Raw genomic sequence first — 83,292 nt, forward strand, 5'->3', positions numbered from 1 at the left:
GGCACGCATCTGCTCATTCCCGGGAAATGCAGCAGCCGGGGCTGCGCTCAATTCCCTCATCCAGCGGCGCAGCACACTCTCGGACAGGTCGAGGTCGCGTGCGGCCTGTGACACCGCTACGCCCCGATCGGTTACCAGCCTCACGGCCTCTGTCTTGAACTCACGGCTGAACTTTCGTCTCGTCATATCCACTCTCCAGTTCCTTGGTCGCGATCTTATCTTCGTGTCCACGAAACCGGCAGCAGCTCATGACGATGAAGGTGCTGTTTGGCATGGCGCTAAGACAGACGACGGGGTTTGTCGAGAGCCTCCTAAGGTTGATCGACCTGGACTGGGCCGTGCCGAACTTCAGCACACTGAGCCGTCGCCAGAATCCCTGCTCTCAATAATCCCCTGATTGCCCCAGGAGGCACCTTACCTGTGCGAGATCACCGAATTTCCTTTGGGACCGTATGCTTGCCGTCCCACTCCGCCAGGCGCGTACCGAGGTGGATGACGTATCTGGCGACAGCACTATGGACATCGTGAGGGGCAAGGTGAGCGTCCGATGCTGCATAGATGGCCATGCCGTTCTGGTATTCTGCCTCTGACGTGATCTCGGCGGCTCCACCATAAAGGTCGAAGTAGCTCAAGACCGCATCGACCTGTGCCTCGGGCACCCCGGCTGCCAGGAACTGGTCGCGCAGTTCACGATCGATCATTGCTGGTACGGGAGGGAGCGCGCTGCACCTCCCTGCCCCAAAACATGTTGCTTTCTCATTCCCGGCATCCTCCAAGGCCGGGAGGGCAAATGGGCATTCCAACCGTGACAACGTCAACGGTCCTACGAATGTGTGATTTGGATTGACCGTTACGATGCCGCCGATCTTACTGTCGAAGACAGAGGTGAAGGAGCCATCGGCCATGAACATCGGTGATGCTGCGGCGCTCTCTGGCCTTTCTGCAAAGATGCTCCGTTACTATGAGCAGATCGGTCTGATTTTGCCTGCATCGCGGACGGCGGCAGGGTATCGTGACTACACGCCCCGTGATGTTCACATGCTGCGGTTCATTGCACGGGCTCGCGATTTGGGGTTCTCAATCGCTGACATCACCGCTCTGCTCGATCTCTGGCGCGATGAGCAACGACGCAGTGCGGATGTGAAGGCCTTGGCGCAGGCGAGGATCGAGGACATGCGCCGCAAGATCGCCCAGCTGCAGGACATGGCTGACACGCTCGAGACGCTGGTGGACAGCTGCGCCGGGGATGACCGTGCCGACTGTCCGATCCTTAAGGAACTGGAGGCGCCTGACGGGGAGCGTTCGCAACCATACCGCTCCAAGCAAAGCGGTGCTCCCTTGACCCTGCAAGGGCGATTGCCCCGGGACAATCTCAAGCAGGGCCAATCCATCGCTTGACTGAATATCTTGACCCGAAAGGGTGCAATGAATGCCGCACCATCAATAGAAAACGGGCGCCCGTGAGGCGCCCGCTGAATGTTTCTCATAGCTCATGAGGATGCCGCAGTACGAAGCCGCGGCCTACCGAGCTTACAAAATGCCGCGATCTCGCGTCGGATCGGCAATCAGGGGCGACACGGCTGCCATTCCGGCCTGCCCGGACGACGCGACACGCAGGTTGTTCTGCACGTGCTTCACCCCGGAGGCGCGCTCGGCGACATCCTCGGCATGACGCTTGGCGAACCGCTCCGGAACGGTACCGGACAACGTGACCTCGCCGTCCTGAACCATCACCTCGATGTCCGAGGCGTCCAGCTGGCCGTCATCCATCAGACGCTCGCTGACGTCTTCCTTAATGCGCTCGTCCGAACGGATGTAACCCTTCGGGCCGGTGCCGCGGTGCTTGTCCATCTCGCGACGGCGGCTGGCGTCCTCGTCGCCAAACCACGAGGCCACCTCGTCGCCTGCGCGATCCAGGAACCCGCGTTCGTCGTTGCGGTCGGCATAGCCGCGCCCGTAGGAGCGGTTGTCACGCCCGTAGCCGCTGTTCGAGCTGTAGGGATCAAAGGTGCGATCGGCCCGAAAATCTGGGCCCATGCCGCCGCGACGACCCTGGCCATCGTTCGAACGACCGTAGCTACTGCCCTGGCCATAGCCACTGTCGTAGGATGCGGAGCGATCGGAGAAATCGTGGCGATCACGGTACCGATCGCGATTGTCGCGCATCTCATCCATGTCGCGGCGACGCTCGGCCTGATCATCGCCGACCCACGATTTGACTTCGTCCGCGGCCTTGTCGGTCCAGTCGCGATCGTTCCTGTTCATGTCGCGGTTGCCGTAGCCCTGGCCAGCACGGCCCATGCGATCGCGGTCGTTATATTCGTTTGCCATAGCGTGTTCCTCCTCAAAACACGGGTGCCACGCGGCACCTCAGATGCGGGAGAAACGGCCGCTTCCGACGGGGCGTTCCGGCAAATAAATGTTATCGGCAAGAATTGGATCACCCGCCGTCTGTGACAGCTTCACTCGAAATGCTTAGTGCTAATTGACGCCGATGTGCTGTGATCCGCTGCCATCAAAGATTTTTTCGTAATTTCCAAGGACCGCGATAGATACTGTGGCCGCAGCCGCAATCGACATCATCTCGCCACCATCCTCCAAGGCCGTGAAGATGACGTCAGCCAACGCTCCCGGCATCATGATATGGGCGAGGTCGAAAACCACTGCGCAAAAGATCAGGAGGACTATAGGATAGGCAATAAACTTTAGAATGGCTCCGTCGCCATTACGCCGGCCTCTGTAAGCCCAGATGCCGAGGGACGCCAAAACTGCCGCCGCCAGCATCCATGCCAGTAGCTCTCCCAGATCCTTCTCCCTCAGACCAAAAACCACGGGGAGCTCGAACGCATATGCCAGGATTATTCCCAAGCGTTCGTGGTACTGACAGGAGTCATCGAACCAGGCAAAGGCAAAGAACGCGAACAGGAACAGCGATAAGCGGGATCGGGTTTTGTGAAAAACATAGAGAAAGGATGAGAAACAGATAAACAGCATCCCGTGATTGAGATTTTCGGAGATGGAGTTGTCACCACCAAGATTCACGAAGGAATAGATCACCCCGGCAAGCCCGTTGTCGCTGTACTCGTACAGAAAGATCATGCTGTAAGTGGTGATGTGGCTCACGATGAGGGTTATGGTGGCCGCCGCCAGCAGCATTCCAACCTTTACGGCAGATCTGTCATCGATCACCCTGAAGGGAACTGTGGGGCATTCATGAAGTCTGGTCGCAGTCTGATCGGGCAAGGGTACGATGATCTCTCTTACTTAAACGCTTGATGGGCGGCCTGTAGGTTATGCGCAGACTTGATTGCAAGGCGCGGGGTGTTTATGCGTGGAGCCTTGCCGGGTATTTCCATCCGTGTGGATCACGGACGATTGCTCAGACCGCTTTCTGGCCCCTGCCGGCATGTCCACCCAGGAACAGATCTGCCCCAGCCCGGGCACACGTCACCAGTTGCTCCCGTGTCAGCTTGGAGCCGTTCATCATGGCATGTTGCTGAACCTGCCCCATGATCATAGCGACGAGCCGACGGGCGGAATGTTCACTGTCGTGACGGTCAATCTGTCCTCGGTCGATCCAAGCGTCGAGAAGTGCCTTGAGGGGAGCGATGGTGCCGCCGGTAAGAGCGGCGTCATAGGCTGCGGCGATGGGCGGAAAGCGTATCCCCTCGGCCGTGACGGTCCACACAAGACGAACCCTTTGCTGTGCTGCCGCCCAATCGGCGAGCGCCGTCAGGGCTTTCGGCAGGACATCGGCAACATTTCCGTCTGAAAGCTTGTCGAACGGGGATTTCTGAAACGCATCGTGAAGCTCAGCTTGCATCGCCGCATGGAACATCAGCGATTTCTCGGGGAAGTAGCTGTAGAGCGTTGCCTTGGATACCCGGGCCTCTCGGGTGATGTCGTCGACGCTGGCCCCTGCATACCCGTCTCGAAGAAAGATGACCGCCGCGCTATCGCGGACTAAGTCATAGTTTCGGCCCTGCTTGAGTGCAGATGCATCATCCAGCTAACTCGTACGCGTCATGTTTTCTTGCCCCCAGGAATCATGACTACATAGAAAATCCTTCACTGGTGGAAGGCAAGTTGCCGTGCGCACAATAAATGTGTGCGCAATTTCCTCTATCAGCCGCCTGATCAATGCGCTCCGCGGGACAGCGCGACGGCGGGGATGGTCATGAAGATGATGCGCAGGTCCATCCACGGGTTCCACTTCATCACGTAGAAGCGGTCCATCTGCACGCGCTCCATGTAGGTCGTGTTGCTGCGGCCGCTGATCTGCCAGAGGCCGGACAGGCCGGGGCGGGCCGCGAGATAGTGGCGGGCCGAGCTGGCGTAATGGTCCAGCTCTTCCCGCACGACCGGACGCGGGCCGACCAGGCTCATCTCTCCGGTCAGCACGTTCAGAAGCTGGGGCAGCTCGTCCAGGCTCAGCTTGCGCAGCACGGCGCCCAAGGGGGTGACGCGCGGATCGTCGACCAGTTTGCGCTGTTCGTACCACAGGGCCGCCTTGGCGGGATGCTTGCGCAGGTACTGCTCCAGGACGGCGTCGCCGTTGACGACCATGGTGCGGAACTTCCAGCAGCGGAACTCGCGCCCGCCGAAGCCTACGCGGCGGTGCCCGTAGAGCAGCGGCCCGGAATCCGTCAGCTTGAGGACGATGACCAGCGCAAGGATCAGCGGCGCCAGCAGCAGCAGGCCCAGAACCGCCAACGTGACATCCAGCCCCCGCTTGGCCATGCCACCCACAGGGGCGGCCCTTTTTGCGCGCGGCCGATGCAGTCCTGCAAGAGAGGTGTTGGCCGCGAGGGAGGGGCGACAGTCGGAGACAAAGTCTCGTTCGGCACGGAGCATGCGCATTGGAACAACTTACCTACAAAGATACAAGGATGCTCCCGCACGACGGTGTACGGGCTCAACCCGTAGACCAGATCGATAAAATTTTAACAAACTGCATTTTTCGTCAGGGTCTTGAGCATCTTGGGCGCCATGAGGTGTCAAATTCGGTAAGGCTGCGCGCCTTCAGGCGTCACTCGGCCAAGTGAAATTGGTATCCTTCAGACCTGCATCAGCAAAAGTGGACCAAACAACAACTGGTCCGGAGAGTTCAGCTCTCATAGTTATGGTTCCCGCGAGGGAGATGGCAGTCACCCATCGACAACGAAGACCATATCTTCACGATTTGCCCGTACCCTGGCGTCTGATTGTAAGACGAGGAGATCACGATGGAGCAGACGCAGGCTCGAAGTGGGTCGGACAAGGAAAGCTCGGTTCCCCGTCTGGCGAACTGGGCCGTAATCGGCATCTTCCTGATCCTGGCATTCGCAGCGATCGCCGAAGGGCGTGACTTCCTGATGCCTGCCACGATGGCCGTCTTGCTCTTCTTCGTCTTCACACCGTTGCGTCGACTTGCGGAACGACGTGGTCTGCCCAATCCCCTGACCGCCGCGGCAATCACCCTTTCGATCCTGCTCTCCGTTGGCGTGATCGCCTACGCAGCCAGCGGACCGCTCAGCCAGGCGATGAGCCGAATGCCGGTGATCTCCTACCAGCTCAACCAGAAGTTCGACAGTCTCAGTGAAGGCCTGTCGGGACTACGTGAGGCGGCACGGCGTATCGATGATGCGCAGACGGTTGAGCCGGAACCAGGCGAGACACCTGCGATCCGTGTCGAACAGGAAGGGGAGACGACTTTAGGAACGGTCATGAAGATGGCGCCTCTGCTCCTGGGCCAAGTCCTCTTCACGCTGATCCTTCTGTTCTTCATGATCGCGTCAGGCGACATGCTGCATCTCAAGATCGTCCAGAGTTTCGACCGGATGCGCGAGAAGCGTGGCGCTTACCTGGCATTGCGCAAGATCGAGGACTCGCTCGGCAACTACCTCGGCGCCATCACTGTGATCAATGCCGGGCTGGGTCTGGCCGTAGGCCTCGCCATGTGGGCCTGGGGCATGCCGGGAGCGATCCTCTTCGGGGTCGGTGCCTTCATCCTCAATTACATCCCGTATCTCGGCGCGATCGTCGGCGTGGCCATCTCCGGGTTGGTCGCTCTTCTCGTCATGCCGGGACTATTCTGGCCGGCGATGGTCGCGGGTTCGTACCTGACCCTCACCTCGCTGGAAGGCCAGATCATCACCCCCTACTTCGTGTCCCGCCGCCTGCAGATGAACACCGTTGTCGTGTTCCTCGCCGTGGCGCTCTGGGCATGGCTCTGGTCGGTGATCGGGATGATCATCGCCGTGCCGGTCCTTGTCGTCATGCGTGTTCTGGCAGAGCACGTGCCGGGATGGGAGAAGTTTGGAAACTTTCTGGCCGGTGATGCGCCACCTGTCCTGGACGAGGATGAGGCGGAGGCTGAGAGCCTCGTCGAGGCAGGCGCGGGAGCCGAAGATGAGCCGGCGGCCAGGGTCGCAACGGAGGACCTTGTTGCAGCGGAGACCGGTGACGCTCACTGACCGCAGCCTTCATGGCGAGGGACTGTTTTGGCAGCCTGGCCCTTTGAGGACAGATCACAACCTGCAGAGCGGCGCTCCATACATTCGATGTAAATGAACCGATTAGTATTGAATATTCAAAATGGTGAGTTACATTAGGATCACTACCGCATAGGTTGTTTAGCTCAGTGCTTTAGGCTTCCACGAGGAGGGTCCTAGCTATGACGATCATCGGCAAGGATTTTGCGACGTTTCTGACAGCCGTTGAAGCGGCGGGACATGCCGCCAGTCCCGGCGACATTCTCTGCGACTCGCTCAGACGCGCGCAGCTGGTCTGTCTTGTTGCAAAGGCCTCGACGGCGGCCGTCGTGCTGACGCGAGCCGCTTCACGCTGAGACCGTCCGTTTCTTGCGCTGACGTAGCGCACAGAAGGATGTGCTGCCGAAAGTCTTGCTGTTTCCTCCCTGACAGCAGCCGTTCGTGAATCAAAGCATCTGCACAGGGCAAAGCGGCCCTTACTCTTCCTTGGCTTCTGACAGAAGCATTTGCAATCCGGGCAAGACAGCACATTCGACCGACGGTTTCTTTCATGCCAAAATTACGGACCAGCAGGCGTTAGAGCAGAGCTTCACTCACCGCCGGGTTTCCGGAGCGGACTTCACTGTCTCGAGCTGTTCTTCCGGGGTTGCCGGTCTCCCCAACCGAACAAGTTCCTCACGAAGCTCATCCGCCTGGCTGTCCGTCATCTGGCAGGCGGACATGATCTGATCAGAAACGGCCCATACCGACGTCTGCAGCGCTTGTCCGGCAGGTGTCAGCTCCACCAGAACGCGACGTTCATCCTGCATGTCGCGCTTTCTCGCAATCAGCCCGGATTGCTCCATGCGCTTGAGGATTGGCGTAATGGTGCCGGTATCCAATCCAAGTCTGATGCCAACCTTGCCCACCAATTGAGGCGACGTATCGAGTAGCTCGAGGACGACCAGATACTGGGGGAAGGTCAGACCAAGCGGCTCGAGAAACGGCCTGTGCATCCGCATGATCCGGTTCGCTGCCCCGTAGAGTGCAAACGACAGTTGCTTGTCGACCTGGCGGCGGGTTTCGCTTTCTCGGCTCATACGATCCATCTCTTATAACCGTGGCAGAATACTGTCGAACGATCTTTCCATGCCTGCCTTACGCTGAGCAAGTATCGCCTGACTCACCTCGATCCTTGAGAGTGTTGCTGAGCTTCCCATCAGAAGTTTGTCCCCTCATAGACGATGTCAGACAAACAAGATCAATCTAAGGATGCATATTAACCATAATATCACGCCATGCGGGAACTGATTGCAACGAGAGCATGTTTGGCAGCCATCACAGGGCAGCATGCCCGAGAGACAGGAGATTACCATGAAAGCGTATCTTGTTCCGACCTTCGTTGCGGCCCTGACGGTTGCGGGGGCCGCCTCGGCGCAGACGATGGCCACCGTTGCCACGGATTTGAACGTCCGGTCCGGCCCGGGCGTCCAGCATGGCGTGATCGGCGCCATCGGCGCGGGGGACGAGGTGTCGGTCCTGGGCTGCATCGACAGCGCGAACTGGTGCCAGGTCAGCGGCGACGGTCTGGAAGGCTGGGCCTATGGCGACTATCTGAACGTCAAGGCGGGCGACGAGGTCGTGTCGCTTTATCCAAACCGCGAGACGGTCGGTGTGACCATCATTGAGGCCCCCGTCGAGGACCCGACCACCGGGCAGGACGCCGCCGTGGGCGGTCTGGGCGGCGCGGCGATGGGTGCGCTGATCGGCGGCCCGGTCGGGGCGGTGGCCGGTCTTGCCATCGGCGGCGCGACCGGAGCTGCCGCAGCCGAGGAGCCCACGACCGAAGTGACCACCTATGTCACGTCGAACACGGTGGATCCCGTCTATCTGGACGGAGAGGTCGTGATCGGCGCGGGCGTTCCGGAAAACGTGACGATCTACGAGATCCCGGATCAGCCGGATTATCGCTATGCGCAGATCAACGGGCAGACGGTGCTGGTGAACCCCAACGATCGCCAGATCACCTATATCTATCGCTAAAGCGCACCCTGACTCCACTACCGTATAGATACCTAGTAACCCGTAATCTTTTATCTCATGTATTAGAGTGTACCTGCAGTGTCATTTTGGCATTGCAGGTATTTTTGTTTTTATTTGATGCGAGCGTAGATAATGACGGGTCAATCGCGCCGCTATTGACCCTGAAGGAATTTCAGTCGCGAAGAACTGCCCATCGTTCAGCGGAATTGCACTCTTTTTTCCTCTTCACAGCGTTTTTTGAGGACACCACGACCGCAAGTGATTACCGCCTCTGGACGACGGAAAGACGACGAGGCGAACAATGATAGATCCAGGTCTTCGGACCCGGTTTCTTGCGGCTGGTACGCCAAAACATCAGATCGAGGCAGCTCTTGGTTACTTTGAGCAAACGGGTACCGCGCCAGCGATTACATCGCCGAGTGAATATGCTGCTGCACGGGAAACGTATGCACGAATGGACGCATGCTTGCCGCCGGAAGAGCTGTTCAGCCGCGTGGCGCGCTATATCCTAAGCCTTCGTGTGCAGTTGTCCGAGTGGGAAAGACGGGGCGCATGACCAGAGCTTGGAATTGTGGATGAATCCTTTGAATCTTGATCGGACCGTCAATGAGGCTGGATACAGTCGACCAACACGTCCGGTCATAGCGGGTTCTGGATCATGCCACTCGTGGCCGTATGAAGCGCCACATTGTTCTTCTTGTGGCGAATGGCCAGATTGCGCCCCATACGCCCATTTGCGAAAGTCCGGGCCGGTGAAAAAACAATCGTCTCCAATTGCGGCATCAATTCGAGGAGCTCTCGACGACCCTCATCCCCGATGCTTTTGAGAGATTGAGCGCCGACATAAAGGCTTTCCGTCAGCGCCCCTGCCGAGGTGATCACCTGATGATCTGGAAGCATGATATGCCAGTACTCCACGTCCTTTCCGTCTTCCAGAACATGGATCCCGCCAGTTCCGACTAGATGCTTCGCTGCTACGAGGACCTCGTCACGATCAAACATGCGCGAGATGATGCGGGATCTGACCAGCACTCTATGCTGCGGGGAAACGATAAGAATATCTGTTGGCAGGCCACCACCCAAAGCGCCCCTCGGAATGCAGATGGGGCGCAGACGAGGGAAGTTTCGCAGATCCGAACTCGACAGATTGCGATGACCGATCCAGACAATTGGTTGCGGACCAGCGTCGAGGGTGGAGACCAAGTCTCCTGTCGCCAGCAACTCGACAGAAATTTCTCCGGACGGTGTCAGGATTGGCGTTCCACGGGTGAAACAGGGAACTCCAGTGTTCTCCGCCGTGAAGTCCTCGGCGGTGACATTCTGAAACTCGATGCCTCCATTTCCGTCGACGAGAAGTGAGTCCCTGCCCTCATAGGAGATGGAGCGGCCGCGTTCATCTGTTGCATTGGACTGATTGAGGATGCCGTCATCGTTAAAGTCGGCCCTCAGATCTGATATCTTTCCGTAGTACCTGCTCAGATCAATGAAGTCATTGTTGCTGGCATCCCCGTCATCAAGCGAGCCGGTATTACCAGCGTTGAAATCCGTGATCGTGTCCACGCTGCCGTCGGCCGTGTAGATGAACGTGTCGTTTCCCCTGCCGCCCGTGAGAGTGTCCGCACCGCCGCCACCGATCAATGTGTCGTTGCCATCATCTCCGATCAGCGTGTCGCTTCCGGAACCACCATTGATGATATCGGCGTCTCCCCCCCCATGCAGCTCATCACGACCCGCGCCACCCAGGATGGTATCATTTCCGGCACCGCCATAAACGGTATCGGCGCCATCCATGTCGCTGAACTGCCCTGCGGCTCCAGCGTCTATGTAATCGTTTCCGTCTCCGCCATGAATGAGGTCATTGCCCAGCCAGCCCATGATCGTGTCGTTGCCAGCGCTGCCGGAGAGAAGGTCGTCCCCCTCCCCGCCATCGACCGTGTCATCGCCATCGCCTCCGTCGATGGTGTCGTTTCCCAACCAGCCTATAAGCTTGTCATTTCCACCGTCGCCATTGATGCTGTCGTGGCCTGTATCGCCGTCAAGCGTATCGTTGCCTTCACCGCCGACGAGACTGTCAGCCCCGGCACCGCCAAGGACGCTATCGTCGCCCGCTCCTCCATTCAGACTGTCGGCTCCGTCCCCGCCCAAGAGGCGGTCGTTGCCATTACCGCCCAGGATCGTGTCATTCCCGGCGCCACCCCTGAGAGTGTCATGTCCATCGCCGCCAGAAAGATGGTCGTTGCCTGCGCCGCCGTCCAGGCTGTCATTACCGGTGCCGCCGAAAAGGGTATCATTTCCTTCCGTTGTGACAGAATTGTTGCCACTGAGGCTGATCTTTACATCGCTGCCCGACGGATCGAAATCCAAGGTCCGCGTCTGAAGGGAGCGGATGTTCACGTCCCCTACGCTGTCATCCAGCGCCGCAAAGTAGCGCGTCGGGCCCGTCCCGGAGAGTGGAACCGCCCGGATGAAGGCGATCTTTGACGTACCGTCGCTGCCGACGACATTCGTCGTGGTCCCGGTACCCGAGGTCAGCGTGATTGGTTGGCTCGTGCCATCGGGCGTCACAAGAAAAATCTTGTACTGAACACCCTTGATCGTGAGGATGCCCCCGTCGGCATCGGTGTTGTTCAGTTCCACAACTGCCGTTGCCGTGTTGTCGTCATCGCCGGTATAAGTCGCACCGTCCACGACGCCGATAATGGTTCCGTTAGTGGTGGTGTACGTCGTGTTGCTGGCAATGCCGGACAACTCGATCAGGTCGTTGATATAGGGCATCGGCGACTCGCTTTGTTCGCGGTGATGAGTACCGCTTTTAAGCGAGGATAATTACCGGCCACTGAAGTTCAGAGTGCTTCTTTAGCGTAAATTTAATAAAAACGATTTATTCTTTATAGCTTTCGAAAAAATATGAGCAGGCAGTAGATATATCGTTATGCCTTCTCTGTTACGGCAGATCCAATTGATAATTTAAGATAAGAATTTCTCCATCTGAGCAATTTAGATCTCTACATAGGGGAAAATTAGATAAGGTATTGGAATTATCTAATGCGTACATTTTTAGTTTTTGCAGAACTGAAGTTATGGAACTGACTGGCACGGTGCATGTTGTGGTGAAGTCTACCTCAGGTTGTAATTTTGGGAACCATCATGCGCCGGATTTTCCACACCTCGACAGCCATCGCGTCATGTCTTTCACTTCTCTCACCGCAGATGGCTGCAGCTCAAGCTGCAGCTGATGGCAATTCGCAGGTCGTGCCTCCTGCAGAAGAGATCGTGCCCAAGGCCGATGCGGCCGCACCGAATTCGCAGGAAGCCTCTCCCGCCGGCGGTGATGCGACTGTCGCTGCCGAGACCGATGCTGATGCAGCGGCCTCACCCGTCGAGGCCGAGATGACCACGCCAGAGGGTGGCGCGGGGCCTGCCTCTGAAGCGGCGTCCGATGTGACTGCAGAACCCGACGCCACCGAAAATGACGCAGCCCTGGACGAAGCGATGGCGGCGGAGCAGGAGGAAGCTGAGACCGAGGCAAGTGAGGCGACCGGGACAACGATGGAAGCCGCGCCTGTCGAAAGCGCTGGCGCCGCTGAGGTGAGTTCTGATGCAGAGGCCTCATCTGCCCAAACCGACGTGACGACGCCAGAGGTGGACGCATTCCCTGAGGCAGATGCTGAAGCAACGCCCGACACCAACACCACCGACCCTGAGGCGGCGCTGGATGACGCGATGGCGGCAGAGCAGGAGCGTGCGGAGACGGAAGCGACTGGCGCGGCACCTGAGGCGGAAACGACCCCGCCCGGTGCAGATGACCTTACGGATGGGCTTGAGCTTTCCGAAAGCAGCACCGTCCCGGCAAACCCGCCAGCGCCCTTAAATCCCGGAACGGAGGATCCGTCGACAGCCGGCGCCGACGGACAGAACGACGCCCAAACTGACGCGAACGCTTCCGGCACTGACATTCCAACGACGACTGCTGACGCTCCTACGGCGTCCGAGACAAGCGCGCAAACTGCTGACGCACCAACCGCCGCCGCGCTGGATGACTCGGCTACTGCCGAGGTGACTGAAGAAGAAGTAACCGAGGAAAACAGCCGTTCCTCAAGCGAAGATTTTGCGACCACCCTGCAGCAAGCCACCTCGGCTGATGGCAATCAGCAGCAGTCTAGCGACAGCGATGATGATAATGATCTGGCGAAGGCCATCCTGCTGGGTCTGGGCGGAGTGGCTGTCGGCGCGATGCTCAACAACAATCGCCAGGTCGCGCTGTCGACGCCCGACCGCATCGTCGTAACCCGTTCCGATGGCACCCAGCAGGTGATCAGGGATGACGTCGCTCTCCTTCGCCAGCCCGGGTCGACTGTCGCGACAGAAAACTTCGATGATGGATCCTCGCGCACCACCGTGACGCGGTCGGATGGCAGCCGTATTGTCACGATCCGTGACGCCGATCTGCGGATCCTGCGCCGAACGCTCATCTCAGCTGATGGAGAACAGACAATGCTGCTTGACGACACATCGGTCGTGGAGCCCGTTAATGTCGCAAGTCTGCCCGCTCCGGCGCCTACGCTCGACGGGTCGGCAGCTGATCTGGACGAAGCCGCGCTCCGGGAAGCCCTGATGGCCCGGTTGGCCGTTGATCGACGGTTCAGCCTGTCGCAGGTCCGTGACATTCCTGAGGTTCGTTCGCTGGTCACCTCCGTTGACGTCAACGCCATCACATTCCAGACGGACTCAGCCGCCATTGACGCTGACCAAGCCAAGAAACTGACTGCTCTGGGGAATGTCATCAGTGAAGCGATCGCAGGCAATCCGAATGAAATCTTCCTTGTTGAAGGGCATACGGACACCGTGGGCGATCCTGCGGCAAACCTCGCCCTGTCTGACCGTCGCGCGGAGTCGGTGGCGCTTGCCTTGAGCGAATATTTTCAGGTTCCGCCGGAGAACATGGTCATCCAGGGTTACGGTGAACAGTTCCCACGGATCCAGCAGGAGGGCGACATCCGCGAGAACCGTCGTGCATCTGTCCGGCGCATCACCGACCTGCTTCAGACAGCAGCCAACTGAGTGATCTGAATACTGTCACCATCTGGCGGTCCCGATACGGGACCGCCTTTGTTGGAGCGGTACAACAGGTCCCTGCCTTGGTGTCTAGGAATATTCGATCCGCAGCTTTCAGTAACTCCCAGCATAGAAACACTTGCATGGACATATTCTCTGTCATTCGGCCAAGTGTCAGTTTACCTCGTACTCTTGCGAGGGCTCTGGTGCTATTGGCCACCCTTATCTGCACAGCCTGTGATATGACAGGGAACGCAACTCGCGTTTCCAGTACGAACATTGGCCAATCGATCGATCCGAGCGAGCCGCTAAGGGTTGCCCTGCTGGTGCCCGGCGGCAGCGGATCTCAAGATCTGGAGTGGCTAGCCCGAAGCTTGAGAAACGCTGCTCGGATGGCCGCAGCTGATGCTGAGGGTGTCAGCTTTGACCTTCGTTTCTATGACACGGGCGGATCCCCACAAACGGCAGTTGTTCAAGCCAATGCGGCTGTCGATGCGGGCGCCCAGATAATCTTAGGACCGCTCTTTGCAGAAAGTGCGAATGCCGTCGGTCATGCAATGATGCCACGCAACGTCAACGTGCTGACATTTTCGAACAATACGCAGATTGCCGGCGGAAACGTTTTCATCCTGGGTAACAGCTTTGACAATATCGCGGACCGTCTGGTGTCCTATGGCACTCGACAGGGTAAGCATAACATCCTCATCGTCGCCGAGAATGATGTGGCGGGACAGCTTGGCGGTCGGGCAATCGAGAACGCCATCACGCGGAACGGTGCTCATCTAACCGGTCGTGTCGATCATCCGATCTCCATCAGTGGCATCAACGCCGCGGCACCAATGATTGTTCAGGCGACAGGATCTGGTCATGCAGATGTCGTCTTTCTGACTGCAAACAATCAGGCCGTATTGCCCTATCTTACCGATACCCTCGCGAGGGATGGCATTCGCTCGCCTGACATACAGGTCATGGGTCTGACCCGTTGGGATCAGCCACACGATCGTTTGCGCATGCCACAGCTTGCTGAAGGTTGGTTCGCCATTCCTGACCCAAAGCTTTTTCGCCAGTTCGAGGCGCACTATGCCCGGCTCCATAATGAACCCCCTCATCAGCTTGCGTCTTTAGCGTATGATGGATTGACTGCACTCGCTTCTCTTGCTGGTGAGGGGAGGGACGACGCAATGACGACGGGCGGTTTGACGCGGCAGGCAGGCTTTTCGGGGATTGGCGGAGCTTTCCGGCTCAAAGGGGACGGCACCATTCAAAGAGGCTTGGCTGTTGCGACAATCCGTAACGGTCAGTTGGTGATCCTTGATGCCGCGCCCCGCAGCATGCGCGGTTTCGGATCCTGATGCCAGTGACGTTTGAAAGCCGGCATCCACTCGCAGAGTATGTTATACGAAACCCCCGCAGTTCCACGCTGCGGGGGCCTCCTCATTGTAGAGCGTGTTTCCTAGCGATATCAGCCGTTGCTGTCTGATCCCCCATCGGCATCGCCTCCCTCGGAGCCACCGTCCGAGCCGCTGTCTGAATCGCTGCCGTCCGAGCCACCATCCGCCTCGCCACCGTCGGATCCATCCGAGCCGGTGTCAGCCCCGCCATCGGCCGCATCATCACCGGCGCTACCTTCACTCGCGCCGTCATCGCCACCCGGGCTATCCGGTGTATCGCTACTACCTTCTCCATCCGATGCTCCGGCCTCTGCCTGGCCGGCATCGTCACCTCCAGACGATCCTTCGGGGTCCGCGCGGGTTTCGACCCCATTAACAGAAACAAGACGACCGTTGGCCGTGCTGTAGACCAGTTCGGTCGGAACGCCGGCGCGCTGCGCGGTGACCGTCAGGATCGGGCCCTCACGCTGGATGAAGATATCGGAATACCCCTGATCTGACAGGGTTTCTGCGATCGCCTCATAGTTCTCGATACTTTCCAGACGTGGGTAGTCCCCCTCGGTGACGAAACCGCCGGAAGGCTCCTCCTCCAGCGCGTTGTCTGGAACAATCACCGTGGAACCCTGAGGGGTCTCGATCTGGGTCGTCTGCCCAATGGCCGCCGTTGCCATAAGGCTGGTGGCAGCGATCTGACTGCCCACCAATAGAGCCTTGAACGGAGTCTTCAACATCATGCGTCTCCCATTGACTGCCTGGAGCACCAACGCACGCCTACGGCAGCGAGGTTCCGCATCATTCAACTTATACGAGAATTAGATTGGCCTGAAATATGGAAGGATTTTCGACGAAGAATGCGCTATCTCACGCCCCGTCACCGACATATGATCGCAACTGCAAGTTGCTTAATATAACCTCAGGTAGCGCATGGTGCTTGGCAAATCCATTTTTCGGCTGGAAAACCAAAGCCGAAATATCATGTCGCCCGATAGTCAGTGAATTGTCGAACAGGAGGTGTCTGCCATGACCAGGTTCTTCGTTAATACCGCTATTGCGTTCGCTTTGTCGTCGACAGCTTCATTGGCTACCCCGCTCTATGGAGATGGCCACAGTGCGCACTCCGGGGGCGCGCCAAGCGAACATATCTGGCTGGCTCAAGGTAACAGCGGCAAGAACAAGGACAAGCCGCCCAAAAGGGGTCGGGGCAATGCCGGCAACGATAATCCCGGCAATGGGAACGCCCACAGGGGCAATAGAAATGATCTCGCTGCCAGAGGAAACAGAAGCGCCGAGCATGCCCGTGGACAAAACGACAATGGCGCCCGAGGCGCGCAACGCTTCACGACGGCAGAGCGCGCAGAGGTTTTGGATGGCCTCTTATCGACGGCAGCGCCCACAGATCGTGACATGAGGCGCGTGCTGGCCGCGACCGCGCTGGCTTTTTTGACTCCCCAGCTGCTTGTCGCGGATATTCCCGACGACGAGTTGATCACCTATCTCAATTGTCCGCCCGGCCTTGCCAAGAAGGATCCCCCCTGCGTTCCACCAGGCTTGGCGAAAAATGGTGTCACCTATGATGAATGGGCGTCCTATGATCGGGATAGGTACGACACGATCTGGGTCGAACGCCGCGACGAATGGCTCAGCTCCCAAGCTCTGGTCGATCCGGATCCAGAGTCGATGCTGTTGCAGTCGGATCAGATCGCAACGCTTTTCGATCTTGATCCTGCACCAGAAGGCCAGCGGTATGCGTTGATCGACGGATTGCCTGTTCTGCTTGACAATGAGGATTACAGGTCCTTGCTTCTGGTCAATCAGATGGCAGAGGTTCCAGATCTCACTTCCGGAACGCCAATCGCCCCGACCGCTGCTTTGACACAGGATGAATTGATCAGCCTTTATCGCCTGCCACGATTGGGAAACGATGAGAACTATGCTGTCGTGAACGGGCAACTCGTTAGGCTGAATGATCCCAATTACGAGCTTCTTCAGATGATCCGTATTGCGCGAGGGGTTCTGTAAGCCCCCGAAACAATATCCCGGCACTCAAGACGTGCCGGGTCTTCTACGTTGACAGATGCAGCGATTACTCTGTTGGCTGCACCAACTTTGTCGTGACGAACAGTTTGTCGCTGGATGCCCGCAGTCCTCAGACACGGCCTGCCTACTGCTCAGTCCCGACCGCCACCGTTCCCGTTGCCGCCGCCGTTCCCRTTGCCGCCGCCGTTCCCRTTGCCGCCRCCGTTCCCRTTGCCGTTCCCCTTCCCGCTGCCGCCACCGTTTCCGCTGCCGCCGCTGTTCCCGTTGCCGCCGCTGTTCCCGTTGCCGCCGCCGTTCCCGCTGCCGCCACCGTTTCCGCTGCCGCCGCTGTTCCCGTTGCCGCCGCTGTTCCCGTTGCCGCCGCCGTTCCCGCTGCCGCCACCGTTCCCGCTGCCGCCACCGTTCCCGCTGCCGCCACCGTTCCCGCTGCCGCCGCTGTTCCCGCTGCCGCCACCGTTCCCGCTGCCGCCACCGTTCCCGCTGCCGCCGCTGTTCCCGCTGCCGCCACCGTTTCCATTGCCGCCACTGTTCCCGTTGCCGCCGCTGTTCTGGTCGCCGCTTCCGTCGCCATTGCCGCTAGAACCACTGCCACCGGGGCTGCTTCCATTGCTGCTGGAGCCGGCTCCAGCAGATCCGGTTCTGCCAGATCCCGCATCGCCACTGCTTGCGCTGAAATTGCTATTCCTGGCTGCGACCGTATCATCGGGGCTCTTATTGCGGCCGAGGATACCATGAAGACTGAATGGCCGCAGCCAAGGATTGTCGCCCCGTCCGCCAGAATCCCGATCATCGCCACGATCGTCGGCTACCGGTGCCGGGCTGCCATCGCCACTTGATGCAGTCAGCGCCTGATAGGGCTCCGTCATCTGTCCGCGGGCAATCACGGGGTTGGTGATCGGAGGGGCACCGGGGCCACCCAACCACAGCTCCAGATAGCCGTCCTCGGGTGAGGGCGTAAAGCTCACGAAATCCCGTACATCCGCATTCAACGCTGCCGCAAGGTCCTGGGCTGCTGCGCGATCCTGAAGATGAAAATACCGGACATGCGTTTTGCCCACCGTGATGGGCGTCACGGCTTCCTCGGGTGTCCAGCCTTCGGCCGTTAGCCATTCGATGGTCTGGTCACGCTGATCTGTGGCACTTCGCTCGGGAACATAGACAGCAAGCCGCAACTGAGATGTCTCCGACCGCGCCATTGCCTCCTGAGGAATAGCCTCATCTCCCTGATTAGGGGGGCGGGTATTTCGCATCCCCGGCGTCGTGTAGACCGTTGGCTCGCCGGAAATCCTTTCCAACGCATTCGTCTCAGGCCCGGAAGCGGACGTCGCTTCGGGCTGCATGGACGCGATGCCGGCCTGCGTGTCGGCCGATCCCGACAGTGCGGGTGTAGACGCAGTCTCAGACTTCAGTCCTGGGAGCGGCGGCAGGTGCCGCCAGATTTCCTGTGCCGTTGTCGGACCGTTGCCGCTTTCCTGCGCAACCACTTGCGTCGCCATCAGGCACACGAAAACGGACAGTACTCCGAAGGGGACCTTCATATGCTTGTGTCGGTGCATCACGGCGTCGGCCTCCGCTTTCGATGCGCGATACCCGGTGAGACCCAGCCATCTGCATGAGGTACAGGGCTTCAGTCCATAGCCTGTCCCCTCCATGTGTCACGTCAAGTTTAAGTGACTCCACCCAAGGGTGAAATTCTGCAGCCTCATACTTTATCAGCTGATTACGCATCGGCTATCCATGCCATCAAGCCGTACCGATCCAAACTTGGCTGTGAGGCACTGACCGAACTGCAGTTGAGATGACTTTCACAAGCCTGTGCTGGAACTGATGCCCGCCGGATCTTGGAGACGGTCCCAAATCACCCAGCAAGCTTATATAGCTGGTCCAACTGGCGGATGAGATTCTCGTATAGCGCTCGATACTTTGTATTGTGTTTGTATGTGAGGTGCTCCCCCTTCTTTGGACAGGATCTGGCGCTTTTTAAGCTCTGAGTTGCTCCTGTTGATCGAGTTGTGTGACTTCGATTTGCAGTGAGTAGACCACTGCCGGCGGTCGGCCGCCAAGGGCCTTGTGCGGCCGACGGTGGTTGTAGAATTCCATCCACTTGCGGACACCGGCGCGTGCCTGCGATCCGGTCTCCCACGCATGCAGGTAGACGCACTCGTATTTCAGGGTGCGCCACCAGCGCTCGATGAAGATGTTGTCTAGGTAGCGGCCTTTGCCATCCATCGAGATGCGGACGCCCGAGCGACGCAGGCGGTCTGTCCAGGCAAACGATGTGAATTGGGACCCTTGATCGCTGTTCATGATGTCCGGCGGTCCGAACCGATAGATGGCCTCGTTCAGCGCCTCGACGCAGAAGTCGGCGTCCAGTGTATTGGAGATCCGCCACGCCAGGACCATGCGGGTGTGCCAGTCCATGATCGCCACCAGATAGAGAAAGCCGCGACGCATTGGCAGATAGGTGATGTCCACGCACCAGACCTGGTTTGGCCGTTCCACCCGCAACCCGCGTAGAAGGTAGGGATAGATCTTGTGGCCTTTTGCTGGCCTGCTGGTGTTGGGCTTCTGATAGATCGGCATCAGCCCCATCAGGCGCATAAGCCGACGTATGCGCTTTTCGTTCACCTTGTGGCCCTCGTTGCGCAGGTGCCAAGTCATCTGACGGACGCCAAAGAAAGGCGTGTCGAGGAACTGCACGTCGATCAGCCGCATCAGCGCGAGGTTTTGGTCCGTTTCACCCTGCAGCGTATAGTAAAACGACGACCGAGGGATCGACAGCAGAGCGCACTGCTGGCCGATCGACAGGTCTGGATGGTCGCGTTCGACCATGCCGCGTCTCACTTCCCGCCCCAAGGCTTCAGCTTTCTTTCCAAAAAAGAGTTGGCCACTGCCAGCTCTCCGATCTTGGCATGCAGATCCCTGACCTGATCCTCATCGAACACCGGCGCCTTGCGACCACCGCGTTCAAAGACACCGGACGCGCCATCGAGCAGCGCGCGTTTCCATTGATTGATCATCGTCGGATGCACGCCGAACCGGCTCGCCAACTCCGACACGGTCTCCTCGCCTTTCAGCGCCTCAAGTGCCACCTTCGCCTTGAACTCAGGGGCGTGCTGCTTTCGTTTCGACATCGTCGATCTCCCTCGTGATGAAGATCAACAGACAGCAAAAACAGAGCTTACGTCAGTGTCCAGTTTTTGGGGGGCACCTCAGCAGGCGATGGAGGGCCCGATCCACGACGACGCGCAACCTGCGGGACTTGCGCATTGGGATCACCGGGACGACGTTGCGCGCCTCCATCGTTTTGCGAACCTTGTCGGAGTCATAGCCTCGATCTGCGATCAGCACAGCCGGCGCGGGCAGATTATCGTCCATGACCAAGTCAAAGCCTCGATAATCCGATGTTTGACCCGGTGTGATGTCCGACCTCATGGGCAGGCCTGTGCCATTGACGCGGAGATGGATCTTGGTCGTAAAGCCACCTCTTGAGCGGCCAAGACCCTGTCTCCTTCGCCATGGGCTTGAACCAGTGGCGCCTCATGGCTCAGCCCCCTTTTGCGCCCGCTGCCTGATGATGGGCGCGGACCACTGTGCTGTCGATCATCTGAAGTGCATCCGGCACGATCCGACTTTCGCACAAGACCTCCAGGATCTGCTCCCACAAACCCGCCAGGGTCCAGCGTCGGAACTGGCGGTAGACGCTGGACCACTTCCCGAACTCTGCCGGCAAGTCACGCCAGGGCGAGCCTGTCCGCGTTCGGCATGGCCTTGAACCAGTGGCGGCTCATGCCTCACTCCAGAAAATCCCATCAAGAACGAGCCGAATGGTCGGTAGGTTTGCGCCCGTTCGGCGCTCGGACGGCCAGAATGAAGCGCTAGTGAAAAGCCCACTCTTCGTCCGACATCAAATCTCGTGCCAAGCTGGTCTCCATCACGGATACCAGCTTGAATCACGATCAGCGCGCCCTGTGAATCCCTTTTGTCAACACGGCCTAGTGAAACAGACTGCACGCTACGTTAAGAGACCGAGCAACAGGCTTTTTATAAAAAACAGCGCCGGGAAACCGGGGTCATGAATGATCGCCTGCTCCTTGGTCTCGCGCCATCGGGGCAGCGATCAAGCGAAGGCGTCACGATCATCTTGAAGTTCCAGTATAAAATCTGGCAGCGAACGCTCTGGTCTTCGGTCGCTGATGACGAGACACGAACCCTCCCATATATCAACGATCGTAGTCATCACCATGAGATGCAGTTGGTTTTGGGAGAACCATTGGTACCACGGCGAGAATGACCAGGACAATGATTGCTGACAGAACGGCAGTCGCTTCCAGCCCAAGACCCGCCATGACTCCTATACCCGCCGTTGCCCAGATGTTTGCCGCTGTCGTCAGCCCCTCGATCTGATGCCTTGTCGAGCGTACCATAATCGCCCCTGCCCCTATGAAACCAATGCCCTGCACAATGCCCTGCAGGACGCGCGACATGTCCCCGATTTCCATTCCGCTCTGCAAAGGTCCCAGGACAAACAGCGCTGCGCCCACCGCAACCAGCATATGAGTGCGGACACCCGCGCTACGACCCTTCAGCTCTCGTTCATACCCGAGAACTCCGCCCAGGATGGCTGCAAGGACCAGGCGCACCGTGATCCGCGTCAACGTTGATAGATCCGGTACGTCTGAAAATTCACTGCGAATGGTAAGCCATATCTCTTCGCCCATCGCCGTCCCTTCCCAGACTGATACGTTCATGACACTTGCGTAACAACCAAGCTGAGGCATTCCAAGTGAGCGTTATGGGCATGTAAAACCTGCGGAGGAGAGCTCTCAAGCCGTTCATGACTTTGGATCTTGGAGCCTAATCTCCGCTCCAAATGCCAAGTCGGCTTACGCCCTCCAGATTGCCAAATCCGAACGGTACCTTGGCACCAATCCACGATAGGTCGGATGGCTAGGGACTCCGTCAGACGCGGCAGGGTGATAGTGGCGACTAACTTATATTGCCCACCGGAAACCGGAACGAACCGTGGAGGGTAAGGTTGTCGAGCATCACGGAGGGATGTGATGACGTCTGACCAGAACCAGAACCTAGACAAGCAGACCGTCCCGCTTATGGAAGAGCGACTGACGGTCACGAAGCGGAAGAGGGTGACAGACAAGGTCAGGGTCTCGACAGTCACCGAGACGGTGGACAGCCTTGTTCCTGTCGATTTTTCCGACGTCGAAATAGATGTGGTCCGGGTCCCAATCGAGCGGGACATCGACGTCGTCCCGGATATCGTGACTGAAGGGGACCTGACGGTCATTCCCGTGGTCGAAGAGCGCATCGTCATCACGCGGCAGCTTGTCTTGCGGGAAGAAATCCATGTTCGCCGCACCGAACGTCGGGAAACTTCCAACATTCCGGTCACTATCCGGCGCCAGCGCGCCGTGATTGACCATCTCGGCCCTCAGACTGAGGGTCAAATCATCAGCGAAGAGGAAACTCACGATGACCTATGACAATGAAGCCGGTACTTCCAACGGAAGCATGTCCGTCTCCGCCATGTTCGATACGAACGCCGATGCCCAGAATGCCGTATCGCGGCTCGAGACGCTCGGGATATCGCGTACGCAAATCCGAATAGTCGAGGGTGCTGCCCAATCCACGGAGCAACGAGCCTCGACGACCGACGATAAGGGATTCTGGGATAGCCTTGGCGATTTCTTCTTTCCCGACGAAGACCGCTACACCTATGCCGAGGGGCTGTCGCGCGGTGGGGTTCTCGTTACCGTGACTGGCCTGACGGCCGCTCACTATGACCAGGTTCTCGACATTCTGGATGACGAAGGCACCGTGGACCTGGCCGAGCGCGAAGAAAGCTGGCGATCGGAAGGCTGGGGTGGCTATGAAGTCAGCCCCCATGTGACCGGAGCCAGGACCGTCGGGTCAGCCGTCGGGGCGGACGGAAGCTATGCTGACACTTCCTCTAAGACGGGTGACGAGAGCATTCCGATCGTCGAAGAGCAACTGCGTGTTGGCAAGCGAGACACCAGCCATGGGCGCGTGCGCGTTCGGGCGTATACCGTCGAGGAACCGGTTAGCGAAACGGTAAACTTGCGCGAGGATCGCGTTGAGTTGGAGCGCCGCCCGGTTGATCGGGCCGTCACCGATGTCGACACCGCGTTCCAGGACCGGACAGTCGAAGCCGAAGAGTTTGTCGAGGAGGCGGTCGTCTCAAAGGAGGCGCGCGTTGTCGAGGAAGTTAGCCTGCGCAAAACCAGCGATACGCGCCAGGAAACGGTGACCGACAGCGTACGTCACACGGAAGTCGAGATCGACGACGAACGGTCCGACACCCCCCGCACGACCCGCTGAGCTCAGAGATATTCGCAAACTAATTCGGGGCGCATCCTTACGGGATGTGCCCCGAAATTTACGATTTTGCTGTTCTCGAAACGAGCCATATACCTGCAACACTGTTGCGCGTTCTCCGAGGGATCCGGCTATTCTGCGGAGCGTTACGAGTATTCTTAGGCCGCAGGGCTGATTGCGGCAGAGACCGCGTAAAGTCGCGAGTTTCCTCACGCTCAACGTCTTCCTGATCATCACGCGCCACAGATGGGATATTGAAATCGGGTTTTATTCGGCTAGTGCTGCATGCGCACCATCCCGCGCCAATCTCAGCCGTGTCGTTCTCAGGACTGTGCCATCCCCGGAGCAAGTCAGTCTGACGCGCCAGTCTGGTGACTGAAACGTCAGACGAAGCTTGCCTGCATCCGCCCCGGTGCCGCGCTCGACTCCGGTTCTGATGCAGCCTGACTGCATCAGAACCTGGAAGCCGATCACGTCCAGATCCATCAGCGCGGCATCAACAATAGGCTGGTCACCTCTCAACTCGATTTCCAAGGTAGATCTCCCCGTGCCGGTCTTGCGACCCATCAGGCCGCGAGCTGCTCATCCGCGGGACCGAAGAACTCGTAGTGGATCCGATCGGCAGGAACACCCGCCTCCCTCAGGCCCGCAACGAAGTAGCGGAGAAACGGACGCGGGCCGCACAAGTAGATGTCGGCCTCGGTCAGCGGGACGCTGGTCCGCAACCAATCCATGCTGATCCGACCAGGATGGGCCGGGACGTCTGCGCCGCTCTCGTAAAAAGTACTGACGACAATATTTCCGTGGCGCGTCGCAGCGTCCTGCACCTGCCGGGATAGTGCGTGGTGTGCAGGACTGCTTGTTCCGTGAACATAATGGACCGGGACGTCCCGATGCCGCCGGGCCAGGACTTCCAGCATGCTGACCATGGGCGTCAGACCAACCCCACCCGACAGAAGGACAACCGGCCGCGGCGGATTGTCTGACAGGTGGAAGTCGCCGGCGGGCGGCGTCGTTTCCAGGATCGTCCTCACCAACGCATGGTCATGCAGGAAGCGGGACGCTTCTCCCTCTGCCTCGCGCTTGACGGTAATGCGATAGCTCTCGTCGCTCGGCATGCTGGAGATCGAATAGTTGCGCTTGACCCCGGGCAGTCCGGCCGCGTCAAAGCGCAGCGTCAGATATTGGCCTGGTCGGTGGGCAACGACAGGACCGCCATCCTCGGGGCGCAGCACGAATGATACGATGCCGTCGGCCTCGACATGCCGCTCTGCGACCGTGAAGCGGCGCCAGTCGGTCCAGCCGCCGCGCTGTGCCTCGATTTCGGCACGGATAGCGGCTTCGCGCGCGATCAGCAGATCGGCCAGGAACCAATAGGCCTCGCCCCAGGCCGCCAGGATGTCGGGCGTGGCGGCGTCGCCCAAAACCTCCTCAATGGCGCCTAAAAGGGCTTGGCCGACGAAGGGATAATGCTCGGGCAGGATCGCGTATCCGATATGCTTCTGGGCAATCCGTTCGACCGCTGCGCCCAGAACCTCCAAATTTTCGATGTTGCGGGCATAGGCCAGAACAGCATGCGCCAAGGCAAGCCGCTGCGTGCCTTTCTGCTGGTTTGCTTGGTTGAACAGCGCGGCGATATGGTCGTTTTCGAACAGCCGTCGGTACATCGTCTCGGTGATCAATGGGCCGTATTGCTCCAGGGCGGGAACGGTGGCTTTCACCAACGTGATGGTCTGCAGGGACAACGGGCGAGCCATGTGATTCTCCTAAACATGCATTTCTTATACATCTATACGGCGCTATACATGCAAAGCAAATACTTGTATTTATGTCCTATGAAATTGAGCCGCTACACCGACTATTCCCTTCGTGCGTTGATCTATCTCGCAGCGAGCGACGGCAGGCTGGTATCGATCCGCCAGATCGCCGAGGCCCATGATATTTCCCAGAACCACCTGATGAAGATCGTTCAGGACCTCGGGAGCGCAGGATTTATACGGACCACCCGAGGCAGACAGGGTGGACTGCAGCTGGCTCGCCCGGCCATCGAGATCACCATCGGCCAAGTCGTCCGACACACCGAGGGCGACGACCCCCTGGTGGATTGCAGCACATGCCGTATCTCCCAGGGCTGCGGACTGCCTGCCGTGATCTTGCAGGCAAGGGAGGCGTTCATGGGTGTTCTGGACACCTGCCGCCTGTCGGATGTGGCTCGGATGCCCGGCGCGTTTCAGCATCTGTTCCCGGTTCAGGACCGTTCATAGGCCACGCTTTCAGAGCCATCTGCGCCGATTTCGGGCGTGCCAACAGTCGTGCATTTCTTCCGAGATATCCGATTACCCACCGTTCTGATCGCTGCATTGCCGGCTTTAGGCCGGTCAGTCGACTCAACATCGCCAGCAGACCGCAAAGAAATACTGGGTCTCCGACGCGCCTGCCAATTGTTGGACAGTTCGTGATGTTGCCGTCAATTCGCAAGGCCGGATCTCGCCAGCGCGGCGATCAGATCGGTTCGGGTCACAATGCCGACGATGCGACCTGCTGAAATGACAGGTACGGCATCGCATTTCCCGTCCGCCATTTGCGGTAACAGCGCAGCGATTGGCGTGTCGGCCGACGCGGTGGGGCCATCTGTTTCCATGATCTGACTTGCCCGTGACAGAGCGCGGCTACTCTGTGCACGAGCGCCTCGAATACGTTCCAGCCATTCAGGATGACGAAACCGCGCGCCACCGAGCAAATGACGCTGGTAGATCACTCCGAGGAAATGCCCCCCAGCCTCGACCACGGGTAATGCAGTGAACTCATGCCGGAGAAACAAGGCTGCGATATCGTGCAAGGAGGTGTTCGGGCCAACGGTGATCAAATCACGTGACATGATATCCGCAACTTTGGTGCTGCCGGTTCGCTGTCCTGCAGCCGTGACTTCTGCTGCGGCAATGAGGCGAGCCAGGTCCTCGACACCTAGGTTCAGAGACTGTCGATAGCGAGCCAGGATCTTCACCAGATCATCTTCAGACAGGCCAAGGCGTTCGCTTGCCACATGATCAGACGTGCCCTGTGGGTTGATCTGTTCGAACTGGCGAAACGGATAATGGCGCCCGGTGGCCCGTCCATAGAGGACACCCACAACGACAAGGATCGCGGTTCCAAGGGCAACCGGGCTCAAGGCGAACCACAGTCCGCTCTCCTGGGCCAGATCAGGGCTCATGGCCACGGTCATCGCGACTGCGCCACCGGGCGGATGAAGGGCGCGCAGCGTGATCATGATCGCAATGGCGGCACCCACCGCCCCGGGGATCCGCAGGACGGGGTCGGAAAGTGCAGCACAAACGGCGATGGCGACAAAGGCAGAAGCCGTGTTTCCGACCACAGCAGACCATGGCTGCGCCAGCGGACTGCTGGGCACTGCAAAGATCAACACGGCGCTGGCCCCGAATGGCGCGATCAGAAAGAGCCCCAGATGGACATCTGCAGACGCAGCCAGGACGAATGCGCCCGCCACGACCAAGCCGATCAATGCCCCCAACCCGGCGCGCAACGCCTCCGTCGGGTTGCCTACAGGTATCGCGGGGCCCAGGGATCGAAGTACGCGCCGCATCATGTTGGTCTGCCCTGTTATCGGTCATGTCGGTGCGCCGTGCTTACGCTTTGAGCAGACCTGCTGGCAAGTTGAACACCTGCTGCTCTGCGCATGACCACGGATCACCGGCAGCGATCAGCCAATGGGCGCTGACCTCGTCTTCCCCGTTACCTCAAAAGACCACAATAGGCTTCACTCGATTTCGGGCAAAAGCGCTGTCAGAAATCCAAGAAACAGCAGTCCCGACAGCGCATTGAACACCTGCTGCATGCCGACCAGATCGGCGATCCCCCCAAGGGCGGCTGCGCCAAGCGCCCCGACCCCGAACGCAAAGCCGAAGACGAAGCCGGACACCATGCCGACCTTCTGCGGCATCAGCTCCTGGGCGTAGACCACGATCGCTGAGAATGCCGACGACAGGATCAGGCCGACGAGGATGCTGAGGACGATCACCCCCCAGAAGTTGACGTGGGGCAGCAGCAGTGCGAACGGAAGCGCCCCGACGATGGACACCCAGATCACCCTCCTCCGGCCGATCCTATCCCCGATGGGACCCCCGAAGAATGTGCCGACGGCCACGGCGCCCAGAAAGACGAACAGGATGGTCTGGGCTTGGCGGATCTCCATCCCGAACCGTTCGATCAGGAAGAAGGTATAGTAGCTTTTGAAGGTCTCGATATAGACGAACTTGCTCAGCAGCAGGGCGCCGATGACGGCGAATGCTAGGATCAGCCGCGGACGTGACAGTTGCGGGCCCTCGGTCCGCGGGGTTCCGGCCGACTTCAGCATCCTCTGGTGATTGGCGAACCAGCCCGCGATCCGGAACAGGATCACGAACCCGATCACGGCAAGCAGGCCGAACCACACCGTGCTGACCTGCCCCAAGGGCAGAACGAACAGCGCCGCGGCAAGGGGCCCGAGGGCGGTCCCGGTGTTGCCGCCGACCTGAAAGCTGGACTGGGCGAAACCGAACCTGCCACCCGAGGCCATGCGGCAGACACGCGAGGCCTCCGGATGAAACAGTGCCGAACCGATACCAAGCACCGCAGCAGCCGCGAGCAGGAGTGCAAATGAACTGGCCAAGGCCAACATCACGACGCCCACAGCCACCACTGCCATGGATACTGCCAGCATGTAGGGTTTGGGCCTGAGATCTCCGTAGAGACCCATGATCGGCTGCAGAAAGCAGGCCGTGATCTGCTGCGCCAGCGTCAGCAGCCCCAGCTGAAAATAGCTGAGCGCGTACTCTGTCTTCAGTACCGGATAGAGCGCTGGCAGCAGGAACTGGATGAGGTCATTGATCAGGTGCGTGCCGCTGACGGCCAGGATCACCGAATAGGAGGTCGGCATCAGAAGTGAACGGTGGGCAGTCATGGCGGTCCCGATCTGCGAAGAAATAGATAAGGTGTCGATCTGCCCCACGGTCGGGGCGTCACGCCCCTTATGACCGATGTCGCGGAGCCTTACGCGCGAGATAAAACACGGCTATCCAGTAGAAAAACTGCAGGATCAAAATGTCGATCTCCCTCAGAACGCTGCCGTCACTGAATGCCCTTCGCGCCTTCGAGGTCTCCGGGCGCCATCTGAACTTCCGCGCGGCGTCCGAGGAGTTGGGCGTCACGCAGGGCGCGGTCGCGCAGCAGGTTCGGCTTCTGGAGGATCATCTGGGCCTTGCGCTGTTTCACAGGCTGCCACGCGGCCTCGCGCTGACGGGACAGGGGAAGGCGTACCTTGCTGACGTGTCGCGCGCCTTCGCGCTGCTGAGCGCCGCCACCGATCAGCTGCAGCATCGTGCGGATGCCGTCACCATCAGCGTTACACCGACCTTCGCGACCCGGATGCTGATTCCGCAGTTGTCGGCCCTGCAGGCAGCGCTTCCGTCGGTGGAACTTCGCACCGTGGCGACAACCAGTATCTCGGATTTCGACCGCGATCAGGTCGATCTTGCGGTTAGGGAAGGGCGTCCCCCCTTCCCGTCCGCGTTGGAGGCCCGCTTTTTGTTTCCGCAAAAGCTTGTTCTTGTGGCGAGCCCGCACCTGCCGGGCGTGCCCTCATCCGAGACAGCACCCGATCAGATCGCCGACCTTCCGCTTCTGCATGACGGCTACGACTACTGGTCAAGATACTTCGGGACCCATGGCAAGGTACCGGGTCCAGTGTTCAACCAGACGTCCCTGGCGCTGGACGCGGCGCTGGCAGGTCAGGGGATTGCGATCGCGTGTCGGGCCTTTGTCCAGGGGGATCTGGATGGGGGGCGCCTTTTGAACCTCGGCGACGCAGGCTTCGATGCCGACACGGGGTTCTACCTGGTGCGGAAGCGGTCATCTTCGCCCGGCAGTGCCCTCGATGCCGTGTGGTCCTGGTGCATCGAAAGGTACGGCAGCGGGTAGGGTCCCCTCGACCTGGCCTCATATAATCAGCGCCCCAGAAATAGCTCGCCGATGAAATAGGTCCTGACATGCTGGGCGGGCAGAAACAGGTTGTTTGTCTTTCACCTCAAAGCTGACTAATGTTGTCATACAGGTGGGGGCGGACATGACCAAAACTAGAGAGAGACTTTCGACCAAGGTAGCCAACGCCCTGCGCGACGAGATCGTCGGGGGCCGGGTAAAGCCCGGAGAGCGCCTGCCATCGGAGTCCCGGCTGACCGAGATCCATGGGGTCAGCCGCACGGTCGTGCGCGAGGCGATCGCCACGTTGTCGTTCGAGGGACTGGTCGAGGCGCGCAAGGGTGCGGGCATTTTCGCGCAGGAGGCGCGGGGCGGGCCATTCGTGAACCTGGATGCCGGACGGGTCTCCTCCATCATCGAACTGCTAGAATTGCGGATTGCCGTAGAGGTCGAAAGCGCGGCATTTGCAGCACTTCGCCGGAGTCCCGTTCAGGAAGAGCGTATCGCCGACGCCCACCGTGCCCTTATCGACTGCCTGGACGCAGGCCAACCCACCCGCGATCTGGATTTTGCCTTCCACTTGGCGATTGCAGAGGCCACCAACAATCCCCGCTTCGCCGAGTTTCTGTCATTGATCCGGATCGGAATCATACCTCGTGGAAAGCTGCAGACAGGTCAGGATGATGTCCGCCCCAAGGACTACAACATCCACTTGCGCGACGAGCACGAGGCGATCTGCCGCGCCATCTTTGCAAGCGACGAGACCGCAGCACGAGAGGCGATGCGGGCACACCTACGAGGCAGCTTGTCCCGATACCGAGCCTTGTTGCATGAAAGTTCTAATACACATAATTGACAGATGTCATACAGGTTACTACTGTCCTCGGCAAAGAAGCGGAGGACAGTATGATCATTACCGACGTTCAAGTGCGGCACTTTCTAAGCACCACGCGGCGCCATTCCGACAGTGCGGGCCATGCGCATCCAGGACCTCCGCATCAGGTCAAGACGTCGATGCTGACGCTGCGCACCGAAGACGGGCACGAGGGACACAGCTTCACCGTCCCGGAAATCGTTCGTCCGCATGTTATCGACAAATATGTCAAGACTGTCCTGATTGGGCAGGACCACCGTGACCGAGAACGCCTGTGGCACGACTTGGCGCACTGGCAACGCGGCTCGGCCGCCCAGTTGTCCGATCGGACGCTGGCAGCGGTCGACGTGGCACTGTGGGATCTGGCGGGCCGCACACTGAACCAGCCTGTCCACAAGCTGATCGGCGGGTATCGGGACAAGATCCGCGCCTATGGCTCGATCATGTGCGGTGATGAGCTGGAGGGCGGTCTTGCCACCCCCGAGGATTATGGACGATTTGCAGAAACGCTTGTGGCGCGCGGATACAAGGGAATCAAGCTGCACACCTGGATGCCGCCTGTGAGCTGGGCGCCGGACGTGCGGATGGATTTGAAGGCCTGTGCCGCGGTGCGTGAGGCCGTCGGCTCCGACATCCACCTTATGATCGATGCCTTTCACTGGTATTCGCGCGTCGACGCGCTCGAATTGGGACGGGGCCTGGAAAAGCTCGGTTTTGACTGGATCGAGGAGCCCTTGGACGAACAGTCGATGTCATCCTACAAGTGGTTGGCCGACAACTTGGACATTCCGGTCGTCGGGCCGGAAAGCGCCGGCGGCAAACATTGGCACCGGGCGGAGTGGGTGCGTCATGGCGCCTGCGACATCCTGCGGACCGGCGTCAATGACGTCGGCGGCATAACACCAGCGCTGAAGACGATGCGGATGGCGGAAAGCTTTGGAATGGACTGCGAGGTTCACGGGAACACGGCGATGAACCTTGCCGTCTGCGCCGCCTCACGCAATTGCCGCTGGTATGAACGCGGACTGCTGCATCCATTCCTCGAATATGACGAGGGATTTGATTATCTTCGCCAGCTATCTGATCCTATGGACGCCGATGGCTGGGTTCATGTACCCGACCGTCCCGGCATCGGCGAAGACATCGATTTTGACTTCATCGAGAACAACCGCGTCACCTGAGAAAGGTGATCGCCTGTTGTTGCACATCGGGTGGGCACAAATGCCCACCTGGAAAGATTACTGCATCCAGTTCCCCGCTCCAGATACGTCGAAGATGTGCATAGGCTGGTTCGACAGCCTGAAGTGGCAGATGTCGGTCGGCATCACCCGACCGCAGAAATAGGGGCTTGGGTGCCCCGGCTGCAGCCAGGTCGGGCAGATCGGCCAATCCGGTCAGTGATGGGTGCACCATCCAGAACGCGGCCTGCCCTGCGGTGATCGGGGCGTTGGCTCGAAGCAGCGTCCGACGCTCTGCCATCCAAGAGAGAGCCACAGCTCGATCGACATGATCGCTGACCGCCAGAGCCTGCCAGGCTCGGAAACCGCCAAAGGAAAACCCCCATGTGGCCACGCCCAATGCGGCTTCGGGGCGAGTCGCGATCCAGCTGGCAATGTCGCGATCCTCGCCCGCGACCAGGCCCGCAAGACTGGTGCCCAACCCGATCGCCGCGCAGGCCAGCGCCTGCTGATCACCTGCCATTTGCCGACTTCCCCAACCCAAGGTGTCAAAGCAGAAGACCGGGTGTCCCGCCGCAACCAGGCGGTGCGCGGGAGAACCGCTGTAAAAGCCCTGCGGATCATCGATCATCTTGCGCCAGCCTTGATCAAAGCGCCCGCCGTGATCGTGAAACATCAGGACGGCGCATCCGCTTACGCGGTCGGGACGGAGAACGATGCCTGCAGCGCACTTACCGCTGGCGAAATGTAATAAATCACCCTGAAATTCCGTCACCGGGTCCGGGCTTGGCAATGCGGCCGTCCATGCAGCTCGAATGCGAGAGCGCCAGTCGGGCGCGCCATAGGCCAGTGGCAGAGGCGCATCCAGCCGCGCATGCCAATCCGGCGGCCACCCGTCACATGGCGCTGTCATAGGCGATCGATGCCTCGATCAGTTCTTTGGCATAGGGGTGGCGAGCCTGTTCATCAGGGATGCCGGTCAAAGCTCCGCGGGTGAGGACCTCGACCAGATGACCTTTTTGCATGACGGCAAAGCGGTCGCACATGTGATCCACCACCGCCAGATCATGACTGACCATGATGTAGGTGAACCCGCGACGTTCGCGCAATTCGGCTAGAAGATTCAGGATCTCCGCCTGCACGGACACATCAAGCGCGCTGGTCGGCTCGTCCAGCAGCAGGATTTCAGGTTCCAGGATCAGCGCGCGGGCGATGGCCACGCGCTGCCGCTGACCACCCGACAACTGGTGTGGGAACCGGTCGAGGAAGGCCAGGGGCAAACCGACATCGGTCATTGTTCGGGCCATCCGGTCGTCCCTGTCGACAATGCCGTAAATACGCAGCGGCTCCGAGAGGGTGGTGCGCACGGACTGGCGCGGATGCAGTGACCCGTAGGGATCTTGAAAAACCATCTGCAATGTCCGGCACCGACGCGCCAGAGGCAGACCGCGCAGATCCTCTTCGCCAATCATGACGCGTCCCTGCCATGCCGACATCAGCAGCGACATGCATCGCAGGATGGTCGACTTTCCAGAGCCGCTTTCACCGACGAGGCCGAAGCACTCTCCTGCCCGCACATCGAAACTGATGTCATGCAGAATGCGCGTGGAACCGAGCGTGATGCTGAGATCTTCAACGCGGATGGGTTTCATGGGGCCTCCTCGCTCCATTCCGGGCGTCGTTGCAGAACCGGCAAAGGCTTGCGCGGGCCGCCGATGCGAGGCTGGGCCGCCAGCAACCCCCGGGTATAGGGGTGGCGGGCCTGGTCCAGCTCGGATGCCTTCACCGTCTCGACCACCCTGCCCGCATACATGATCAGCACGCGATCGCAGAAATTTCGGACCAGGTTCAGGTCATGGCTGATGACGATCAGGCCGATGCCCCGCTCTCGCACCAGGCCGTCGAGGATGGAGAGGACCTGCATCCGGACCGTCACATCCAGCGCGCTAGTCGGTTCATCGGCGATGACCATCTGTGGGTCGGTCAGCAGCATCATGGCGATCATGATCCGTTGCCCCATGCCGCCCGAAACCTCGTGCGGATAGAGGTCATAGACCCGCTCGACGTCGCGGATAGAAACGCTGGTCAGCATCTGCAACGTCCTGCGGCGCGCCTCGGCTCGCGGTGCGCGATTGTGGGCCAGCCAGGCCTCGGCCACCTGGTCGCCCACCCGCCGGATCGGGTTCAGCGAGAATTTCGGGTCCTGGAGGATCATCGAGATCCGCTTGCCCCGGATATCCAGCATGCGCTTTTCGGACGCGGCCATCAGGTCGATGTCCTGGAACTGCATCCTTTGTGCCGTGATGTCCGCATTGGGCAACAGCTTCAGCAACGCGCGACCCACGGTGGACTTTCCCGACCCGCTTTCGCCTACGATGCCAAGTCGCTCCTGACTCAGCTGAAACGATACGTCGTGGACGGCGGGGGTAGTCGCGCCGCGATACGCGACGGACAGTCCCTCGACCTGCAGGATCGTGCTCATGTCACCTCCGGTTCAACTGTTTGGGGTCCAGCGCGTCGCGCAGACCATCGCCGATCAGGTTGAAAGCCAGGCTGACGCACAGGATCGCAAGGCCCGGAAAGGTCACCAACCACCAGCTGTCGATCATGTAGCGCCGGCCCGTAGCAATCATTGCTCCCCATTCCGGCAGCGGCGGCTGTGCGCCAAGACCCAGGAAGCCCAGGCCCGCTGCCGTCAGGATCACGGTGGCCATGTTCAGGGTCAGCCGGATCGTCACCGAAGGGAGGCACATCGGCACAATCGATTTGCAGATGATGCGCAGATCGGACGCGCCCTGCAGTCGGGCGGCGGACACGTAATCCTCTTTTCGGAAGGTCATCGTCTCGGCGCGTGCCAGGCGAGCAACCGGTGGCCAAGAGGTCAGCGCGATGGCGATGATGGCATTCCTCAGGTTCGGACCGAGGGCCGCGACAAAGGCCAGCGACAGGATCAGGCTTGGGAAAGACAGGAAGATGTCGGTGATGCGCATCATCACCGTGTCAATGCGCCCCCCGTAATAGCCCGCAACAGTCCCCACGGCGAGGCCGATGGGTCCGACGACAATCGTCACCAGCGCGATGATCGAGAGGGTGATGCGGGTGCCCCAGACAAGACGGCTCCAGATGTCGCGGCCCAGCTCGTCGGTTCCGAACCAGTTCTGCGCCGAGGGTGGTGCCAGGGTGTTGGACAGATCCTGAGCATAGGGTGCATGTGTCGCCAGAAGCGGCGCAAGGATCGCGCCAAAGACCAGCAGCGCGATGACCACCAACCCGAAAACCGACGTCGGCTGGCGCAGAAGAAACCGCAGGATGCGCCCTGCCGGGGCTAGAGCAGAAAGAGATGACGAGCCGGAGTCAGTTGCGCGTTCGGTCAGCATCAGCGGGTCCTCGGATCAAAGACGCGGTACAGCACGTCCGACAGCAGGTTCAGTGCAATGAAGATGACGCCGACCAGCAGCACACAGGTCATCACCGCGTTCATGTCGCCCGTCATCAGGTTCGACGTCAGGTACTGCCCGAAGCCGGGCCAGGAAAAGACTGTCTCGATCAGCACGGCCCCTTCCAACAGTGCGCCATAGGCAAGCGCCACGATCGTTACCAATTGCACGCGGATGTTCAGGAAAGCATGCCGCCAAATGGTCTGGCGCACGGACAGCCCCTTGACGCGCGCGGTGGTGATGTACTCCTGATTGATCTGGTCCAGCATGAAGCTGCGTGTCATCCGAGTGATATAGGCCGAAGACGAATAACCCAGCAGGCTGGCAGGCAGGATCAGGTGGTTCAAAGCGGACCAGACGACGTCCCATTCGCGAGCCAGCATGGCATCGATGACGATGAAATTCGTCACTGGCGGCACCAGTCCTATATAATAGTCACTGATCCGCCCACCACCGCCGACCCATCCAAGAGCTGCGTAGAAGACCAGTAGTGCGATCATCCCGGTCCAGAAGATCGGCATCGAGTGGCCCATCAGGCTGAAAATGCGGATGACATGATCGGGCCACCGATCCTTGTTGACCGCCGCCAGCACGCCCAATGGGATGCCCAGTCCCGCGCCGATCAGGATCGCCAGCGTAGCCAGTTCCAGCGTCGCAGGCATGACCATAAGAATATCCTGGATCACCGGCTGCCCGGTGCGGATCGAGGTTCCGAAATCTCCGGTCAGCACATCACGCAGATACATCAGGAACTGGACCGGCAAGGGCCGGTCGAACCCCAGTTGCGTGTAGACCTGCATGTAAGTGTCTTGCGAGGCCTCCTCGCCCACGATGGCGCGGACAGGATCGGCCGGCATCATCCGCCCGATCGCGAATGTCAGGACCAAAAGGCCCAGCAATGTCACGGCAATGGTGCCTAGTTGCCGGGCGAAGCCGGCCATGCGTGATGTCGGTTCCATCCTGTCCCTCCCCGGGGCTGCGGGGGCAACTTGCCCCCTTTTCGCTCAGCGAACCTTGGCCACGGTCGCGAGGTCGGTGGACCACGATGGATTCAGCACGAACCCCTCCAGATCGTCGCGATAGGCGACAGAGGTGACCACCTCGGAGAAGGGGATGATCGGCACCACCACCTCCTCGATCCTGTTCTGGATATCGACGTAAAGCTGGCGGCGTGCCTCGTCATCGGCCTCCGATGCGGCGGCGTCGATCATCTCGTTCAGTTTCGGGTCCGAAAAACTGGTTCGCCACCCCTGAAAATTGGTGAGCTGCGCTTCGTCCGAATTGTCAGGATTGTAGATCAGTGCACGCATGTTGCTGTCGGGATCGGGCAATTGCCCGCCGCCGCCCCGACCGACGATCATCTCGAAGTTGCGCTCTCGCATGGCCCCATAGATCTGTTCACCCGATCCGGTTATCACCTCGGCCCGCACGCCGCCTTGCGCCAGCGATCCCTGTAGAGCCGTGGCTAGGTTCAGGAACGGATCGTCCGACAAGGCCCGCAGCGTCACGTCGATCCCGTCGGGATAGCCCGCCTCGGCTAACAGCGCTTTGGCCTTTTCGGGATCCGGGGCATACCCGGGGTCATCCAGCAGTCCGAAAAACCCGCCCGAAATGGGCCTTTGATGAGGCTTGCCGAAATAAGGCAGAATGGCATCGTTCATGCCCTGATAGTCGATCAGATAGCGCATCGCCTCGCGCAGCTTGGGGTCCTGGAACCGCTCATCTGCCATCGACATGGCAAGGTAATAAAACCCTGCCGAGGGTGTCGTCTGGATGTCGATACCTTCGGCGGTTTCCAGCGCCTTCAGGTCGGCAGGCGCAAGCTGGAAGGCAATATCCAGGTCATGCTGGTCCAGTTGCAGCCGCTGGCTTTGGGATTCCGGGATATGGCGCCAGATGATGCGGCGCATGGCGGACGGTTCACCCCAGAAATTATCGTTGCGCGTCAGCAGCACGAGGTTGTTCGACTGCCACTGCTGGAGCGAAAAAGCCGCCGATCCCGCAGAGTTCTGTGAAAGCCAAGCTGCACCCCAGTCATTGTCGCGTTCATTTTCCTGGACCAGCGCAGAGTCGATGATCGAACCGGGGCCGACGATGCCAAGCGTGGCGATGATCAGCTGCGGATTGACCTTCTGCGGCAGGGTCACGACAACGGTCCGGTCGTCTGGTGCCGTAAATGCCTGTTCCGCACCTTCGGCCGTGAACCCATATGTCTTCAGAAAGCTGGCTTGCGCTAGGTTGAGCGTCAGAAGACGGCGGAACGACCAGACGACATCTTCCGCCCGGACCGGATTGCCCGATGCGAATTGCGCGCCATCGCGCAGCGTGAAGGTGATGGTTGTCGCATCGTCCGAGACTTCCCAGCTTTCGGCCAGATCCGGTTGCACCTCTGATCGGTTCTCCGGATCGAGCTGAACCAGCCCATCATAGACATTGGCCAGAACCTGGACAGTTTCCTTACCGGTGATGGCCGCTGGATCGAGTGTCAGGATGTTGGTCATCGAAAACCCGACGACCAGCTGGTCTTCCGGAGTCTCGGCAATGGCTGACAAGGCCGACAGGCCCAGTGCTGCGGCAGACACGGTGGCAATCAAGCCCAAGCGTGCGGATCTGGTCATCTTATCCTCCCTAGAAGCTGACCGCCCGTTCCTCTCCGAGATGTCAGACAGCATCTGCAATATGTTATACAGAGAACGCCGCTGTCAATGCATCTGTTGTCGGATGCTGTGGCCACTGATGGTCGGAATTCATCATTACGTAGCCACATCCGCTGTCAGACAGCATCCTGATCAGCTTGACCATACGGCTCAACTGAAATATTAGCATTTCAATTGTTCGGTTGAAGTGCTTTCCGATCGGACGGGATCATGACGGAGGAGCCTTAGATGGACGCCAGCAAGACAATCGCCACCCCGCACGGGAATCATCTGATTGCGGGAGAATGGGTGGCGGGATCAGAGACGTTTGAGTCGGATCCGGCAAGCGGACCGCGGTTCTCTTTCTCGGTGGGCACCGTCGAGCTTGTCGACCGTGCCTGCCATGCAGCAGAAGACGCATTTGCCGCCTATTCCCATACCAGCCGCGCGGATCGAGCCAATTTTCTGGAAGCGATTGCCGACCAGATAGAAACCCGCGCGGATGCCATCACCGCCATTGGAACCCAAGAAACCAGCTTGCCCGTGGCGCGCCTCCAGGGTGAACGCGGCCGCACGACCGGTCAGTTGCGCCTGTTTGCGCAGCACATCCGCGAAGGTGGCTATCTTGACCGCCGGCATGATGCGGCATTGCCTGACCGCCAGCCCCTGCCCCGTCCCGATCTTCGGATGATCCAACGGCCCATCGGCCCGGTCGCGGTGTTCGGCGCCTCGAACTTCCCACTGGCGTTCTCGGTCGCGGGCGGAGACACAGCCGCGGCATTGGCGGCAGGCTGCCCCGTGGTGGTCAAGGGCCACAGCGCCCACCCTGGAACGGGCGAGATCGTGGCTGAAGCGATCAAGGCGGCAATCGAGGCCACGGGAATGCCCAAAGGCGTGTTCAGTCTGATCCAGGGCGGCAAACGTGACGTCGGCACGGCCCTTGTCCAACATCCCCTGATCAAGGCGGTCGGCTTTACCGGTTCGCTGTCCGGCGGCCGGGCGTTGTTCGACCTCTGCGCGCAACGCGATGAGCCAATTCCGTTCTTTGGTGAACTGGGTTCGGTGAATCCGATGTTCCTCCTGCCGCAGGCCACAGCGGCGCGTGCTGAGGAACTGGGCGTAGGATGGGCCGCCTCGTTGACGATGGGCGCGGGTCAATTCTGCACCAACCCCGGCATTGCGGTGGTGCAGGCGGGCGCCGCCGCAGTGAAGTTCGTGCAGGCGACCCGAGAGGCGCTTTTGAAGGCGTCTTCGCAGGTGATGCTGACGACCGGCATGGCTGCCGCCTACCGCGAGGGAGCCGCCCATATGGCAGATCGCGCCGAACCGGTAATATCCACCGACAGCAAGGGGCGGGAAGCATTGCCCAACCTCTACAAGGTCGACGCGTCGCGCTGGCTGGCCGACCCATCCCTGTCGGAAGAGGTCTTCGGGCCGCTTGGGCTGGTCGTGCAAGTCGATAGCCCGGATCAGATGGTGGACATCGCGAAGGCCTTGAAGGGCCAGCTGACCGCAACGATGCACATGGATGACAGCGACACCGAGCTGGCCCGTCAGCTGCTGACGGTCCTCGAACGAAAGGCTGGGCGCGTGCTGGTCAACGGCTTTCCGACCGGTGTCGAGGTTGCCGATGCGATGGTCCACGGTGGCCCATATCCCGCCAGCACGAACTTCGGCGCGACATCCGTCGGCACTCTGTCGATCCGCCGTTTCCTGCGCCCAGTCTGCTTTCAGAACATCCCCCAGGGCGTCATGCCCGACGACCTGGCCTGATCCAATCTCAAGGAGAATTCCATGATCCCCCCTACCGAACTGCGCGAGATCATTCGTCACGGCCTGTTGTCCTTTCCGGTCACGCCTTTTGACGCACAGGACAACTTCGCTGCCAAACCGTTTCAAGCCCATCTGGAATGGCTGGCCCAATACCCCGTCGCGGGCCTGATCGTGGCGGGCGGCACGGGCGAGATGTTTTCGCTGGCACCCTCCGAGATCGTCGACGTCGTCCGCGCGACCAAGGCTGTCGCGGGGAATGCCCCGGTCATCGCGGGCTGCGGCTATGGGGTCCGCGTCGCGTGCGACCTGGCCCGTGAGATCGAGGCCGCAGGTGGCGATGGCATCTTGCTGCTCCCGCATTATCTGACTGAAGCGCCGCAAGAGGGTGTGGTCGACCGCGTGCGCCAGGTATGCCGTGCGACCAATATGGGCGTCATCTTCTACAATCGCGGACAGTCGCAGATCTCTGCTGAATCCCTTGCCAAACTTGTCGAGGAGTGTCCGAACCTGATCGGCTTCAAAGACGGCACAGGCGACATCGATACCGTGCGCCGTGTCACGGCCCTGCTGGGCGACCGCCTTTCCTACATCGGCGGCATGCCGACGCATGAACTGTTCGCCCAGGCCTATCGTGGGGCAGGCATGGCGACCTATTCATCGGCAGTGTTTAACTTTGTCCCGGAGACGGCGCTGGCATTCCACGGCGCCTTCAAGGCAGGTGACGACAAAGCCTGTGAAGCACTGCTGCGTGACTTCTACTATCCGTTCGCCAAGATCCGTGACCGCAAGGCGGGCTATGCCGTCGCCGCGGTCAAGGCCGGTGTGGCATTGCGCGGCTTCGAGACGGGACATGTCCGCGCGCCCCTGACCGATCTGACCGAAGAAGAAGTGGCCATGATGCGCGACCTCATCGCATCGCGCAGCTAATCACCAAAATCGCCCCTTCCGCCAGCGTACGGAAGGGGCGACGTCGATCATCAGTGGCATACGAGTGGTTCCGATTGGATATTGATGTCTCTGGCCGCCGACCCGGCGTTCTCACCTCTACGCTATCATCCAATCAACTCTTAAAAAACGGTGCTGGTGTCAGGATGGCATTGGTTTGCGAGATCAGATTACCAGCCTCGGCGCTCATCTTCAGATAGCTGACCCATGCCGGGTCGTTCTGCAGCTGTGTCCGGCGGGCTTCGCGGTCTGCGGCATTCTGGTAAGTCCAGACATGGACGTAGGAATTAACATTCCCCGTCTCCGTTGCCGCAAAAATTACGGGATCTCCAAGATGACGCCGCTGCGTCGGCCAGCCGTGTTCCGCGTACAGGGCCAGCTGCTTTTTAATCGTGCCCGGGCGACAGGTATACGTGCGGTGGTCATAAATCATGGCTCAATCCCTCGTTTATTTAGCGTCACTCGACAAATCCGGACATTGGTCACACAACACACTTTCCTGCGCAAGTATTAATATATATGGTTAGCTTCTGTCGCAGGTTGGCTTGCTCGACGCATGTCGACCGCACACGCGCCTGATGTACCGGGCGGCCTTGACGGAGGGTGGTGCCGGACCATGTCCGCGCCAGGTTGAAACGGAGGAGACTTGACGTGAAGCACAAAACATTGACGGCCATGCTGGCCACATGCGCACTCTACGGGATGCCGGTCACAGCATTTGCGGATTACCCCGAACAGGACATCAGGGTCGTTGTGCCATGGGGCGCTGGCGGCGGTACCGATGCGATCGTCCGCAAGCTGACACTCCTCGCGGAAGCCGAGATTGGCAGCACGATGTATGTCGAGAACATCGATGGCGGCATCAGCGCCACCGGGGTGAACCAGGTTATGCGCGCACAGCCGGATGGCCATACTATCGTGGCCCTGACCTATGACAGTATCGTCACCATCCCATGGCAAGACATGCTGCCGGGGTACGATATGGACAATCTCAAGCTGATTGCCCGTGTCACCAGCGAGCCTGACTCGCTCGTCATCAGCTCGGACGCCGAATACAAGACGTTGGACGATGTCGTCGCGGCAGCCAAGGCGGCGCCTGATACGATCCGCATTGCGGTTCAGAATATCGGCGGTCGTGTTCACCTGGCGCTGCTGCAACTGGAACAGCTGACCGGTGCCAAGTTTAAGACGGTCTCCTATCCCGGCGGCGCCGGTCCTCAGAAGGAGGCGATCCTGTCTGGCGAGGCGATAGGTGCGGTGACCTCGCTCGGCGATTTTGCCAACTTGCTGGAGGACAACACGGTCGTCGGTCTGGCCGAATTCTCGTCCTCGCCCAATCCCACCTACGGTGACGTGCCGATGGCCGAGGATCTGGGTGTCGATCTTCAGATCGGCAGTTTCATCGTGATGGCCGCACCCGCCGATACCCCCGACGACGTGGCTGCACGAATCGAAGCGGCATATAAAGCGGCCTATGACAGCGCCGAATTCCAGGAATGGGTCGCCAATGTTGGCGTGACCCCCGACTGGCTAGGCATGGGCGAGGTCACCGCGTGGTCCGAGCAGACCCAGACCGAGCTGTTCGGCCAAATGGACGCGCTGGTCGAGGCTGGCGTGCTGTCGAAGTAACCGGGCGACCCGGACATTCCTAGCGTCGGGCAGCAGCGCCCGACGCACCCCCAATTCCCATGGAGATCGACATGACAGGTCGCCCGAGGCTCCTGACGATGGAGTTTGCCCTGCCCGTTTTCTTCGTCGTCCTGACGACGATCTATCTGGCGCAGACCTTCGCCATCCGGGGGCAAAGCCAGGACTTCTGGCAGGGACCGCGGGCCATGCCCGTCGTCGCCGCCGTGATGATGTATGCCTTGCTGCTGGTATTGCTGATCCGACAGACCCGGCAGGACACGTCCCCTGACCAGCCGGGCGACATCCTGCGCCCCATCCTGGTGATGGTGGCGACAGGGGCGTACATCTTTCTGTTCCAGCCTCTGGGTTATGGCCTGTCGACACTGCTGTTCGTGTCGTCGCTGTTCGTTATCTTTGAGTTCCGGACCGCGCAGCCTGTGGCCTTCGTCCTGTATGCACTCGTCGTGACGGCAACGTTCTACATTCTCTATGCAGTGATCTTCGGCGTCCGGTTGCCGGCATTGTTCGGAGTGATCTGATGGATACGTTCCTGAGCTATTTTAACGGCTTTGCCGCTCTGACCGATCCGTTAAACTTTGCGATGCTGGTCGGCGGGTTCCTGATAGGGACCTTCTTCGGGGCGATGCCGGGCCTGACATCCGTATTGGCCATCGCACTGCTGCTGCCTGTCACGTATCAGATCGATGTCGTGCCCGCGCTGATCATGTGCGCGTCGATCTTCATGTCAGGAATGTACTCCGGGTCTATCACGGCGATCACGATCAACATCCCCGGCGCGCCGTCGTCGATGATGACGGCACTGGACGGCAACAAGCTGATGAAGCGCGGCAAGGGTGCCAATGCGCTTGGACATGCTGCCTTGGGGTCCATGATCGGTGGCACATTGGGGGCGGTTCTGCTGATGGCATTCATGCCGATCGCAGCAAAGGTGTCCCTGCTCATCCAGACGCCGGGCAAGTTTGCGCTGATTTTTTTCGCGCTGGTCGTCATCGTCATCGTTGAAAAGGGCAATCTGGCCAAGGCAGCCATAGCGATGCTGCTGGGACTGATGATCGCGACCATCGGCATCGACGAGTTGCTTTCGGTGCCGCGGTTCACCTTTGGGACCGAAAACCTGATCCAGGGCATCGACTTGATGCCTCTGGTCATCGGTGCCTTCGCGATCAGCGAGATCCTGATACAGGCACAGAATTGGCGATTGGAGAAGCAGATCGACCTGGATGCGGTCAACCGCATCAAGATCACCCGGCGGGATTTTATTCCCCTGTGGTCCGAAGTGCGTGAAATCGGTATCTGGGTATACCTCAAGAGCACGATCATCGGCTATCTGATCGGCATCCTGCCGGGTGCTGGGGGGTCGATGGCTGCCTTCGTATCCTATATCGAGGCGCGACGGGCATCACGCAAACCCCACGAGTACGGCAATGGCAGCCGCGAGGGCATCGCCGCCGCCGAATCCGCCAACAATGCGATGTGCGGGGGCGCCTTCGTGCCGATGCTGATGTTCGGCATTCCCGGCGACCCGACCACGGCGATCGTTCTCGGGGTTCTGGTGATCAACGGGCTGCAGCCCGGTGCGCGGCTGATGGAGAACCAGGCGGACCTGATCTCTCCCATGTTCGCTTCGCTCATCGTCAGCGCACTGATCCTGATCCCGCTGACCCTGTATCTGCTGGGACCGCTGTTCCTGAAGATGGTCACCATCTCCCGCGGGCTGCTTTACAGCGGTATCGCAGTGGTGGCGCTGGTGGGCAGCTATGTCGCCACGCTGTCGATCTTTCAGATGGCGCTGTCGCTGGTTCTGGGCATTCTTGCCTTTTACATGCGTCGCCAGAACTACTCCTGCGTAGCCATGCTGCTAGGATTTATTTTGGGGCCTGATCTCGAGCAGTACTTCCGGCGCGCGATGTCTCTGTCCGATGGGGATCCGACGATCTTCCTGACCAGTCTGGACAGCCTGTTCTTCCTCGGTCTGACAGCTGCGTTCGTCTACATGATCGTAATCCGAAAGCCCAAACAGCGCCCCGCAGTTTGACGCCACCGGCCCCCAAATGGGGGCCGGCTCTTGCCTTATCGGCTGGTGATGTCCGGCCACCTATCGGGTGCACACCCCTGCGCACCCCTCTTAGAAGGAATATGCATCATGCGTCATGGCGGACAGATCCTCATCGACCAACTGAAACTTCAGGGCATCACGCGCGTCTTTTCGGTTCCCGGCGAGAGCTTTCTGGCGGCTCTGGATGCGCTGCATGAGGCGTCGATCGAAAACATCGTCTGCCGTCATGAAGGCGGCGCCGCCATGATGGCAGAGGCCCATGGCAAGCTGTCCGGCCAGCCCGGCATTTGCTTTGTGACCCGCGGGCCTGGGGCAACGAATGCCTCGGCAGGTGTTCATGTCGCTCGTCAGGACTCGACGCCCATGATCCTGTTCGTGGGACAGATCGACAGGGGGCATCGCGACCGCGAGGCCTTTCAGGAGGTCGATTACCGCGCCATGTTCGGCCCCCTTGCCAAATGGGTGGCAGAGGTGGACAGGATCGAGCGCCTGCCCGAATACATCTCGCGCGCCTTCCATGTGGCCATGTCTGGCAGGCCCGGCCCGGTCGTTCTCGCGCTGCCCGAAGATATGCTGTCTTCCCATGCTGATGTCGCAGACATTCCGGCGATGGCTGCGCCGCCCTCTTCTGTCAGCGAGGCACAGGTCACTGCAGTCATCCGGGCTCTGTCTCAGGCAAGCCGGCCGCTGCTGATGGTGGGCGGGACATTGTGGGACCAGCAAGCCAGCGATGATCTGGCCCGTTTCGCGACGCGTTGGAGCCTGCCGGTGGCGGTGCCGTTCCGGCGCCAGTGCCATCTGGACAATCGCAACCCGAACTATGTCGGCGATCTGGGGATCGGTATGAACCCCAAGCTGGGTTCGCGCCTCAGCGAGACCGACTGCCTTGTAATGATCGGGGGCAGGCTGGGTGACAGCATGACCCGGGGATACGAGCTCCTGGACCCGGCGGCACCCCGCCCGACCATCGTGCACGTCTATCCGGATGCTGACGAGCTGGGTCGGGTCTATCGACCCGATCTGGGGATCGTTGCGTCCGCAGGAGACATGCTGGCGGCGCTCGCCCAAACCACCCCGCTTGAAATTCCATGGGGTGCATGGTCCGCAACGGCACGGGCGGAATATGAGGCGTGGGTCACGCCGAAGGAAACGCCCGGACGGGTGAAGATGGAAGAGGTGATCCACTGGCTGTCGAACAACTTGCCCAAGGATGCCATTCTGACCAATGGCGCCGGAAACTATGCGGCCTTCCTTCACCGTTACTTCGTCTACAAGGCGCCGTTCACCCAGTTGGCACCGACGTCGGGCAGCATGGGATATGGCTTCCCTGCCGCCATTTCGGCCGCCATTGCGCATAGGGACCGCACAGTCGTCTGCCTTGCCGGCGACGGTTGCTTCCAGATGACATTGAACGAGATGTCCACTGCAATCCAGCATGGTGCGGCACCCATCGTGATCATCGCCAATAATGGTCAGTACGGCACCATCCGCATGCATCAGGAGCGCCATTACCCAGGCCGGGTATCAGGAACCGCCCTTGCAAATCCCGACTTCACCGCACTGGCCCAGGCCTATGGCGGGTGGGGCGAGACCGTCCTTGATACGGCAGATTTTCCTGCGGCCTTCGCGCGTGCCAAGGCAGCAGGTCGACTGGCCATTATCGAGCTGCGCCTTGATCCCGAGGCGTTGTCATCCGGAGCCACTTTGTCGCAGGTACGTGCGCAGGGAGAAGCGGCCCGCGAAAAGGCGCATCTGGGATGACCGTGCACCAGACAGGATCGGGACGGAATACCTTTATCAGAGTCAGTCGAAGGGGGAGCGCGTGGTGGGCATTTCGTCACTGAAGGACTGCGTCGGACTGCATATCGTCGCGCAGACACCGTTCTGCGCGAATGGGGACCTGGATCTGGACAGCATCGACAGCCTGTCCGCCTTTTACTATGGACACGGGGCGCAGGGACTGACGATCCTGGGTGTCAGTGGCGAACAAACTAAACTGACCGCCGATGAATCGATCCTTGTCGCAAGGCAATTCATCCAGGCTGCCGCGGGACATCGGATTATCGCAGGTGTGTCCAGCCCAAGTCTCGCACAACTGGTGACAGTGACGCGGCATGTCATGGCCGAAGGGGCATCCGCCGTCATGATCTGTCCGCCGCGCGGTACGCACGGCGACGAAGATTTAATGCGCTATTTCGACGCGGTGTTCGAACGCATTGGTGATACGCCGACGGTTCTGCAGGACTTTCCAGGCCATTCGGGCGTCCGGATGTCGCCACCTTTGATCAGAAGACTGGTAGACGCGTTTCCGCAGATCGGTGTCGTGAAGGAAGAGGACCTGCCTAGCGTGCCCAAAATCACACGTCTACGCGCAGAATTGGGAAATCGGGTTCGCATTCTCACAGGGAACAACGGCCTCTATCTGCCACAGGAGCTGTCCCGTGGTGCGGACGGACCCATGGCCGGCTTTTCCTTCCCCGAGATGCTGTCAGGGGTCCACGCATTGTACATGGCGGGCGACATTGCAGCGGCACATACCCTGTTTGAACGATATCTTCCTCTTCTACGCTATGAGGCCCAAGGCGAATGGGGCATCGCGATCCGCAAGGAGGTCATGCGCCAGCGTGGAGCCTTGCACTGCTCGGCCCTGCGCATGCCCGGCCCCGTTTTGTCAGCCCAGGACCGTCGCGAGGTGGCCGAGATGGTCGCGCGCATGGACATTGGTTTTCAGTTTGACGCCGGAGGCGGGGATTGAAATAGCTATTTTTAGTCCGTCACAAGAGACATCATGCGTCGGGTCTCGCGACACGTCACCCAGAACGATCGGTACAAGATGAGCAAGGCGAACGGTTTCACAGCAGGTCCGACGCGCTCCGGCGAGCTCGCCATACACGGTAATGTCGCTTCGCAGCTTTATGACGACCTTAGGCGGCGGATCATTTCGCTGGACCTGCCGCCAGGTACGGTGCTGCTGCGCGCCGAATTGGCGGCGGAATACGGCGTTAGCCAGACACCCCTGCGTGAGGCGTTGCAGCGCATAGAGCAGGATGGACTTCTGCATGTGCATCCGCAGTCGAAGACCGTTGTCAGCAAGATTGACATTGCCCGCATCTACGAGGCGCATTTCATGCGCGTGGCTTTGGAAACCGAGGTGGTGCGCCAGTTGTCGCGCCAAGGCGCCAACGAAACCATATCCGACGCCAAAGCGATCATCCGCATGCAGGAGGCCATCGCCGATCAGCCCGATCAGTTGCGCACCTTTCAGGAACTGGACGATAGCTTTCATCGCGTGCTGTTCAGTGGCGTCGGACACGAGCGTTTGCATCAGCTCGTCAACGCTAGGTCCGGACACCTTAATCGTATGCGCAAAATGCAGCCGCATGATGAGATAAAAATCCGCCATATCCTCGATGGACACCGAGAGATCGTCGATGCCATTCTCAAGGCCGATGAGGATGCGGCAATCAACGCCATGCGGGCGCATCTCAGCCAGACTGTAACTAACGCACCAGAGTTACGTGAGAAGCACCGCGACTTCTTTACCTAGCTAATTAGGGACCACTCTATAAGGTGCGTAGTCCGAGCTTCCCTACTCTTCTTTCCGCTGCCGGCCCCCCGCCCGGCGCACGACATCATCCAAGCCCGACATCGCGGCATCAAGATCCGCCATGATCCGGTCCAGTTGGCCCTCGTCGCGCCCTCCCTTCATTCGGTCCAACGCACCGATCTGCTTCATGCGTTCGCTCGGCCCCTCGCGGCCGGCGCACACACCGCGACGAGCGGCCCCTGCCCCTCCCGCATGTCCCATCTGTACGGCCAGAGACGGCAGCGCCCAGAACCGCGAGGTGTTGCGGGCGGTGAGATTGCTGAGGCAGCCGGCATCGACGAGTTCGCCGATCAGCGACAGGGCGGTCCGGCGCGTCACGCCCAGATGATCCATGACCATCGCCGAGCTGATCACCGGCTGCGTCCGCAGATGGGCGATCAGGTCGCCAAGGCGCGACCGCCCATGCGCAGACGACGTCATGGCCGAGAGACGTGCCAACTCATGGCGCAGGGTCCCCAGATGACCGAGATCATGAGAGAGGCTCCGCGTGGCGGCCTCCAGGAACGTGGCCAGCCCGGTCATCGGCGACCAGACCCGGAAGCCGGTGCGGGTCAGCGATACGGAGGGCGGCACGATCCACCCGGCCACTGCCGGCATCAGCAGGCCCCCTGCCCTCTCGTCCAGCTCATCAGAACCGGCCCTTCGATCAGGAGACAGGCCCTGCAGATGACGCGCGGCACCCTCCACGGCCATGAAGATCAGCCGCTCGGCCACCGGGCTGCTGCGCCGGGAACGGAAGGCATAGCTGGCCGCTGCGCGCCATCCCGCCAGGATCGGAACGTGAGACCAGGCGCGACCAGCCTCCACGACCAGGGGCAGCTCCGCATCCTCGAGACGATCGCCCTCGTCGCGTGTCTGACCGATGGGCGTGGCGGCCGCTTCGATCCGGCGCAGCGCCGCGACCGGTTCGCCGAACGGATCCCCGGGCCGCCGGATGACGGTCAGAACCTTCAGAGCCATCTCGGCCGCCCGGGCATCCTCTTCCATCGCGGTGCTGCTGGTGAGACGCAGCACCATCCCCTGCGTGGAGATGCGCTCGCCTTCGAGGCCGACCGAGGCGGCAGCCTCCAGAAGGCTTGTCTCCATCCGCCACAGTGCAGCCAGGGCGGGGTCGGCCAAGAGGATGCCTTCGACCCTCGCTGCGTGGGTCTCGGCACTCAGAAGAAGCGATCCGACATCCATCTGATATCCCATGATTATGCCGCCAACAGTTTAGCATATTGCCAGCATTCTGCAGTTGCCTAGTACTTTCAGATGTTGGCTGAAGTCATTCCCATCCCGCCACTCAGGCAAATGAGATCCCGAAGGCGTTGGAATACGGCCCAGAGAGCGCAGGAAGGCGCGCATTTCCGTCCTCTGCTGGACGCAGTGGCTCTGCGCATCCGTAGGGCAGACGCAGATATCGGCGTTGCATCTGTTTACAAACGGTCGTTTACTGACGCCTACACGTTATGAAAGATGGCCCTCCATGCCGCTGATTGGCTATGCCCGCGTCTCTACGGATGATCAGACACTGCTGCCGCAGGCCCAAGCTCTGAAAGCCGCAGGTTGCTCAGTCATCCGCGAGGAGCACGGCTCCGGAGGCAATCGCGCCCGCCCCGTCCTGACAAGCGTCCTGGACGGTATCCGCAAGGGAGACACGCTGGTCGTCGTTCGGATCGACCGACTGGCCCGATCCCTCTCGCATCTGCTGGAGATCATCGAGCAACTCGAAGCACGGGGTGCGTTCTTTCGGTCCATCGAGGATCCGATCGATACGGCATCGCCCCAGGGGAAGTTCACGCTTCAGGTGCTTGGGGCGGCGGCCGAGTTCGAGCGGGCCCTGATCCGTGAGCGCACAAAAGCGGGACTAGCCAGCGCACGTCTCGAAGGCCGCATTGGCGGAAATCCCGGGCTGCGTTCCCGAAACCCGGAGGCGCTTCGCAAGGTACGCCTGGCGCGGCATGACGGCTACATGGAGCGCGTTGCCAAGACTGCAGCGGATTGGGTTCCCCATGTACGCAGGCTGCGCCCACACATGGCCTGGGAGGATATCCTGCGGATCACAAACGCCGCCCTGCCCGAGAACCGACAATGGACGCAGCCTCGGCTCTTGAGGGCTGTGCGGGCTTATGTTCGGGACGGCTTTCTTCCCGAAGAGGTGCTCGGGCGTGCTGCCCGGCGCGTTGGCGACGACCGTCTGCCGGCGATCGTGGCTGCGATAAAGGGGGCTGATCCCCAGATCACCCTGCAGGCCATCTGCGATCGCCTAGAGAAGATGCGTGAGCGCACCCCCCGCGGGCGGACAACGTGGCAGCCCTCATCGGTCAAGATGCTGCTGGCACAGGCTGAGAAGTTTGGGATGCGTTCTCCATCAGCACCACACTGATCTACGGCTCTTTGTCCGTCTAAGTCTTGCCCGACGACAAATCGCTTGCGCGAATCCGACTTGATTGGCAATAGTCACGGAAAAGGGCGATCAAACGCCAAAATCCGTGACCGAGTTTGGGGCAGTGACGATAGTGACTAGGGCTAACACACAGGAAAACCTGAATGCTGTAATTCGGGGCCACTCGGAACTTCTCGCATCTCAGCTTCACTCGCAGCGGGAAAGTTTGTTCCCACCCGATGCATCCAAAACAATGCGTAAATTTACGTCAGGTGAAGCCGCGGCTTTGCTCGGCGTGAATGACTCATATTTACGCAAGCTTCATCTAGACGGCAAGGGACCTTCCCCAGAGGTTACATCGGGTAATAGACGACAGTACTCTGCCGACGATATTCAGTGCTTGAGAGTTTTGCTGGAGAAAACTGCGCGGAAGCCTGGCGACTATCTACCTGGCCGCCGTTCGGGCGACCATTTGCAGATCATCGGGGTTATGAACTTCAAAGGTGGCTCTGGAAAGACCACATCTGCTGCTCACCTTGCCCAACGACTGGCGCTCAAAGGTTATCGTGTTCTGGCAATTGACCTTGACCCTCAAGCATCGTTGACAGCTCTCCACGGTGTTCAGCCTGAGTTTGATCTACCTAACGGCGGCACTCTCTATGATGCCATTCGGTATGATGCGCCCGTTCCAATAACAGAAGTAATCAGGCCGACATACATCCCGAATTTGGATCTTATACCTGGCAACTTGGAGCTGATGGAGTTCGAGCATGAAACTCCACGAGCACTTTCGCGCGGTAGTGCAGGATTGTTTTTCTTTCGCGTGAAGGAGGCATTGGCCAAAGTTGATGACAGGTACGACGTTGTCGTAATCGACTGTCCGCCCCAGTTAGGCTTCCTCACGATGTCTGCATTGTCAGCCGCAACGGGTGTCTTAGTCACAATCCACCCGGAAATGCTTGACGTGATGTCCATGAGCCAATTCCTTCGCATGACTGCAGACTTAATGGATGTCATTGCAGACAGTGGTGCGGATATGTCCCATGACTGGATGCGGTATCTTTTAACCCGCTATGAGCCAACAGATTCTCCGCAAAACCGCATAGTCGCTTTTCTGCGCACGATGTACTCGGACAAAGTTCTCAATGCCCCAATGCTTAAATCCACTGCAATTTCTGATGCCGGATTGACAAAGCAAACACTTTATGAAGTCGAGAGGAGCGCATTTACGAGGTCCACTTACGACAGAGCAATCGAAAGTCTGAATGCAGTCAATGATGAGATCTCGCAGCTAATTCAGAAAACGTGGGGGCGGTAATGGCAAATAGCAAGAAACGGCGCATGTCGATGCTGGACAATCTCTCAGGAGCAGGTACCGCACCGCCCGCTGGAACCATGATGTCGAGTAATCGAGCGCTTAGATCGGCGCGTGATGCGGTTGATGCTCACAACGTATGGGATCTTGATCCGGCGCAAATTGATGATGATCGTTTCGCAGATAGATTAGACCCCAATGACGTTCAGGATCTTCGAACCTCTATCGAGCAAAACGGTCAGACTGTCCCGATTCTTGTGCGTCGACATCCAAGTGAAGCGGACAGATACCTTCTGGTTTATGGCCGCCGCCGCCTTGAGGCCATCAAAGGCTCAGAGCGAACCGGAAGGATTAGGGCGCTCATTGCAAATCTCGATGACACGGCAGCGCTGAAGGCCCAGGTTTCTGAGAATACCGGACGGCGTGACCTTAGCTATATTGAGCGAGCCTTGTTTGCCCATGAGCTACTTAACAGTCAGTTTGGCAATCAAACACAAATTGCCGAAGTACTGAATGTGACCCGTTCGGCAGTTTCGATGGCCATTGCTTTGGCAAAAGCAATTGATCCTGCTCTCGCCCGCGCCATAGGACCGGCTCATGGTGTTGGCAGACCCCGTTGGGAAGCGCTAGCGAAAGATATGTCGGCGGCAGGCTCCGACCAGGGCTTGCTGTGCTCCATCGCTGAAAGTGCGCGCAGCCAAGGGGCTTTTGAAGCTGGTGAAATGAACGACGAGGTTCCCGCCTTGGATGCCTCTGTTGTAGCGTTTGAAGCAGTTTCAAAACATGTCAAACGGCAGATCAGCCAAAAACGTGAACGGCCACATGTTAACAAAGCAGTGGCGTTGACCATTGACGGCAAGCCTGCCGGATCCGCGAAAAGGACGGATGGTGCCATCCGCCTGGACTTAACGAACGTTGACGACGGCTTCGCTCTTTGGCTCGCGGATCAAGCTCAGAATATTGTTTCTGAACTTCATGATCGGTGGAAGCAAGATGCGTGAGAATAAGTGCGGCGCCTCTAGCGGCGCATCAAAACGCAAAATGCGGATCAATGAGGGCGAGTTCACAGCTGTGAACATTAGTTCGACTGAAACTAATGACCCCATTCAGCGACCACCTACGTCACGCTCCACACGTTATCGGGCTCTTGCATGTGGAAACTGGGCTGCGATTGCCCTGCCTGAGCGGCGTGGATTTCGTGTCTTGGAACAGCTTAGCAGCGCTGATCTGCTTCTGTTCAATATGTTACAGGAGTACCCATCATGGATTAAGTCGTGATCAACCTTAACGAAAAACCCCCCGCGCGGGGGTCCGCACGAGGGGGTTTGGGAAAAACTCAGGATTGGCGTCCTGAATTAGCAGCTAGTTTTCACCTGCTATAGTTATCCTCCCACTCCCAAAAATCAAGAGCAAACAGCGCATCTGTGCGAACGGATACGGCTTGCCTGCGGACACCGCGCTTCTTGATCGAGGAGCAGCAGATGAGTATCAACAAGGCCGCAGAACGCGGCAGTTTTTTCAAACGCATCAACCGCGTCATTGATGGCGCGCGTGCCGATGGCAGTGCGGCCGATCGCAAGCCTATCCATGGCAATTCGCGCCGTAAGGGATCATGCGAGGCGTCATTCTGGCGCGGGACGTCACGCCAGGACGTGCAGAAGGTCCTGATGGCGGCCCGATACTATGACCGTGCAAAGAAGGAACGCGGCAAACGGAACGGCCCCCTCGGCGGGATCGCTTTGGAGGTTTTAGCGCTGTTCGCGAATTTGGTGAACTTCAAGTCGGGCCGACTGGACCCGTCCCTGGACTACATCACCGAAAAACTTTGCCGGTCGCGAGACGCGGTTGTGCGGGCACTAAAGGCACTGCGCGATCATGGCTTTCTGGACTGGCTGCGCCGCTTTGAGCCTGTCCTGAACGAGGGCCGGGGACCGCAGGTCCGGCAGGTCAGCAATGCTTATCGCTTGTCCGCCCCTAAACGCGCCCTTGCGCTTCTCGGGCGGTGGGCTGGTCGGCCGGCAGCGCCGGATGACGACCAGGCAGCGCGCGAGGACCGCGTCGCAGTGGAAGCAGAGCATGTCGAGACCCTCGACCTGGCTGGACTGGCAGCATTCAAGATCGAGGACTCAGCTCTTGCGAAGGCTCTCGCACTGATGGGCAGGGCCATAGATTTACGCGAGTCCGCCAAGCGGACTGAATCCCAATCTATCTCTTTCTCTTATGCTCAAACCCAATGATGATGCCGCACATTGGGACCCTAACGCACGCATACGTCAGTTCTAGCCAGAATATATCAAGCCGGTGAGCGGACGCAGCACCCTTAGATAAAACCGCAGTTCTGGCGGAGCGGTTGTAGTGGCTGTGAATAACAGCACAATGCGGCAGCGAGCCAATACAGGACCGTTTCGCGCCGTGATGCGTTTCTACAGAAGCTTTCTTGCGGCCTTTAGCTTGTGCTGCACCATCTCAGGGCCGGTATCTGCAAACAGCATTTCAGGCCAAGCAAGCGTAATGGACAGTGACACCATCAAGATCAGGGGCGAACGCATCAAACTTGTTTCGGTTGACGCACTTGCTTCCCGGCAGACCTGTCTTGATGCTGGAGGCTGCGCCTGGCGCTGTAGTCTACAGGCGGCTTTGGCGCTGTCAGACATATCGCGTCCAGCCCGATAGTCTGTCTTTCGCAAGGCAGGGACCTGTACTGTGTAAGCGCGACGCGGCCCCCCTCCTGCCGCTTCTGATCTGACCGGGCCATTTTCTGTACGCATGAGCGTTGGAGGTGTTGGTTTGGAACGAGACGGCAAAGTGGGCGTCCATTTGGACGGCCCAGGGGACGGCAGGGTTTCTCGGCTAGAGGTGATCGAGGGGCCGAGCGGGCGTCGGCGGCGCACGAAGGCGGAGCGGGCGCGGGTCGCTGCGGAGAGCCTGGTGCCGGGGGCCTCGGTAACGGATGTCGCGCGGCAGCACGGGACGACGCGCTGGCAGGTCTACGACTGGCGGAAGAAGTTGCGGACGGGGCAGCTTGTCGTGCCCGAGAGCGTGGCGGCCCTGCCGATGTTTGCAGAGTTGGTCGTCGAGGGTCCCGCAGCGGCGATGCCGGCAGAGACGGAGGTCGCCACCGGCGTGGAGATCGTTGTCGGCGATGTCGTGATCCGCGTCGGGGCCGACGCCGATGAGATCCTGCTGACCAGGTCCATCCGGGCGGCGCGGACGGCGACATCATGATGCTCGGTCAGGGAGGGCCAACAAAGGTCTATGTGGCGACGCGCCCGGTGGACTTCCGCAAGGGGATCGATGGCCTCGCGCTGGCGGTGCAGGAGATGTCCGGGCTCGATCCATTCTGTGGGGCGGTCTTCGTCTTCCGCTCGAAACGGGCGGACAGGATCAAGCTGCTGGTTTGGGATCAGACCGGAATGGTGCTCGTTCACAAGCGCCTTGAGGGAGGCAAGTTCGTCTGGCCGCAGATGCGGGACGGAGTGATGCGGATCTCCTCGGCGCAGCTGGCGGCTCTGTTCGAAGGGTTGGATTGGCGGCTGGTGCGGCCGGAACGGGCGCGGCGTCCGCTGGTCGCAGGGTGAGCGGGCGGACGCACGGGAATTCCCTGTTTTTGCTAGCCAGAACCGCGTTTGCGTGATTCACTCCGAGGCATGGATGCCGATGCCCTCAGCCGTGAGAACGCTCATCTGAAGGCCCGCCTGACCGAGGTCGAGGCGGCGCTCGTGGAGGTGCAGGAGGCCAATCGTCGGCTGGAGGGCATCCTGCGGGCATCGCAGCGCGAGCGCTTCGGCAAGAGTTCCGAGAAGCTGTCACCCGACCAGTTCAATCTGCCGCTCGAGGATGCCGAACTGGCCCAAGGCGTCCTCGCGGCCGCGCAGGAAAAGGCAGAGGCCGCGCTTGCCCAAACGCGCGGGGAAGAACCTCGCAAGCCCGCGCGCAACCGCGGGCATCTGCCGGCGCACCTGCCCAGGGTCGAGCGCGTGATCGAGCCCGCCAGCATCCAATGCCCCTGCGGCTGCGGTGAGATGGCCCGGATCGGGGAAGATATATCCGAGCGGCTCGACGTAATCCCGGCGCAGTTCCAGGTGCTGGTGACGCGGCGCCCGAGATACGCCTGTCGCCGCTGCTCGCAGGCCGTCGTGCAGGCGCATGCCCCTGAGCATGTCGTCCCTGGCGGGCTGCCGACCGAACGGCTGATCGCGTGGATCATCGTCTCGAAGTTCGGCGACCACCTTCCGTTCTACCGCCAAGCGGGGATCTTCGAGCGGCAAGGTCTCCACCTCGACCGTGGCACACTCGGCAACTGGACGGGGCGCGCCTGCTTCCACCTGATGCCTGTCATCGACCACATGAAGGCTCATCTGCGCAGCGCCGACCGGATCTTCGTGGACGAGACCCGCGCGCCGGTGCTCGATCCGGGCCGGAAGGCTACCAAGAGCGGCTACTTCTGGGCCGTCGTGTCCGACGATCGCGGCCATGGCGGTGTCGGTCCGCCCATCGTGCTGTTCCACTACGCCCCCGGCCGAGGACGGGAGCATCCGCTAAAGTTCCTCGCCGGATACCGCGGCCGGTTCCTGCAATGTGACGCCTACCAGTCCTACAACGCGCTGACCGAGATCACGCGCGATGAGGGGCCGTGGCAGTTGGTCAATTGCTGGACCCATGTCCGCCGTCGCTTCGTGAAGCGCTTTGAAAGCGAGGGCTCGCCCATCGCCGAGGAGATGCTGCGCCAGATCGCATTGCTGTATCAGATCGAGAAGACCGTGCGCGGCCAGGCTCCCGCCGACCGTCTCGCCGTCCGGAGCGCCCAGGCCGCCCCGATCATCGCCGCGCTCAAGCCCTGGCTTGGAACTCAGCTGTCGCGCATCCCGCAGAAATCCCTTCTGGCCGAGGATATCCGCTATACCCTCGCGCATTGGCCCGGCCTGATCCGCTTCCTCGACGACGGCACCCTCGAGCTCGACACCAACCCGGTCGAAAACCAGATCCGTCCGATCGCGCTGACCCGCAAGAACGCCCTCTTCGCCGGCAACGAGGTCGGCGCCGAGAACTGGGCCATGCTCGCCTTGCTCGTCGCCACCTGCAAAATGGCCGGCGTGAACCCCGTCGACTATCTCGCCGACACCCTCCGCGCCATCCTCGACGGACACCCCAAATCCCGCATCGAAGACCTCATGCCCTGGCGGCACGCACAGCCGTCAAGCCTCACCGCATAGGGCCGCGACGTCGCGCTTACTGTACTGTGGCGCATAGCTTTGCCTTTTCTGTCAGGCAGTCTGTCCCTGGTGCCTGCCAGTTTGACAAAAGCGGACAGTCATAGGTCGGCGTAGCATCGACGTGAATAGCCTCTATAGCTGCCGGTCGGCTGGCGCCGTGGTCGCGAAGCCGCATTCCCGGAAACGGCCGTTCGGCCAGAGGTGATCAAGTTCGGGAAAGCGGCTCCGGTCATTGATCCATGTAGGTATCCTGCCAACAACTCAGGCAAAGATCGCCGCCCATCGGCGAGCTTTTGCGGGCGTGGATGACTTCACCGCAGGACCTGCAGGTCACCTCTGAGCCGTGGCCGCAAAGGAAGCAAACTGGGTCATCGATCTCTATGACGAAAGTCTCACGCAGGCACTTCTTGCATTCGACATACGGCGGATCGCCCCCGTCCTTGGCGGCCAAATAGGCATCACCCGCGAACACCTCTGCGACCACGAGCTCGACAAAATCGGGCGCGTCCAACAATGTTCCGCAGCCATGGCAGCCACCGTCGATCATCTCGGGGTTATCATTATCCGCGTTCGACTGTCGAAGCAGGGTCAGTCCACAGGAGGCACATGATGGAAGATTATCCTTCTCAAGGTGGTTGAACCAAGGCATTGCGGCGAGTGTCGCGAGGCACTCCACTTGAAGCTTGCGGTAAAGCTGATCTTGCTCAGCGATATATGTCCAGCTCGATCCGAGCACATCGGCAGGGCTTTTGCTAAGAATCCGGAAGAAGTCCGCAACGATCGGGAAGCACGCACCCATTGCGGTCTCGATCGTGGGCCTCGTGTGCGAATGGGAGGAATGCTCGATGTCGTTGCGCATGGATCTCAGAATGTCGAAGGCCGTTTTCGCCGGGCCCTTCACCCAAGGGAGCCCGAGATCCTTGAAGCGCTCTTCGAGCTCAGCCACATCGATTGTCGCGTTGCCCTTGGCCTCAAAGCGTATCCCGCCGATCCCGTCAGAGACCGGCCGGTGTCGCGATGCTAGCAAAATCTTCGGATCTGCTCCCGGGGCGCGGCTGAGCAGGCATTCCTTGCCCAACAAGAGAATGCCGGAGTAGAAGTTCCTGATGGCACTTATCGCTCGCTTCGGATCCCGCGACCTGATGTCTTCGATGCCGAGCTCGATAGAGTCTGCCGCGTTCTTGAGAATGGATGCCATAATTCTTCCGTCCGTTTGACTGCTCGTGGCTTGTCATGCGGCGAAGGCGAACGCCCCCTCACGTCCTATCTTTGAGGTTCACGTTGATCTCCTGGCAATGGCATCGCAGTTGATCGGCAGACGCTTGTGTAGGATATAGATAGGGAAGAGAGCCGCACTTCGGATTGCGACATCTCATTTCTTCGAAATAGGCTCTATACGCGTTTGCCACTTTTCGAAATTCTCCGCTGTCTAAGTTTTCCCATTCATTGAAGTGGACAGCGGGATTGATCGCCCAACGCTCAGTCGCCGTAGCGGCGGCAAGCTGGCGGTTCAACTCTTTCTTCTCGAAGAGTGTGCCTTTCTCCGCGTCATGACCCCAAGCCATCGCGACACGGACACCCTTCTCTAACCTGTTCTGATACTGGCGCTGCACGGCCGGAAGCAGATCCTCCAACCCATAATTGCCGTCTGCCCGGAAATTTACCGGAGCACGGAGGTTGTCTGCGAGGACGTGGCAGATGTATTCTAGGTATCTGCGCAGCAGCCAGGCGGCACGCGGTACGTCGCCTTTCTCCAGCTGGACCTCGATTTCCGGCCAGATGTCTTGATCGTCCCATATTCGAGGGCCAAGTTCCGCGCTCCATCCCCCGAACATCTGGGTCTTTTCAATCAGCTTCTCGGTTTTCATGAATTGCAGCCATACCCTATCATGCGTGGTAAGGATAAACTGCGTATCAGGAAACCTCATGCGCAAGAGCCGACACACTTCTCGACGATGGCCCGTATCGACCGACATCAAAACATCGTCGAGGACCGCGAAGGTAAACCTTTCGCCGAGCGTATGACGCATGAGCGCCAGGTATAGGCAGAGGCCCATACCATCCTGGTGACCCTCGCTGTGGTATGCTCCAGGCGGGAATGCTCCCCGGCCATAGAAGTCGACCTCGAAGCTGAGCTTGGATGGCTCCGCTTTCAGTTTACCGATGAATGTTCCTTCATCGTCATTCAGGATTTTGTAGAGCTCTGTGAATTCTGCAGCGACCGCCTCATAGATCCCTTCCAGAACCGCGGTGGAGGTGACGCCGTAATGCTGATCCACCTTTTGCGCGATCGCCTTGCGCTTGTCGGCTTCCTTATCCAAGCGCGCCGCCTCTACCAGCTTCCCGTATCGCTCCTGAGCCACCGCGAGCGCGAATACGGCCGCCTCTCTCGCTGACGCCTCAGGCAAGGCGGTAACTAGTTTCTCGATAGCTTCGATGCCGCCGAATACGGTGGAGGGCGGCTTCCATTCGAGTTCTGAAAGAGCCAAGAACAGCGCGCCTGGATCCTCGGGAGTCGCCTCGAACTTATTTGCTAGTTGCTTGAAGCTTTTCAGGGCTTCCGCATAGGTGACAAACACCGAGGGGTTCAGGTCCGTGCTGAGTTTGGTGCCGTAGCCATGCAGCTTCCTCAACTCGTCGAGGCGGCAATCGATCGCGTCTTCGATGACCCCGAGTTGTTCGCGCAGGCGCGTCAGAAGCTCGCCCACCGCAGCTACATCCAGCAGCTTTTGCTGGAGATGGGTGCGCAGCTCCTTCTGGTCCCAAGGGCGGTCACAAAGGGGGCACGCGTCTTCGCACAGGATTTCCAATCCCGTCAAAATCAGCCCGTGCCGCCGTGCGAGCGCTAGAGCTTCCGCATCTTCCTTGAGTTCGCGGAGCACATCCAACCCCTTGGACATTGCATCCGTCCACGCCATGGGAGGAGTTCCAAGCAACGCGGTCTTGAAGGACGCTATCTCCTCAAGCGCAAGGTTTCTCGCCACCGTAACGGTCGTCTTGTTCTCCGGCTGATTGGCCGCGATGTCGTTGAAGACCGTATCGGCGGCGAGGGCGGTCAGATCCGCTTGGCCCAGCACATTTCGATGCGTATTGATCGTCGCGAGGAGCAGCTCCCGGCTAAGTTTTCCCCCGATCACGACTGCGGTCAGATCGTCCTCGGCTCTGGTCTTGGCTGATGCGGCGTCACGGGCATTTTTCTCAGCGCTTCGGGCGAACGTTCCGAAGGCTTTCCGTAGCTTTCCGATTTGGTCGAGCCTGAGAAGATTTTGCACGTCGGCAGAACGGCGGGCGGGCGGGGTGATGATGTATTTTGCAATTTCACGTCGTGACAGCGCAAACTCGGGGTGCGCTTGAAGCGCACGGATGGTCGCCTCTTCGGGGCCGCCCGCCGGTGTCACTATCAATTGCTTTGGCGCCTTGACGGTTCTTGTCAGAACAACGTCCCTACCAAGCGAAGGGATGTGCGCCGTTATGGTCACCTTGGATTTCTCGGGTTCCGCGCGCAGATCCACATGCGGCGCGTGTTTGCTGACGCTCAATTCCCCCTGACCTTCACCGGTGAGCCGGGTCAACGATCCGGTGAGACCGAATTCAATCGCATCGACCACGCCACTCTTCCCGGTGCCGTTCGACCCGCAAATCCCGAAGCTTTTGCCGTCAAGATCCAAGGTCATTTTGCGGATCCCCCGAAACTCTTCGATGTGGATCTGTTTGATCTTGATCATGTCGACACCCCGTCAACGCCGCCTTCTGGAGCGCCGAAGAGGGCCACTTCGATTTCCTCAGGTTTGGGAACCTTGCCAATCTGAAGAAGCGCATGGAGTCGAGCAATCGACGCGCCATCAACCCCGTCATCCGCCTCAAGAGCATCCCTGAATTGTTGCAAGACTTTTTCAAAAGTAGGAGAAATCGGCTCATCCAGATCAATAGGCATATAAAATCCGTCCTTGAGGGCGAGCTTAGCTCACATCAGCCGCCAGATTGCAGTGCATGAGGCCGGAAACTCGTCTGTGATCTAGCAATAGTTTGAGGAGGAAGTCATCGAATATTAGCGCGGTCTCAGATCAAGCTCCGGTGCCTTGAATTGGACGTAACACTGCGATGCCAAGAATTTTCTAGCGCTGACATTACCCGCACCGGATCATTCTAGATCGGGTCCGCGCTGTTCGGCGGATGCGATGCCTCCGCTAGTGCTGTTCGGCAGGGACAGTGGTGGCAGGTGATGATCCGCTATTCTCATCGGGCTGGTCTGCGCCACGCTGCAAGTGCCGAGATGCGTTGAACACCACATGGCCCTCGCGACTGCCCGGTTGTTTCCTGCGCCGAGGGCTCGGAGCCCAAGGCGATTGCTGTATCACGCGCGGATGTCCGCATTCCTTGGTGAGCTGCGGGTGCCTCGCTGCGATGCCATTGGGCCGCTTTCTGCGCCGTCACTGTCGTTCATTTTGGACGCAGCGAACGGCAGCTCCCCGCCCTCAATTGCTCCAAGCGCATGCGCGGTCTGGGACTTGTGCAGGCGCAGCGAATGACCGGAAGGTCCCGCAAAGCAGACGGATTAGGATGGCGATCAACAGTCAGCTTTGCGGGACCTTTCGGCCATTGAGTGCGCCTACGCTAAGACCGTTCGCAATTGCAGCATCAGCGACGTGCTGGGCGGAAAGCCGCCGCTAAAGATTCCTGATATTTACAGGTCTAGAGTCCGGAAGCAGCCGCTCGTCATCCCATATTCTTATCAAAGCGCGGCCACTCACACACACCTACTCGAACGCCGCTACGAATTCGGCGACGATGGCCTTTTCGCGCTGCTGGCACGCCGGCTCTCAGGCGTTACGTCGACACAGGGCGATGTCAGCTGCGCAGCGGATGCGTTCCTGCGCGCCAGCGTCAGCGCTGACCTTTTGATCGAATTGACTAGTCAGCATTTATCACGCGTCAGCCGTGCCCCACACGCAAGAGTGACGTAGAAATGGCAGAAAACGGCGAAGCCGTTGGGCGTTTACGCCAGCTGCAGCGTTCTAGACGTCACATGGCGTCGGCATCAGGCCGACGCGATCCTGTTCGACCGGAGTGCCTTGATGAAAATGATATCCCTTCTGGCCATGAGCCTGTCCCTGACCACCCCCGCCCTTGCCCAGGACGCAGCCACGGATGCGCCCGCGATCGCGCGTGAAGCTGGCGACGGCGTTGTGCGTCTTTATGGTGCGGGCGGGCCGCATAGCGCGCTGCAGAAGGTCGCCGATGTCTGGCAGGCCGAAACGGGCACCGAGGTTGCAATCACCTTCGGACCGGAACCCACATGGTCCGATCAGGCGCAGGCCGATGCCGACATCATCTGGGGGACGTCCGAGCAGTCGATGACGGCGTTTCTGGAAACCTACACCTCGTTCTCGTCCGATCAGGTTCAGCCGATCTACCTGCGTCCCGCCATCATCGCGGTGAAGGCCGGCAACCCCAAGGGCATCACCGGCTTCGACGATCTTCTGGCCGACGGCGTCAAGATCGTCGTGACCGAGGGCGCCGGCGTCGGCAACACATCGGGCACCGGAGTTTGGGAGGATATCGCAGGGCGAACGGGCAACCTGGACGATGTTGTGGGCATGCGCCGCAACATTGTGGCGTTCGAGCACGGGTCGGGCGCCAGCTTCAAGGCGTTCACCGATATGGACGCGGATGCCTGGATCACCTGGCCGGACTGGACCGCGCGCAATCCCGACGTTATCGAGGCCGTATCGCTGTCCGAGGACCGCGCGATCTGGCGCGACCTGAACGTCGCCATCGCGCCGGATGCTGACCCGGAGGCGCAGGCCTTTCTGGACTTTCTGGTTACGGACGAGGCGCAGGCGCTGATGGAAACCGAAGGCTGGACCCGCTGAAGGGGTCCACGATCCAGCATCTCTAAAGCATGAGGTTTGACCTGACCGGAGATCTGTCCAACGCAATGCGATTGAATGCGAACCCTCATCGTCAGCCTGAAGTCCCGGCTTGAACGGCGATGGAATGAGCAAGACGCCAAACGTAACCCCCCGCCTGCAAGCGGGGGGTTTTTCGTTCAGTTCCGTCGTGGAGAAGAGCCATCGATCATCTCAGGGCTCGACGTTGTCTGCCTTGGTCGCGCTTGCGACATAGTGGGACAGAGCGTCCAACTCCTCGTCCGTCAGGCTATCATACGGCGTCATCGGTCCGACGCCGTTCACCAACGCCCGCATGACGCGGTCATAATCGGGACGCATGGTGTCGAGGTTCGGCCCGATCTCTCCCATTGTCTCGGCATCGGCCAGGGTATGGCAGATCGAGCAGGACGGCTCTGCCCCTTGTGTGAAAAGTGCCTTGCCCATGTCGATCCGGGCAGAGTCTGTTTCAGCTACAGCCATACCTGACAAGGATGAAAGCAAAATGGCCGCGGCACTCAGTGTCTTGTTCATGTGTTTTCCGTTGATCTGAGGGGTGTCCGGCACGAACCGCCAGCCGCGTGTGTCATGCCACTTCGATTTCGATGCCGGGCGCGCGCCACCCATTATGATTGTATCCGGGGTCGTTGGGCTCAGTCTGCTCAGGCTGCTGGTTTCCGTCCGCATCCGTGGCTCGGCTGACCAGCCGATACGTGCCGGGCTGCAGATCCATCTGTGCCACAAAGGGACGCCACGCAAATTTCCCGAGATCAGGTCCGATGAACTCTGCTGTGCTCCACGTCTGGCCATCATCCGCAGATACTTCGACTGATGCGACGTTGGTTGTTCCGCCGAACGCCACACCCGTGACCTGAACGCGACCAGCCTGGGTCGCATCCAACGGGCCGGTGATCCAGGATTTGACCGACATCTGCCAGACCGACGGATGGTCCGGGCCGCCTTCTTCACCCACAGGCTGCAACCGATAGCGCGTCTGCTGGATCAGCGCTGGCGACTGCTCCGCGGTCATGGCGACCTTGGTGACGTATTTCACGCTGTTGACGCCCGTAAACCCGGGGACGACCATGCGCAGCGGACCGCCATGGGCCAGGGAAATCGGCTCCCCATTCAGCTCCCACGCCAGCAAGATATCATCGAGCGCATCCAGGGGCACCGACCGCTCGACGAGCAATGTCAGCGGATCAAGTCCTTCGGGAAGCGTCTCTCCACCCGTGCCGGTCACGTATTCCATCCCCTCCGCAACTCCCCCCAGAGCGTCAACCACGACTCTCAAGGGCACACCCGTCCACATGACGCAGCCAGCAGCACCAACCTGCCAAGGTGTGCCGGACGGCTCGTGCTCAAAATAGGCACGACCGTTCCCGGAGCATTGCAGGACCATGGCAACAGTCGTGATCCCCATTGTCTTCAGTTCGGCCAGCGTCAGGCTCCGAGGCTCTGCCACGCCGTCGATGCTGACTTCCCATGCATCGCGATCGTCAAGAATGGAAGCAGGAGGCGGTGCCACATTGTTGCGGACATACAGCCTGTCCTCAGGCGTAAACGCAGAGGTTCCAAACGCAGACCGCTCCATCTCGATCGTGCTGTTGGAGTGCACGATCAGTGCATCGGCGTCTTTCCAACTGACATAGTCAGGCAGGGCCGTCACACTTTCCTGAGCTTGCACACGGACACCGCTGGCCATCACGGACAAGATGGCACCACTTCCGGCCAGCAGGCTTCGACGGCCTATCTTGAAATCACCCATCATCACTGAGCCTCCTCCCAAAGGTTTTGATCTTACTTTTGAGCCTAGCATGAAAAGAGGTTGGCGTGTCCACCGCCTCCTTTTGCGCGCCGCGTTATCAGAGCCGCTTCACGGGTGTCTATCCCTGACCGTCCGCTCCGCACCGTCCCGCATTGTGTCGATCTATCCTGACCCCGTGAGCGTCCGCTTTGGTGAACTGGCATAAGCAGAGCCTTCAACCAACTGAAGGAAATGCTTTGCCTAGCATTCGGTGGATAAGCCGCAAGGGATGCGAAGCATCATTTGCGGCTTATGATTTTTTGTTTTGCAGTCTCATGCTGACAGCATCAGGGCGGCAGCACCCGCCGGAACGGTGCGACGTGTGGCGATCATCTCAATCCTCCTTCAGGCAAGGGGCGACGAACAGATCACCCTGCCACGCCCCGCGCACGGTGCGAGTGGCTACGATGGCCCAGATCACGGCCAGCAGGGCCACCAGCATCAGGCCGAAGACGTGGATCGAGCCGATGGGCATCAGCGTGCCCAGCTTCAGCGTTGCCACCGCGAACACCCCGATGGGAAAGGTATAGCCCCACCAGCCGAGGTTGAACGGCAGCCCCTCGCGCAGGTAGCGCCCGGTGATCAGGGCGGCCATCGCGAACCACCACAGGCCGTAGCCCCACAGGATCATCCCGCCGATCAGACCGACGCCCTGCGCGGCGCCAACATAGGCGTCCAGCCCGTGCGCGGCGAAGATGGCGGGCGCAGCCTCGCCCAGGGTCATCAGGCCAAGCGCGCCGGTGCCGATGGGGCCAAGCGCCAGCCAGGCCGAGGCCGCCATCGACGCATGCGGCAGTTTGTGGATCGCAAGGCGCAGGACCAGCACCACCAGCACGCTCATCGCGATGGGCAGTGACAGCGCCCAGAGGGTATAAGACACCCACAGCACTGTCAGGCCGTTCCCGACATGCGGGGCCAGCAGCCCGCCCGTCACTGCCGCCACCTCGGCCGCGACCATGGGCAGAAGCCATACGGCGGTCATCTGGTCGATGGAATGGCTTTGGCGGGTGAACATCAGATAGGGGATGGCGATGCCACAGGCTGCGGCCATCGCGACGTCGATCCACCACAGCGTTTCCGCCAGCCCCACCGCGCCGCGATAGATCAGCAGGCCGTTGATGATCGTGGCCAGCCCCATCGGGATGCAGCCGAAGAACATCGACACGACCGAATGGCCGAAGACGCGGCGCGCCCCGTCGAAGAAGAACACCCACCGCGCCGCGTAAAGCACGCTGAACAGCGCGAAAAGGCCGATGTTTAGGATCCACAGCGCCTCGCCCACCGCGCGGAACGGGGTTTGCGCCAGCGCGATGGACAGGATGCCGGTGCCCATGGTGGCGGCGAACCAGTTCGGGGTGAACTGGCGCACCACCTCGCGCGGGCTGTCGAGGCGGCTGAGCGGTTGGAGGCCGAGCGATACGGCCCGCATTTTCTCGAAGGTCATGGGGTATCTCCTTGGGTATGAAGATAGTGGGGCTGGCGCAACCGATCCAACGGATTAAACTTGTCCGAATGATCGGATTAGACGATGGGACGATGATGGCGATCTGGATGCAGGCGGGATTGTGGGGGCTGGCGGGCGCATCGTCTCTGCTGATCGGCGTGGCGCTGGCATGGTTTGCGCCGTTTCCCAAACGGGTGACGACGGGGTTCATGGCGTTCGGCTGCGGTGTCCTGATCTCGGCCGTCAGCTATGACCTGATCCTGGACGGATTCGGCAAGGCGGGCATCTGGCCGGTGGTGCTGGGGGCCGTGGCGGGGTCGGTGCTGTATACGGTGGCCAACGCGCTGATATCGCGGAATGGCGGGCACCATCGCAAGCGGTCGGGAAAACAGCAGCGGCAGGCGGCACAGGGCGGCGGGTTGGCCATCGCGGCGGGGGCGTTTCTGGACGGGATACCGGAATCGGTCGTGCTGGGGGTGGGCATGCTGGACGGCGGCGGCGTCAGCATCGCCATGTTCGCGGCGATCGTCCTGTCGAACTTTCCCGAAGGTCTGTCCAGCGCAGTTGGGATGAAGGCTGCGGGGCGCGGCGCGGGGTATGTGTTCGGCCTGTGGGCGGCGATCGTGCTGTGTTCCGGCGCCGCGGCGCTGATCGGTGCAGCGGCCTTGGGGGATGCGCCGCCCTATCTGCTGGCGGCGGTGAATGCGCTGGCCGCCGGCGCCCTGCTGACCATGATCGCCGACACCATGATCCCCGAGGCGGTGGAGGGCGAACGCGGCGAGACTGGCCTTCTGGTCACGCTCGGGTTCCTCGTGGCCTTCGCCTTGTCGCATCTGGGGGCTGCCGCATGACGCTGGAACAGCTTCGCATCTTCATCGCCGTGGCCGAACGTCAGCATGTGACCGAGGCCGCCCGCGCGCTGAACCTGACCCAGTCCGCCACCAGCGCCGCCATCGCAGCACTTGAGGAACGCCACGACGTGCGCCTGTTCGACCGCGTGGGGCGCGGCATCGTGCTGACCGATCTGGGCCGCAGCTTCCTGCCCGAGGCGCGGGCGGTGGTGGCGCGGGCCGAGGATGCGGCGGGGTTCCTTGCGGCCTCGATGGGATTGCATCATGGGCGGTTGCGGCTGGTGGCCAGCCAGACGGTCGCGAATTACTGGCTGCCGAAGGTCATGCAGACCTTCCAGGCCGCCCATCCGGGGATCGCGTTGACTCTGCGCATCCTGAACACCCATGACGCGTGCCAGGCGGTGGCCGAGGGTGAGGCCGATCTGGGCTTTGTCGAGGANGAGGTGACCTCGCCCGCGTTCACCCTGATCCCCGCCGCAACGGACCGGCTGGTCGTGGTGGCGGCGAAGCCCGTGACCGATCTGGCAGCGGCGACGTGGATCCTGCGCGAACAGGGCTCTGGCACGCGCGCCATTCTGGAACAGGCGCTGGCGGCGGCGGGGATCGTGCCGCGCGTGGGGATGGAGCTTCCCTCGAACGAGGCTGTCCGTGCGGCGGTCGAGGCGGGCACTGGCGTCTCCGCCCTGTCGCGCGNGGTGATAGAGGCATCCTTGGCAGCGGGTCGGTTGTTCGAGATCGCGTTCCCCATCCCGCCGCGCCATTTCAACGCCGTGCGTCCCACCGGCCGCCATGTGAGCCGAGCCGCCCAAGCGTTTCTGGACCGCGCCCTTGGATGAGGTGCTGCGCGCCCTGATGGCGATTGCGTCCACCGACCGGCTGTTCAACCCTTACCGCGACCATGATCCGGCGGTGGAGGCTGCGGGTGCCCCTGAAATTCGCCGCTGCAACCTGCGCGTCTATCTGGAGGCGATGCCGAAGGGCGCGCCGCTGTGGCTGGGCGAGGCGATGGCACGACGCGGTGCGCGGCGCACCGGCATCCCGTTCTGCGGCGAGGAGGCGCTGCACCGCCTCGGCCTGCCATTGATTCAGCCGACCCGCTATGCGCTGCCCGACGGGCCGACCGCCTGTGCGATCTGGGCCGCCGTGTCGGACCCGCCGCCGCTGTTCTGGAACGCCGTCATGCAGCATCCTCATCATGCCGATGGCCGCACCCGCCCGCCGACCGTGGCCGAGATTGCCGCCAACATGCCCGCCCTGCATGCGCTGATCGCGTGGAAACGCCCGTCGCGCATCCTCTGTATCGGGCGCGTGGCCGAACGCGCGGCGCAGGGCTTGGGCGTTTCCGCCACCTATGTCCGCCATCCGGCGCAAGGCGGGTTGGCCGCATTCCGCGAGGGTGCCGCGTCATTCATCGAACAAGGCGATTGATCCAAGCGGAACGATGCGTTGGACGGTTGTCTTCCGCGGGCCTACCTATTCCCGCAACCTTAGGAGGACACCGTGACCACATCTACCCCCAAACGCATCGCCGTCACCGGCGCCGCCGGCCAGATCTGCTATGCCCTGCTGTTCCGCATCGCCAAGGGCGACGTCTATGGCCCCGACCAGCCGGTAATCCTGCAACTGCTGGACCTGCCGCAGGCGCAGGATGCCGTGCGCGGCGTGGTGATGGAGCTGGAGGATTGCGCCTTTCCGCTGCTGGTCGAGACCATGGTGACCGACGATCCGGCGACGGCCTTCCGCGATGCGGATGCGGCGTTCTTCGTCGGCTCGCGCCCGCGTGGCAAGGGGATGGAGCGGCGCGATCTGCTGTCGGCCAATGCCGAGATCTTCCGCGCCCAAGGCCGAGCGCTGAACGAGACCGCCAAGCGTGACGCGAAGGTCGTGGTCGTCGGCAACCCCGCGAACACCAACGCGATGATCCTTGCCGCCAACGCGCCCGACTTCCCGAACGAGAACGTCACCTCGATGATCCGGCTTGACCACAATCGCGCGCTGACGCAGCTGGCCACGAAGGCGGGCGTCGCCGTGGCCGAGATCGACCGGCTGGCCGTCTGGGGCAACCATTCCCCCACCATGTTCGCGGATTGGACCGAAGCCACCGCGCAGGGCGGCAAACTGCCCGACATGATCGGCGACGACGCATGGTATCGCGACACCCTAATCCCGAACGTGGCCCGGCGCGGCACCGCAATCATCGAGGCGCGGGGCGCATCCTCGGCCGCGTCCGCCGCAAATGCCGCCATCGACCACATGCATGGCTGGATTCACGGCACGGGGGGCAAATGGGTGTCGATGGGCGTCCACTCGAACGGCGAATACGGTATCCCCGAGGGGCTGATGTTCGGCGTTCCGGTCATCTGTGCGAACGGCACATACGAACGCGTCGAAGGTCTGACTTTTACCGATTTCCAGCGCGAGATGATGGCCCGCACCATCGCCGAACTGGAGGAGGAACGCGAGGCTGTCTCAGCCCTTCTGTAAAGAACAGGCCCGCGCAAGGCGGGCCCACCCTATTATTCCGGCACTTCAACGCCCATGCGGTCCAGCATGGCCGTCATCTCGGCAATATCTTCCTTTTGCGCGTCGATGATCTTCTGCGCCATATCGCGCGTCTCGTCATCCGTGCCGTGCTCCAGCTCCACCTCGCCATGTCGATGGCAAGGCATTGGTCAGGTTCGCAACATAGATACGCAGTGCGGAGAGAGTTCGCTGTTCCCACCCGAAACGGCAGAGCGGCACCCTTTGCCTCACATGACGAATGACTGCTATGGGATGAGCGTCGCCCTAAACCATAGTTGGCCTTGCCCGGACCAAGGTCCGGTTTGGGTCGATCACTCTTGCTGCATCTGCATTCGCTGCAGCAGGGACGAATGACTGCAATGGGCTCAGAGGGGTCATATGCTGCATCACGCGCGAGGGTCTGCTTCGCTGTTTTGGCGAAGCCTCTGCGTCATTTAGCGCTGGATAAGTCGCGCCAAGTAGCGCTGGAGGTCACAGCAACGTCACGGAAACGGTCGGTTTTCTTGCGATCCTGGTGCCCGGCTCGACTGAACAGCTTTGGCACAAGAAAACCCGTTGCGAAAATCAATGACACCTTGCAGGGTATGCGCAGTCTTTTCTTGCGGGGTGAGTGGTGCTTATCGGCTATATGAGGGTCTCGAAATCGGACGGCACCCAAACGCTCAGCCCGCAGCGCGACGCACTGCTAGCGGCGGGTGTCGATCCGGACCGGATTTATGAGGATCTGGCTTCTGGTCGCCTCGATGCCCGCCCTGGTCTGCTGGCGTGCCTCAAGTCACTCCAGCCGGGCAACACGTTGGTCATCTGGAAGCTGGATCGGCTTGGACGCGATCTTCGTCACCTGGTCACCACCGCCGAAGCCTTGAGAGAGCGGGGCGTCGGCCTGAAGGTTCTGGCCGGTGCGGGCGCGCAGATCGACACGACCACCGCCAACGGCAGGCTCGCTTTCGGCATCTTTGCGGCATTTGCAGAGTTTGAGCGGGAGCTGATCGTTGAGCGGACGCAAGCAGGGATTGTCGCTGCCCGTGCCCGTGGTCGGCTTGGAGGACGCCCGCGCAAGATGGATCGAACGACCCTGAGCATGGCGATGACAGCCATGTCCGACCGCAACGCTGTTGCCAAAGAGGTCGCGCGCCGCCTCGGGATCACGACCACCACCCTCTATGCCTACGTCAACGGGGACGGCAGCCCGAAGGCTGCAGGGCAGGCTTTGCTTGATGGCATCCCACTGCAACAGGCTCGCAACTAAGCTGGTCGCAGCTTGGGCACCCGTTTCACCTAAATCAGTTAGCAGCTTGACGCCGCAGGGGGTGTTCGGGTTATGGCTGGTGTTCCCGTATTGCTCTAATAGCCATGACCCTGCACTCAAGCCCTATCAAGATCACGCTCGTAGATCGGCATGTGCCTTTGGCATCCATGCCGGTTCCGGCCGGTTTTCCGTCACCCGCCGCGGATGATCTTGAGGATACGATCGACCCGATCAAGTGGGTGGTGCGGCATGAGCATGCGACCTTCTGGTGGCGCGTGTCCGGCGATAGTCTGGAGGCAGAGGGCATCCTGGACGGCGACCTGATCGCCGTGGATCGCGCGGGCAAGCGCCGCCATGGCCGCATCGTCGTCGCGGTTGTCGATGGCGCCATTACCGTCAAGAAGCTCGCCAAGCGCGATGGCGTCTGGTTTCTCGATCCGCGCGCCCGCGCGGATGGCTATGCCACAATCCCGGTCACGGAGACGACCGAGATATGGGGGGTTGTCGCCGGCGTCGTGCGCCGCCTGCCCATAGAATAAGGGGTCAGAACAAGAGCTGCTCGAAATCGTACGCTAAGCTTGAACGGAGCGGGAACGCTTGATTGACCGCATTTCAAAAAGGGCATCTATGACCGGACATTCTGGAACCTGATCGCCGGTGCATTGCGCCGCCATATTCGACATGGCCCGCTCCAGACGCCGCAGATCGGCGATTTTCTGACGGATATCTTTCAAATGTTCGATGGTGAGCGCATGGACCTCCCGGCAGGTGTAGGTATGCCCATCGACCAGGCGAAGCAGGCCGCGCAACTCGTCCAGGCTGAAGCCGAGTTCACGGCCGCGCCGCACGAAATGCAGCCGCCTTGCGTGTTCAGTTGTGTAGATACGATAACCCGCTGCGCTGCGGGCGGGCTTCGGCATGACGCCGATTTTCTCGTAATAGCGGATCGTCTCTATGTTGACGCCGCTGCGCTCGGACAGCACGCCGATCGAAAATTCATCATTCTGTGTCATCACATAGCTCGCACAAATCCGTGAAAATTTCTCGCTTGACCCTGTAGTCGCTACAGGCACTAGGGTCACGATAGATCAATTGCGGGAGCATGTGAACGATGATGCAGGATGAAACACGGACGCTGGCAAATACAGTCACAGAGCCAGCCGAAAAGGGTTTTGATCGGGCAGCATTGCTGTCGGTCGGCGGCATCGTTGCGGCACTGGGCGCAGCAACCTGTTGCGTGCTGCCCTTTGCCTTGTTCTTCGCTGGCATCAGCGGCGCGTGGATCGGCAATTTGACCGCGTTCGAACCCTACCAGCCTGTGTTTATCACGATCGCGCTCGCCTGCCTCGGCTACGGTTTCTATCTCGTCTATCGCAGGCCGAAGGCGGCTGAATGCGCCGAGGGTTCCTACTGCGCGCGTCCATCATCCCATCGGAACGCCAAGATCGGCCTTTGGGTCGCAACTGTCTTGATCATTATCGCCGTGGGCTTTCCCTACGCCGCCCGCCTTGTCCTCGATGCTTAATCCCAAGGAGAATCTCATGAAAATCCTGCCCCTCATTGCCCTTACTGCGTCCCTGCTGACGGGTGGTCACGCTTTTGCCGCCGAGCAGACCGTAACCTTGAATGTTGCCAATGCCACCTGCGAACTCTGCGGCCCGATTGTGAAGCGGGCGCTCAGCAACGTTCCAGGCGTGCTCGATGTTGATGTATCGGAGGCGACCGGCGCGGCGATCGCGAAGGTGCGCTTTGACGACAGCCAGACGAATGTCGCCGCGCTGATCACCGCAACCACCAATGCTGGCTATCCGTCCGGCGTTTCGCAGTAAGGAGGTTCAGCATGACAGATGGAAAGTTCATCGGCCTTGGCGGAGTCGGGTTTCTCGCCGTCATCTGTTGCGCCGCGCCATTTCTTTTGGTCGCCGCTGGCTCTTTTGGCTTTTCCGCATGGTTCGCAGCGGCCGGCTATGTGCTGATCCCGATCGCTCTCGCCGCGATTGGGGCGTCCGCACTTTATCTTTACCGGCGTCGGCGTTCCGCCTCATCAGCGGATGCCAATTGCTGCTCGATGAATAACAAGACAACAAAGGTGAATTGAATGTGTGAAGCTTGCGACGTTCCAACTTCCAACAAAGGCAACGGCCGTTATGATCTTGTGGTCGTCGGAGCTGGCTCGGCCGGTTTCTCCGCCGCGATCACGGCCGCCGAACTAGGCGCCCAAGTGGCTCTTGTCGGGCATGGCACGATCGGCGGTACATGCGTCAACATCGGCTGCGTGCCCTCGAAAGCCCTGATCCGGGCCACGGAGGCTGTACGTCACGCCAACGATGCGGCTGCCCGGTTTGATGGGATCGAAAGCGGCGCGCGCGTGGTTGATTGGGCCGCTCAGATCGCCCAGAAAGACGCTTTGGTTGCCGGTCTGCGACAGGCGAAATACGCTGATCTGCTGCCGGAGTACAACAATGTGGTCTACCACGAAGGTCCGGCCCGCCTCGTTGACGGCGGTGTCCAGGTCGCGGGCCAGCACATCGGCTCCGAGCGAATTATCATCACCACCGGTGCGCGTCCGGCGTTGCCGGGGATTCCGGGGATCGCTGACGTATCGCCGCTCGACAGCACGACAGCGCTCGCCCTGACCGAGCTGCCACGCTCGATGATAGTGCTTGGCGGCGGCTACATCGGCGTGGAGCTTGCCCAGACTTTCGCACGGGCCGGTGTCGAAGTGACACTCGTGTTCCGCAGCCGGCTTCTGCCGGAGGCTGAACCCGAAATCGGCGCTGCGCTTGCCACCTATCTGGCCGATGAGGGGATTAAAATCGTCAGCGGCATTACCTACGAGTCCGCCCGCAAGACCGATGATGGTGGTGTTGCCCTCGCCATCGCGCGGGACGGACGTCCGGAAATCTTGACTGCCGAGCGGATTCTTGTGGCGACGGGACGCCGCTCGAACACTGAAGCCCTTGGGCTTGCTGAAACCGGTATAGACCTGACACCGGCCGGGGCCATCATCGTTGATGATCGCATGCGCACCTCGAAGGCGGGCGTCTATGCCGCCGGCGATGTAACCGGAAAAGATCAGTTCGTCTACATGGCCGCCTATGGCGCAAAGCTCGCCGCCAAGAACGCATTGAACGGCAACAGCCTGAGTTACGACAACACCGCAATGCCCGCCGTGGTCTTTACCGATCCGCAGCTGGCGAGCGTCGGCATGACCGAAGCGCAGGCGCGGGCTGCCGGACATTCGGTTCGCACCTCCGTCCTTTCCCTCGACAATGTGCCGCGGGCGCTGGCGGCGCGCGACACGCGCGGCCTGATCAAGCTGGTCGCCGACGGGTCAACCCGGAAACTCCTTGGCGCTCACATCCTTGCACCAGAGGGTGCTGACAGCATTCAGACGGCAGCCTTGGCCATCCGCTGCGGCCTGACGATCGATGATCTCTCGGAGACGATCTTTCCATATCTGACGACTGTCGAAGGTTTGAAGCTTGCGGCTCAGACCTTCGACAGGGATGTGAAAAAACTGTCCTGCTGCGCGGGGTGAGGCGAAAGGGAAACGGGTGCCTACTCAAGTCACGGCTTAAACGGAGCGGTCGCCCTCGATCCTGACACGCATGATGGTCTGGCGGCTGGTGTCAAATTTTCTGGCGAGTGCGGAAACGCTCATCCCGCCCGCCAAATCCGAGAGAACATCCAATTTCTGCTTCTCATTGAGCCGAGCGGGACGGCCGAGGGTCAGCGAGCTGATCGAGAAGGCCAAAGAAGAGAATGGCGTTATCCGAAAGTTGAAGCAGGTGACGATTGGTGACGGCGGAGACGTTCCGTCTTCAAAGCCTATATCGGTTTCCGCGCCGTCCCTCGTCGATCAAATGCTGGCTCAGGCCGAAGCCAAGACCGAACCCACTGTCGTAGTGGCTGACGGAGAAACGGCATCTGAAGCTGCATCGCAGCCCGTCATTAAGCCTGGCGGCATGGTGCCAACACAAGCTCCTTTCAGCTTCAGCACCCCCGAGGAATTGAAAGTCGCCCGTACGGTACTCAACGTCGTGATCCCTCAGTTCAGTACTAAGGTTTCCTCAATTGGTGACCTTAATGACCCCAAGGTGATCGAACGCATTGCTGATGCGGCAATCGCTGCGCAGAAGCCTGAAGAGGGGTTTATCCCGAGCATCACTAGGGAACAAGCAGTCGCCGTCGCCCAGGAACTCTGCAAGCACTACGTAGAGCGAACCCTTGCGATCCCTGCACTGACGATTACACCGCAACAGCAGGTTTCATTCGGATTTAGGCGCTTCGATCTGGATATGAAGAGCTGGAACTTTCAGCCGCTATCGCGCGAACTCATGATCCAAGTCCTGAGAACGGAGAAAACGTCGAGAATTTCGGGTGAGGATGAAGGGGATACCGCAAACCGTCTCGAAGATTACGTCGTTGCCAAGCTGATCGACTACTCTGAAATTGATTACGACGCTCATGCAGCTATTCTCTACGATTTAGCCGGACAGGCAGTCATCCACACACGCAACCGTTTTGACGGTGATGAAGAGCAAACGCGCAGCGTCCTGCGCGGTCATGCCAAGGCAATGGCCGAAAGCATTTTCTCGCAAATGAAGCAGAACATGTGGCGCGAGCAGACAAACTACCGTGTCTCACTAGCTTCAGCATTTGCCGAGCTACGCCCGCAGACCTTTGATACCGCAGGAACGGGTTTCATCAGAGACTTCAAAACCCCGCCTGACCAAAAACAGGAAATTAGGAAATATGTTTTCACCGGTTTTTCAAAAGGATGCTATCAGTACGCCAAATTCGACTCCGATCCCGAACGCAAGTTGACCATCGTCCTTGAAAAGGACACTTCGGTGCGGCTCTGGATGAAACCTGGTCCGAACCAGTTTAAGATTTACGATAACCACGGTGCTCCGTATCAACCCGATTTTGTGGTCGAGACGGCGGCAGCCAAGCTGATCATCGAAGTCAAGCGACAGTCGGAGATGAAGGACGCGGAAGTTCTGCGCAAAGCAGATGCTGCAAGTCTTTGGTGCCACGTAGCAACCCAAGCCAGCGCCAAGCATGGCGAGAAGCCATGGTATTATCTCTTGGTCCCGGAATCTGACGTCCAAGAGAACTTTACCGTATCTGGGCTAGAAGCAACGCACACACGCGCGCCTGACGCAGACCTGCTAAGCCGTTATGTTTTCGAGGAGCCATTATCAGGCGGCCCCCACTAGGGCCGACCTTTCATTGAAGGAGTAGCGTTCATGATGGGACAGGGTATCGCTTCGGCGGATGGCGCCATGCAGGACCGCAAGCAGGCTTTCATCGGGAAGGCTAGCTGCTGACACGCCGTTAAGCTAAGTCCGTCTGTGCGAAGTCGTCCCCCTTATAGAGCAAGGGCACATGATGCGACTTCGCGCAGGCATAGGACAGCGCATCGCCCATGTTCAGCTGTGCCGGGTGCCCGACGAGCTTTCCATAAGTGGCAAGAGCTTCGATCGCAGCGCGGCCCATGCTGGACGAAATCATCATCTCCTGTGCCTGGATGGCGTCGAGCAGGTCATTGACCAGATCGGAAGCGATCTGGAAATCTTCAGCTGTCGCCGGGCCCGCGCTTCGCGCGTCCCGGCGCGTTCTGGCAAGGGCAAGCGTAGCCTCCAAGCGAACGATAGGGGAAAGGCGGAGCTTTCCCCGCGCCGCCTCCATCGCCTTCATCAGCCCTGGCGCTTCGGGTTCATTCTTTAGGACAGCTACAAGCGCACTTGCGTCGATGAACATCAGTCTTCACCCCACATCGCATCCATGAAAGCCTTATCATCCCGGCCATCAGCCGCGATGCCAGAAGCCGCTGCGCGGCTTTGGATCGCTGCAATGCGGTCAGCCAAGCTTTCCTTCGTAGAAAGGGCAGAAATTTGCGCGGCAAGCGCCTGACGGACAGCTTCGCTCTTGTTCTTAACCCCTGTTATCGCGCAATATTTCGCAACGAGGTCGTCGATTTCATCGCCTTTGATAAGGATGGTCATGGCTCTATCCTTTACGGTATATCTGTATATACTTCAAAGGATATACCTCTGCAAGAAGCTCCGCATGGGATCGAACTGATGGAAGGATGTTAAGTCCTTATAATTATGTAGCTTTGAGGATGTAGATGCCAAATTGCACCCGCACTCTCGACTATGTCGGCAAAGACATTGGAACTGATCTTTGCAATTTTTCGATCTACAGATAATGGGAAAAGGTTCGATTCAATTAAGCTTACTAGGAATATTAAGATGAAATATTGTTGCCCATTTTGCTCTACAAGATCAGACGTCTTATCCTGCTGTTCCGTTTGTGGAACGGTCCTGTTGGAGAAATGTCAAAAGTCTAAAGATACAAGTAATAGCTCCAGCGGTGGCTTTTGGATGACCGTTCTTATCATCGTTGGGCTTGGCCTGTTGATGCAGGTTTCTGCTCTTTTTCTGTAGTTGATCCGGGCGTCCCCTTCGGGCCTCGCCCCCGGTTCCGGCCGGCAAGACCGGCCTCCACCCGAGCTGGTCGGGGCGATGCGCCCGGCTGCGCTGCACGGTTGAATGTCTCTCCGAGCCATCCCCCCGCACACCGGTCCTGGGCGCCCTGCCCCGCCCATCTCGTCCCTGACGGGCGGGACCGCTGACGCAAGGCGCGACGGCGGTTGTCCAGTCGCGCGCCGGGAACGACCTTGGGAGTGAAGGCGCGGGACCGCAGCAGGCCCGCGCGAGACGTCAAGGATCGAGCAAGGGCCTGTGGGCAACTGGGTGCGGCTTGCGGCAGCTGCGGCACAGACCCACCGCGGCCTCTTTCAGAATAGCGAGATCCCCGCGCAGGCGCGGCGATCGAGACGCAGGGGGGATTTGGACAAGCCAAACGCCCCCTGCCCTTGTTGGGCCAGGCGCTGCGCGCCCGTCCGTTTGGGGACCGCTGGTCCCCCACCGCAACATGAAAATGCTGCACGTCCTACGGGGCCGTGTCCTCGCGCTTCGCGCTGCGGGCCGCACCACCCCCTTGTCCGCTGGATTTTCTCATTGCGGCGGTTCCCCCCCTGCCCTCGCCGGGAGGCAAGGGTTCAGGAGAGGGGCGCGCTTCGCGCTTCCTCGCCTGACCCCCCGCCCATTTTGGGCACCCGACCACGGCACAAAGACCCGGCGGGATCGTCGCAAAGAAAGGAAAGCCAAATGGCACAAGCAATCCAGACCGACACCGCTGCCGAGCAGGCGCGCGACCACATGCTGCGCCTGCTGATCGCAGAGCAGAACGACGCCTTCCGGCGCTGCCTTGGCTTCGCCGCCCTGTGGCGGGACCATCATCTGAAAGGCCGCGCTGTCGTCACGCCGGGTTTCGAGGCCCTGCCCGTGGCGACCAAATCCGCCCTGATGGGAAAGGTTATCAACTTCAGCGACTTCACCGAGGAAAACGACCCTTGGGAGGATCATTCCTTTGGTCGCGTGGAGGCCGATGGCGCGGCGATTTTCTGGAAGATCGACCTTTACGACACCGCCTACACCTACGGCGCAACGATGCCCGATTGTGCCTGTGACCCCGACCAGACGCGCCGTGTCCTGACGCTCTACCTGCCGTCCGAACACTGACCGGGGATCGGCCTGTTTCGCTCCGCAGGCAGGCCGATGCTTCCCGCAGCTTCAACCGACAAGGGAATGAACACATGAGCAATGCAGTCTTGGAACAGCGTCTCGCAGAAGCATGGGCGCTGGTCAGGAACGGCGACACCTTCGGTATCGGACGCCGCTTCCTGACGCAGCATGGGGCCGGTTGAAGCCCCCCCATCGCTTTGTCCTGCCCTCACAGCCGGACGCCACAACAGCCAAATAATCGTCGCAAACAGGAATGCCACCCATGAAAACCGAAATCATCACCGCCGCCGCCATCCAGTATTTCCCGCTGGCCCAACTCTATGTCTCGGACATGAACCCGCGTCAGGACGCGGACCCGGAGGGGATCAACCTGCTAGCCGACAGCCTCGCCATGATCGGCCTGATCCAGAACCTGTCTGGCACCGTCGATGCGGATGGCCGCGTCGGCATTGTCGCCGGGGGTCGCAGGCTCCGCGCCATCGCCCGCGCAGTCGAGCGTGATCCGACCGTGACCAAGCGCCACCCGGAACTGGCCTCTGTTCCCGTCCGCATCGCCCCTGACGAGGCCACCGCGCGGGCATGGGCCAGCGCCGAGAACGCCGCCCGCGAGGACTTGGCACCCGCCGATGAAATCCGTGCCTATGGCCGGATGAAGGAGGCAGGCGCAGACGTGTCCACCATCGCCCGCAGCTTCGGCAAGACCGAGGCGCATGTTTACCGCCGCCTTGCGCTGGCAGCACTGCCCGCCGCTGTTCTGGACGCCTTGAAGACGGGACATATCAGCTACGGGATGGCAAAAGCCTTCACCGTGTCCCAGGACGAGGCTTTGACCTTGCAGGTTCTGGCCGAGGTGATGGGCCGCGACGTGTCCGAATACCGCATCAAGCAGGCTTTGCAGCCGGAAGCGATCAGCGGCTCCGACCGCCGCGCCCTGTTTGTCGGGCTGGACGCCTACACCGCAGCGGGCGGGCGGATGAACCGCGATCTGTTCAGCGACACGACCGCGCTGCACGATGGCGACCTTCTGGCCCGCCTGTTCACCGAGAAGATGGACGAGGCAGCGGCAAAGATCGGAGAAGTCTGGAAATGGGTCGAGGCCATGCCCGACAGCTATGTCCCCTACGGGACTGCCGAGAAGCTGGACCGCATCTATCCTGTTCCGGGCGTCCTGAGCGAGGAACAGAGCGAGCGTTACGACGAACTGGCAGAGCTGGCCGAGGGCGACGTTCTGGACGAGGCGGGCCAAGCCGAATTTGCCGACCTGACGAACATCGTTGAAGGCGGCTTCACCGACGCGCAGCGCGCCGTTGCCGGGGTGTTCATCTATGTCCGCAATGATGGCACCCTGGGCGAAACGGCCGCATGGGTTCGGCCCGAAGATCGCGCCGAGGCAATCGAGGCAGAGGTTCTGACCGGACATGCCGCAACGCGCCACGGTGCGGCCAGCGTCGAGGACGCGCCCAAGTCGCCCTATTCCGGTGCGCTGGTCGAGGACATGAAGGCTGTGCGGCTGGCCGCGATCCAGACCGCGCTTCTGGACAAGCCGGAAATGATCTTTGACCTGCTGGCCTTCGGCATGTCGCTGGCATCGGGTGTCAGCACCCATGTTTTCGACCTGTCGCCGGGACGCCCCAACAACTGCCCAAGCAAGCCCGAGGGGTTGGAGTTTTCCGAACGGCTGACCCATGCCCCTGCGGGACATGAGGCATGGAGCCGCCGGGAACTACGGGTGGACGATCTGGCGACCGCCTTCCGCACGTTCATCGCCGCTGGCAAGAAAGCCCGCAACGCGGCGCTGGTCGAGAGCGTGGCGCGGACCCTGCCCTATGGCGCAGGCAGCGCGGAGTTCTTCGGACTGATCGAGGCCGATGCCGGGGCCGGTATCCGCAAGGTCTGGACGCCCACCGCCGAGAACTTTTTCAGCCGCGTCAGCGCCGATTATCTTGACGCGCTGCATCTGGAACTGACGGGCTGTGATCCGCAGGGGAACGGCTTCAAGGCGCACAAGGCGCAGAAGAAGGCCGAAAAAGCGCGGTGCATGGAGCGTCTGTTCAGCGATGCCGAGTATCAGAAGGCATGGCGGATCGACGCGGAGAAGAAGGCCCGCATCGAGGCTTGGACCCCGGACTGCTTCTGATTCATACCGAACCGGAGGGGCGGCGTTAGCCGCCCCATACAGAGCATTTTTCAGACGAAAGAGATTTTCATGCCCCTGTATATCGCCACCTACTGGACCGGCACGGCATGGGTTGATCTGCACGCCGATCCGCTACCCTTCAAAGACGCACAGCAAAAGCTGCACAGCGCAGCCTGGACCCATCAGAGTGTTCGCTTGCGACCGGCCCCGGCTGCCACCGAGTTTCCCGCCGCCGCTCCTGTTCAGTAGAGCGCGACACCGCCCATCCTTCTGCGACGAAGGTTCAACTGGCCCCGCTTCGGCGGGGCTTCTTTTTTGGCGGGGAATGATGACCTGGCGGNGGCGGCCGTCTGCGCCGGCCCCCGCCTCCAGGCCCGGCCCTTCGGGCCGAGCTGCACCTGACGGCGCAGCGGGCAAGTTGACGCGTGAGATGGGACAGGACGCCAAAGCGGAAATTGCCCGTGAAATGCTGGAGGGCATGCTGTCTGACAGCGATGGGGTCCTTAAAATCGAGCTGCGGGGCAACGGCCTATTCGCACTGAACCCTGCTACAGGGACATACGAGGTGGTTGGACTGGCGCGCATGTCTGCTGCAATGAGCTACATTCGGTAAGGCAGCGTCAGCGGAGGCAAGATCTGAACACCCCGGCTGCATGGCAGCCGGGGTGTTTTTTCGTTGCTGTAGCAATTTTTAATGCTGCGATATGTAGAATTGATCAGCTTTAATCAGCTGAAATTTACCCCTCCCTTGGGATCAATGACATAGTTCAACACCCACTCATCAGCATTTCTATTGTTGTTATGCTCTATAATTTTAGTAATAGAAAATAGGCAATAGTTATTGAATCTATTTTTCATAACTACAATATCTCCTCTGTTTGCGGTCTTATCAATATCGGTCGCATGATAGGCCGCCGCATTCTTAATATCAGAAAATCTACTTTCAGGTGTGACATATGATCCTCTAATTGAAGGATCGGAAAATCTTATGTGTGCCGAGGTGCTAGAATTTGGTGATAAAGTAATAATAAAAAGGGATTCTCCCTCTCCCATTTCGGCTGTTCGGGTGATTGATCCATTAACGGTCAATGTATCTTTGATTCTGGTGGAGCGGTGTTTTGGCTTGAACGGCCAAAACAAGGTAACAATAGGAACGAAACTAGCGAAAGCGACTACAAACGGTTCCAAATTGTACGGGTCAACAAAGTAATCTGAAGATTCTATTCCAATCCAAGCTAACGAGAGCAAAAAAGCGATAGAGGAAAGCGCTATAATCGTCCAATATTGTGCGCGTGCTAGGTTAGGCATCGTTGTTAACTCCTAATACTTGTAAACATGTTTTGGCTGTTTGCTCAGCTGAGGCTTGAGGACATCATCTAATATGTAATTTTCATGAGACTATCGTTTCAGCAAGATCATAAACTGATCCGGGCGTCCCCTTCGGGCCGCGTCCCCGGTTCCGGCCGGCAAGACCGGCCTCCACCCGAGCTGGTCGGGGCGATGCGCCCGGCTGCGCTGCACGGTTGAATGTCTCGTCCCGAGCCATCCCCCCGCACACCGGTCCTGGGCGCCCTGCCCCGCCCATCTCGTCCCTGACGGGCGGGACCGCTGACGCAAGGCGCGACGGCGGTTGTCCAGTCGCGCGCCGGGAACGACCTCGGGAGTGAAGGCGCGGGACCGCAGCAGGCCCGCGCGAAACGTCAAGGATCGAGCAAGGGCCTGTGGGCAACCGGGTGCGGCTTGCGGCAGCTGCGGCACAGACCCACCGCGGCCTCTTTCAGAATAGCGAGATCCCCGGGCAGGCGCGGCGATCGAGACGCAGGGGGAATTTGGACAAGCCAAACGCCCCCTGCCCTTGTTGGGCCAGGCGCTGCGCGCCCGTCCGTTTGGGGACCACTGGTCCCCCACCGCAACATGAAAATGCTGCACGTCCTACGGGGCCGTGTCCTCGCCTTCGGCTGCGGGCCGCACCACCCCCTTGTCCGCTGGATTTTCCCATTGCGGCGGTTCCCCCCCYGCCCYCGCCGGGAGGCAAGGGTTCAGGAGAGGGGCGCGCTTCGCGCTTCCTCGCCTGACCCCCCGCCCATTTTGGGCACCCGACCACGGCGCAAAGACCGGGCGGGATCGTCGCAAAGAAAGGAACGCCAAATGGCTAAATCGTTCGACCTCTACCAGCATGTCACCGACAGCATCATTGCCAGCATCGAGTCCGGCACCCCCGCATGGCGCAAGCCTTGGACCGGCGAGAAGGGCGGCGCACCGTTCCCGCTGCGTAGCAACGGAGAACCCTATTCCGGCATCAATGTCCTGATGCTGTGGCTTGCCGCCGACGCCAAGGGCTATCGCGCCCCGTTCTGGTTCACCTATCGCCAAGCGCAAGAAGCGGGCGGACAGGTCCGCAAGGGCGAGAAATGCGCCACGGTTGTCAAATATGGGACGTTTGACCGCGAGGACAAAGACACCGGCGAGGAACGCCGCCTGCCCTATCTGAAATCTTACAGCGTGTTCAACGCCGAGCAGATCGAGGGGCTGGCCCCGGAATATTATGGCACCCCCGCCGAGGCTGCGCGCGACCTTGGGACCGAACCCGACCCGGCGCTTGATGCTTTCTTTGCCGCGACCGGGGCAGAAATTCGCACCAGCGACGAACCGCAAGCCTACTACAACCCCGCCGCCGACCATATCCACATGCCCCCGATTGCCACCTTTCACGATGCGGCAGGCTATTATGGGACGCTGGCCCATGAGGCTTGCCACTGGACCGGACACAGCACCCGCCTTGACCGCTTTTCCCGTTTTAATGATCGAAAAGGGTACGCGTTCGAAGAAATGGTGGCTGAGCTGGGAAATGCCATGCTTTGCGCAAAGCTTGGCCTGACGCCTGATTTTGGACAGTCCGGCGCATATATCAAGAGCTGGCTGCGCGCGTTGAACGACGACAAACGTCTGATCTTTAAAGCCGCCAGCGAGGCCCAGAAAGCCGTCGACCTGCTGACCAAGCGCCAGCACGTCGAAGAAGAAAGGGCCGCCGCGTGAGCGGCCCCCTGCCCGACCTGTCGTGCCGCAAATGCGGCACGACCAATCCCCCGGTCTATCTGGCCCCTGTCACGGTCGGGGGAGCCGGAACCTGCATCTGCATCGGTTGTGCGGAAGCGCGCAGTTGGCTGGACCGGGACGGAAACGTGAAACCGGGGATCGCGCTATGACCTACGAAATCCGCGACGACCCGGACGACCTGCCCATCCCGTGCGCCACGTTGACTGAGGCGGAGCGGCGCGGCAGACGCCGCGCCGCCCGGATCGGATCGCCCGTTCTGATCTATGAGATAGACAGCCAAGGTGGCGAAAGGTTTGTGGGGGTCTGNTGACCCCYCTGCCCTGCCCCTCTGTCCTGGCGCGCAGGGAGAATGTCGGGCGGGNGCGCTGGCAGCTTCGC

The 83,292-nt window shown here is 60.2% G+C and carries 82 protein-coding genes and 2 pseudogenes; 47 read left to right on the forward strand and 37 right to left on the reverse strand.

The genetic code is table 11. The features are described from left to right. Positions 1-186: transposase (locus GBO37_RS16690; protein ID WP_252928768.1), on the reverse strand; the 186-nt coding region annotated here is incomplete at its 3' end. 53 nt (positions 187-239) lie between these two features. On the opposite strand from GBO37_RS16690, the pseudogene GBO37_RS16695 reads away from it, so the two are divergent. Continuing rightward, positions 240-371: pseudogene (locus GBO37_RS16695) on the forward strand (transposase); the annotation flags it as partial. A gap of 57 nt (positions 372-428) precedes the next feature. Here GBO37_RS16695 and GBO37_RS16700 read toward each other — a convergent pair. Further along, on the reverse strand, positions 429-911 hold the full coding sequence (locus tag GBO37_RS16700) for a hypothetical protein (protein WP_252930074.1): 483 nt from the start codon (positions 909-911) through the stop codon (positions 429-431). On the opposite strand from GBO37_RS16700, the gene cueR reads away from it, so the two are divergent. Next, positions 904-1,398 (forward strand): Cu(I)-responsive transcriptional regulator, encoded by a 495-nt coding sequence (cueR, locus tag GBO37_RS16705; RefSeq protein ID WP_252930075.1) that lies wholly within the window; start codon positions 904-906, stop codon positions 1,396-1,398. The two genes, GBO37_RS16700 and cueR, sit on opposite strands and share 8 nt — an antisense overlap. A 132-nt stretch (positions 1,399-1,530) precedes the next feature. Here cueR and GBO37_RS16710 read toward each other — a convergent pair whose 3' ends face one another. The 4 genes from GBO37_RS16710 to GBO37_RS16725 all read right to left on the reverse strand — a co-directional run bounded on the left by GBO37_RS16710 (position 1,531) and on the right by GBO37_RS16725 (position 4,740). Beyond that, positions 1,531-2,331 (reverse strand): SWFGD domain-containing protein, encoded by an 801-nt coding sequence (locus tag GBO37_RS16710; protein ID WP_252930076.1) that lies wholly within the window; start codon positions 2,329-2,331, stop codon positions 1,531-1,533. Positions 2,332-2,481: 150 nt separating this feature from the next. Next, entirely contained in the window at positions 2,482-3,156 is a 675-nt protein-coding gene (locus GBO37_RS16715; RefSeq protein ID WP_252930077.1) for a hypothetical protein, read from the reverse strand. 223 nt (positions 3,157-3,379) lie between these two features. Beyond that, entirely contained in the window at positions 3,380-4,009 is a 630-nt protein-coding gene (locus GBO37_RS16720; protein ID WP_256481149.1) for a TetR/AcrR family transcriptional regulator, read from the reverse strand. A gap of 128 nt (positions 4,010-4,137) precedes the next feature. Next, positions 4,138-4,740 carry a sugar transferase gene (locus tag GBO37_RS16725; protein ID WP_252930137.1) on the reverse strand — a complete coding sequence of 201 codons (603 nt, stop codon included), beginning with the start codon at positions 4,738-4,740 and terminating at the stop codon, positions 4,138-4,140. Between the two features lie 485 nt (positions 4,741-5,225). Here GBO37_RS16725 and GBO37_RS16730 point away from each other — a divergent pair, with 485 nt between their 5' ends. Both GBO37_RS16730 and GBO37_RS16735 read left to right on the forward strand, forming a co-directional pair. Beyond that, positions 5,226-6,455 (forward strand): AI-2E family transporter, encoded by a 1,230-nt coding sequence (locus tag GBO37_RS16730; protein WP_252930079.1) that lies wholly within the window; start codon positions 5,226-5,228, stop codon positions 6,453-6,455. Between the two features lie 200 nt (positions 6,456-6,655). Then, on the forward strand, positions 6,656-6,829 hold the full coding sequence (locus GBO37_RS16735) for a hypothetical protein (protein WP_252930080.1): 174 nt from the start codon (positions 6,656-6,658) through the stop codon (positions 6,827-6,829). Between the two features lie 237 nt (positions 6,830-7,066). Here the strand turns inward: GBO37_RS16735 and GBO37_RS16740 are convergent, their stop codons facing one another. Then, a complete protein-coding gene (locus GBO37_RS16740; protein ID WP_252930081.1) occupies positions 7,067-7,552 on the reverse strand; it encodes a MarR family winged helix-turn-helix transcriptional regulator in 486 nt (161 codons plus the stop codon). A 274-nt stretch (positions 7,553-7,826) separates the two neighbouring features. Here GBO37_RS16740 and GBO37_RS16745 point away from each other — a divergent pair, with 274 nt between their 5' ends. Then, positions 7,827-8,495, forward strand: coding sequence for a DUF1236 domain-containing protein (locus GBO37_RS16745; protein ID WP_252930082.1), 669 nt, complete (start codon positions 7,827-7,829; stop codon positions 8,493-8,495). Positions 8,496-9,134: 639 nt separating this feature from the next. Here GBO37_RS16745 and GBO37_RS16750 read toward each other — a convergent pair. Then, complete coding sequence (locus GBO37_RS16750; RefSeq protein ID WP_252930083.1) at positions 9,135-11,270, reverse strand: Hint domain-containing protein; 2,136 nt, start codon at positions 11,268-11,270, stop codon at positions 9,135-9,137. Between the two features lie 372 nt (positions 11,271-11,642). On the opposite strand from GBO37_RS16750, the gene GBO37_RS16755 reads away from it, so the two are divergent. Both GBO37_RS16755 and GBO37_RS16760 read left to right on the forward strand, forming a co-directional pair. Continuing rightward, positions 11,643-13,556, forward strand: a complete 1,914-nt coding sequence (locus GBO37_RS16755) for an OmpA family protein (protein WP_252930084.1) — start codon at positions 11,643-11,645, stop codon at positions 13,554-13,556. Between the two features lie 236 nt (positions 13,557-13,792). Further along, positions 13,793-14,902: a penicillin-binding protein activator gene (locus tag GBO37_RS16760; protein WP_256481151.1), complete on the forward strand. Its 1,110-nt coding sequence runs from the start codon at positions 13,793-13,795 to the stop codon at positions 14,900-14,902. A 110-nt stretch (positions 14,903-15,012) separates the two neighbouring features. On the opposite strand, the gene GBO37_RS16765 is transcribed toward GBO37_RS16760, so the two are convergent. Beyond that, the gene (locus GBO37_RS16765) at positions 15,013-15,675 is read right to left on the reverse strand and encodes a hypothetical protein (RefSeq protein WP_252930086.1); all 663 of its coding nucleotides are present in this window, start codon (positions 15,673-15,675) and stop codon (positions 15,013-15,015) included. Positions 15,676-15,961: 286 nt separating this feature from the next. On the opposite strand from GBO37_RS16765, the gene GBO37_RS16770 reads away from it, so the two are divergent. Then, positions 15,962-16,960 (forward strand): hypothetical protein, encoded by a 999-nt coding sequence (locus tag GBO37_RS16770; RefSeq protein ID WP_252930087.1) that lies wholly within the window; start codon positions 15,962-15,964, stop codon positions 16,958-16,960. Positions 16,961-17,109: 149 nt separating this feature from the next. Here GBO37_RS16770 and GBO37_RS16775 read toward each other — a convergent pair whose 3' ends face one another. The 4 genes and pseudogenes from GBO37_RS16775 to GBO37_RS16790 form a co-directional block, all read right to left on the reverse strand. After that, positions 17,110-18,534 (reverse strand): hypothetical protein, encoded by a 1,425-nt coding sequence (locus GBO37_RS16775; protein WP_252930088.1) that lies wholly within the window; start codon positions 18,532-18,534, stop codon positions 17,110-17,112. Positions 18,535-18,958: 424 nt separating this feature from the next. Continuing rightward, positions 18,959-20,112 (reverse strand): IS3 family transposase gene (locus GBO37_RS16780; protein ID WP_252930089.1). Its coding sequence is split into 2 segments (ribosomal slippage): positions 18,959-19,860 and positions 19,860-20,112, totalling 1,155 coding nucleotides; the frame shifts between segments, so codons are not numbered across the junction. 82 nt (positions 20,113-20,194) lie between these two features. Beyond that, positions 20,195-20,850: pseudogene (locus GBO37_RS16785) on the reverse strand (IS5 family transposase); the annotation flags it as partial. Between the two features lie 351 nt (positions 20,851-21,201). Then, on the reverse strand, positions 21,202-21,699 hold the full coding sequence (locus tag GBO37_RS16790; RefSeq protein ID WP_252930090.1) for an MgtC/SapB family protein: 498 nt from the start codon (positions 21,697-21,699) through the stop codon (positions 21,202-21,204). A gap of 342 nt (positions 21,700-22,041) precedes the next feature. On the opposite strand from GBO37_RS16790, the gene GBO37_RS16795 reads away from it, so the two are divergent. Both GBO37_RS16795 and GBO37_RS16800 read left to right on the forward strand, forming a co-directional pair. Further along, positions 22,042-22,479 (forward strand): YsnF/AvaK domain-containing protein, encoded by a 438-nt coding sequence (locus GBO37_RS16795; protein WP_252930091.1) that lies wholly within the window; start codon positions 22,042-22,044, stop codon positions 22,477-22,479. Then, positions 22,469-23,335 carry a YsnF/AvaK domain-containing protein gene (locus GBO37_RS16800; RefSeq protein ID WP_252930092.1) on the forward strand — a complete coding sequence of 289 codons (867 nt, stop codon included), beginning with the start codon at positions 22,469-22,471 and terminating at the stop codon, positions 23,333-23,335. The genes GBO37_RS16795 and GBO37_RS16800 overlap by 11 nt, the downstream gene beginning before the upstream one ends. 264 nt (positions 23,336-23,599) lie before the next feature. On the opposite strand, the gene GBO37_RS16805 is transcribed toward GBO37_RS16800, so the two are convergent. Together GBO37_RS16805 and hmpA are read right to left on the reverse strand one after the other, a co-directional pair. Further along, on the reverse strand, positions 23,600-23,866 hold the full coding sequence (locus tag GBO37_RS16805; RefSeq protein WP_252930093.1) for a DUF6522 family protein: 267 nt from the start codon (positions 23,864-23,866) through the stop codon (positions 23,600-23,602). 32 nt (positions 23,867-23,898) lie between these two features. Continuing rightward, positions 23,899-25,089 carry an NO-inducible flavohemoprotein gene (hmpA, locus tag GBO37_RS16810; protein WP_252930094.1) on the reverse strand — a complete coding sequence of 397 codons (1,191 nt, stop codon included), beginning with the start codon at positions 25,087-25,089 and terminating at the stop codon, positions 23,899-23,901. 48 nt (positions 25,090-25,137) lie between these two features. On the opposite strand from hmpA, the gene GBO37_RS16815 reads away from it, so the two are divergent. Continuing rightward, on the forward strand, positions 25,138-25,596 hold the full coding sequence (locus GBO37_RS16815) for an Rrf2 family transcriptional regulator (RefSeq protein WP_252930095.1): 459 nt from the start codon (positions 25,138-25,140) through the stop codon (positions 25,594-25,596). Positions 25,597-25,799: 203 nt separating this feature from the next. On the opposite strand, the gene GBO37_RS16820 is transcribed toward GBO37_RS16815, so the two are convergent. Next, positions 25,800-26,933: an HPP family protein gene (locus GBO37_RS16820; protein WP_252930139.1), complete on the reverse strand. Its 1,134-nt coding sequence runs from the start codon at positions 26,931-26,933 to the stop codon at positions 25,800-25,802. Between the two features lie 174 nt (positions 26,934-27,107). After that, entirely contained in the window at positions 27,108-28,337 is a 1,230-nt protein-coding gene (locus tag GBO37_RS16825) for an MFS transporter (protein WP_252930096.1), read from the reverse strand. Between the two features lie 92 nt (positions 28,338-28,429). On the opposite strand from GBO37_RS16825, the gene GBO37_RS16830 reads away from it, so the two are divergent. The 3 genes from GBO37_RS16830 (at position 28,430) to GBO37_RS16840 (ending at position 31,360) form a co-directional block, all read left to right on the forward strand. Beyond that, positions 28,430-29,305, forward strand: coding sequence for a LysR substrate-binding domain-containing protein (locus tag GBO37_RS16830; protein ID WP_252930097.1), 876 nt, complete (start codon positions 28,430-28,432; stop codon positions 29,303-29,305). 145 nt (positions 29,306-29,450) lie between these two features. Further along, positions 29,451-30,161, forward strand: a complete 711-nt coding sequence (locus GBO37_RS16835; RefSeq protein ID WP_252930098.1) for a FadR/GntR family transcriptional regulator — start codon at positions 29,451-29,453, stop codon at positions 30,159-30,161. A 50-nt stretch (positions 30,162-30,211) separates the two neighbouring features. Beyond that, positions 30,212-31,360: a mandelate racemase family protein gene (locus GBO37_RS16840; RefSeq protein ID WP_252930099.1), complete on the forward strand. Its 1,149-nt coding sequence runs from the start codon at positions 30,212-30,214 to the stop codon at positions 31,358-31,360. On the opposite strand, the gene GBO37_RS16845 is transcribed toward GBO37_RS16840, so the two are convergent. The 6 genes from GBO37_RS16845 to GBO37_RS16870 form a co-directional block, all read right to left on the reverse strand. After that, on the reverse strand, positions 31,353-32,132 hold the full coding sequence (locus tag GBO37_RS16845) for a hypothetical protein (protein WP_252930100.1): 780 nt from the start codon (positions 32,130-32,132) through the stop codon (positions 31,353-31,355). The genes GBO37_RS16840 and GBO37_RS16845 overlap by 8 nt on opposite strands. Positions 32,133-32,253: 121 nt before the next feature. Beyond that, complete coding sequence (locus GBO37_RS16850; RefSeq protein ID WP_252930101.1) at positions 32,254-33,009, reverse strand: ABC transporter ATP-binding protein; 756 nt, start codon at positions 33,007-33,009, stop codon at positions 32,254-32,256. Further along, the gene (locus GBO37_RS16855; RefSeq protein WP_252930102.1) at positions 33,006-33,839 is read right to left on the reverse strand and encodes an ABC transporter ATP-binding protein; all 834 of its coding nucleotides are present in this window, start codon (positions 33,837-33,839) and stop codon (positions 33,006-33,008) included. The genes GBO37_RS16850 and GBO37_RS16855 overlap by 4 nt, the downstream gene beginning before the upstream one ends. A 1-nt stretch (position 33,840) precedes the next feature. Further along, positions 33,841-34,734 carry an ABC transporter permease gene (locus tag GBO37_RS16860; protein WP_252930103.1) on the reverse strand — a complete coding sequence of 298 codons (894 nt, stop codon included), beginning with the start codon at positions 34,732-34,734 and terminating at the stop codon, positions 33,841-33,843. Beyond that, positions 34,734-35,753 (reverse strand): ABC transporter permease, encoded by a 1,020-nt coding sequence (locus GBO37_RS16865; RefSeq protein ID WP_252930104.1) that lies wholly within the window; start codon positions 35,751-35,753, stop codon positions 34,734-34,736. The genes GBO37_RS16860 and GBO37_RS16865 overlap by 1 nt, the downstream gene beginning before the upstream one ends. A gap of 45 nt (positions 35,754-35,798) precedes the next feature. Then, entirely contained in the window at positions 35,799-37,412 is a 1,614-nt protein-coding gene (locus GBO37_RS16870; protein WP_252930105.1) for an ABC transporter substrate-binding protein, read from the reverse strand. A gap of 267 nt (positions 37,413-37,679) precedes the next feature. On the opposite strand from GBO37_RS16870, the gene GBO37_RS16875 reads away from it, so the two are divergent. Both GBO37_RS16875 and GBO37_RS16880 read left to right on the forward strand, forming a co-directional pair. Then, a complete protein-coding gene (locus GBO37_RS16875) occupies positions 37,680-39,203 on the forward strand; it encodes an aldehyde dehydrogenase (NADP(+)) (protein WP_252930106.1) in 1,524 nt (507 codons plus the stop codon). A 21-nt stretch (positions 39,204-39,224) separates the two neighbouring features. After that, positions 39,225-40,130 (forward strand): 5-dehydro-4-deoxyglucarate dehydratase, encoded by a 906-nt coding sequence (locus GBO37_RS16880; RefSeq protein WP_252930107.1) that lies wholly within the window; start codon positions 39,225-39,227, stop codon positions 40,128-40,130. 133 nt (positions 40,131-40,263) lie between these two features. On the opposite strand, the gene GBO37_RS16885 is transcribed toward GBO37_RS16880, so the two are convergent. Then, positions 40,264-40,581 (reverse strand): NIPSNAP family protein, encoded by a 318-nt coding sequence (locus tag GBO37_RS16885; protein ID WP_252930108.1) that lies wholly within the window; start codon positions 40,579-40,581, stop codon positions 40,264-40,266. Between the two features lie 218 nt (positions 40,582-40,799). Between GBO37_RS16885 and GBO37_RS16890 the strand changes: the two genes are divergently transcribed. From GBO37_RS16890 to GBO37_RS16915, 6 genes are all read left to right on the forward strand, one after another. Further along, on the forward strand, positions 40,800-41,777 hold the full coding sequence (locus GBO37_RS16890; RefSeq protein WP_252930109.1) for a tripartite tricarboxylate transporter substrate-binding protein: 978 nt from the start codon (positions 40,800-40,802) through the stop codon (positions 41,775-41,777). 59 nt (positions 41,778-41,836) lie between these two features. After that, positions 41,837-42,316 carry a tripartite tricarboxylate transporter TctB family protein gene (locus GBO37_RS16895; RefSeq protein ID WP_252930110.1) on the forward strand — a complete coding sequence of 160 codons (480 nt, stop codon included), beginning with the start codon at positions 41,837-41,839 and terminating at the stop codon, positions 42,314-42,316. Further along, positions 42,316-43,833, forward strand: coding sequence for a tripartite tricarboxylate transporter permease (locus GBO37_RS16900; RefSeq protein WP_252930111.1), 1,518 nt, complete (start codon positions 42,316-42,318; stop codon positions 43,831-43,833). The genes GBO37_RS16895 and GBO37_RS16900 overlap by 1 nt, the downstream gene beginning before the upstream one ends. Before the next feature lie 108 nt (positions 43,834-43,941). Continuing rightward, the gene (locus GBO37_RS16905) at positions 43,942-45,615 is read left to right on the forward strand and encodes a thiamine pyrophosphate-binding protein (protein ID WP_252930112.1); all 1,674 of its coding nucleotides are present in this window, start codon (positions 43,942-43,944) and stop codon (positions 45,613-45,615) included. A 61-nt stretch (positions 45,616-45,676) separates the two neighbouring features. Then, positions 45,677-46,609: a dihydrodipicolinate synthase family protein gene (locus GBO37_RS16910; RefSeq protein WP_252930113.1), complete on the forward strand. Its 933-nt coding sequence runs from the start codon at positions 45,677-45,679 to the stop codon at positions 46,607-46,609. 78 nt (positions 46,610-46,687) lie between these two features. After that, positions 46,688-47,401, forward strand: coding sequence for a GntR family transcriptional regulator (locus GBO37_RS16915; protein ID WP_252930114.1), 714 nt, complete (start codon positions 46,688-46,690; stop codon positions 47,399-47,401). A 42-nt stretch (positions 47,402-47,443) separates the two neighbouring features. On the opposite strand, the gene GBO37_RS16920 is transcribed toward GBO37_RS16915, so the two are convergent. After that, positions 47,444-48,655: a helix-turn-helix domain-containing protein gene (locus GBO37_RS16920; RefSeq protein WP_252930115.1), complete on the reverse strand. Its 1,212-nt coding sequence runs from the start codon at positions 48,653-48,655 to the stop codon at positions 47,444-47,446. A gap of 274 nt (positions 48,656-48,929) precedes the next feature. Between GBO37_RS16920 and GBO37_RS16925 the strand changes: the two genes are divergently transcribed. The 7 genes from GBO37_RS16925 to GBO37_RS16955 all read left to right on the forward strand — a co-directional run bounded on the left by GBO37_RS16925 (position 48,930) and on the right by GBO37_RS16955 (position 56,357). Next, complete coding sequence (locus GBO37_RS16925) at positions 48,930-49,829, forward strand: recombinase family protein (RefSeq protein WP_045980898.1); 900 nt, start codon at positions 48,930-48,932, stop codon at positions 49,827-49,829. A gap of 133 nt (positions 49,830-49,962) precedes the next feature. Further along, a complete protein-coding gene (gene repA / locus GBO37_RS16930) occupies positions 49,963-51,147 on the forward strand; it encodes a plasmid partitioning protein RepA (RefSeq protein ID WP_042252870.1) in 1,185 nt (394 codons plus the stop codon). Beyond that, positions 51,147-52,145, forward strand: a complete 999-nt coding sequence (repB, locus tag GBO37_RS16935) for a plasmid partitioning protein RepB (protein ID WP_084697179.1) — start codon at positions 51,147-51,149, stop codon at positions 52,143-52,145. The genes repA and repB overlap by 1 nt, the downstream gene beginning before the upstream one ends. Before the next feature lie 480 nt (positions 52,146-52,625). After that, on the forward strand, positions 52,626-53,381 hold the full coding sequence (locus GBO37_RS16940; protein ID WP_045980916.1) for a hypothetical protein: 756 nt from the start codon (positions 52,626-52,628) through the stop codon (positions 53,379-53,381). Positions 53,382-54,000: 619 nt separating this feature from the next. Beyond that, complete coding sequence (locus GBO37_RS16945; protein WP_204245734.1) at positions 54,001-54,369, forward strand: transposase; 369 nt, start codon at positions 54,001-54,003, stop codon at positions 54,367-54,369. Next, positions 54,366-54,722 (forward strand): IS66 family insertion sequence element accessory protein TnpB, encoded by a 357-nt coding sequence (gene tnpB / locus GBO37_RS16950; protein WP_071209476.1) that lies wholly within the window; start codon positions 54,366-54,368, stop codon positions 54,720-54,722. Before GBO37_RS16945 ends, tnpB begins: the two co-directional genes overlap by 4 nt. 69 nt (positions 54,723-54,791) lie before the next feature. After that, positions 54,792-56,357: an IS66 family transposase gene (locus GBO37_RS16955; protein ID WP_252930117.1), complete on the forward strand. Its 1,566-nt coding sequence runs from the start codon at positions 54,792-54,794 to the stop codon at positions 56,355-56,357. Between the two features lie 229 nt (positions 56,358-56,586). Here GBO37_RS16955 and GBO37_RS16960 read toward each other — a convergent pair whose 3' ends face one another. From GBO37_RS16960 to GBO37_RS16970, 3 genes are read right to left on the reverse strand one after another with little or no spacing between them, the layout of a single operon-like run. Next, complete coding sequence (locus GBO37_RS16960; protein WP_252930119.1) at positions 56,587-57,555, reverse strand: hypothetical protein; 969 nt, start codon at positions 57,553-57,555, stop codon at positions 56,587-56,589. A gap of 58 nt (positions 57,556-57,613) precedes the next feature. Next, entirely contained in the window at positions 57,614-60,082 is a 2,469-nt protein-coding gene (locus tag GBO37_RS16965; protein ID WP_252930120.1) for an AAA family ATPase, read from the reverse strand. Beyond that, on the reverse strand, positions 60,079-60,291 hold the full coding sequence (locus GBO37_RS16970; protein ID WP_252930122.1) for a hypothetical protein: 213 nt from the start codon (positions 60,289-60,291) through the stop codon (positions 60,079-60,081). The genes GBO37_RS16965 and GBO37_RS16970 overlap by 4 nt, the downstream gene beginning before the upstream one ends. Before the next feature lie 1,141 nt (positions 60,292-61,432). Between GBO37_RS16970 and GBO37_RS16975 the strand changes: the two genes are divergently transcribed. Further along, complete coding sequence (locus GBO37_RS16975; RefSeq protein WP_042250316.1) at positions 61,433-62,230, forward strand: substrate-binding domain-containing protein; 798 nt, start codon at positions 61,433-61,435, stop codon at positions 62,228-62,230. Positions 62,231-62,440: 210 nt separating this feature from the next. Here the strand turns inward: GBO37_RS16975 and GBO37_RS16980 are convergent, their stop codons facing one another. The 3 genes from GBO37_RS16980 to GBO37_RS16990 form a co-directional block, all read right to left on the reverse strand. Then, positions 62,441-62,779: a cytochrome c gene (locus GBO37_RS16980; RefSeq protein ID WP_042250314.1), complete on the reverse strand. Its 339-nt coding sequence runs from the start codon at positions 62,777-62,779 to the stop codon at positions 62,441-62,443. Positions 62,780-62,831: 52 nt separating this feature from the next. Next, a complete protein-coding gene (locus GBO37_RS16985) occupies positions 62,832-64,016 on the reverse strand; it encodes a sulfite oxidase (protein WP_042250312.1) in 1,185 nt (394 codons plus the stop codon). Between the two features lie 370 nt (positions 64,017-64,386). Then, entirely contained in the window at positions 64,387-65,496 is a 1,110-nt protein-coding gene (locus GBO37_RS16990) for a TDT family transporter (protein WP_111560152.1), read from the reverse strand. 92 nt (positions 65,497-65,588) lie between these two features. Here GBO37_RS16990 and GBO37_RS16995 point away from each other — a divergent pair, with 92 nt between their 5' ends. The 4 genes from GBO37_RS16995 to GBO37_RS17010 all read left to right on the forward strand — a co-directional run bounded on the left by GBO37_RS16995 (position 65,589) and on the right by GBO37_RS17010 (position 68,831). After that, positions 65,589-66,347 (forward strand): ZIP family metal transporter, encoded by a 759-nt coding sequence (locus tag GBO37_RS16995; RefSeq protein ID WP_205963169.1) that lies wholly within the window; start codon positions 65,589-65,591, stop codon positions 66,345-66,347. Then, positions 66,344-67,183 carry a LysR family transcriptional regulator gene (locus GBO37_RS17000; RefSeq protein WP_252930124.1) on the forward strand — a complete coding sequence of 280 codons (840 nt, stop codon included), beginning with the start codon at positions 66,344-66,346 and terminating at the stop codon, positions 67,181-67,183. Before GBO37_RS16995 ends, GBO37_RS17000 begins: the two co-directional genes overlap by 4 nt. A gap of 1 nt (position 67,184) precedes the next feature. Next, on the forward strand, positions 67,185-67,775 hold the full coding sequence (locus GBO37_RS17005) for a uracil-DNA glycosylase family protein (RefSeq protein ID WP_341872764.1): 591 nt from the start codon (positions 67,185-67,187) through the stop codon (positions 67,773-67,775). A gap of 72 nt (positions 67,776-67,847) precedes the next feature. Then, positions 67,848-68,831: a malate dehydrogenase gene (locus GBO37_RS17010; protein WP_111560150.1), complete on the forward strand. Its 984-nt coding sequence runs from the start codon at positions 67,848-67,850 to the stop codon at positions 68,829-68,831. A 32-nt stretch (positions 68,832-68,863) separates the two neighbouring features. Here GBO37_RS17010 and GBO37_RS17015 read toward each other — a convergent pair whose 3' ends face one another. Further along, the gene (locus GBO37_RS17015) at positions 68,864-68,992 is read right to left on the reverse strand and encodes a DUF305 domain-containing protein (protein ID WP_158530129.1); all 129 of its coding nucleotides are present in this window, start codon (positions 68,990-68,992) and stop codon (positions 68,864-68,866) included. 491 nt (positions 68,993-69,483) lie between these two features. Between GBO37_RS17015 and GBO37_RS17020 the strand changes: the two genes are divergently transcribed. Together GBO37_RS17020 and GBO37_RS17025 are read left to right on the forward strand one after the other, a co-directional pair. Next, a complete protein-coding gene (locus tag GBO37_RS17020) occupies positions 69,484-70,119 on the forward strand; it encodes a recombinase family protein (RefSeq protein ID WP_127899569.1) in 636 nt (211 codons plus the stop codon). 104 nt (positions 70,120-70,223) lie between these two features. Beyond that, positions 70,224-70,658: a LexA family transcriptional regulator gene (locus GBO37_RS17025; RefSeq protein WP_252930125.1), complete on the forward strand. Its 435-nt coding sequence runs from the start codon at positions 70,224-70,226 to the stop codon at positions 70,656-70,658. Positions 70,659-70,691: 33 nt separating this feature from the next. On the opposite strand, the gene GBO37_RS17030 is transcribed toward GBO37_RS17025, so the two are convergent. After that, complete coding sequence (locus GBO37_RS17030) at positions 70,692-71,132, reverse strand: helix-turn-helix domain-containing protein (RefSeq protein WP_023517540.1); 441 nt, start codon at positions 71,130-71,132, stop codon at positions 70,692-70,694. A gap of 98 nt (positions 71,133-71,230) precedes the next feature. Between GBO37_RS17030 and GBO37_RS17035 the strand changes: the two genes are divergently transcribed. From GBO37_RS17035 to merA, 4 genes are read left to right on the forward strand one after another with little or no spacing between them, the layout of a single operon-like run. After that, positions 71,231-71,644 (forward strand): mercuric transporter MerT family protein, encoded by a 414-nt coding sequence (locus tag GBO37_RS17035; protein ID WP_003501072.1) that lies wholly within the window; start codon positions 71,231-71,233, stop codon positions 71,642-71,644. A 16-nt stretch (positions 71,645-71,660) separates the two neighbouring features. Then, a complete protein-coding gene (locus GBO37_RS17040; protein WP_010661778.1) occupies positions 71,661-71,948 on the forward strand; it encodes a cation transporter in 288 nt (95 codons plus the stop codon). An 11-nt stretch (positions 71,949-71,959) separates the two neighbouring features. After that, the gene (locus GBO37_RS17045; RefSeq protein WP_003501076.1) at positions 71,960-72,217 is read left to right on the forward strand and encodes a hypothetical protein; all 258 of its coding nucleotides are present in this window, start codon (positions 71,960-71,962) and stop codon (positions 72,215-72,217) included. Beyond that, entirely contained in the window at positions 72,218-73,660 is a 1,443-nt protein-coding gene (gene merA, locus GBO37_RS17050; RefSeq protein WP_305884490.1) for a mercury(II) reductase, read from the forward strand. Between the two features lie 36 nt (positions 73,661-73,696). Here merA and GBO37_RS21680 read toward each other — a convergent pair whose 3' ends face one another. Then, positions 73,697-73,876, reverse strand: coding sequence for a helix-turn-helix domain-containing protein (locus GBO37_RS21680; protein ID WP_371927619.1), 180 nt, complete (start codon positions 73,874-73,876; stop codon positions 73,697-73,699). A gap of 859 nt (positions 73,877-74,735) precedes the next feature. Between GBO37_RS21680 and GBO37_RS21685 the strand changes: the two genes are divergently transcribed. Then, a complete protein-coding gene (locus GBO37_RS21685; RefSeq protein ID WP_371927620.1) occupies positions 74,736-75,344 on the forward strand; it encodes a hypothetical protein in 609 nt (202 codons plus the stop codon). A 118-nt stretch (positions 75,345-75,462) separates the two neighbouring features. Here the strand turns inward: GBO37_RS21685 and GBO37_RS17060 are convergent, their stop codons facing one another. Continuing rightward, positions 75,463-75,888 carry a type II toxin-antitoxin system VapC family toxin gene (locus GBO37_RS17060; RefSeq protein WP_252930127.1) on the reverse strand — a complete coding sequence of 142 codons (426 nt, stop codon included), beginning with the start codon at positions 75,886-75,888 and terminating at the stop codon, positions 75,463-75,465. Continuing rightward, positions 75,888-76,133 carry a type II toxin-antitoxin system VapB family antitoxin gene (locus GBO37_RS17065; RefSeq protein WP_252930129.1) on the reverse strand — a complete coding sequence of 82 codons (246 nt, stop codon included), beginning with the start codon at positions 76,131-76,133 and terminating at the stop codon, positions 75,888-75,890. The genes GBO37_RS17060 and GBO37_RS17065 overlap by 1 nt, the downstream gene beginning before the upstream one ends. 1,170 nt (positions 76,134-77,303) lie before the next feature. Between GBO37_RS17065 and GBO37_RS17070 the strand changes: the two genes are divergently transcribed. From GBO37_RS17070 to GBO37_RS17085, 4 genes are all read left to right on the forward strand, one after another. After that, positions 77,304-77,717: a DUF3768 domain-containing protein gene (locus GBO37_RS17070; RefSeq protein WP_252930130.1), complete on the forward strand. Its 414-nt coding sequence runs from the start codon at positions 77,304-77,306 to the stop codon at positions 77,715-77,717. A 265-nt stretch (positions 77,718-77,982) separates the two neighbouring features. Continuing rightward, positions 77,983-79,857, forward strand: a complete 1,875-nt coding sequence (locus GBO37_RS17075) for a ParB/Srx family N-terminal domain-containing protein (protein ID WP_252930132.1) — start codon at positions 77,983-77,985, stop codon at positions 79,855-79,857. A 69-nt stretch (positions 79,858-79,926) separates the two neighbouring features. Continuing rightward, complete coding sequence (locus GBO37_RS17080; RefSeq protein WP_252930133.1) at positions 79,927-80,106, forward strand: hypothetical protein; 180 nt, start codon at positions 79,927-79,929, stop codon at positions 80,104-80,106. 181 nt (positions 80,107-80,287) lie between these two features. Then, positions 80,288-80,470, forward strand: coding sequence for a hypothetical protein (locus GBO37_RS17085; RefSeq protein WP_139086612.1), 183 nt, complete (start codon positions 80,288-80,290; stop codon positions 80,468-80,470). Between the two features lie 113 nt (positions 80,471-80,583). On the opposite strand, the gene GBO37_RS17090 is transcribed toward GBO37_RS17085, so the two are convergent. Continuing rightward, entirely contained in the window at positions 80,584-81,165 is a 582-nt protein-coding gene (locus tag GBO37_RS17090; RefSeq protein ID WP_252930134.1) for a hypothetical protein, read from the reverse strand. An 840-nt stretch (positions 81,166-82,005) separates the two neighbouring features. On the opposite strand from GBO37_RS17090, the gene GBO37_RS17095 reads away from it, so the two are divergent. Together GBO37_RS17095 and GBO37_RS17100 are read left to right on the forward strand one after the other, a co-directional pair. Continuing rightward, on the forward strand, positions 82,006-82,893 hold the full coding sequence (locus GBO37_RS17095) for an ArdC family protein (protein WP_252930135.1): 888 nt from the start codon (positions 82,006-82,008) through the stop codon (positions 82,891-82,893). Next, entirely contained in the window at positions 82,890-83,063 is a 174-nt protein-coding gene (locus GBO37_RS17100) for a hypothetical protein (RefSeq protein ID WP_252930136.1), read from the forward strand. The genes GBO37_RS17095 and GBO37_RS17100 overlap by 4 nt, the downstream gene beginning before the upstream one ends. Positions 83,064-83,292 lie beyond the last annotated feature (229 nt).

The organism is Paracoccus sp. 08, assembly GCF_024105395.1.
Classification (GTDB): domain Bacteria; phylum Pseudomonadota; class Alphaproteobacteria; order Rhodobacterales; family Rhodobacteraceae; genus Paracoccus; species Paracoccus marcusii.

What these genes read in the sequence shown, in the direction of transcription:
- GBO37_RS16835 (WP_252930098.1), top strand. Translation starts at nt 29,451, where the DNA reads ATGACCAAAACTAGAGAGAGACTTTCGACCAAGGTAGCCAACGCCCTG.
- GBO37_RS16710 (WP_252930076.1), bottom strand. Translation starts at nt 2,331, where the DNA reads ATGGCAAACGAATATAACGACCGCGATCGCATGGGCCGTGCTGGCCAG.
- GBO37_RS16900 (WP_252930111.1), top strand. Translation starts at nt 42,316, where the DNA reads ATGGATACGTTCCTGAGCTATTTTAACGGCTTTGCCGCTCTGACCGAT.
- GBO37_RS16745 (WP_252930082.1), top strand. Translation starts at nt 7,827, where the DNA reads ATGAAAGCGTATCTTGTTCCGACCTTCGTTGCGGCCCTGACGGTTGCG.
- GBO37_RS16715 (WP_252930077.1), bottom strand. Translation starts at nt 3,156, where the DNA reads ATGCTGCTGGCGGCGGCCACCATAACCCTCATCGTGAGCCACATCACC.
- GBO37_RS17040 (WP_010661778.1), top strand. Translation starts at nt 71,661, where the DNA reads ATGAAAATCCTGCCCCTCATTGCCCTTACTGCGTCCCTGCTGACGGGT.
- GBO37_RS17090 (WP_252930134.1), bottom strand. Translation starts at nt 81,165, where the DNA reads ATGCCTAACCTAGCACGCGCACAATATTGGACGATTATAGCGCTTTCC.
- merA (WP_305884490.1), top strand. Translation starts at nt 72,218, where the DNA reads ATGTGTGAAGCTTGCGACGTTCCAACTTCCAACAAAGGCAACGGCCGT.
- tnpB (WP_071209476.1), top strand. Translation starts at nt 54,366, where the DNA reads ATGATGCTCGGTCAGGGAGGGCCAACAAAGGTCTATGTGGCGACGCGC.
- GBO37_RS17045 (WP_003501076.1), top strand. Translation starts at nt 71,960, where the DNA reads ATGACAGATGGAAAGTTCATCGGCCTTGGCGGAGTCGGGTTTCTCGCC.
- GBO37_RS16740 (WP_252930081.1), bottom strand. Translation starts at nt 7,552, where the DNA reads ATGAGCCGAGAAAGCGAAACCCGCCGCCAGGTCGACAAGCAACTGTCG.
- GBO37_RS16865 (WP_252930104.1), bottom strand. Translation starts at nt 35,753, where the DNA reads ATGGAACCGACATCACGCATGGCCGGCTTCGCCCGGCAACTAGGCACC.
- GBO37_RS16855 (WP_252930102.1), bottom strand. Translation starts at nt 33,839, where the DNA reads ATGAGCACGATCCTGCAGGTCGAGGGACTGTCCGTCGCGTATCGCGGC.
- GBO37_RS16940 (WP_045980916.1), top strand. Translation starts at nt 52,626, where the DNA reads ATGAGTATCAACAAGGCCGCAGAACGCGGCAGTTTTTTCAAACGCATC.
- GBO37_RS16960 (WP_252930119.1), bottom strand. Translation starts at nt 57,555, where the DNA reads ATGGCATCCATTCTCAAGAACGCGGCAGACTCTATCGAGCTCGGCATC.
- GBO37_RS16730 (WP_252930079.1), top strand. Translation starts at nt 5,226, where the DNA reads ATGGAGCAGACGCAGGCTCGAAGTGGGTCGGACAAGGAAAGCTCGGTT.
- GBO37_RS16955 (WP_252930117.1), top strand. Translation starts at nt 54,792, where the DNA reads ATGGATGCCGATGCCCTCAGCCGTGAGAACGCTCATCTGAAGGCCCGC.
- GBO37_RS17080 (WP_252930133.1), top strand. Translation starts at nt 79,927, where the DNA reads ATGCCCCTGTATATCGCCACCTACTGGACCGGCACGGCATGGGTTGAT.
- GBO37_RS16985 (WP_042250312.1), bottom strand. Translation starts at nt 64,016, where the DNA reads ATGATGGGTGATTTCAAGATAGGCCGTCGAAGCCTGCTGGCCGGAAGT.
- GBO37_RS16875 (WP_252930106.1), top strand. Translation starts at nt 37,680, where the DNA reads ATGGACGCCAGCAAGACAATCGCCACCCCGCACGGGAATCATCTGATT.
- GBO37_RS21685 (WP_371927620.1), top strand. Translation starts at nt 74,736, where the DNA reads ATGTGGCGCGAGCAGACAAACTACCGTGTCTCACTAGCTTCAGCATTT.
- cueR (WP_252930075.1), top strand. Translation starts at nt 904, where the DNA reads ATGAACATCGGTGATGCTGCGGCGCTCTCTGGCCTTTCTGCAAAGATG.
- GBO37_RS17070 (WP_252930130.1), top strand. Translation starts at nt 77,304, where the DNA reads ATGGCACAAGCAATCCAGACCGACACCGCTGCCGAGCAGGCGCGCGAC.
- GBO37_RS16790 (WP_252930090.1), bottom strand. Translation starts at nt 21,699, where the DNA reads ATGGGCGAAGAGATATGGCTTACCATTCGCAGTGAATTTTCAGACGTA.
- repB (WP_084697179.1), top strand. Translation starts at nt 51,147, where the DNA reads ATGGCAAATAGCAAGAAACGGCGCATGTCGATGCTGGACAATCTCTCA.
- GBO37_RS16980 (WP_042250314.1), bottom strand. Translation starts at nt 62,779, where the DNA reads ATGAACAAGACACTGAGTGCCGCGGCCATTTTGCTTTCATCCTTGTCA.
- GBO37_RS16905 (WP_252930112.1), top strand. Translation starts at nt 43,942, where the DNA reads ATGCGTCATGGCGGACAGATCCTCATCGACCAACTGAAACTTCAGGGC.
- GBO37_RS16850 (WP_252930101.1), bottom strand. Translation starts at nt 33,009, where the DNA reads ATGAAACCCATCCGCGTTGAAGATCTCAGCATCACGCTCGGTTCCACG.
- GBO37_RS16795 (WP_252930091.1), top strand. Translation starts at nt 22,042, where the DNA reads ATGACGTCTGACCAGAACCAGAACCTAGACAAGCAGACCGTCCCGCTT.
- GBO37_RS16765 (WP_252930086.1), bottom strand. Translation starts at nt 15,675, where the DNA reads ATGATGTTGAAGACTCCGTTCAAGGCTCTATTGGTGGGCAGTCAGATC.
- GBO37_RS16735 (WP_252930080.1), top strand. Translation starts at nt 6,656, where the DNA reads ATGACGATCATCGGCAAGGATTTTGCGACGTTTCTGACAGCCGTTGAA.
- GBO37_RS16820 (WP_252930139.1), bottom strand. Translation starts at nt 26,933, where the DNA reads ATGCGGCGCGTACTTCGATCCCTGGGCCCCGCGATACCTGTAGGCAAC.
- GBO37_RS17095 (WP_252930135.1), top strand. Translation starts at nt 82,006, where the DNA reads ATGGCTAAATCGTTCGACCTCTACCAGCATGTCACCGACAGCATCATT.
- GBO37_RS17075 (WP_252930132.1), top strand. Translation starts at nt 77,983, where the DNA reads ATGAAAACCGAAATCATCACCGCCGCCGCCATCCAGTATTTCCCGCTG.
- GBO37_RS16895 (WP_252930110.1), top strand. Translation starts at nt 41,837, where the DNA reads ATGGAGATCGACATGACAGGTCGCCCGAGGCTCCTGACGATGGAGTTT.
- GBO37_RS16760 (WP_256481151.1), top strand. Translation starts at nt 13,793, where the DNA reads ATGACAGGGAACGCAACTCGCGTTTCCAGTACGAACATTGGCCAATCG.
- GBO37_RS16990 (WP_111560152.1), bottom strand. Translation starts at nt 65,496, where the DNA reads ATGACCTTCGAGAAAATGCGGGCCGTATCGCTCGGCCTCCAACCGCTC.
- GBO37_RS16880 (WP_252930107.1), top strand. Translation starts at nt 39,225, where the DNA reads ATGATCCCCCCTACCGAACTGCGCGAGATCATTCGTCACGGCCTGTTG.
- GBO37_RS16965 (WP_252930120.1), bottom strand. Translation starts at nt 60,082, where the DNA reads ATGATCAAGATCAAACAGATCCACATCGAAGAGTTTCGGGGGATCCGC.
- GBO37_RS17025 (WP_252930125.1), top strand. Translation starts at nt 70,224, where the DNA reads ATGACCCTGCACTCAAGCCCTATCAAGATCACGCTCGTAGATCGGCAT.
- GBO37_RS16925 (WP_045980898.1), top strand. Translation starts at nt 48,930, where the DNA reads ATGCCGCTGATTGGCTATGCCCGCGTCTCTACGGATGATCAGACACTG.
- GBO37_RS16840 (WP_252930099.1), top strand. Translation starts at nt 30,212, where the DNA reads ATGATCATTACCGACGTTCAAGTGCGGCACTTTCTAAGCACCACGCGG.
- GBO37_RS16750 (WP_252930083.1), bottom strand. Translation starts at nt 11,270, where the DNA reads ATGCCCTATATCAACGACCTGATCGAGTTGTCCGGCATTGCCAGCAAC.
- GBO37_RS16970 (WP_252930122.1), bottom strand. Translation starts at nt 60,291, where the DNA reads ATGCCTATTGATCTGGATGAGCCGATTTCTCCTACTTTTGAAAAAGTC.
- GBO37_RS16915 (WP_252930114.1), top strand. Translation starts at nt 46,688, where the DNA reads ATGAGCAAGGCGAACGGTTTCACAGCAGGTCCGACGCGCTCCGGCGAG.
- hmpA (WP_252930094.1), bottom strand. Translation starts at nt 25,089, where the DNA reads ATGGCTCGCCCGTTGTCCCTGCAGACCATCACGTTGGTGAAAGCCACC.
- GBO37_RS17065 (WP_252930129.1), bottom strand. Translation starts at nt 76,133, where the DNA reads ATGACCATCCTTATCAAAGGCGATGAAATCGACGACCTCGTTGCGAAA.
- GBO37_RS16770 (WP_252930087.1), top strand. Translation starts at nt 15,962, where the DNA reads ATGACCAGGTTCTTCGTTAATACCGCTATTGCGTTCGCTTTGTCGTCG.
- GBO37_RS16920 (WP_252930115.1), bottom strand. Translation starts at nt 48,655, where the DNA reads ATGGGATATCAGATGGATGTCGGATCGCTTCTTCTGAGTGCCGAGACC.
- GBO37_RS16815 (WP_252930095.1), top strand. Translation starts at nt 25,138, where the DNA reads ATGCAAAGCAAATACTTGTATTTATGTCCTATGAAATTGAGCCGCTAC.
- GBO37_RS16800 (WP_252930092.1), top strand. Translation starts at nt 22,469, where the DNA reads ATGACCTATGACAATGAAGCCGGTACTTCCAACGGAAGCATGTCCGTC.
- GBO37_RS16975 (WP_042250316.1), top strand. Translation starts at nt 61,433, where the DNA reads ATGAAAATGATATCCCTTCTGGCCATGAGCCTGTCCCTGACCACCCCC.
- GBO37_RS16860 (WP_252930103.1), bottom strand. Translation starts at nt 34,734, where the DNA reads ATGCTGACCGAACGCGCAACTGACTCCGGCTCGTCATCTCTTTCTGCT.
- GBO37_RS16725 (WP_252930137.1), bottom strand. Translation starts at nt 4,740, where the DNA reads ATGGCCAAGCGGGGGCTGGATGTCACGTTGGCGGTTCTGGGCCTGCTG.
- GBO37_RS16870 (WP_252930105.1), bottom strand. Translation starts at nt 37,412, where the DNA reads ATGACCAGATCCGCACGCTTGGGCTTGATTGCCACCGTGTCTGCCGCA.
- GBO37_RS16885 (WP_252930108.1), bottom strand. Translation starts at nt 40,581, where the DNA reads ATGATTTATGACCACCGCACGTATACCTGTCGCCCGGGCACGATTAAA.
- GBO37_RS17035 (WP_003501072.1), top strand. Translation starts at nt 71,231, where the DNA reads ATGATGCAGGATGAAACACGGACGCTGGCAAATACAGTCACAGAGCCA.
- GBO37_RS16995 (WP_205963169.1), top strand. Translation starts at nt 65,589, where the DNA reads ATGATGGCGATCTGGATGCAGGCGGGATTGTGGGGGCTGGCGGGCGCA.
- GBO37_RS16700 (WP_252930074.1), bottom strand. Translation starts at nt 911, where the DNA reads ATGTTCATGGCCGATGGCTCCTTCACCTCTGTCTTCGACAGTAAGATC.
- GBO37_RS17085 (WP_139086612.1), top strand. Translation starts at nt 80,288, where the DNA reads ATGGGACAGGACGCCAAAGCGGAAATTGCCCGTGAAATGCTGGAGGGC.
- GBO37_RS16755 (WP_252930084.1), top strand. Translation starts at nt 11,643, where the DNA reads ATGCGCCGGATTTTCCACACCTCGACAGCCATCGCGTCATGTCTTTCA.
- GBO37_RS17030 (WP_023517540.1), bottom strand. Translation starts at nt 71,132, where the DNA reads ATGACACAGAATGATGAATTTTCGATCGGCGTGCTGTCCGAGCGCAGC.
- GBO37_RS16830 (WP_252930097.1), top strand. Translation starts at nt 28,430, where the DNA reads ATGTCGATCTCCCTCAGAACGCTGCCGTCACTGAATGCCCTTCGCGCC.
- GBO37_RS17060 (WP_252930127.1), bottom strand. Translation starts at nt 75,888, where the DNA reads ATGTTCATCGACGCAAGTGCGCTTGTAGCTGTCCTAAAGAATGAACCC.